118 protein-coding genes, 2 tRNA genes and 1 other RNA gene (2 of these 121 cut by a window edge) are annotated in these 115,343 nt (G+C 32.9%); 66 read left to right on the top strand and 55 right to left on the bottom strand.

Features of this window, described 5'->3' with window-relative positions:
• Positions 1–2,295 carry the 5' portion of a magnesium chelatase subunit H gene (locus tag EV07_RS04215; protein WP_036917594.1) on the bottom strand. The gene continues 1,719 nt to the left of window position 1, outside the view, so the window shows 2,295 of its 4,014 coding nt (coding positions 1–2,295); the start codon lies at positions 2,293–2,295; its stop codon lies off the left edge, out of view.
• A gap of 126 nt (positions 2,296–2,421) precedes the next feature.
• Here EV07_RS04215 and dapB point away from each other — a divergent pair, with 126 nt between their 5' ends.
• From dapB to EV07_RS04255, 8 genes are all read left to right on the top strand, one after another.
• On the top strand, positions 2,422–3,273 hold the full coding sequence (gene dapB / locus EV07_RS04220) for a 4-hydroxy-tetrahydrodipicolinate reductase (protein WP_036917596.1): 852 nt from the start codon (positions 2,422–2,424) through the stop codon (positions 3,271–3,273).
• Between the two features lie 18 nt (positions 3,274–3,291).
• Positions 3,292–3,939, top strand: coding sequence for a hypothetical protein (locus EV07_RS04225; protein WP_036917598.1), 648 nt, complete (start codon positions 3,292–3,294; stop codon positions 3,937–3,939).
• 55 nt (positions 3,940–3,994) lie between these two features.
• Positions 3,995–5,155 (top strand): FAD-dependent monooxygenase, encoded by a 1,161-nt coding sequence (locus EV07_RS04230; protein WP_036917601.1) that lies wholly within the window; start codon positions 3,995–3,997, stop codon positions 5,153–5,155.
• A gap of 27 nt (positions 5,156–5,182) precedes the next feature.
• Positions 5,183–5,401 (top strand): DUF2949 domain-containing protein, encoded by a 219-nt coding sequence (locus EV07_RS04235; RefSeq protein WP_036917604.1) that lies wholly within the window; start codon positions 5,183–5,185, stop codon positions 5,399–5,401.
• A gap of 220 nt (positions 5,402–5,621) precedes the next feature.
• Positions 5,622–6,182 carry a DUF3038 domain-containing protein gene (locus tag EV07_RS04240; protein WP_036917607.1) on the top strand — a complete coding sequence of 187 codons (561 nt, stop codon included), beginning with the start codon at positions 5,622–5,624 and terminating at the stop codon, positions 6,180–6,182.
• 2 nt (positions 6,183–6,184) lie between these two features.
• Positions 6,185–6,793, top strand: a complete 609-nt coding sequence (locus EV07_RS04245; protein ID WP_052043871.1) for a DUF4335 domain-containing protein — start codon at positions 6,185–6,187, stop codon at positions 6,791–6,793.
• Between the two features lie 562 nt (positions 6,794–7,355).
• A complete protein-coding gene (locus EV07_RS10025) occupies positions 7,356–7,760 on the top strand; it encodes a hypothetical protein (protein ID WP_152557539.1) in 405 nt (134 codons plus the stop codon).
• A 66-nt stretch (positions 7,761–7,826) separates the two neighbouring features.
• A complete protein-coding gene (locus EV07_RS04255; RefSeq protein WP_152557540.1) occupies positions 7,827–8,141 on the top strand; it encodes a thioredoxin family protein in 315 nt (104 codons plus the stop codon).
• 5 nt (positions 8,142–8,146) lie between these two features.
• Here the strand turns inward: EV07_RS04255 and EV07_RS09840 are convergent, their stop codons facing one another.
• From EV07_RS09840 to EV07_RS04265, 3 genes are all read right to left on the bottom strand, one after another.
• Complete coding sequence (locus EV07_RS09840; RefSeq protein ID WP_193742708.1) at positions 8,147–8,323, bottom strand: hypothetical protein; 177 nt, start codon at positions 8,321–8,323, stop codon at positions 8,147–8,149.
• A 334-nt stretch (positions 8,324–8,657) separates the two neighbouring features.
• Positions 8,658–9,032, bottom strand: coding sequence for a hypothetical protein (locus EV07_RS09245; protein ID WP_052043872.1), 375 nt, complete (start codon positions 9,030–9,032; stop codon positions 8,658–8,660).
• A 74-nt stretch (positions 9,033–9,106) separates the two neighbouring features.
• Entirely contained in the window at positions 9,107–9,307 is a 201-nt protein-coding gene (locus EV07_RS04265) for a hypothetical protein (RefSeq protein WP_036917611.1), read from the bottom strand.
• A gap of 101 nt (positions 9,308–9,408) precedes the next feature.
• Here EV07_RS04265 and EV07_RS09845 point away from each other — a divergent pair, with 101 nt between their 5' ends.
• Positions 9,409–9,561 carry a hypothetical protein gene (locus tag EV07_RS09845; RefSeq protein ID WP_193742709.1) on the top strand — a complete coding sequence of 51 codons (153 nt, stop codon included), beginning with the start codon at positions 9,409–9,411 and terminating at the stop codon, positions 9,559–9,561.
• A gap of 3 nt (positions 9,562–9,564) precedes the next feature.
• Here EV07_RS09845 and EV07_RS04270 read toward each other — a convergent pair whose 3' ends face one another.
• Positions 9,565–9,948: a hypothetical protein gene (locus EV07_RS04270; protein ID WP_052043873.1), complete on the bottom strand. Its 384-nt coding sequence runs from the start codon at positions 9,946–9,948 to the stop codon at positions 9,565–9,567.
• A gap of 187 nt (positions 9,949–10,135) precedes the next feature.
• Here EV07_RS04270 and EV07_RS04275 point away from each other — a divergent pair, with 187 nt between their 5' ends.
• On the top strand, positions 10,136–10,405 hold the full coding sequence (locus tag EV07_RS04275) for a hypothetical protein (protein ID WP_036917613.1): 270 nt from the start codon (positions 10,136–10,138) through the stop codon (positions 10,403–10,405).
• 17 nt (positions 10,406–10,422) lie between these two features.
• Here the strand turns inward: EV07_RS04275 and EV07_RS04280 are convergent, their stop codons facing one another.
• Both EV07_RS04280 and EV07_RS04285 read right to left on the bottom strand, forming a co-directional pair.
• Positions 10,423–10,644 carry a hypothetical protein gene (locus EV07_RS04280; RefSeq protein ID WP_036917616.1) on the bottom strand — a complete coding sequence of 74 codons (222 nt, stop codon included), beginning with the start codon at positions 10,642–10,644 and terminating at the stop codon, positions 10,423–10,425.
• A 235-nt stretch (positions 10,645–10,879) separates the two neighbouring features.
• Positions 10,880–11,176 carry a DUF2103 domain-containing protein gene (locus EV07_RS04285; RefSeq protein ID WP_342626381.1) on the bottom strand — a complete coding sequence of 99 codons (297 nt, stop codon included), beginning with the start codon at positions 11,174–11,176 and terminating at the stop codon, positions 10,880–10,882.
• An 81-nt stretch (positions 11,177–11,257) separates the two neighbouring features.
• Between EV07_RS04285 and petN the strand changes: the two genes are divergently transcribed.
• Positions 11,258–11,359 carry a cytochrome b6-f complex subunit PetN gene (petN, locus tag EV07_RS09385; RefSeq protein WP_072013319.1) on the top strand — a complete coding sequence of 34 codons (102 nt, stop codon included), beginning with the start codon at positions 11,258–11,260 and terminating at the stop codon, positions 11,357–11,359.
• Positions 11,360–11,509: 150 nt separating this feature from the next.
• Here petN and psb29 read toward each other — a convergent pair whose 3' ends face one another.
• Entirely contained in the window at positions 11,510–12,148 is a 639-nt protein-coding gene (gene psb29 / locus EV07_RS04290; protein ID WP_052043874.1) for a photosystem II biogenesis protein Psp29, read from the bottom strand.
• An 80-nt stretch (positions 12,149–12,228) separates the two neighbouring features.
• Here psb29 and clpP point away from each other — a divergent pair, with 80 nt between their 5' ends.
• Positions 12,229–12,819, top strand: coding sequence for an ATP-dependent Clp endopeptidase proteolytic subunit ClpP (clpP, locus tag EV07_RS04295; protein ID WP_036917618.1), 591 nt, complete (start codon positions 12,229–12,231; stop codon positions 12,817–12,819).
• Between the two features lie 4 nt (positions 12,820–12,823).
• Here clpP and ftsH read toward each other — a convergent pair whose 3' ends face one another.
• The 3 genes from ftsH to pyk all read right to left on the bottom strand — a co-directional run bounded on the left by ftsH (position 12,824) and on the right by pyk (position 17,847).
• Positions 12,824–14,740 carry an ATP-dependent zinc metalloprotease FtsH gene (gene ftsH / locus EV07_RS04300; RefSeq protein ID WP_036917622.1) on the bottom strand — a complete coding sequence of 639 codons (1,917 nt, stop codon included), beginning with the start codon at positions 14,738–14,740 and terminating at the stop codon, positions 12,824–12,826.
• A 105-nt stretch (positions 14,741–14,845) separates the two neighbouring features.
• Positions 14,846–16,075 (bottom strand): ABC transporter permease, encoded by a 1,230-nt coding sequence (locus EV07_RS04305; protein ID WP_036917624.1) that lies wholly within the window; start codon positions 16,073–16,075, stop codon positions 14,846–14,848.
• Between the two features lie 8 nt (positions 16,076–16,083).
• Positions 16,084–17,847, bottom strand: a complete 1,764-nt coding sequence (gene pyk / locus EV07_RS04310) for a pyruvate kinase (protein ID WP_036917625.1) — start codon at positions 17,845–17,847, stop codon at positions 16,084–16,086.
• 78 nt (positions 17,848–17,925) lie between these two features.
• Between pyk and EV07_RS04315 the strand changes: the two genes are divergently transcribed.
• Entirely contained in the window at positions 17,926–18,255 is a 330-nt protein-coding gene (locus EV07_RS04315; RefSeq protein ID WP_036917629.1) for a nucleoside triphosphate pyrophosphohydrolase family protein, read from the top strand.
• Between the two features lie 20 nt (positions 18,256–18,275).
• Here EV07_RS04315 and EV07_RS04320 read toward each other — a convergent pair whose 3' ends face one another.
• The 3 genes from EV07_RS04320 to ilvA all read right to left on the bottom strand — a co-directional run bounded on the left by EV07_RS04320 (position 18,276) and on the right by ilvA (position 20,715).
• Positions 18,276–18,581, bottom strand: a complete 306-nt coding sequence (locus EV07_RS04320; protein ID WP_036917632.1) for a YggT family protein — start codon at positions 18,579–18,581, stop codon at positions 18,276–18,278.
• Positions 18,582–18,601: 20 nt separating this feature from the next.
• Entirely contained in the window at positions 18,602–19,084 is a 483-nt protein-coding gene (gene scpB, locus EV07_RS04325) for an SMC-Scp complex subunit ScpB (RefSeq protein WP_152557541.1), read from the bottom strand.
• Positions 19,085–19,164: 80 nt separating this feature from the next.
• A complete protein-coding gene (gene ilvA / locus EV07_RS04330; protein WP_036917636.1) occupies positions 19,165–20,715 on the bottom strand; it encodes a threonine ammonia-lyase, biosynthetic in 1,551 nt (516 codons plus the stop codon).
• 118 nt (positions 20,716–20,833) lie between these two features.
• Between ilvA and dxs the strand changes: the two genes are divergently transcribed.
• Positions 20,834–22,765, top strand: a complete 1,932-nt coding sequence (gene dxs / locus EV07_RS04335; RefSeq protein ID WP_036917638.1) for a 1-deoxy-D-xylulose-5-phosphate synthase — start codon at positions 20,834–20,836, stop codon at positions 22,763–22,765.
• A 165-nt stretch (positions 22,766–22,930) separates the two neighbouring features.
• Here the strand turns inward: dxs and psaK are convergent, their stop codons facing one another.
• From psaK to EV07_RS04380, 9 genes are all read right to left on the bottom strand, one after another.
• On the bottom strand, positions 22,931–23,191 hold the full coding sequence (gene psaK / locus EV07_RS04340; protein WP_036918249.1) for a photosystem I reaction center subunit PsaK: 261 nt from the start codon (positions 23,189–23,191) through the stop codon (positions 22,931–22,933).
• A 76-nt stretch (positions 23,192–23,267) separates the two neighbouring features.
• On the bottom strand, positions 23,268–23,582 hold the full coding sequence (locus tag EV07_RS04345; protein WP_152557542.1) for a DUF3593 domain-containing protein: 315 nt from the start codon (positions 23,580–23,582) through the stop codon (positions 23,268–23,270).
• A 2-nt stretch (positions 23,583–23,584) separates the two neighbouring features.
• Entirely contained in the window at positions 23,585–23,893 is a 309-nt protein-coding gene (locus tag EV07_RS04350) for a DUF2499 domain-containing protein (RefSeq protein ID WP_036917642.1), read from the bottom strand.
• Between the two features lie 3 nt (positions 23,894–23,896).
• Positions 23,897–24,436, bottom strand: a complete 540-nt coding sequence (locus tag EV07_RS04355; protein WP_241433995.1) for a peroxiredoxin — start codon at positions 24,434–24,436, stop codon at positions 23,897–23,899.
• Positions 24,437–24,488: 52 nt separating this feature from the next.
• Positions 24,489–24,725 carry a 50S ribosomal protein L28 gene (gene rpmB / locus EV07_RS04360; RefSeq protein ID WP_036917648.1) on the bottom strand — a complete coding sequence of 79 codons (237 nt, stop codon included), beginning with the start codon at positions 24,723–24,725 and terminating at the stop codon, positions 24,489–24,491.
• 56 nt (positions 24,726–24,781) lie between these two features.
• A complete protein-coding gene (htpG, locus tag EV07_RS04365) occupies positions 24,782–26,692 on the bottom strand; it encodes a molecular chaperone HtpG (protein ID WP_036917650.1) in 1,911 nt (636 codons plus the stop codon).
• A gap of 80 nt (positions 26,693–26,772) precedes the next feature.
• Positions 26,773–27,000: an indolepyruvate ferredoxin oxidoreductase subunit alpha gene (locus EV07_RS04370; protein ID WP_036918250.1), complete on the bottom strand. Its 228-nt coding sequence runs from the start codon at positions 26,998–27,000 to the stop codon at positions 26,773–26,775.
• A 4-nt stretch (positions 27,001–27,004) separates the two neighbouring features.
• Positions 27,005–28,180 (bottom strand): ATP phosphoribosyltransferase regulatory subunit, encoded by a 1,176-nt coding sequence (locus EV07_RS04375; protein WP_036917652.1) that lies wholly within the window; start codon positions 28,178–28,180, stop codon positions 27,005–27,007.
• 44 nt (positions 28,181–28,224) lie between these two features.
• Positions 28,225–29,088 (bottom strand): inositol monophosphatase family protein, encoded by an 864-nt coding sequence (locus EV07_RS04380; protein ID WP_036917654.1) that lies wholly within the window; start codon positions 29,086–29,088, stop codon positions 28,225–28,227.
• 93 nt (positions 29,089–29,181) lie between these two features.
• Here EV07_RS04380 and EV07_RS04385 point away from each other — a divergent pair.
• A tRNA-Ser gene (locus EV07_RS04385) sits at positions 29,182–29,268 on the top strand.
• A 59-nt stretch (positions 29,269–29,327) separates the two neighbouring features.
• On the opposite strand, the gene pstB is transcribed toward EV07_RS04385, so the two are convergent.
• The 3 genes from pstB to pstC are packed head-to-tail and all read right to left on the bottom strand — an operon-like array spanning position 29,328 to position 32,004.
• The gene (gene pstB / locus EV07_RS04390) at positions 29,328–30,119 is read right to left on the bottom strand and encodes a phosphate ABC transporter ATP-binding protein PstB (RefSeq protein WP_036917656.1); all 792 of its coding nucleotides are present in this window, start codon (positions 30,117–30,119) and stop codon (positions 29,328–29,330) included.
• A gap of 4 nt (positions 30,120–30,123) precedes the next feature.
• Positions 30,124–31,047 carry a phosphate ABC transporter permease PstA gene (gene pstA, locus EV07_RS04395; RefSeq protein WP_052043875.1) on the bottom strand — a complete coding sequence of 308 codons (924 nt, stop codon included), beginning with the start codon at positions 31,045–31,047 and terminating at the stop codon, positions 30,124–30,126.
• Positions 31,048–31,053: 6 nt separating this feature from the next.
• On the bottom strand, positions 31,054–32,004 hold the full coding sequence (pstC, locus tag EV07_RS04400; protein ID WP_036917659.1) for a phosphate ABC transporter permease subunit PstC: 951 nt from the start codon (positions 32,002–32,004) through the stop codon (positions 31,054–31,056).
• A gap of 149 nt (positions 32,005–32,153) precedes the next feature.
• On the opposite strand from pstC, the gene dnaK reads away from it, so the two are divergent.
• The 5 genes from dnaK (at position 32,154) to EV07_RS04425 (ending at position 36,984) form a co-directional block, all read left to right on the top strand.
• Entirely contained in the window at positions 32,154–34,148 is a 1,995-nt protein-coding gene (gene dnaK / locus EV07_RS04405; RefSeq protein ID WP_036917661.1) for a molecular chaperone DnaK, read from the top strand.
• A complete protein-coding gene (locus tag EV07_RS04410; protein WP_036917663.1) occupies positions 34,132–35,070 on the top strand; it encodes a DnaJ domain-containing protein in 939 nt (312 codons plus the stop codon). The genes dnaK and EV07_RS04410 overlap by 17 nt, the downstream gene beginning before the upstream one ends.
• A gap of 38 nt (positions 35,071–35,108) precedes the next feature.
• Complete coding sequence (locus EV07_RS04415) at positions 35,109–35,510, top strand: DUF3110 domain-containing protein (RefSeq protein WP_036917667.1); 402 nt, start codon at positions 35,109–35,111, stop codon at positions 35,508–35,510.
• Between the two features lies 1 nt (position 35,511).
• Positions 35,512–36,462, top strand: coding sequence for an N-acetylmuramic acid 6-phosphate etherase (gene murQ / locus EV07_RS04420; protein ID WP_036917669.1), 951 nt, complete (start codon positions 35,512–35,514; stop codon positions 36,460–36,462).
• A gap of 96 nt (positions 36,463–36,558) precedes the next feature.
• The gene (locus tag EV07_RS04425) at positions 36,559–36,984 is read left to right on the top strand and encodes a peptidylprolyl isomerase (protein ID WP_036918254.1); all 426 of its coding nucleotides are present in this window, start codon (positions 36,559–36,561) and stop codon (positions 36,982–36,984) included.
• A 10-nt stretch (positions 36,985–36,994) separates the two neighbouring features.
• Here EV07_RS04425 and ribBA read toward each other — a convergent pair whose 3' ends face one another.
• The gene (ribBA, locus tag EV07_RS04430) at positions 36,995–38,641 is read right to left on the bottom strand and encodes a bifunctional 3,4-dihydroxy-2-butanone-4-phosphate synthase/GTP cyclohydrolase II (protein WP_036917672.1); all 1,647 of its coding nucleotides are present in this window, start codon (positions 38,639–38,641) and stop codon (positions 36,995–36,997) included.
• Positions 38,642–38,737: 96 nt separating this feature from the next.
• Here ribBA and argC point away from each other — a divergent pair, with 96 nt between their 5' ends.
• Positions 38,738–39,817, top strand: coding sequence for an N-acetyl-gamma-glutamyl-phosphate reductase (gene argC / locus EV07_RS04435; RefSeq protein ID WP_036917674.1), 1,080 nt, complete (start codon positions 38,738–38,740; stop codon positions 39,815–39,817).
• On the opposite strand, the gene purN is transcribed toward argC, so the two are convergent.
• Positions 39,818–40,465 (bottom strand): phosphoribosylglycinamide formyltransferase, encoded by a 648-nt coding sequence (gene purN, locus EV07_RS04440; RefSeq protein WP_036917676.1) that lies wholly within the window; start codon positions 40,463–40,465, stop codon positions 39,818–39,820. It lies immediately after the preceding gene.
• A 183-nt stretch (positions 40,466–40,648) separates the two neighbouring features.
• Here purN and EV07_RS04445 point away from each other — a divergent pair, with 183 nt between their 5' ends.
• Positions 40,649–42,250, top strand: coding sequence for a glucose-6-phosphate isomerase (locus EV07_RS04445; RefSeq protein ID WP_052043876.1), 1,602 nt, complete (start codon positions 40,649–40,651; stop codon positions 42,248–42,250).
• Here EV07_RS04445 and leuS read toward each other — a convergent pair.
• The gene (leuS, locus tag EV07_RS04450; RefSeq protein WP_036917678.1) at positions 42,247–44,829 is read right to left on the bottom strand and encodes a leucine--tRNA ligase; all 2,583 of its coding nucleotides are present in this window, start codon (positions 44,827–44,829) and stop codon (positions 42,247–42,249) included. The two genes, EV07_RS04445 and leuS, sit on opposite strands and share 4 nt — an antisense overlap.
• A 122-nt stretch (positions 44,830–44,951) precedes the next feature.
• Here leuS and dapF point away from each other — a divergent pair, with 122 nt between their 5' ends.
• Genes dapF through EV07_RS04470 form a run of 4 tightly spaced genes read left to right on the top strand, consistent with a single transcriptional unit; the run spans position 44,952 to position 48,943 of the window.
• Positions 44,952–45,809, top strand: a complete 858-nt coding sequence (gene dapF, locus EV07_RS04455) for a diaminopimelate epimerase (protein ID WP_036917680.1) — start codon at positions 44,952–44,954, stop codon at positions 45,807–45,809.
• Between the two features lie 15 nt (positions 45,810–45,824).
• Positions 45,825–47,015, top strand: coding sequence for a cysteine desulfurase family protein (locus tag EV07_RS04460; RefSeq protein WP_036917682.1), 1,191 nt, complete (start codon positions 45,825–45,827; stop codon positions 47,013–47,015).
• Positions 47,016–47,017: 2 nt separating this feature from the next.
• Entirely contained in the window at positions 47,018–47,662 is a 645-nt protein-coding gene (locus tag EV07_RS04465; RefSeq protein ID WP_036917684.1) for a DUF1995 family protein, read from the top strand.
• Between the two features lie 9 nt (positions 47,663–47,671).
• On the top strand, positions 47,672–48,943 hold the full coding sequence (locus EV07_RS04470; protein WP_052043877.1) for a D-alanyl-D-alanine carboxypeptidase: 1,272 nt from the start codon (positions 47,672–47,674) through the stop codon (positions 48,941–48,943).
• Here the strand turns inward: EV07_RS04470 and coaD are convergent.
• The gene (coaD, locus tag EV07_RS04475) at positions 48,938–49,426 is read right to left on the bottom strand and encodes a pantetheine-phosphate adenylyltransferase (RefSeq protein WP_036917686.1); all 489 of its coding nucleotides are present in this window, start codon (positions 49,424–49,426) and stop codon (positions 48,938–48,940) included. The two genes, EV07_RS04470 and coaD, sit on opposite strands and share 6 nt — an antisense overlap.
• Before the next feature lie 66 nt (positions 49,427–49,492).
• Here coaD and EV07_RS04480 point away from each other — a divergent pair, with 66 nt between their 5' ends.
• From EV07_RS04480 to EV07_RS04495, 4 genes are all read left to right on the top strand, one after another.
• Positions 49,493–49,975 (top strand): flavin reductase family protein, encoded by a 483-nt coding sequence (locus EV07_RS04480; protein ID WP_036917690.1) that lies wholly within the window; start codon positions 49,493–49,495, stop codon positions 49,973–49,975.
• 7 nt (positions 49,976–49,982) lie between these two features.
• Entirely contained in the window at positions 49,983–51,905 is a 1,923-nt protein-coding gene (gene uvrC, locus EV07_RS04485; protein WP_036917692.1) for an excinuclease ABC subunit UvrC, read from the top strand.
• Positions 51,906–52,022: 117 nt separating this feature from the next.
• Complete coding sequence (gene hemJ / locus EV07_RS04490) at positions 52,023–52,583, top strand: protoporphyrinogen oxidase HemJ (RefSeq protein ID WP_036917694.1); 561 nt, start codon at positions 52,023–52,025, stop codon at positions 52,581–52,583.
• A 9-nt stretch (positions 52,584–52,592) separates the two neighbouring features.
• A complete protein-coding gene (locus EV07_RS04495) occupies positions 52,593–53,246 on the top strand; it encodes a PHP domain-containing protein (RefSeq protein ID WP_036917696.1) in 654 nt (217 codons plus the stop codon).
• Between the two features lie 14 nt (positions 53,247–53,260).
• Here the strand turns inward: EV07_RS04495 and cobN are convergent, their stop codons facing one another.
• Positions 53,261–57,004, bottom strand: a complete 3,744-nt coding sequence (gene cobN / locus EV07_RS04500; RefSeq protein ID WP_036917698.1) for a cobaltochelatase subunit CobN — start codon at positions 57,002–57,004, stop codon at positions 53,261–53,263.
• Between the two features lie 75 nt (positions 57,005–57,079).
• On the opposite strand from cobN, the gene EV07_RS04505 reads away from it, so the two are divergent.
• Positions 57,080–57,997, top strand: coding sequence for a branched-chain amino acid transaminase (locus EV07_RS04505; RefSeq protein WP_036917700.1), 918 nt, complete (start codon positions 57,080–57,082; stop codon positions 57,995–57,997).
• Positions 57,998–58,031: 34 nt separating this feature from the next.
• Entirely contained in the window at positions 58,032–61,574 is a 3,543-nt protein-coding gene (gene metH, locus EV07_RS04510) for a methionine synthase (RefSeq protein ID WP_036917703.1), read from the top strand.
• 2 nt (positions 61,575–61,576) lie between these two features.
• Here the strand turns inward: metH and EV07_RS04515 are convergent, their stop codons facing one another.
• Complete coding sequence (locus EV07_RS04515; protein ID WP_036917705.1) at positions 61,577–61,813, bottom strand: hypothetical protein; 237 nt, start codon at positions 61,811–61,813, stop codon at positions 61,577–61,579.
• A gap of 531 nt (positions 61,814–62,344) precedes the next feature.
• On the opposite strand from EV07_RS04515, the gene EV07_RS04520 reads away from it, so the two are divergent.
• Positions 62,345–63,187, top strand: a complete 843-nt coding sequence (locus EV07_RS04520) for an ATP adenylyltransferase (protein WP_036917707.1) — start codon at positions 62,345–62,347, stop codon at positions 63,185–63,187.
• 21 nt (positions 63,188–63,208) lie between these two features.
• Here EV07_RS04520 and EV07_RS04525 read toward each other — a convergent pair whose 3' ends face one another.
• Positions 63,209–63,391, bottom strand: a complete 183-nt coding sequence (locus EV07_RS04525; RefSeq protein WP_036917710.1) for a hypothetical protein — start codon at positions 63,389–63,391, stop codon at positions 63,209–63,211.
• 193 nt (positions 63,392–63,584) lie between these two features.
• Between EV07_RS04525 and EV07_RS04530 the strand changes: the two genes are divergently transcribed.
• Both EV07_RS04530 and rlmD read left to right on the top strand, forming a co-directional pair.
• Positions 63,585–64,652, top strand: coding sequence for a J domain-containing protein (locus EV07_RS04530; RefSeq protein ID WP_052043879.1), 1,068 nt, complete (start codon positions 63,585–63,587; stop codon positions 64,650–64,652).
• A gap of 675 nt (positions 64,653–65,327) precedes the next feature.
• Positions 65,328–66,701: a 23S rRNA (uracil(1939)-C(5))-methyltransferase RlmD gene (gene rlmD / locus EV07_RS04535; protein WP_152557544.1), complete on the top strand. Its 1,374-nt coding sequence runs from the start codon at positions 65,328–65,330 to the stop codon at positions 66,699–66,701.
• Here the strand turns inward: rlmD and pheT are convergent.
• A complete protein-coding gene (gene pheT, locus EV07_RS04540; protein WP_036917715.1) occupies positions 66,690–69,185 on the bottom strand; it encodes a phenylalanine--tRNA ligase subunit beta in 2,496 nt (831 codons plus the stop codon). The genes rlmD and pheT overlap by 12 nt on opposite strands.
• A 319-nt stretch (positions 69,186–69,504) precedes the next feature.
• On the opposite strand from pheT, the gene rpsR reads away from it, so the two are divergent.
• From rpsR to lptC, 4 genes are all read left to right on the top strand, one after another.
• The gene (gene rpsR, locus EV07_RS04545) at positions 69,505–69,726 is read left to right on the top strand and encodes a 30S ribosomal protein S18 (RefSeq protein WP_036917719.1); all 222 of its coding nucleotides are present in this window, start codon (positions 69,505–69,507) and stop codon (positions 69,724–69,726) included.
• 63 nt (positions 69,727–69,789) lie between these two features.
• Positions 69,790–71,088: a ribonuclease catalytic domain-containing protein gene (locus tag EV07_RS04550; RefSeq protein ID WP_036917722.1), complete on the top strand. Its 1,299-nt coding sequence runs from the start codon at positions 69,790–69,792 to the stop codon at positions 71,086–71,088.
• A gap of 80 nt (positions 71,089–71,168) precedes the next feature.
• Positions 71,169–72,698: a methionine--tRNA ligase gene (metG, locus tag EV07_RS04555; protein ID WP_036917725.1), complete on the top strand. Its 1,530-nt coding sequence runs from the start codon at positions 71,169–71,171 to the stop codon at positions 72,696–72,698.
• Between the two features lie 9 nt (positions 72,699–72,707).
• Complete coding sequence (gene lptC, locus EV07_RS04560) at positions 72,708–73,355, top strand: LPS export ABC transporter periplasmic protein LptC (protein WP_036917728.1); 648 nt, start codon at positions 72,708–72,710, stop codon at positions 73,353–73,355.
• Here the strand turns inward: lptC and EV07_RS04565 are convergent.
• A complete protein-coding gene (locus EV07_RS04565; protein ID WP_036917731.1) occupies positions 73,352–73,978 on the bottom strand; it encodes a cofactor assembly of complex C subunit B in 627 nt (208 codons plus the stop codon). The genes lptC and EV07_RS04565 overlap by 4 nt on opposite strands.
• Positions 73,979–74,217: 239 nt before the next feature.
• Between EV07_RS04565 and EV07_RS04570 the strand changes: the two genes are divergently transcribed.
• The 5 genes from EV07_RS04570 to EV07_RS04590 all read left to right on the top strand — a co-directional run bounded on the left by EV07_RS04570 (position 74,218) and on the right by EV07_RS04590 (position 76,765).
• The gene (locus EV07_RS04570; protein ID WP_206537150.1) at positions 74,218–74,454 is read left to right on the top strand and encodes a hypothetical protein; all 237 of its coding nucleotides are present in this window, start codon (positions 74,218–74,220) and stop codon (positions 74,452–74,454) included.
• A gap of 33 nt (positions 74,455–74,487) precedes the next feature.
• Positions 74,488–75,033: a bifunctional adenosylcobinamide kinase/adenosylcobinamide-phosphate guanylyltransferase gene (locus EV07_RS04575; protein WP_052043881.1), complete on the top strand. Its 546-nt coding sequence runs from the start codon at positions 74,488–74,490 to the stop codon at positions 75,031–75,033.
• Positions 75,034–75,045: 12 nt separating this feature from the next.
• The gene (locus tag EV07_RS04580; RefSeq protein WP_036917737.1) at positions 75,046–75,513 is read left to right on the top strand and encodes a tRNA (cytidine(34)-2'-O)-methyltransferase; all 468 of its coding nucleotides are present in this window, start codon (positions 75,046–75,048) and stop codon (positions 75,511–75,513) included.
• A gap of 177 nt (positions 75,514–75,690) precedes the next feature.
• A tRNA-Met gene (locus tag EV07_RS04585) sits at positions 75,691–75,764 on the top strand.
• 407 nt (positions 75,765–76,171) lie between these two features.
• Entirely contained in the window at positions 76,172–76,765 is a 594-nt protein-coding gene (locus tag EV07_RS04590) for a peroxiredoxin (protein ID WP_036917739.1), read from the top strand.
• 32 nt (positions 76,766–76,797) lie between these two features.
• Here the strand turns inward: EV07_RS04590 and EV07_RS10030 are convergent, their stop codons facing one another.
• A complete protein-coding gene (locus EV07_RS10030; RefSeq protein WP_152557545.1) occupies positions 76,798–77,154 on the bottom strand; it encodes a hypothetical protein in 357 nt (118 codons plus the stop codon).
• Positions 77,155–77,627: 473 nt separating this feature from the next.
• Positions 77,628–79,400 (bottom strand): ATP-dependent metallopeptidase FtsH/Yme1/Tma family protein, encoded by a 1,773-nt coding sequence (locus tag EV07_RS04600; RefSeq protein WP_036917743.1) that lies wholly within the window; start codon positions 79,398–79,400, stop codon positions 77,628–77,630.
• A gap of 150 nt (positions 79,401–79,550) precedes the next feature.
• Here EV07_RS04600 and rpmF point away from each other — a divergent pair, with 150 nt between their 5' ends.
• A complete protein-coding gene (gene rpmF / locus EV07_RS04605) occupies positions 79,551–79,724 on the top strand; it encodes a 50S ribosomal protein L32 (RefSeq protein ID WP_036917745.1) in 174 nt (57 codons plus the stop codon).
• A 6-nt stretch (positions 79,725–79,730) separates the two neighbouring features.
• Here the strand turns inward: rpmF and EV07_RS10185 are convergent, their stop codons facing one another.
• Together EV07_RS10185 and EV07_RS04615 are read right to left on the bottom strand one after the other, a co-directional pair.
• The gene (locus tag EV07_RS10185) at positions 79,731–80,066 is read right to left on the bottom strand and encodes a DUF565 domain-containing protein (protein ID WP_036917747.1); all 336 of its coding nucleotides are present in this window, start codon (positions 80,064–80,066) and stop codon (positions 79,731–79,733) included.
• Positions 80,063–80,812, bottom strand: coding sequence for an HAD-IA family hydrolase (locus EV07_RS04615; RefSeq protein WP_036917750.1), 750 nt, complete (start codon positions 80,810–80,812; stop codon positions 80,063–80,065). The genes EV07_RS10185 and EV07_RS04615 overlap by 4 nt, the downstream gene beginning before the upstream one ends.
• Before the next feature lie 58 nt (positions 80,813–80,870).
• Between EV07_RS04615 and recJ the strand changes: the two genes are divergently transcribed.
• Entirely contained in the window at positions 80,871–82,763 is a 1,893-nt protein-coding gene (gene recJ / locus EV07_RS04620) for a single-stranded-DNA-specific exonuclease RecJ (protein WP_036917752.1), read from the top strand.
• 49 nt (positions 82,764–82,812) lie between these two features.
• Here the strand turns inward: recJ and psb30 are convergent, their stop codons facing one another.
• Complete coding sequence (gene psb30 / locus EV07_RS10055) at positions 82,813–82,953, bottom strand: photosystem II reaction center protein Ycf12/Psb30 (RefSeq protein ID WP_081939170.1); 141 nt, start codon at positions 82,951–82,953, stop codon at positions 82,813–82,815.
• A 54-nt stretch (positions 82,954–83,007) separates the two neighbouring features.
• On the opposite strand from psb30, the gene EV07_RS04625 reads away from it, so the two are divergent.
• The 8 genes from EV07_RS04625 to acsF all read left to right on the top strand — a co-directional run bounded on the left by EV07_RS04625 (position 83,008) and on the right by acsF (position 89,340).
• Positions 83,008–83,364, top strand: a complete 357-nt coding sequence (locus tag EV07_RS04625; RefSeq protein WP_036917755.1) for a YkgJ family cysteine cluster protein — start codon at positions 83,008–83,010, stop codon at positions 83,362–83,364.
• Positions 83,365–83,369: 5 nt separating this feature from the next.
• On the top strand, positions 83,370–83,723 hold the full coding sequence (locus EV07_RS04630) for a TMEM165/GDT1 family protein (protein ID WP_052043882.1): 354 nt from the start codon (positions 83,370–83,372) through the stop codon (positions 83,721–83,723).
• On the top strand, positions 83,723–84,013 hold the full coding sequence (locus EV07_RS04635; RefSeq protein ID WP_036917758.1) for a TMEM165/GDT1 family protein: 291 nt from the start codon (positions 83,723–83,725) through the stop codon (positions 84,011–84,013). Before EV07_RS04630 ends, EV07_RS04635 begins: the two co-directional genes overlap by 1 nt.
• Before the next feature lie 125 nt (positions 84,014–84,138).
• Positions 84,139–86,445: an RNB domain-containing ribonuclease gene (locus tag EV07_RS04640; protein WP_052051460.1), complete on the top strand. Its 2,307-nt coding sequence runs from the start codon at positions 84,139–84,141 to the stop codon at positions 86,443–86,445.
• A 3-nt stretch (positions 86,446–86,448) separates the two neighbouring features.
• Positions 86,449–87,048: a flavin prenyltransferase UbiX gene (locus tag EV07_RS04645; protein ID WP_036917761.1), complete on the top strand. Its 600-nt coding sequence runs from the start codon at positions 86,449–86,451 to the stop codon at positions 87,046–87,048.
• A gap of 242 nt (positions 87,049–87,290) precedes the next feature.
• Positions 87,291–87,623 carry a hypothetical protein gene (locus tag EV07_RS09625; protein ID WP_152557546.1) on the top strand — a complete coding sequence of 111 codons (333 nt, stop codon included), beginning with the start codon at positions 87,291–87,293 and terminating at the stop codon, positions 87,621–87,623.
• A 98-nt stretch (positions 87,624–87,721) separates the two neighbouring features.
• A complete protein-coding gene (locus EV07_RS04655; RefSeq protein ID WP_036917767.1) occupies positions 87,722–88,144 on the top strand; it encodes a DUF2996 domain-containing protein in 423 nt (140 codons plus the stop codon).
• A 149-nt stretch (positions 88,145–88,293) separates the two neighbouring features.
• Positions 88,294–89,340 (top strand): magnesium-protoporphyrin IX monomethyl ester (oxidative) cyclase, encoded by a 1,047-nt coding sequence (acsF, locus tag EV07_RS04660; protein ID WP_036917770.1) that lies wholly within the window; start codon positions 88,294–88,296, stop codon positions 89,338–89,340.
• Positions 89,341–89,359: 19 nt separating this feature from the next.
• Here the strand turns inward: acsF and EV07_RS04665 are convergent, their stop codons facing one another.
• Together EV07_RS04665 and EV07_RS04670 are read right to left on the bottom strand one after the other, a co-directional pair.
• On the bottom strand, positions 89,360–89,731 hold the full coding sequence (locus EV07_RS04665; RefSeq protein WP_036917772.1) for a 2Fe-2S iron-sulfur cluster-binding protein: 372 nt from the start codon (positions 89,729–89,731) through the stop codon (positions 89,360–89,362).
• Positions 89,732–89,734: 3 nt separating this feature from the next.
• Complete coding sequence (locus EV07_RS04670; RefSeq protein WP_036917775.1) at positions 89,735–90,073, bottom strand: hypothetical protein; 339 nt, start codon at positions 90,071–90,073, stop codon at positions 89,735–89,737.
• A gap of 187 nt (positions 90,074–90,260) precedes the next feature.
• Here EV07_RS04670 and EV07_RS04675 point away from each other — a divergent pair, with 187 nt between their 5' ends.
• The 3 genes from EV07_RS04675 to fmt are packed head-to-tail and all read left to right on the top strand — an operon-like array spanning position 90,261 to position 94,055.
• On the top strand, positions 90,261–91,655 hold the full coding sequence (locus tag EV07_RS04675; RefSeq protein WP_036918266.1) for a TldD/PmbA family protein: 1,395 nt from the start codon (positions 90,261–90,263) through the stop codon (positions 91,653–91,655).
• A 1-nt stretch (position 91,656) separates the two neighbouring features.
• Positions 91,657–93,030, top strand: coding sequence for a TldD/PmbA family protein (locus tag EV07_RS04680; protein ID WP_052043884.1), 1,374 nt, complete (start codon positions 91,657–91,659; stop codon positions 93,028–93,030).
• Positions 93,027–94,055, top strand: coding sequence for a methionyl-tRNA formyltransferase (gene fmt, locus EV07_RS04685; RefSeq protein ID WP_036917777.1), 1,029 nt, complete (start codon positions 93,027–93,029; stop codon positions 94,053–94,055). Before EV07_RS04680 ends, fmt begins: the two co-directional genes overlap by 4 nt.
• Here fmt and EV07_RS04690 read toward each other — a convergent pair.
• Positions 94,048–94,764, bottom strand: a complete 717-nt coding sequence (locus tag EV07_RS04690; RefSeq protein WP_036917779.1) for a TerC family protein — start codon at positions 94,762–94,764, stop codon at positions 94,048–94,050. The genes fmt and EV07_RS04690 overlap by 8 nt on opposite strands.
• 84 nt (positions 94,765–94,848) lie before the next feature.
• Between EV07_RS04690 and EV07_RS04695 the strand changes: the two genes are divergently transcribed.
• Complete coding sequence (locus EV07_RS04695; RefSeq protein WP_036917782.1) at positions 94,849–95,565, top strand: hypothetical protein; 717 nt, start codon at positions 94,849–94,851, stop codon at positions 95,563–95,565.
• A 33-nt stretch (positions 95,566–95,598) separates the two neighbouring features.
• Positions 95,599–99,063, top strand: coding sequence for a transcription-repair coupling factor (gene mfd / locus EV07_RS04700; protein ID WP_036917784.1), 3,465 nt, complete (start codon positions 95,599–95,601; stop codon positions 99,061–99,063).
• Positions 99,064–99,413: 350 nt separating this feature from the next.
• On the opposite strand, the gene EV07_RS04705 is transcribed toward mfd, so the two are convergent.
• Positions 99,414–99,653 carry a hypothetical protein gene (locus EV07_RS04705; RefSeq protein ID WP_036917785.1) on the bottom strand — a complete coding sequence of 80 codons (240 nt, stop codon included), beginning with the start codon at positions 99,651–99,653 and terminating at the stop codon, positions 99,414–99,416.
• A 293-nt stretch (positions 99,654–99,946) separates the two neighbouring features.
• Between EV07_RS04705 and EV07_RS09850 the strand changes: the two genes are divergently transcribed.
• Positions 99,947–100,102: a hypothetical protein gene (locus tag EV07_RS09850; RefSeq protein WP_193742710.1), complete on the top strand. Its 156-nt coding sequence runs from the start codon at positions 99,947–99,949 to the stop codon at positions 100,100–100,102.
• A 592-nt stretch (positions 100,103–100,694) separates the two neighbouring features.
• Positions 100,695–100,922, top strand: a complete 228-nt coding sequence (gene petP, locus EV07_RS04720; RefSeq protein ID WP_036917792.1) for a cytochrome b6-f complex subunit PetP — start codon at positions 100,695–100,697, stop codon at positions 100,920–100,922.
• Between the two features lie 464 nt (positions 100,923–101,386).
• On the opposite strand, the gene EV07_RS09855 is transcribed toward petP, so the two are convergent.
• Together EV07_RS09855 and EV07_RS04730 are read right to left on the bottom strand one after the other, a co-directional pair.
• Positions 101,387–101,524 carry a hypothetical protein gene (locus tag EV07_RS09855; protein WP_193742711.1) on the bottom strand — a complete coding sequence of 46 codons (138 nt, stop codon included), beginning with the start codon at positions 101,522–101,524 and terminating at the stop codon, positions 101,387–101,389.
• Positions 101,525–101,722: 198 nt separating this feature from the next.
• Positions 101,723–102,163: a DoxX family membrane protein gene (locus tag EV07_RS04730; RefSeq protein ID WP_052043885.1), complete on the bottom strand. Its 441-nt coding sequence runs from the start codon at positions 102,161–102,163 to the stop codon at positions 101,723–101,725.
• A gap of 258 nt (positions 102,164–102,421) precedes the next feature.
• On the opposite strand from EV07_RS04730, the gene EV07_RS04735 reads away from it, so the two are divergent.
• Positions 102,422–102,640, top strand: a complete 219-nt coding sequence (locus tag EV07_RS04735; protein ID WP_036917797.1) for a TIGR02450 family Trp-rich protein — start codon at positions 102,422–102,424, stop codon at positions 102,638–102,640.
• Between the two features lie 487 nt (positions 102,641–103,127).
• On the opposite strand, the gene ssrS is transcribed toward EV07_RS04735, so the two are convergent.
• Both ssrS and EV07_RS04740 read right to left on the bottom strand, forming a co-directional pair.
• Positions 103,128–103,306, bottom strand: a non-coding RNA gene (gene ssrS / locus EV07_RS09395) — 6S RNA.
• A gap of 21 nt (positions 103,307–103,327) precedes the next feature.
• Positions 103,328–104,494: a 5-(carboxyamino)imidazole ribonucleotide synthase gene (locus EV07_RS04740; RefSeq protein ID WP_072013321.1), complete on the bottom strand. Its 1,167-nt coding sequence runs from the start codon at positions 104,492–104,494 to the stop codon at positions 103,328–103,330.
• A gap of 80 nt (positions 104,495–104,574) precedes the next feature.
• Here EV07_RS04740 and aroB point away from each other — a divergent pair, with 80 nt between their 5' ends.
• Positions 104,575–105,684, top strand: coding sequence for a 3-dehydroquinate synthase (gene aroB, locus EV07_RS04745; protein WP_036917799.1), 1,110 nt, complete (start codon positions 104,575–104,577; stop codon positions 105,682–105,684).
• Between the two features lie 8 nt (positions 105,685–105,692).
• Here aroB and EV07_RS04750 read toward each other — a convergent pair whose 3' ends face one another.
• Positions 105,693–106,901: a class I SAM-dependent methyltransferase gene (locus EV07_RS04750; protein WP_036917801.1), complete on the bottom strand. Its 1,209-nt coding sequence runs from the start codon at positions 106,899–106,901 to the stop codon at positions 105,693–105,695.
• 31 nt (positions 106,902–106,932) lie between these two features.
• Here EV07_RS04750 and EV07_RS04755 point away from each other — a divergent pair, with 31 nt between their 5' ends.
• The gene (locus EV07_RS04755) at positions 106,933–107,730 is read left to right on the top strand and encodes a TPM domain-containing protein (protein ID WP_036917803.1); all 798 of its coding nucleotides are present in this window, start codon (positions 106,933–106,935) and stop codon (positions 107,728–107,730) included.
• A gap of 34 nt (positions 107,731–107,764) precedes the next feature.
• Here EV07_RS04755 and EV07_RS04760 read toward each other — a convergent pair whose 3' ends face one another.
• On the bottom strand, positions 107,765–108,835 hold the full coding sequence (locus EV07_RS04760) for a hypothetical protein (protein ID WP_036917805.1): 1,071 nt from the start codon (positions 108,833–108,835) through the stop codon (positions 107,765–107,767).
• 11 nt (positions 108,836–108,846) lie between these two features.
• The gene (locus tag EV07_RS04765) at positions 108,847–109,713 is read right to left on the bottom strand and encodes a TIGR04168 family protein (RefSeq protein WP_342626385.1); all 867 of its coding nucleotides are present in this window, start codon (positions 109,711–109,713) and stop codon (positions 108,847–108,849) included.
• A gap of 55 nt (positions 109,714–109,768) precedes the next feature.
• On the opposite strand from EV07_RS04765, the gene nadA reads away from it, so the two are divergent.
• Positions 109,769–110,713 (top strand): quinolinate synthase NadA, encoded by a 945-nt coding sequence (gene nadA, locus EV07_RS04770; RefSeq protein ID WP_193742722.1) that lies wholly within the window; start codon positions 109,769–109,771, stop codon positions 110,711–110,713.
• 33 nt (positions 110,714–110,746) lie between these two features.
• Here the strand turns inward: nadA and EV07_RS04775 are convergent, their stop codons facing one another.
• From EV07_RS04775 to EV07_RS04790, 4 genes are read right to left on the bottom strand one after another with little or no spacing between them, the layout of a single operon-like run.
• Positions 110,747–112,105, bottom strand: a complete 1,359-nt coding sequence (locus EV07_RS04775) for a S41 family peptidase (protein ID WP_052043887.1) — start codon at positions 112,103–112,105, stop codon at positions 110,747–110,749.
• A 31-nt stretch (positions 112,106–112,136) separates the two neighbouring features.
• Positions 112,137–113,366 carry a (E)-4-hydroxy-3-methylbut-2-enyl-diphosphate synthase gene (gene ispG, locus EV07_RS04780; RefSeq protein WP_036917811.1) on the bottom strand — a complete coding sequence of 410 codons (1,230 nt, stop codon included), beginning with the start codon at positions 113,364–113,366 and terminating at the stop codon, positions 112,137–112,139.
• A gap of 43 nt (positions 113,367–113,409) precedes the next feature.
• Positions 113,410–113,982 (bottom strand): uracil-DNA glycosylase, encoded by a 573-nt coding sequence (locus EV07_RS04785; RefSeq protein ID WP_036917813.1) that lies wholly within the window; start codon positions 113,980–113,982, stop codon positions 113,410–113,412.
• 27 nt (positions 113,983–114,009) lie between these two features.
• Complete coding sequence (locus EV07_RS04790) at positions 114,010–114,399, bottom strand: glyoxalase/bleomycin resistance/dioxygenase family protein (protein ID WP_036917814.1); 390 nt, start codon at positions 114,397–114,399, stop codon at positions 114,010–114,012.
• A 95-nt stretch (positions 114,400–114,494) separates the two neighbouring features.
• Here EV07_RS04790 and EV07_RS04795 point away from each other — a divergent pair, with 95 nt between their 5' ends.
• Positions 114,495–115,343, top strand: partial view of a pyridoxal phosphate-dependent aminotransferase gene (locus tag EV07_RS04795; RefSeq protein WP_036917816.1) — the 5' portion only. 333 nt of this gene lie beyond the right edge of the window; 849 of the gene's 1,182 nt are visible here — the first part of the coding sequence; the start codon lies at positions 114,495–114,497; its stop codon lies off the right edge, out of view.

A 115,343-nucleotide genomic window follows, 5' to 3' on the forward strand; every position in this document is an offset into this window, starting at 1 on the left:
AGTATGCAAACCACAAGGAAGTAATCTGCTTTCTATTTCCATAAGCTGTCCATATATTGCTCCAACAATCGAGTCTCGTTTTTCCAAACTTAAGGTTGCTGCATCTTCATCTGGAAGCGTTACATCCTTGTCAAGATTACATTTTTTTGATGTTTCTATAATGGCATTTACTATCTGAATTCCTCTACTATTTTCTCTTAACTGTTGATACGATCCAACTAATTCACTTAATTCTTTTAGACCTTTGTATAAACCTGCGTTTTCTGCTGGCGGAGTTAAATAACTAATTGTTGAAGCATATCCTCGCCTTTTTGCAATTGTTGCTTCTGATGGGTTATTTGCTGCGTAGTAATAGAGATTTGGTAAACCACCAATTAACGAATCTGGATAACAAGTATCACTCATACCCATTTGTTTTCCTGGCATGAATTCTAATGATCCATGTGTACCAAAATGAAGTACTGCATCGGCATCCCAGACCTTTTCTAGATAGGTGTAATAAGCAGCAAAACCATGATGAGGACTTGCACTTTTGGAATAAAGTAATCTCATTGGATCTCCTTCATATCCAAATGTTGGCTGAACTCCTATAAATACATTTCCAAAATGACATCCATATATTAATAAGTTTTGACCATCACTGTTAAGGTTCCCAGGAGGCTTTCCCCAATTTTCTTCTAAACGCGCTGAATAAGGAGTTAATCTCTCGTATTCATTAACACTCATTCTATGAGCAATTGTTAATTCAGGAGAGCCTTCAAGTGCTTCTGGATCGTTAATTAATTTATGCATTAATCCTTTAGCATCTGTTGGTAATCCTTGGATGTCATAACCTTTTGATTTCATTTCTTCGAGAACTCTAAAGATAGACCCAAATACATTTAGATAAGCTGCTGTTCCTACATTTCCTTTGTCTGGAGGAAAACTAAAGACTGTGATTGCTAATTTCTTTTCACTTCTTGGTTTTATTCTTAAGGACGACCATTTAATAGCCCTTTGGGCAATTGCATCAACTCTGTCTTGAAGTGTATGAGCTTTTCCAGTTGCGTCATCTCTACCAGATAAAACAATAGGCTCAATTGCTCCATCAAGTTCAGGAATTGCAATTTGTAGAGCAACTTGAACTGGATGAAGGCCTAGATCGCTTCCTTCCCATTCTTGAGTTGTTTGGAATACTAAAGGCAATGCAACCATATAAGGTCTATTTAATTTCTTCAGGGCTTCAATTGCTTTTGGATGATCTTGTCTGGCAGGGCCGCCGACTAATGCAAAGCCAGTAAGAGATACTACTCCGTCCACCAATGGATTATCTGTTTCTAATTGATCGTAAAAAAACTCTTTAACTGGTTTAGAAAAATCAAGGCCTCCACAAAAAACAGGTATAACTGTTGCGCCTCTGTATTCGAGCTCTTGGATTACGGCCACATAATGTGCATCATCCCCAGTCACTATATGGCTTCTCTGAAGAACTAAGCCTATAACAGGACCTTCCCTTGCTTTTTTACTTAGATCTTTTCTATTTTTGCTCCAATCAAGATAATCATTTAAATCTTCATACATTTTTGAGGCTAAAGGATGCCATATACCTAGATCTGGAAATACTTCTGGTTCCTTAACTTCAATGCCTAAATCAGATTCATTTTCAATATTTGCAAATACATATTTGTCTGCTAATAGTAAGAAGAAATTTTTTAAATTCTCTGGTGTACCTCCTAACCAATATTGAAAGCCGAGTATAAAGTTTCTAGCATCTTGAGCTTTCTCAACAGGTAAATATTTAAGTATGGATGGAAGTGTATTTAATAGCTTTAGCATTGAATCTTGGAAGCCTGCACCACCAGCTTCCTTCCTCTTTTTCATAAAATCACCAATCAGGCTTTTGCTTTGTCCTAATTGGGCCATAGAAAAGGAACCAAGTTTATTAAGCCTCATCACTTCAGGCATTGATGGGAATATCACAGCAGCTTTTAAACTCTCTCTGTGGGGTTCAACTGCTTCAACGACCTTTTGAGCTAGGTCTTCTATAAAAATTAGTGATCCAATAAAGACATCTGCTTCTGCAATATCAGATTTGAAATCTGAAAAATTTGATTCATCTCTTAATTCTTCAATGAGATATCCATTTAGATCTATCCCTACGGATCCTTTTTGTTCATTAAGTGCTTTGGCTGCTTCGGTTAAAGAATTTTGGTATTGAGGTTCTAAAACTAGGTAAACTATTTTCATTATAAATTTATGGTTTTGCCCTTCAACAGGAGAGACTCTGCGATTTGCTGAGCGAACCTGTGTAAACATCTCTCTATTTGCTAGGTATTTTGACCAAGCCTACTTTTATTAGTGTCTTTACTGTGGCTTTTACTTAATTGCTGTTACATCTCACTTTACGAATTCATATCATTAGTTAAATAAACCTTTTCTCCGATGCATTTAGATACCAATCAAAAAACACCAGTTCTTGTTGCTGGAGCTCTAGGTAAAATGGGGTCTGAGGTGATTAAAGCAATTTGCAAATCTAGTGACTGTAAATTAATTGGGGCAATAGATAATAATGAGAATGAACAAGGGAAGGATATTGGTATTGCATTAGGTATAAATGAGTTGGAGATTCCTATAACATCTGATTTAGAAGGTTCATTGTGCTTAGCAAGCCAAACATATAGAGATGCAACTACTGGAAATGGTGCTGTATTAGTTGATTTTACTCATCCAAATGTCGTTTATGATCATGTTAGAGCTGCAATAGCTTATGGAGTAAATCCTGTAATAGGTACCACAGGCCTTACTTCTATCCAAATTAAAGAATTGAGTGATTTTGCAGAAAAGTCATCAATTGGAACTGCAATTATACCTAATTTTTCAGTAGGTATGGTCTTATTACAGCAAGCAGTCGTTGCAGCATCTGGTTTTTATGATCATGTTGAATTAATAGAATCCCATCACAATCAAAAGGCAGATGCACCAAGCGGTACATGTATAAAAACAGCAGAATTAGCAGAAGAACTAAGTAAGACTTTTAATGATTCAAACGTAAAAGAACATGAATCATTAAAAGGCTGTAGAGGTGGTTTAAGTAAAAATGGTATTCGAATCCATTCAATTCGTCTTCCAGGCATAGTTGCTCAACAACAAGTTATATTTGGTTCTTCTGGAGAGACATATACGTTATGCCATAACACCATTGATAGATCAGCCTATATGCCAGGAGTCTTGCTTGTTATTAGTAAAGTTAGAAGATTAGAGTCTCTAGTTTATGGGCTCGAAAAGCTTCTCTGAATTTACCTTGAAAAAAGTATGCTAATCCCATTACGACCAAAAGAGCTAGAAAGGCTTATACCATCTGTTGCTACAAGTACTCAATTTGTATCAGCATTAGGTAATCCTAGAAAGATCTTACAAAGAATAATCATTTCATCTATAGGCGGAGTTATTACTTTATTAATAAGTCAAAGTCAAGTTACTAGTCAGTTCTATTCAATATGGTTGATTTTAGGAGTTATTTTCCTTTTATATATTTTATGGGGCCCTATCTTAGAAGCTAGTAGAAAAAATTCTAAGATTAGAAAATATGCATTTAGTGCTATTTTTGAAGGTAAAGTTAGTTCTATCTATACACAAGAACGAATAGAAAATAGACAAGAACAAGCAAATAGGAAGGGCGAGCTTGAACTAGTCGAAAATAGAAGGACATGGTTAATACTCGAACTAGGTGATAATGATGGATATCTTAGTAAAGTACAATTCCCTTTAGACAACAAGCATCAAACAATTAACGAAGGCGATATGATCAGATGTCTTGTATTTAGCAATAAAAGAGATTTCTCAAATATATCTAATATAACTGATGCTTGGCTACCTAAAAGAGGCCTTTGGGTTGGAGAATATCCATTCTTATTGAGACCAGCTTTTGAAGAGATATGTTATATGAGAATCAGACATTAATTTTTAAATAATCACTTGCTAAGTACAGCTTAATTTTTATTTGCTATTGAACATTATGAATCTTGATCTAAATGCAAAGGTTATAGGAGGGGGAGCTACAGGTGCATTGCTTTCATTAGCACTCTGTAAAGAAAAATTAAACGTAAGTATTTTTGAGAATCAGACATATGAATCTATTATTTCTAGAGACAGAGTTTATGCTATAACTCATTCGTCAAGAAGATTATTTCAAAAACTAAATATCTGGTCAGAAATTAGAGAGTATTTAAACCCATTCAATAGTTTAATAATTGAAGACTCAATTATTAATAAAAAATTTTTACTAGAAACTAAGGACTTATCCATTGATAGTCAAAAATATAATGCTATTGGCTGGACGATAGATCACAAGGAACTCATGAATTTCCTTTTTAACAAGCTTGGTAATTATCCAAATATTAAACTATATTTTGATTGTAAACAATCATTTTCTGATGATAATATCGGATATGACTATTATTTTGCTGCTGATGGACTCTCGTCTTTATATAGAACAAAATGGAATATAAAACGCCATTATTTCAGATATCATCAAGCATGTGTTACCTTTAAAATAATTTTGAGAGGAGATAATCTCAATCAAGCATATGAAATCTTTAAACAAGATGGTCCAATGGCCATACTGCCCGTAAAAGCAGGGCAGTATCAAATAGTTTTGAGTTCATCATTACAAAAATGCGAACAAATAATAAATCTATCAACCTCTAGATTCTTCGATTATATTGCTCCATTATTTCCATCTCATTTGGAAGTAGATCAATTAGTCAATCAGCCTCAATCTTTTCCTTTGTGTTTTTCATTAGCTAGAAACTTACGCAAGGGTAATAAATTCCTACTTGGGGAATCAGCACATTCACTTCACCCTGTTGGTGGACAGGGCCTTAACCTTTCTATTAGAGATATTGATTCTATTATTACCATGATTTATCATGACAATAAAAATAATAGAAAATATCATGTAAAAAAAATTAATCGAGATAATTATTCATGTCGACGCTATATTGATATTATAGTAACATCATTATTGACTGATTCTTTAGTTAGATTCTTTTCAAATAAAAACACTGTCTTAACAATTTTACGCAGATTAGTATTTATTTTTCTTATTAAATTTACTTACCTTCGTAAAATTATACTATCTATTATGACAGATGGAATTTTAGACATTAAACTATAAATCAATTTTGGATATTATTAGATTATAATGATTTATACAAGCTACAAAAGAAATCCTCCTTCAGAGTACTTTTGTAATTACTTAAAAAAGGAATTTTCATTAAACGATAAAGCAATTAATTTATGTATTAAACATAGTCAGTTAGAAAATGCGCCCATATCAATAATTCTATGGAACTTTGGTCTCATTACCCTCAAACAATATCAACTACTTATTGATTGGATTCATCAGAATAAAAAAGATTGATTAATTTTCTTTATAGTTTGCTATGATTATTGAGTATATTATAATTACCAACTTTTATTTTATTGACCATACTAAATTCTAGGCAAATCCTTCATTATCTAACCCTCCTTATTAATGATCTTCCTTTTATCAATGCACATTCATATCTAAGATGAAATAAAATACTTATGCTTATTGATCGATAAGCATAAGTATTCTATTTATGATCTAATATTATTCCATGACTTCACTAATCACACATAATTTCTTGGGATTCCAAACTTCTAAAGTACGTAGAGCCTTAGAAAAGATCGATTTACTCTTCTTGGCTATTGAAGCAATAGATATTAACGCTTCACAATCTTTTGACTTTGCATCAAGAAAGCTTGATCTATTAACTGTCTTTCCTAACTCTATTGAGATCTGGAAATCAAGATGCCACAATCCTATTCGTAGATCAGCTAGAAATTCTTCTATATCAACAGAATCTTTTAATGCCTTATTAGTCCTTCTTTCGTCTATGACGGGTCAACTCTATCCACAGATACGAGTTCTTTTGTCAACAAGAGGATATGACCCAATGAATGATATTAAATTCGAGCAATTTAGAACAAGGTTTTCTGAATTGATTTCTGAAAGGATGAATTTAAGAAGAGGAGCCGTAAGGAAATACCTTAACAAGGCTGAGACTTCAAAAACTTTTCACCGTAAACTATTAATGATCTTAGCTCTTTCCTCTGGTCCAGGTGGATTATATCGCCTTTCCTCTAGTATATTTGATCCTTTGAATGCTATGCTATAACTATGAAAATTAGTAGAAAATTTACAGAAGGAATAGCTAGATTAGATCTTGAAGGTATACCTGACCAATCATTGGGACATGATCAAAATACCATAGGAATTCTTATGAATTGGAGATTAGACTTGATAGGACTATCAGTTTTAGAAGGAAAGATTGAAAATTTGGTTAACCTGATTTATGTAATATCTACTTATTCTAGATATTGTATTTCAGGTATTTATAAGCCTGTAAATGATGAAAGCGGATCTATATCCTTATCCAATGAATCTAATTTTCATAAGCTTAAGCTAATTAGTACGAAAAGCAATATAAAGCCACTAACTTTAGAATTAGATGATGCTGAATTAGCTGACCTAACTAAATGCCTCGACAAGGTAACTAATGATACCAATTTGGCAATTCAATGGAATATTCCAAACTCCAAAAAGCTTTTTCGAAGTCAGTTAATAAGTAATTTATATGATCCTATCAGGATCATATACCCAATTACTGGTCTTGCTATATTCTCTCTCACAGTATTACTTTTTTACAATTATCCTCGATCAATTCAACCAGAGACCACAGTAGGCTCATCAGTTCTACCAAGTAGATCAGAAAATAAAATAGATTAATATCTTGACGGATTACATTTTCAGGTCAGAATTAAAAAAATAATATAAATATATCTTTAATGGTACTGTCAGGTCCTAATAAGAAGAGAAAGCAAGCTAGGAGCTTCATTTTTAGGGGTAAAAACGGAAAAAAGAAAGTCAGGCAAATAATAGAAGCAATTCTAATGTTGGTAATAGGATCAAATTTAATTGTATTTTTAAATACACTTCCGTCTGATTTTATAACAACAAGGCTCTCCAAAGAGATTTGGATTCAACTATATACTGCTTTAAGTAGTATTTTCAATTCTCTATCTAGTATTTGTGTTGCTCTAATCGTAATAACCCTTTTGATCGCTAGTTTACTATTGATCCTAGGCGGAATATTTAGGCTACTTGTTATTTATAGTCGAAGGAAATCAAAGTCTAGTAAAAATAAATCTGATTAATTACTGAAATTATATATTCATAAAAAATAATGATATAATACTTTAATGAAATGTATTTATAGTTTACCTAAAACAAAATATTAATATTAGGTTATTAAACAAAACTCTTTCTCACCTTAATTAAAATCTTTGATATGTCAGAAAAGCGTTTCTCAATATTATTTATTTTATTTAGCCAAATATTAGTCCTTAGATATTTATTAAGCCTATATTTTAATGGCTCACTGTTCTGGATACCTGTAGGCATTTCATTTGTTCTAGTGCTTATGATATTAATTACCGATGACAAATCAATTTATCGCCTTACAAGTAATTTCAGCCTTAATAGGCAAATTCAGATATCAGCGTATTTAGTTCTATGCTTTATATATATATTCGCTTGTTTGGCTGGCTTAATACTCTTAACCAAATTGATACCTATTAATGATTACAGCATTACTTTGGTTCCATTTATAGCATTATATATTTGCGTATTTGGTTCAATTGTTGGTATAACTCATAAGCTATTTTCCGCCATGCGAAACAACGCAAAGTATTAACAAATAATAACTCTGCTTATAATTTTACCTATATTATTATAATAGATAAAATTAATTATTAACTTTATGTTGTCTGTAATTAAGTACAGTTCTGAGGACTGTGGCACTTGCCACCGTATGAGTCATTATGATGCATCAGTAACCATAGAGATGAATCTTGAATTTATTGATGTTCCTATGCAGGATACTAATCAATACAGAAAGTATAGAAGAATACTAATATCTAAATATCCAAACAAAGAAGGAATGGGATGGCCCACATATTTAATTGTTGAGGAACCTTTGGCTGACTTTAAAATAATAGGAGAGATTAAAGGAGGAATGTCAAAAGGTGAATTTAGAGAGAATTTAAATGATATTATTAATACTAGTAATTTATAAGTTAATCATTGTTTAGGATATAGTTTTTCAATATTTTTCTTTTGTTGTTCTTTTTTACTTTTATCAATTAAATAATCTCTTCTTCTCCTTGCTATAAGTCCTGGTAAGTACCATAAGACAGAAAAAAAGACCAACATAAATATTGGATTTTTCCATGTCATAAAAGCTATTTGATCAAGCATTAATTTGTATGAATATATTTATATTATATACCATTTTTTAAGTAAAACCTCGTCAAATGTATATGCTTTATGTTTCTATTAACCAAGTAGATTTAGCCGTAAAATAATCAAAAATGTTAAGCACAAGACTATTGAACCAATTGAAGCCATAGCCAATAAGAGGGATAGATTCATGAATAAATAGCTAATATAATTAATACATAAATGGTGACTTTTTCACTTATTATACCTTGATATTTTTACTTTGTGGATTCATTATATAAATAATAGTACAAATGCTACGCTTTCAACTATAAATTAATCTATTATCATTAGACTCTAGTCTTAATAATATCTATTTGGTTTTAGACTTTACTTTTTTGATTAATGTATAAGTTGTTTTTTTGCCCATCTTGTCTGGAACAGTAATACTACAACCCTTGTCGCGTTTTATATTGCACTTTTTATTAGCTTTAGTAGTCTTCCATGTACATGGAACCTCTGATACTACAGAGGACGTGATTTTCCATCCATTTTCAAGATATGACTCAATACTGTTTTTATTGCAAGCAACTGATATTTCAATCGACTCAGTAATATATACATCTGTAGATTTTGCTTTACCTCCCTTGTGGAGCAAACCTCCACCTTGTTCTATAAGTGAACAGCCACTTAATATAAATATAGAGCCAAGCATTAATAAGCCTGTTGTCTTTCTATAGGTTATCATTCGCATTCTTTAGATTCTCATTTATAATACTCCATACAATAAAAAATATTATACGTATTAGCAAATTAATAAATTTATTTCTTCTTTTTTGATTTGCTCTTCTTTGGATCAATAACGGTCAATAATTCTTCCATTTTAGTCATTAAGTCTTTTATATTATTAGCTTCAGGCAGCTGTAATTCTTCTGTAACAGCAAGATGTATCGTCCTTAGCTCTGCACGCAAGTGTTTTAGATGAGTCTTGACAGCCTCTTTCTTTTCTTTAGCTGTTGCCATTGATTTATAAATATTGCATATAAGTATATAACCTTTTACTATTTAATGGAATTAATCTCTCATAAAGTAAGATTTTATTAATCTTTTATAGATTATATTTCATGAAATTCAAGTTTCTTGACTTAGCTTATAAAAAGGTTTGGGTCCCTTTGTTCGGCAGAGTTCTATTTAAATTGGTTTACTTCATTGAACGTGAGAAGCCTACTCAATTACCTACATACCGTATTGAGGACAAATTTGACGAAGATTCTTAGGGTCTAGTCCAATATAGATATATTCCCCCCATTGCAATAGTTCAAAGCAACAATAAATTTATTTGATTTGGTCAGGTTTATTGTTTTGTCTTTAGTTTTTAAAAGTGAAATAGTGTTACTCACGCATTTATTTGTATTAGCTGAATATTTTATTACTGGGTTGATATAGATAACTGAGCTTACTATTAATAAAGTTAAATAGACTTTGCTTTTATTATTATCATAATAATTTGCTGACTTACTTTTGATTTTCAGGATTTTTCTTAGCAAGTCTTCAGGCAGACCAATTTGTACAAACAGAAGCTCAACCCACCAGGGAAGTTTGCCTTTCCTTTTTGTTAATTCAGGTTTATCACGATTAGCTCTGCCTTCGTCAGATTTTGTCATTTCCTTGATTTTCGTATTAAGTGGCAGATCCTTGCCTATTTTCTTTAATATATCTTAAAACCAATATTTTTATCAGAATTAATCATAAAGTTTATTTTTGCAACAGATTCCTATTACTATCATTCCTTCTTATTCCATTATTTACTTTTTTACTATAATTTAATTTAGGTTTTGCTTAGATTTTCTAATGGCAAAGAGAAGACGTAAATTGTCCAAGGACTTTGAAAAACTTATTTCATCATCAAAAAAAGGAAATGAGCTAATTCTTGCTAAAATACATGATATATATGATGACGATATTCGAGAAGAATATGCTCTAGCATTTGCTCCTGTTAAATTTAAGTTAGACGAAATATCAACTAACTATGATTCATTAGGTATTACTGAGGAATCTGCAAATATGTATGATAATTATACTTCTATGTTGGAGAGTTTTAAGAATGAATATGAAATATAATTAAATTATTATGATTCCTATTTATAGGGTATTACTTTTATTGGTATTGGGCCTTTCCTAATACTGTCTTGCTTGCTTTTACTTGCTTCTTTATTCTCAGTAAACTCTCTAATGCATTTTTGGTAATTTGAGGTTCTTACACAGATACTCTTTATATCTCTTCTTGTTAATGCTGTTGTTGGATATTGATCAATTACTAATAGTGCTATGCAAATTATGATCGATTTAATGATTTTCATTCCCCTTGCATCTATTTACATTGTTAATATTACCTCTGGCATTTATTTGCATAGCTAATATTTCTGTTTGCAAATAAAATGGTTATTCTCTTTTCAGCTTATTAATTTAATATAAAAATGCTATTTAACAGTAATGAGGTAGATGAGGCCATGTCTTCACTTAAAGAGCAATTGCTTGATGACATGACTAAGGCCATTTTAACTCCAAAAGAGGACCTTGCCGATTCTAATGAAGTTAGTTAAGAAGACTTTCTATCTTTTCAGTTAATTCAATCTTTGAGTAATCAGTAAGAATATAGACTTCTTGAGCTGATCTTCCTTTTCTAGCATTAAGTTTATACCCCCCCTTCACTTCCCTAGATATTACTAATTTAAAGCTAACAGACTTACCTTTGACTCTTGTTATAGCACCTGGTGTTATGGTCTTAATATTTTTATCATTGACTATCTTTTTGAGGAGGGATATTAACCCTTCTACGTAGCTGCTATGAGTAAGAACTAACCGTCCCAATCTCATTTTAAAAACTGCCATTACAAAATATACTGATTTCTTTCAGATGTCTAATTTAGATGTTTGAATTTGATGTATAATATAATTATTGCTATATAGAAAATGCTTTTTACTTTTGCTTGGGCCTCACTGGCCGCAATATTTACATTTTCAATAGCTATGGTTGTCTGGGGAAGAAATGGTGATGGATCAATTGATATATAATTTTCAGCGATTTACTTCTAATATTAATAGCTCCTCTTACATTACAATTCTTATCTTATCCTTATTAGTATTTATTACTTTATCAATTGCATATCTAACATTCATTGATTTTAAGGATAAGCGTAGGAATAATATTGGTTAGAATATTCTTTAATTGCCTTCCTTTCTCTTCTTAGCTTCATTGTCTATTATCTTAAATAATTCTATAGCCTCTTTAATCTTTTTGGTATTAGCTTGATATTGAATTAAATCTTTGTTTGCTCTAGACTCAGAAAAGCCTAGCTTGGTCAATGCTTTAGAGCAGTTTTCTCTATCTTTTTCCTTATTCCCTTCTGTTTTATTAGTAAGTTCATATAATCCAATGCTATGTAATCTGGAATAATAATTACCCTTGTATATTAGATCTTTAATATTAATACCTTTTTGTGAGGAAGGTGCTTCTTCATGGTTACTATTAAGCATGTCAATAATAGAGCAATCTTTGTTAATTGTTTCGATTGCAGCAGAGTAATCTTCCATTCTTTGGAAGTCTATATTGCAGGACTTGCATAGGGATATCATTATTTCCTTTAAATGATTAGAAGGTTGGTAGCCTTTTGTGAAGTTTTCAAATGATGACTTTAATCCATAGGAAAAGATGCCATCCTGTACAAATTCTTTTTGATTGCTAACTAAGTTCAATTCAACTAGGTATTCATCTATTACTTTTCTGTATATAGAAGGTATTACATAAGGAAACTCCTTATGGAAGATCTGCTTGCTTTCAGAGATGGTTTTACGTTCACTCAAATCTTTTTTGATTAAATTCTAATAAGACGTTAGCTCTTGCAATATAACCGTTAATATCGTGGAAACCGATCACTTTGATCATGATCCCAATAGTTGTAGAAGAAACTGGTCGTGGAGAAAGAGCCTTTGACATTTACTCGAGACTTTTAAGAGAAAGGATTGTTTTTTTAGGACAACAGGTTACTAATGAGTCTGCTCAGAGAATTGTGGCTCAGCTGCTTTTTCTTGAAGCTGAAGATCCTGATAAGGATATCTTCCTCTATATAAACTCTCCTGGAGGCTCTGTTTATGATGGTTTTGGTATCTTTGACACTATTCAACACATCAAACCAGACGTCCATACAGTTTGTGTTGGTTTAGCTGCAAGTATGGGAGCTTTCCTTTTATGTGCAGGAGCTAAAGGTAAAAGGAGCAGTCTTCAGCACTCAAGAATTATGATTCATCAGCCCTTGGGAGGAGCTAGGGGTCAGGCTACAGATATTCGAATTCAAGCGGATGAAATTCTTTTCTTAAAAGATAAGCTAAACACTGAATTATCTAACCGCACAGGTCAATCTTTGAAAAAGATTGCAGAAGACACAGATAGGGATTTTTATATGTCTCCTTCAGAAGCAATCCAATATGGCCTTATAGATAATGTTTTAAATCAAAAGCCTGTTAGCATCCTGTAAGGATTTAGCTAGTCAATATATTCTCTGTTCGATATTTTTCTGGTACTTCTGTAAATTGTTTAACAACATTAATTAGTTCATCACCATCAATTGTTTCTTTTTCCACTAACAAATCTACTAATTTATCAATTGCTTCTCTATTAGAAGAAACTATTTCAAGGGTTAATTCATAACATTCTTTTACTATTTTTCTAACTTGCTCATCTATTTGTTGTGATATGGAATCTGATATATCTGACCTCGTCATAAGGTCTCTCCCAATAAAGACTTCTTGTGAATCATTTTCAAGAGAAATAGGTCCAAGTCTACTCATTCCAAATCTTGTAACCATTTGGCGTGCCATAGAAGCAACTTGTTGAATGTCACCTCCTGCTCCAGTTGTAACTTCACCTCTACCAAAAACAATATCCTCAGCGGCTCTTCCTCCAAGAGCTCCCATTATTCTTGCTTTTAATTGAGCCCTACTAACAAGAGTTTGGTCTTCATCTGGAGAAAACCAAGTTAGGCCCTTGGCTTGTCCCCTTGGGATAAGAGTAACTTTTTGAACAGGGTCATGATCTTTTAAAAGTGTGCCAACAATTGCATGTCCAATCTCGTGATAGGCAATTAATCTTTTACTTCTTCCATCGGTAAGAGGCTGTCCTTCCATGCCTGCAATGATTCGATCGACAGCATCATCAATTTCTGATATTCCTATCTTTTCCTTTCTTCTTCTGGCAGTAAGAATTGCCGCTTCATTTAAAAGATTTGCTAAATCTGCACCAGTAAAACCAGGCGTGCGTCTAGCAATACTCTCTAACGAAAGGTTTTCATCAATCTTCTTATTCTTTGAATGTACTTTAAGAATAGATAATCTGCCCTTAATATCTGGAGCATCCACTGACACTTGCCTGTCAAATCTGCCAGGTCTTAGTAAGGCTGAATCTAGTACATCAGGCCTATTGGTAGCAGCAATAATTATAATTCCACTATTTCCTTCAAACCCATCCATTTCTGTTAGGAGTTGATTAAGTGTTTGCTCTCTTTCATCATTTCCTCCACCTATTCCTGCTCCTCTTTGTCTACCAACAGCATCAATTTCATCTATGAATATTAAACAAGGACTGTTTTCTTTAGCCCTTTTAAATAAATCTCTAACTCGACTAGCGCCTACACCTACAAACATTTCAACAAATTCAGAACCTGATAAAGAAAAGAAAGGTACACCAGCTTCCCCTGCAATAGCTTTGGCTAATAAGGTTTTGCCAGTTCCAGGAGGGCCCACAAGTAAAACACCTTTAGGGATTTGGGCTCCTACTGATGTAAATCTTTCAGGCTGTTTTAAGAAGGTAACGACCTCTTGTAAGTCTTGTTTTGCTTCTTCCACTCCAGCTACATCGTCAAACATAACGCCAGTCTCAGCTTCCATTGCGAATCTGGCTTTGGTTTTCCCAAATTGCATTGCTTGCCCTGGCCCACCTGGCATGGAATTAGATCTTCTTGCTAGAAATACGAGACCAACTATTAGAAGAATCGGGAAGATTAAGTTACCTAAAAAGCCAATGCTTGCAGGAGTGGTTTTAACAGGATGTATATCAAAACTTATCCCTTCATTTTTTAAACGGTCTATTAGAGCTGGTGTTAGCCCGGGAAGATCAACTCTGATTTTTTGAATTCTGTTGTCTAAATCTGGATCAACAGCTTCTACGATTGCATTCCTTCCTCCATCAAAAATATCAACTGAGGTAACCCTTCCTGAATCAACATAATCAATAAAGCGTCCATAACTCATTCTTGAAACAGCAGTATTTCTCTGCATTGCAGAAGAGTTGCTTTGTTGTATAGAACCATTGCTGCCATTGGATAAAATTTGCCAAGCTATCAGCAGGACAACGATTATGGGGATTATCCACAATGCTATTGATTTAAATCTTTGATTCATGTAACAGTCAAATTTGTCTTATTCTAAGAGAATTAATGCCCTAACTGTTGGAATTTTTCAATAATTTCTGAATGAATTTCATCGATGAAAATTCTATGTCGTAAGTTACAAGCTACGTAAAGCAACAATAGGATCAAGTTTTGCAGCTCTTTTGGCTGGGAGAACTCCAAAGATTAGACCAATTGAACCTGAAAGACTTACGGTAAATAGTATTACTTTTGCTTCAATATTAGCTGGTAAAGATGTTGTTAATGAAATAACATTGACTGAACCTAAGCCTATAAATGTTCCTAATACCCCCCCCAGTATTGCTAATATAAGAGATTCTACAAGAAACTGTAAAAGTATATCCATATCTCTAGCACCAATTGCTTTTCTTAAACCAATTTCTTCTGTTCTTTCACTTACAGAAACAAGCATTATATTCATAATCCCAATACCACCTACCAGCAATGAAATTCCTCCTATAGCCGCCAACATTAATGTTAAGCCTCCTGTTATTGTAGATACTATTGTTAGGGCATCTTTTTGAGACCTTACAGCAAAGTCATCGTCTTTTAATATGCTATGTCTTTGCCTAAGAAGATTACTTATTTGAAATTTTGCTGCATTAATGTCCTTTGAACTTTTAGCCTGAATACTTATAAAGCTTAAACTAATCCCATATGTTGGATCTTTGCCTGTTATCTTGTTGACCATAGTCGTTAAAGGTATATATATATTTTTATCCTGATTGCTCCCAAAGACAGCTCCTTTAGGTTCCATTATTCCTATAACATCAAATGATTGATCCTTAATTCTTATTTTTTGACCTAAGGGACTTTTGGTATTAAATAAATCGTTCTTTAACTCTGAACCTATAATTGCTACATTCCTTACACTGCCTTGGTCTTTTTCTGTTATAAACCTTCCATTTGCAATATCAAAACTTCTTACTTTGAGGAAATCTGATGTGACTCCAAGCACAGTAGAACTAAAACTTTTTGATTGATATTGTACTATTTCACTTGATGATATTTGAGGTGCAACCCTTTTAATAGAAGGTACTTGTTCTTTTATAGCAATAGCATCATTTAGGGTTAAATTTCTTGGAAATGCAACACCTCTTCTTCTTGTATTGTTATTACCTGGAACTACAAATAAAACATTAGCACCAAGGTTGCTTAACTGATTAGAAGCAAGCTTTTGAGCACCTTTACCTACACCTAATAATGTTATCACTGAAGCATTACCTATTACTATTCCTAGCATCGTTAAAGAACTTCTTAGCTTATTAGATTTTAATGTCTTAACAGACATTAAAAATATTTCTTTTAAAGATACTTTCCCGGACATTGATACTTCTAATTTATTGAATTGTTTGGTATGCCTTTATATATTATCCCTTGATCTAGATCCAATGTTATGATTTCGCCGTTATGAAATTTATTGCAAGCATCATTTACGCTACTTATTATTGCTATTGACTTGTCGTTCTCATCAGAAAACTTTATTGATTCTTGACCTTCAAAAATAATACCTGAGATATTTACTTGTGAAGTTGGGTTATATTTAACATCCTTAGAAATTACAAGTATCTCTTGAGATTTGATCTCGGATAAATCCTTAAGTTTTCTTATTAATCTTAATTTGCCACTTACCCTACCTGATCCTGATGAATGACCGTTTGCTACTACATCAGTAACAATTCCAACTTTGATCAAATCTGTTGAGCCACTTATGCCTGTTAATGTTCCAGCGGTTTCTACTACTAAATCGCCAGGATTCAATATGCCTAGCTCTGTTGCTAGCTTCATTGCATTACTAAAAGTTTGAGTTGTACTTTTTTGTATTTCCTCAATTAGTAAAGCCGAGACTCCCCATACTAATTGGAGTCGTCTGGCAACACTAACTTCACTTGTAATCGCAATAATAGGCGTCGCTGGACGAAATTTACTTACATTGTGAGCCGTTGCTCCACTTTTGGTTAGTGGAAGGATTGCTGCAGCATTAAGCTGCCTTGCAATAGTACTTACTGCTGCGCTTATAGCATTTGGGATAGTACTTGGCAGATGACTTTCAAGGGCTCTTTGGGGATAATCTCTCTCGATTCTTCTGGCAATTGTTGCCATTGTTCTGACAGCTTCTATTGGATAATCACCAACAGCCGTTTCATTCGAGAGCATTACTGCATCTGTTCCATCAAGTATTGCATTGGCAACATCACTTACTTCTGCTCTTGTTGGCCTTGGACATGAGGCCATTGAATCAAGCATTTGCGTTGCTGTAATTATTGGTATGCCAAGGCTGTTAGATTTTTTTATTAGTTCCTTTTGCAGAAGAGGCACCTCTTCTGCATCCATCTCTACGCCAAGATCTCCTCTTGCGACCATCACACCATCACAAAGCCTAAGTATTGAATCAATTTGATCAATTGCTTCGAACTTTTCTATTTTTGCTACTACTGGTGTTGTGAATCCATGATTCCTTATTAACTCTTTTATTTCTTGAATGTCAGATGGATTTCTAACAAAGCTTAGAGCAACCCAATCGACGCCATTTGCAAGACCAAATGATAGGTCTACCTTATCTTTTTCTGTTAATGCATTAATAGATAGTTGAACATCAGGAAAATTTACCCCTTTATTGTTCGAGAGAATGCCGCCTACAACAACAGAACATATTAGTGATTTTTCTTCAGAATCAACTTTATCAACGACCATTTCAACTCTTCCATCATCTAGTAGAATCCTTTTTCTCTCTCCCACTTCACTTATAAGATTCTTATAAGTGACAGTTGCTATTTCTTGATTGCAATCGATATCTTCTGAAGTTAATACAAACTTAGCGCCCTTCTTTAAAGTGATTGGCCCTCCTTTAAACCTCCCTAGCCTGATCTTTGGTCCCTGTAAATCTTGCAAGATGCCAATATTGACATTTAAATCATTTGCGACAGATCTTATTGTTCGTATTCGTTGAGCATGCTCTTCATGATCACCATGAGAAAAATTTAATCTAAAGGTTGTAGCTCCTGCTTTAATAAGCTGAGAGATCATTTCTGAACTTTCTGTTGCAGGACCAATAGTGGCAACAATTTTTGTCCTTCTTTTTAAGTCTATTGTTGTCATTAGAATTACCTTCCTCTTTCAGGGAAATGCTTTTTTGGGTTCACTTTGATTACCTCTGAGTCTTTCTTCTTTCTTATCATGGACCTTAATGAGTACCAAGACAAATCCAGGGAAACAGCTCGTTATCCTAATCCTGGAAATAATCCTGTTTATCCAACATTAGGATTGGCAGGAGAGGCTGGCGAAGTGGCAGATAAAGTAAAAAAAGTTTTGAGAGATAAAGACGGAAAATTTGGAATAGAGGAAATAGAAGCAATAAAACTAGAATTAGGAGATGTCCTTTGGTATGTAGCACAGTTGTCAACTGAATTAGGCTTTGATCTTAACAATGTCGCTCAAACCAATCTAACAAAATTAAAAAGCAGGTTAATAAGAGATAAAATTTCAGGTAGTGGTGATATTAGATAAAGACTAATGTTGATATATGATTAACCTATATTACTTATTAAGCTGCTATTTAGAAAAGCAAATCTTAAATTAGTTAAGAGTGATTCAGTAACGTTTAGAACAATAAACGCTAGTATTGGTGATATATCAAGCCCTCCTATTGCTGGTATTATGCCTCTAAATAAATTCAAGTATGGATCTGTAATAGCGCTTATATTGCTTAGTACTGGGTTGCTCCAGTCTAGATTAGGGAACCATGTAAGTAGTACTCTTAAAATTAGAATGTATGAGTATATTAATATGGTTTGACTGAGTACAGCGAAGATATTCGAGATAACAGTTTGCATTTTTAATTTAAAAGCTTATTTTAAGCTGCTTTTTTGTTTTCTGGTACTTTTATATCAGGAATTACTGTAAATGTCTGATGGAACTTTTCAGAAAGGGTTAACCAGAAGGACCTTCCTTCACGTTGTCTTTTTCGTTCTACAAAATTCATAGCAACAAGTTCTTTTATGTGCTCATATGCTCCAGATCCTCTTAGCTCAACAAGGTCAGATTGTAAGATTCTCTTTTTCAGAGCAATTGTTGCAAGGGTTCTAAGGGAAGCGCCTGAAATATCTACTGGAAGAAGATTTTGTACAAGTTCCCCAAGACCTTGTCTTAATTGAAGACCATATTTATTATCCTTTTCCTTTATCTCTAATGCAGTATCTCTTTGAGAGTACTCAGCCATTAGTGCAAACAAAGCCTGTTCGATAGATTCTTTTGGCTCATTTAATATTTCTGAAATCTCTGTAATAGTTAGAGGCTTCCCTTTAAGATAAAGAGTAGCCTCAATTGTTGCAGGCAATGAGATATCTAGTGTTGAGGCAATATCTTTGGTAGAGGCAAGGTTGGTGATAGCTAGCTTAGTAACTCTTGTCCTACAACTTAACCTGAATTTTCAATGTTTGCACCTAGAAAAAGTTTGTAGGCAGGATTTGTCGTTTCTTGCCAGTTTTTGTAACCAATGTCTTTTAGAAACTTCTCCCAATTGTGAAAATCATTTTTCTGAACTAATACACCTACAATTATCCTGCCAATATCAGCACCATGATTCCTATAGTGAAAGATGCTAATACTCCAATTAGGCCTCATAGCTTCAAGGAATCTCATTAAGGCTCCAGGCCGTTCTGGAAATTCAAATCTATAAAGAAGCTCTTTGTAAGAGTTGGTCGAGATATTATTTGTTTCTGGCAGTCTTCCTCCTACCATATATCTTAAATGCATTTTTGAGAATTCATCATCAGTTAAATCTATACATTTAAATCCCGAATTTCTGATTTTATCTATAAATAATAAACGATCATTTTTATTCTCAACCTCAACTCCTATGAAAATATCGGCCGAATCTTTATTAGACATGCGATAACTAAATTCAGTAAGATTTCTATTGCCTATTACCTTGCAAAGAAACTTTAAACTCCCGGCTTTTTCTGGGATTTCTACTGCAATCATCGCTTCTTTTTCTTCTCCAATAACTGATCTTTCTGCAACAAATCTGAGCCTTTCGAAATTCATATTTGCACCACATGTTACGGCGATTAAATTTTCATTATGGATATTATTTTTGCAGATATCTAGCTTTAATCCTGCAATCGCTAATGCTCCAGCAGGTTCAAGAATCGATCTTGTATCTTCATAAAAGTCTTTCATTGCAGCACATATTTCATCTGTCTTAACCGTGATCATTCGGTCGACATATTTACTAGCTAAATCAAAGGTTATTTCTCCAACTTGTTTTACTGCAACACCATCAGCAAAAAGACCTATTTCATTTAGTTGAATTCTTTTCTTGGCTTTTAATGATTGTGTCATTGCACAAGCATCCTCAGGCTCAACACCAATTATTTTGACCTGTGGCCAAAGATTTTTTATATAAGTTGCTATTCCTCCTATTAGACCTCCACCACCTACTGCAATATAAATAGCAAATGGAGGACTCTCTATTTGTCTAACGATCTCAACCCCAATTGTTCCTTGCCCAGCAATTACTTCTGCATCATCAAAAGGATGAATAAATACAAGTTTTTGTTCTTTGCTTAGTCTTATTGCTTCTTGATAGGCCTCATCATATGTATCACCATGAAGGATCACTTCAGCATTAAAGGATCGAACGGAGGCGATTTTTACCGGTGGAGTTGTTATTGGCATCACTATCACAGCTCTGCAATTTAAATAGGATGCACTTAGAGCTACTCCTTGGGCATGATTTCCAGCACTGGATGCAATTACGCCTGTATCACGTTCTTTTTTTGTAAGACGAGACATTCTGTTGTATGCACCTCGTAACTTAAAGGAAAAGACTGGTTGCAAATCTTCTCTCTTAAACCAAATACTGTTTTCAAACCTTTTACTTAGCTTTTTCGCTTTGTCTAGGGGGGTTTCTATGGCTACGTCATAAACGTTAGCTGTAAGGATTTTTTGTAGAATGTCCTCCATAGTTATCGATTCTTGCAGTTTTTGTGACAAAAGTTTTGTAATTCCATTTTCGATTAGGTAATAATTTCTTCGAAATGGAGAGAAACACCGTAGATTGTTATAAATAACTCTTACGGTTATGCGTCTGAGCGAAGTTAGCCATCCTAACCAATTACATGGTTTGACAACAGCTCAACTTGAAGACATTGCTTGCCAAATTAGGGAAAGGCATCTTCAGGTTGTTTCAACAAGTGGTGGACATTTAGGCCCAGGGCTTGGTGTTGTTGAATTAACTCTTGCTCTCTATCAGACATTAGATCTTGATGTCGACAAGGTTTGTTGGGATGTAGGTCATCAGGCATATCCTCATAAATTAATTACAGGACGTTATTCAGATTTTGATTCATTAAGGCAACAAAATGGCGTGGCCGGTTATTTAAAACAGACAGAGAGTTCCTTTGACCATTTTGGAGCAGGGCATGCAAGCACTTCAATTTCAGCAGCTCTTGGAATGGCATTAGCAAGAGATCGACAAGGTAAGGACTTTAAATGTGTTGCAGTTATTGGAGATGGTGCTCTTACTGGAGGAATGGCTTTAGAGGCAATTAATCATGCTGGACATTTGCCCAATACGCCCTTTTTAGTAGTGCTTAATGATAATGACATGTCTATTTCTCCCCCAGTAGGGGCTCTATCTACGCATTTAAATCGTATGAGACATAGTGCTCCTATTCAGTTTATTTCAGATAGCGTTAAAGAAGGAGTACAAAACATCCCATTCTTAGGTAAGGAGATACCCCAAGAGATTAAGTCATTAACTGGAAGTGTAAAAAGGCTTGCTGTACCAAAAGTTGGGGCTGTTTTTGAAGAATTAGGTTTTACCTATATGGGCCCTATTGATGGTCATGATATTTCTCAAATGACCAGAACATTTCAAGCAGCTCATAGAATTGGTGGACCAGTTCTAGTACATGTCGCCACTACTAAAGGGAAAGGCTATCCATATGCAGAAGCAGATCAAGTTGGTTATCACGCACAATCTGCATTTGATTTAACTACAGGTAAATCCATCCCATCGAAGACCCCCAAGCCGCCTAGTTATAGCAAGGTGTTTGGTCAGACATTAGTCAAAATCTGTGAGCAAAACAGTAATGTTATGGGTATCACTGCAGCTATGGCTACAGGCACAGGTTTGGATCTCCTTCAAAAAGCTATACCTGAACAATATGTTGATGTTGGCATTGCTGAGCAGCATGCAGTTACACTTGCGGCAGGTATGGCTTGTGAAGGATTAAAGCCAGTATGTGCTATTTATAGTACTTTTCTACAACGAGCATTCGATCAATTAATCCATGATGTAGGGATACAAAATTTACCTGTGACCTTTGTCCTTGATAGGGCTGGGATAGTAGGGGCTGATGGCCCTACGCATCAAGGTCAATATGACATAAGTTATTTCAGGTCTATACCTAATTTCACCGTTATGGCCCCAAAGGATGAAGCAGAACTGCAGAGAATGCTAGTAACTTGTCTAGACCACGATGGCCCAACTGCTTTACGGATCCCTAGAGGTCCTGGAGAGGGTGTGACTCTTATGGAGGAAGGATGGGATCCTTTGAAAATAGGTAGAGGTGAAATCCTTGAAGAAGGCGATGATTTATTAATACTTGCTTATGGAGCAATGGTTGCTCCTGCAGTCAAAACGTCATTGATTTTAAAAAATGCTGGTGTTTCATCGACTGTTATAAATGCCAGGTTTTTAAGACCTTTAGATCAAGCCTTAATTCACCCATTAGCTAGAAGAATAGGAAAGGTTGTAACAATGGAAGAAGGTACTTTGCTTGGTGGTTTTGGTTCCGCCATTGTTGAATCATTTGCAGACCAAGATTTACATGTATCTACATTGAGGATTGGCATCCCGGATAAGCTTGTTCATCATGCGAGCCCTCAACAAAGTAAGGAAGACTTAGGATTAACTCCAGATCAGATGAGTAAAACTATTAGAAAACGTTTTGGTTGGGATAATTCAGATTCGCTATTTATTAGTAATTCAAGCTCTAAATCAATATAAATAAATCCTATTAATATAACTAATTACTCATAATTAGTTATATTAATAGAAATAGATATCTTAGTATAAGTACTTTATATACTAACTAAATCTACTAAGTTATTTGCTCAATAACTACGGCTAAAATATTTTTTTATTTTATTGAATAATCCTAATACTCTTTGATTAAAGAACACCTCTTGCTGCTAAACCTAAAATTGAACCAATTCCAAGAATGTGACCTAAGCAATTAGCTGCAACAACAGATGCATGACTCATTCCGCCAAAGAATTTAGAGTTGGGTATTTCAAACCCTTCGTTTGGCTTTGCAATGTTAGCTCTAGCTATGGCATAAGCAAGAACATTGCACAAAATCATTACTACAGCACACTTGGGTGACCAATGAAATGTAACTGGAGCAGCAGAAGCCAATAGCGTTGTAATCATTAACACATTAGATGCGACTTTATTATTCTCCTTGATAAAGCACATTTGACCACAATAATTGCTCACCTCGTAAAAGTTATTCACTTGTTTTCTTAAGCAATCCAAGGAAACCGAAAACTACTAAGGCGTCACTAACTGCTAAAAATGCTTCTGCTGACCCATGTAAAGGATCTATATCAGTTAGCTCTAGGCCATATTTCACTTGTGCAAATATTGAAAAAGCTATTGTCACGCCAACAAAAATTAGAGTAAATCTAAATCCCAATAAAGCAATTTTTGGAATAGAGCTAGCTTTTTGGGCCCAATATAGAAAAATCAGGTAAGGGAAGAGCGATATAACAAATAATGGTCCTGGGTCTAGTGTCCCTAGGAGTAAGAAAAAATCCTTCATTGTCATTCTATAGCTTCCCTTTCTATTGAAACGATTTTCCAGGCGGCTATTGCTAAGCAACAATTACCTATAAAAGTAAGAAGAGCTTGTATGTATACCAGTCCATATAAAGTTGTTGAATTATCATATACATGCCATGTTATTGCTGCCATGGCACTTGCCAGATTAGGAAGCATTGCAAAAGCTAACCAAATAAGATTCCTATAAATCTTTTCTCGTGCGGAAATTTGAGCAATTAAAATTATAGCCAATATCCATTCTATAAGAGTAAGGATATGTATAAACCATGTAGGGGTTGAAAGAGAATGCACTGATTAAATTTCTCTTTGCTTTAGTAGTTCATTCAATACTTCTTTTGGATGTTTGCTTGCATTTACATTTTGCCAACTATATTTGATTATTCCATTTGGATCTATTAAAAAAGTATTTCTTTTAGAATAAGAATCTTGCCATGAGGAATATTTCTTACTTACTATGCCATCTGTGTCTGATAGTAGCGTTAGATGAAGATTCTGATCATCACAGAAGCTTATGTGACTTTCCATTGAATTGTTACTGATCCCTACTATCAAGGCATTCTGGTTGTCAAATTTATTACTTAATTCCTCAAATTTTTTGGCTTCTATAGTACAACCTGGAGTTGAATCTTGTGGGTAGAAGTATAATACTATCCATTTGCCTTTAAAATCTGTTAATGACCAATTGAATTTACCCTTATCTATATTATTGTAGCCTTGTAAATTAAAAACTGGTGCTACCTTATTTATATTTAGAATATCTTGGGTAGAAGCCAACATAGCTTGAGGGGTAAGTACTAGTATTATGGCTATTATTGTTACTATAAATCTTTGCAATATATATATCATTCTTAAATAAGCTTTAAATTAATAAATAGATATTTACTAATTATAGCTTATTTAAATCTATTCCTTGCGACTTAGCATAAGAATCTAAGCCTTTCTTTTGGATAGATTTTAAAGTGCGAGTGGATATACGAAGATTTAACCATTTTTTGCCCTCTTCCCACCAGAGGCGTCGTTTCTGAAGATTTGCCTGTTGTAATTTTTTGGTACGTATGTGGGAGTGGCTAACGGCCATGCCATTATTAGCTTTTGTTCCAGATAGTTCGCAGACTCTAGACATTGCTGGGTTTTATAAATCTAAAGTGGATTATCTTAATAATATCAAACTGTGTTTCTCTAAACTATTTTTGAGATTAATTTCCCCATAAGATCAGCACTCCTTTTTTGAAAGCCTGACATCTTGCTTGGATCTAACCCACCTATGCTTAAACAGGCCATCTCATAAAGATGAATCGAGATTTCTTTTATAAGGTTTTGATTTTGAGAGTTTCCATCAGTCCCAATAATGATTGAACTTGCTTTAAGCTTTTCTAAGCCTTTGATCATGGGATGGCATTTGTTAATTAAAAGAACATGACTGTCAGGCAGCCCAGGTAGCTTTTGTTCCATTAGTGCGCCCATATCAGTTATCCGTCTAAGTTGCTCTGGTAAAAGAATCATTGCTGGAACATCACTATTGGTTTTTAATTCTTTAATCTGAACTGTAACTTTTGTATTTTCTAAAGATTTTTCTATCATTTCTTTTAGAGCTTCTGTTTTGTTTTCTCCTTCCAAATTAGTTATCTCAGGATTTTTGTCTTTTTCTTGGTCTTCTATTTCTGAATCAACTCTCTGAAATAACACTTTTTCTTTTTTAGACTCTATCCAGGGTATAAATTGAGAATCTATAACAGTGTCAGCTAATAACACTTCAAAACCTTGCGATTTCCATAAAGCTAGAGGATTGGCTTGTGCTATTTCATCCGTGCAATATAGTATTTTGATGTCTTCAGAATTTTCTTCTTTACTTACTCTTTCTATGTAATCTTTTATAGAAGTATAGTATTTATTATCATTTGATATTATAGAATCATCCTCAGAAAAACTATTTTCTCTAGTTGTTCTGTAGATAATTAAGTCGTCTACTTGCTCGCCAAATTTCTCATCCTCCATCGCTCCAATCTTAATAAATGGTGCAATTGAATCCCATGCATTTGCATAAAATTTTGCTTCATCTTCCTTAAGATTTTTTAGCTTTGAGGCGATTTTCTTTGAAATAAAATTACCTATAGATCTTACTTTCCTGTTTGACTGTAAAGCACTTCTGCTTACGTTTAGAGGTATGTCAGTTGAATCTAATACTCCTCTTAGGGGTAATAGATACCTTGGAACAACTTCTTTAATTGAATCACTAACAAATACTTGATTGCTATACAATTTAATTTCACCAGTTTCCCAATCGGCTCTGCCACTTATTTTTGGAAAATATAATATACCTTGCAGATTATAAGGATAATCTGTATTTAAATGAACCCAAAAAAGAGGGTCACCTTGAAAGGGATATAAATAATTATAGAAATCAATATAATCTTTATCTTCCATTTCATTTGAATTTTTTCGCCATGGGGCAACTCTCTTATTTATAGACTCGCCAGATAGGTATATATCTATAGGCATAAAATCACAGTATTTTCTGACTAAATTTTTTATTCTTTCTGGTTCTATATATTCCATTTCTTCTTCCATTAAATATAAAATTATATCTGTTCCAATATCTTCCCTTTCTGTTTTCTCTAGGCTAAACTTAGGAGAGCCATCACATTTCCACTTTACGGAAGTAGAATCTTTAACTGCCGATTTAGTAATAATCTCAACATTCTCAGCTACCATAAAACTCGAGTAAAAACCTAAACCAAAATGACCTATTATGCCTTCTTCAGATTGTTCGTATTTTTTTAGGAATTCTTCTGCACTTGAAAATGCGACTTGATTAATATACTTCTTGACTTCATCAGAAGTCATACCAATTCCATTATCAGAAAATCTAATAGATTTCTGCTCTTTATCAATAGTTATATCTATTCTTCCTTCATCTGATGACTCACAGTCTCCAGCTAGAGAAGCCATTCTTCTTTTACTTATTGCATCTACTGCATTGCTGATAAGTTCTCTTAGAAATATTTCATGATCTGAATAAACTGCTTTTTTTATAATAGGGAATATATTTTCAGTATGTATCTGAATCTGTCCTTCTTCGATTACTGCCATGGTCTTAAAATTTAGATTGGTATTGCTTATTTCATTTTAATTAGCATATTAAACTTAGCTGGGGTATTCACCGAACAATTTTATTTATACGTTTTTTGCTCGTTAGCTCTTTCTTCAGGTATTACCGCACCTTGTATTGGACAAACTGCTAAGCAAACCCCACAGTCAATGCATTTGGAGAATTCAATAAAATAAAAATTTGTACCTTTTTGATTCTTTCCATCCCTTTGCTTAATGCAATCCACAGGACATGCTTCAACACAAAGTGCTATACCTTCGCATAAATCACTTTTTATAGAATGCGGCATTTGATTATGATATCCATTCAACTCTATCGAAGCTTCTTTTGATCGATATTTCTTTTGCTAATGATTTAGTTTCACATGGATTTAGTTCAACCATGGCAATAACTCCTTTATCATGTAATTGAGATTGAAGTATAAGTGCATCTTGATATAGTTTATTATCATTATATGCTATAAGAACCTTTTCCTGTCTATCTTTTATACTACTTATTTCTTCTTGCATCTCACGAATATTGTCTATTGAGAATGAAAAGCCAGCACCTGTTTCTTCTTTATTAGTTTCACTAAATATGTTTATTAATTCATCATATCTGCCTCCTCTTGCTATAATTTTTGGGCAATAATTATATTTGCAAGTTAGCTCAAAAATTAATCCTGTATATAAATCAAAATGAGATAAATAAGTTGGATCTAGTTGAATTTTAACGCCATGAGTAGAAGCAATTGGTTCTATTATATTAAAAAGACGTTTAAGTTCATTAAATATATTGTTTCGTCCATATATTGATTCTAAACTATCCAAAACATTTTTAGGATTTCCTCGGATTTTAAGTACTTCTTTTAACTTTTGTTTTACATCGCTATCTGTTATATGATTTTCTATATTAATGAGATCAAAATTTGACAAGAAATTTTCAATATTTTTAGTGACTTTACCATTTAAGTCTTTAAGAATTAAATTGAATAATGATTTATGCCCTATTAAAAGTATTGGATTGTCTAAATCTCGTATCTTTAATATGTTTAAAGCCTCTAGAAGCAAATAGAGAAGTTCAACTTCTGCATTAACACCTGATATGCCTATTAGTTCTACTCCACTTTGGAGTTGTTCTTCCACTAAATATTTACCATCACAGTCTTCATTGCTTTTGAAAACTGTACCGGTCGCCCAAAGTCTTAGTGGACGTTGTTTGTTAGCAAGTCTGGTAGTAGCTGCTCTGGCTATAGAGGCTGTCATTTCTGGTCTTAAACCAAGTGGTTCATCTGCAACAATCTTGACAATCTCTTTGTCTGATATGGCCCCTCCAGCAATTAATGTTTCTAATCTTTCTACATTTGGTGGGGACACTTCTTCGTATCCCCATTGTTTGTACAAATGGGATAATTTTGATGTTAATTCTTGATTCCTTTGAACCTGTTTAGGGTTAAGGTCTTTACTCCCAAAGGCAGCTTGTATTGGCATTGCTAATTTGATTATGTAAGTGGTTGATGACTCATGTTTGTTGATTATCCTCCAAAAGACTTTGCCTCCAGAGGTTTAACTTTACTTAGTTCAAATACAAGCTCTTGTTGAATATATGGGTTGCAGGCAAGAATCCTACCTGTTTTCAGATTGAATGTACTATTTTTATAGTCACTAACAATTCCTCCTGCCAGTTCAACAATTGGTACTCCAGCGGCAATGTCCCATGGGGACAAGCCTCGTTCCCAATAGCCATCTAATCTTCCCGCAGCAATAAATGCTAGGTCCAGTGCTGCTGATCCACCTCTTCTAACACCATGGGATTTATTTGTTAACCAACAAAACTCTGCATAGTTATTATCTGGTGTAGTTTTTCTGTCGTAAGCAAAGCCAGTCACTAGTAGAGATTCGTTTAGTGTTTTGACTGATGAAACTGAAAGACTTTCATTATTACAAAAGGAACCAAGTCCTGGGCAAGCCCAGTAAGTCTCATTGAAAAATGGAATTCTAATAGACCCAAGTAAAGGCCTTCCTTTCCATGCTAGTCCTATAGAACATGCAAAGAATGGGTATCCATGTGCATAATTCGTTGTACCGTCTAATGGATCTATGTACCATATATAATCAGTATTAGGACCAGAAATCCCTGATTCTTCCGCAAATATGCCAATTTCAGGTGTTTCACTATTTAGGAATGAAATCACTTCCTTTTCAGCTTCAATATCTGCATTCGTTACTAGATCACCTTGAACACTCTTGCTATTAATCGAATCAATTTTTCGATAATATTTCATTAATATCCCCCCGCCAATTTCACTAGCCTTACGCGATACTAGGGAGAGTCGGTCTAATTCTCTTTTTGTTAAGCAAGAATCACTTGCAACTTGTTCGCAAATACGTTTATTCATTAGGTAATACCTGTTAATTAGTTTGTATTCAAATATTTAATATTATTGATCTCTTAGTTCCTGCTAGATTTATTAAGTTCATAAAGAACATCAGGAGAGGTGGCCGAGCGGTCGAAGGCGCAGCACTGGAAATGCTGTATAGGGGCAACTCTATCGAGGGTTCGAATCCCTCCCTCTCCGTATTAAAACATGAGAATAATCTTGTCATATTTTTCTAATAGATATTATTTAATTGCATATCAACCAAACTTACCTTCGATATAGTCCTTAGTTTCTTTTCGATCTGGATTGTTAAATAATTTTTTAGTGTTACTAAATTCTACTAAGTACCCAGTTTTCCCTCCACTTCCTGACTCTGCATTATAAAAGGCTGTCATGTCACTAACTCTAAGGGCTTGTTGCATATTATGAGTAACTATAATAATGGTAAATGATTTCTTTAATTCATGCATTGTTTCTTCAATTTTTAAAGTCGATATAGGGTCTAGTGCTGAGCATGGTTCATCCATAAGTATTACATCAGGTTCAATTGCTATTGTTCTTGCTATGCATAGTCTTTGTTGCTGTCCTCCTGAGAGACTATACCCACTATCTTTTAATTTATCTTTGCATTCATCCCAAACTGCTGCCTTCTTAAGTGACTTTTCAATCAATTCATCCATATCTCCTTTGTATCCATTGACTCTGGCTCCAAAAGCTATATTTTCATAGATGCTTTTTGGGAAAGGATTTGGCTGTTGAAATACCATGCCTATTCGTCTTCTCACTTCTATTGGATCAATATTAGGGTTGTATAAATCTTGCCCCTCGTACAAAACCCTACCTTTAAGAGAGCAATTCGGTATGAGGTCATTCATTCTATTAAGTGACCTAAGAATGGTTGATTTGCCACAACCAGAAGGGCCTATTAGGGCAGTAACTTTACCAGAAGGTATTTTCAAATATACATTTCTGACAGCAACTTTTTCAGCATAACTAATGCTTACATTTTCAAGCTCAATTTTTGTTTTAGTTTTATTCTCTGATGACATATCTTTACAATTTGTATGTAGTTCTTGATATCATTTTAGCGATTATATTTATAAATAGTATCATTATGAGCAAGACACATGAAGCGGCCCAAGCAAGTTGGTTTTGCGCTGCATAAGGTTCTAAGGCAAAATTATAAATAAGTACTGATAAAGATGAAATCTCAAAGAAAATATCATTAATACTAGATATATGATAATAGGAAAATAATGCTGTAAATATAAGTGGAGCAGTTTCTCCTGATGCTCTTGCTATACTAAGAAGTATTCCTGTTAGAATATTCTTTCTAGCAGCAGGTAATGTTATCTCTAATATAGTAGTTTTTTTCGATGCTCCTATACCTAAAGCACCTCTTCTAAGGTCGTCAGGGACTAATTTTAATCCTTCATCGGTAGTTTTTATAATAATAGGGAGCATAAGTATAGATAAAGCCATAGCACCTGCAAGGGCACTGAATGTACTCCCAAATAATACTTTTGTGACAACAATTATTGCATAAATGAATACACCAGCAATTATTGATGGAACACCTGCTAAAACATTAGTTCCAAATCTAATAAACCTTGAAAATACATTTAAATTGTTAGAGTATTCTGCTAAATAGATACCAGTTCCAACACCAATCGGAATAGAAAATAAACACGCAATTGAAGTAACTATTACTGTGCCAACTATTGCATTGCCTATACCTCCTGCAGAAGAGAAATCACCTCCTGGGGGTTGGGGTTCTAGAAATAGAATATCTAGACTTATTGCTGAGGATCCCTTGACCAGGACATATAATAAAACAAGAACTAATGGGACTAATGATATTAACGTAAAAATAATTGAGCAATATGTAAGAAGCTTGTTAGTAATACTTCTATAACTATATGCTCTGTATCTCAATGATTGTGTTTTAACAAATGTTTTATTGTTAATTTCTTTCATTCTTGATTAATATTTGAGGCTTAATTTTCTAACAAGCCATTGTGCAAAGATATTAATTATTAGAGTCATTAGCATTAAAATAAATGCTGCATACATTAGAGATGAGACTTGGCTGCCATCAGCTTCTCCAAATTGATTAGCTAGCAAGGCTGAAATGGTATATCCAGGAGCAAATATCGACCAACTAAAGTTATTAGAATTTCCTATTATCATTGTCACAGCCATGGTCTCTCCCATTGCTCTTCCCAATGCAAGTAACACTCCACCAGCTATTCCGGATATCGAGGCAGGTAGTATTACATTGAATAATGAACTCCATCTTGATGCACCAATACCATAAGCTGCTTCTCTTAATTTTTTAGGTACTTGTTCTAGGGAATCCCTTGATATAGAAGTAATAATTGGCAGTATCATAACAACAAGAATTATTATTGCAGGTGCTATTGAAGGACCAACTGCTTCTGAACTGAAGAATGGTATCCATCCAAATTGATTGTGTATATAATTAAATACTGGTCGAAGAAAGGGCTCCATAATAAACACAGCCCATAGACCTAATATCACCGAAGGAATTGCTGCTAATAGTTCTATCATTAGTCCAATAACTTCAGAAAATTGCTTTGGTAAAATATTCTCTGTAAGTAGTATTGCTGTTCCTACTCCTAATGGTATTGCAGCTAAGAGAGCAATAATTGAAGTAATCAGAGTACCGTATATAGCTGTAAAAGCTCCATATTTACTATTTACTGGATCCCACTCTGATGTGATAAGAAAGTTAAATCCATATCTGTCTATTGACTCTCTGGATTCAAGATAAACAACAACAAATATTGATATTAGAAGAAGGGCTAATATTATAGCCATAGACAACGAAAAGTTTTTAAAACTTGAGTCTATCCACTTTTCCAAGGAAGAACGGAATCTTAATGAGAATTGTTCTTTTTTCGCTTGGTTCACCAGCTTTTTATATCCACTATAAAATTAAGTCATGCATGCCTCTCTGGTCGAAATGTTTTTAAATGAAATTGCTTTAGGTTTTGCATTACTAAAAAAAGCCTTGGTTGATTAACCCAAGACCGTTAAATTAATTATAGATAAAAGTTTTTATGGGGAGGATTGTTGGCATTGATCTTGGAACTACTAACTCCGTTATCGGAGTTTTAGAAGCTGGGCGACCATTTGTAATTGCCAATGCAGAAGGTTCTCGAACCACACCCTCTGTGATTGGCTATACCAAAGAATCAGAATTAGTAGTAGGCCAACAAGCACGAAGGCAACTTGTTCTTAACCCAAGGAACACTTTTTCAAATCTTAAGAGGTTTATTGGAAGATCATGGGATGAACTTGAAGAGAATACTCTTAATGTTCCCTATACTGTCAGAGCAAATGAGCAAGCATCTGTAAGGGTTGTATGTCCTGTTACAGAAAGGGAATATGCGCCAGAGGAATTAATGGGAAGCATCATAAGAAAATTGATTGATGATGCTGAGAAATATCTTGAGGAAACAATAGATTCTGCTGTAATTACTGTCCCTGCTTATTTTGACGACTCTCAACGGCAAGCAACTAGAGATGCAGCTCTGTTAGCTGGAGTGAAAGTAGAACGTATATTAAATGAACCTACAGCAGCTGCTTTAGCATACGGATTTGACAAAAGCTCTTCTTCTAGGGTTTTGGTGTTTGATCTTGGTGGAGGGACATTTGATATATCCTTGCTTAGGATCTCTAACGGAGTATTCGATGTAAAGGCAACATCAGGTGATACTCAGCTTGGGGGGAACGATTTTGATCAAAAGATAGTTGATTGGTTGGCAGATGATTTTCAAAAACAAAATAATATTGATTTAAGAAGGGATCGACAATCATTACAGCGTCTTTGTGAGGCAGCGGAAAAAGCTAAACAAGAATTATCAGGACTAAATTCCACGCCTATTTCTTTACCATTTATAGCAACAGGTTCTAATGGCCCACTACATATAGAAACCACCTTGGAAAGGACTATATTTGAGAACCTTTGTAGGGATTTAATTGATCGATTGCTAAAACCTGTTCAGATTGCTCTTAATGATTCTGGTTGGACTGCAGAGGATATTAATGATGTTGTTTTGGTTGGTGGTAGCACCAGGATGCCAATGGTTCAGCAGCTTGTTAAAACAATAGTTCCTATTAACCCATCTCAATCTGTTAATCCAGATGAAGTAGTTGCTATAGGTGCAGCCGTTCAAGGTGGAATCCTTACAGGAGAACTTCGTGATCTTTTACTTAATGATGTAACACCATTGTCATTAGGCCTTGAGACGGTAGGAGGTCTTATGAAAGTCTTAATTCCTAGAAATACGCCAATACCAGTAAGGCAATCGGATGTTTTTAGCACTTCGGAATCGAATCAATCCTCTGTTGAAATAAATGTCTGGCAAGGAGAGCGTCAATTAGCTGTAGATAATAAATCTTTGGGTAAATTTCGCTTATCCGGAATTCCACCTGCACCAAGAGGTGTTCCTCAAGTTCAGGTTGCTTTCGATATAGATGCAAATGGATTGCTACAAGTTAGTGCAACCGATAGAACAACAGGAAGAAAACAAACTGTAAGTATTAATGGTGGCTCAAATTTAAATGAAGATGAAGTCAATACCTTAATCCAGGAGGCAAAAGAAAAAGCAGATATTGACCGAAGAAAACGCGCTTCTATTGATCAAAAAAACAATGCTTTAACAATGATTGCTCAAGCTGAGCGAAGATTAAGAGATGCTGCTCTTGAACTAGGTCCTTATGGAGCTGAAAGGCAGCAAAGAGCTGTAGAGATAGCTCTTAGAGATGTTCAAGATTGTCTTGACAATAGTGAATTGGCTGAATTAGATATGGCCACTTCTTCTTTACAAGAAGCTTTGTTTGGGTTGAATCGTCGCATATCATCAGAAAAACGTACTGATAGCAACCCAATTCAGGGGATTAAAAATACATTTGGTTCGCTTAAAGATGAATTATTTTCCGATGATTATTGGGATGATGATCCTTGGGATTATCCACCTAATAATAGACAAAGGAATAATGATTACCCTCGTCGAGACATAGATAATTGGGATAATGACTTCTACAACTAAGCCAGATTATTGGTCGATTTTAGGGCTTAAGCCTGGCAGTGATATTAATGAAATCAAAAGAGCATTTAGGTCAGAAGCAAGGAGATGGCATCCAGATCTAAATATTAATGATTCCAATGCAGAGGAACGTTTTAAATTAGTAAAAGATGCTTATGAAGTTCTTAGTGATCCAGACAAAAGATTACTTTGGGAAAATGAGTACACAATGGATCCCAGTCAGTTATTTTCAACTGGCTTTCCTTCTTATGAGGAATTTATAGATGTTGTTTTAGGTGTACGAATCCAATCGGATGAGATGCTCAACCATCATCAAAATGATGCAATTGATCTTGAAATACCTTTTAAGGAGGAATTTGATGACGATTCATATTTTGAAGATTATGAAAAACCTGCTACTTCTAAACCTCAGCCACCTCCAATAAGACAACTCGAAGATTTAGAAACAGCTATAGAATTAACCCCTGATCAAGCTCTATATGGAACCACTGTTGAAGTCGAGCTATCAACTGGCACGATAGTTGAATTTTCTACGCCACCTTTTGCAGGGGATGGATGGCGACTTCGTTTGCCAGGTGTTGTTTTGGGGGGTAAGGATCACTTTATTCAGATAAGAGTTGAAACTGAGGATGGTTTGCGAATAGATGGACTAAGAGTTATGTATCGACTGGAGTTATTCCCTCAAGATGCCTTGTTTGGTTGTGGTGTAGAAATACCAACGCTTGAAGGCCCTGTTGTTTTACAAGTACCACCAAAGTCATCATCTGGTCGACTCTTAAGATTGAGGAATCGTGGACTTCAATTTGAAGAATTAACGGGAGACCAAATAGTAGAAATTGTTATTGTTTTGCCAGAAGATATCACTGATTCCGAATTAGCGTTATACAAAAGGTTGCAAGAATTATCTCTTGATGAAATTAATTAAGAATGATTTATTATGTATTCATATCTCTCTGATCAAAAATGCTTGTCCATGTTTTACTTTATAACGTAGGTAAAGAACATGAGGGTATTCATTCTATTGATATTAAAGGTAAAACTATAGTTTTAATGTTTGAAGATATAGACGATGCGGAAAGATATCGTGGCCTTTTAGAAGCACAAGATTTTCCAAACCCTTCAATAGAATTAATAGAGCAGAAAGAAATTGATATTTTTTGTGATGATGCGGGTTATGAGTCTCGTCTTATACAGAAAGGGTTTGTACCTATTACTGAAGAAGACAGATTATTTATTTCACCACCTCAGAAAAACTTAGGATTAGAGCCTCCTTCTTCTAATCCAACTCAAACTGATTTATCTCAAAACAACTTAATTCAAGAAGACTTGGATACTATAAAAGAAAATCTCGAGAAATTAATCTGAAATGTCTTTATTTGATCAGTACAGTATCGACAATATAAATAGGGAAAATCTTTTAACTGAAGAAAATAATAAGCGCAGTAAAGATATAGATGTATTAGATACTCATAGCCTGGTAAGTATATTCATAGAAGAGGATAAGAAGCCTCAGCAGGCTGTAAGTAATGCTAAGAATGAAATAGCAAATGCTATTGAAGAAATTTCAAAAAGATTAAAAAATAATGGCAGATTGTTTTATATTGGAGCTGGCACTTCTGGTCGATTGGCAGTACTTGATGCTGCAGAATGCCCCCCAACATTCTGCACTTCACCTGAATTAGTTCAGGCTTTAATTGCAGGTGGACCTTCAGCTTTAATCAAAAGTGCTGAAGGCATTGAAGACAGTATTACAGAATCTATTTTAGATTTAAAAAAAAGGAACTTCTCTTCCAAGGATACTTTAATTGGTATTACTGCAGGAGGTACAACCCCATATGTATTATCTGCATTAAAATATTCCAAAGAAATAAATGCTTTTAATCTTGTAATTACTTGCGTACCAGCAGAACAGGCTGTATTCAATAGTGACATTGTAATTAGGTTGCTAACTGGCCCTGAAATAATCCCTGGCTCCACACGTTTGAAAGCTGCTACAGCAACTAAAATGACCTTAAATATCATTTCCACTGGCATTATGATTAGGTTAGGAAAGATTTTCAAAAATAAAATGGTTGATTTATCAATTACTAATTCGAAATTATTAGATCGATCTATTAGAATTCTAAAAGATTTATTGAATATTGATAGAGCAGAAGCATTCGGCTTGTTGAAATCCTCTAATGGATCAGTTAAAATTTCATGTATCATGAAATTAACAGGCTTAAGTTGTAAAAAAGCAAATTTAATTTTAGATCAGCACCAATCAAATCTACATAGTTGTTTATCAGCTCTTGGTGTAGATATGTCTCAGTTTTAGTTCGTTTGCATTTCGAATTATTCTGACAGTTAAACCTGCTTATTGCTTTATAATGATTATAAATCATTTTCTATTTAATTTACAATGAAAGCCATAATGGATACTGATGTAGGGTCTATTTCTTTAGAATTATTTGAAACACATGCTCCCAGCACAGTTGCAAATTTTGCAAAGCTATCTAAAGAAGGCTTTTATGACGGTCTTTCTTTTCATCGTGTTATACAAGGATTCATGGCACAGGGTGGCTGTCCGAATTCTCGAGAGGGTTCTTCTGGCATGCCTGGAACTGGTGGTCCAGGATATAACATTGATTGTGAAATTAATGAAAAAAAGCATATACCAGGAGCTCTTTCTATGGCTCATGCCGGCAAGAATACTGGTGGAAGCCAATTCTTTATAGTTCACAATTCCCAACCTCATCTTGATGGAGTACACACAGTTTTTGGACAAACTAAAGATATGGATGTTGTACTTAAATTAGAAAACGGATCGCTAATTAAAAAAGTAACTATTATTGATTAGCCATATTTAATTACTTCCATATTAATAAATACGGTAATTTTTTATTATGATTCTTTTTGATTTGGTCGGTTATATTACTTGATAGTAAATTAATATCTAAATAATCAGTTTCTAAATCTTGTGATGGGTGAATCGCTTGCTCTTTGCTACTAGATACAAATAAGCCAATTTTTGTTGTACCTTCCCAATTAACCATAGTTTCAAGAATACTTATTATTTTATCTATTTTGATTTCTTTTTTTATTCGCCATACAAATTGAGGCCTTTCTAATAGGGCTAATAATCTTGATGAATTTTCTGGTAGCAGTTCTAAATTATTTTCAGTTGCTTTTTGTTCAGCTTGAATTCTGAAAATTGAAAGCATCTGAGCAGAGGAGGCACCATCCCAAAAGACCACATAGTATTTACCCTCTTCATTTTTATATTGGTCACCTATTAAATGGCCTAGTTTTTTCTGCTTAATAGCCAAATATTCAGCATTATGGTCACCAGGTGAGATTACTAGTGGCTCTCTACTTTCTACTTTTATCCCATATCCTCCTAATCCCGCAATTTTTCGAGGATTGTTAGTTAATAATCTTAGTCGATGTATTCCTAGATCTGTGAGAATTTGTGCTCCAACACCATAATTTCGTAAATCAGCTGGGAAACCTAATTTTTCATTAGCTTCTACTGTATCTAATCCCCCATCCTGAAGGCTATAAGCTCTTAGTTTATTTATTAGTCCTATTCCTCTACCTTCTTGCCTTAGATAAACTACTATCCCTTCTCCTTCTTCTGAGATTTTTGATAATGCAGCTTCTAATTGAGGACGACAATCACATCTTAATGATCCAAAGGCATCTCCTGTTAAGCATTCTGAGTGCATCCTTACTAGTACAGGCTCTTTTAATTTTCCAATCTTGCCTTTTACTAAAGCCACATGTTCCGTACCATCTAATTCATTGACATAGCCGATAGCTTCAAATTTTCCAAATATGCTGGGCAATCTTGTCGAGGCCTTTCTATATACAAAACGTTCATTTTCTAATCTAAACTTAATTAGATCGGCGATGCTAATAATTTTGAGACCCCAAGTTTTTGCATAGTTTCTTAATTCTGGTAAACGGGCCATTGAACCATCGGCATTTTGAATTTCACAAATAACTCCAGCTGCTGATAAACCCGAGAGTAATGAAAGGTCTACAGCTGCCTCAGTATGACCAGCTCTTTTTAGAACACCCCCTTTATTAGCTCTTAATGGAAAAACATGTCCTGGTCTTCTTAAATGACTTGGTTTTGCTTTTGGGTTTAATGCTACTTGAATCGTTCTAGCTCTATCTTCAGCTGAGATGCCCGTTGAGACACCATATTCAGGGCCTGCATCGATACTTATAGTAAAGGCTGTTTGATTTGAATCTGTATTCCTGTCCACCATTAAAGGAAGATCTAATTGATCTAATTTCTCACCATCCATAGCTAGACATATCAAACCTCTAGCCTCAGTTGCCATGAAGTTTATTTGTTGAGGTGTGGCGAATTGAGCTGCACAAATTAAATCACCCTCGTTTTCTCTGCTTTCGTCATCAACAACTACAACGCATTCACCATTCCTTATAGCAGCTAATGCATCTGCTATTTGATCAAAAGCTATATTTAGTGTGTTCTTAGATTTCAAGTTCTACCTCTTAATTATTTGATGAATAAGGAGTTATTGCTGTACTTGAACTCTGGGATAAGTTCATAATGCTTTTTTAAGCCTATATTATTCTATATGGAACCTATAAATAATAATCCAAAACGTGTTGCGATCATAGGTGCATCTGGTTACGGTGGCCTGCAGGCAATTAGATTACTAAAAGATCACCCTTTTTTTGAAATATCCTTTTTAGGTGGGGATAAAACTGTTAATACAAAATGGAATGACTTATGTCCTTTCCTAAAGCTGCCAAATGATCCAGTTATTCAGTCTGTAAACCCAGATCTAATATCAGAATCAGCTGACTTTGTTTTGTTGAGTCTCCCAAATGGATTCTCTTCTCAGATAACACCAGAATTGATAAATAGAAAAATTAAAGTTGTCGATCTATCTGCTGACTATAGATATAGGTCCTTGGAACAATGGAAAGATGTTTATTCAAAAGAGGCAAGTAATTTTATCAGGTCTGATGAGGAACTTTGTAAAAAGGCTATTTATGGAATACCAGAATGGAATTTTAATGAAATATCTAAATCAGACTTGATTGCTTCACCGGGTTGCTTCCCAACATCCAGTTTATTAGCTTTGTTACCATTTTTAAAGCAAGGACTTATAGATGAAGAAGGAATTATTATCGATTCTAAAACAGGAACTTCGGGAGGTGGGCGGAATCCAAAAGAACATTTATTACTCTCAGAATGTTCTGAATCAATATCCCCTTACGGAGTTATAGGCCATAGGCATACATCAGAAATAGAGCAGGAATTAAGTAGTATTTCATCAACGAATATTCAGTTACAATTTACTCCTCACCTTGTTCCAATGGTAAGAGGTATACTTTCAACAGTTTATGCTCGATTGCGAGATCCTTGCTTAACTGCTAATGATTGTAAGACTGTATTAGAAGCTATATATCGTGATAAATCAACAATAGAAATATTACCTGTAGGAATTTATCCTAGTACTAAATGGGTTAGATTTACAAATAAAGCCTTATTAAGTGTTCAAGTAGATAATCGTAATGGGAGATTAGTCTTAATGAGTGCTATAGATAATTTAATAAAGGGTCAGGCTGGTCAAGCAATTCAATGCCTTAATCTGATGGCAGGAATAAATATTAATGAAGGATTGCCTTTAGATACTTTTTATCCTTAATTATTCAATCTTTCTCCATTTACTTGCTGCTATTGCAATACCTATACTTATGATTTTATGTTCTTGCTCTTGTATCTTAAAATGTAGAGTATCTTCGTCATCTAATTCATTTATTGGTATTGCTGCTTGAACTAATATCTCACCAGAATCAACATCTTTATTTACAATATGTACACTACACCCTGTAATTTTACTAGAACTAGATAATGCTTGATTTACAGCTTTATTTCCCTTGAAACTTGGCAACAAAGAAGGGTGTAAGTTGACAACCTTGCCATTGAACTTATCTATAAGTATTGAAGTGACAATTCTCATCCATCCAACCATTATGACACCTTCAACATTAAATCTTTCTAGTATATTAATAATTGCAAAGTCTAAATCCTCTCTATTGTTATAATCTTTATGATTAAGTATAAAATAAGGAATACAATTATTTTTCGCTTTTTCTATTGAACCACAATTAGGATCATTGACAATTAGGCATTTTATTTCAGCATCTAATTTATCATTATTAATGTCTTTTATTATTGCCTCAAAATTACTTCCTTTTCCTGAAGCTAGAATGGCTAGAGTTAATTTAGGTTTAAACTTTGGCAATGTTGTTAAATTTGGATTTATGATTGCATTGGGATTTGTTCTATTCATAATTTAAAAAATTGTTTGTTGTTTTTATATTCTATTTAGATGTTGGTATTTATTATATATTAGGTTGGTGATTCATGAACATTTAATTGGTTTCGTAGATAAATTATCGATTTTAATTGCATGATGATACATAATAAGAAAAATTTTTGTAGATCGTTGGATCAATAATCTGATCTCCTTGATATGAAATTCCAAGACTTTGACAATGCTAATCCTTTGAGTCAATGGAGCCGTTTTTGTGATCTCCTCTTTTTTGATCAACAGATTGGGATATGGATTGATATAAGCAGGATGAATCTATCATCAAATGAACTTGCAGAAATGGAGGATTCATTCTTAAAAGCCTTTTCTCATATGCGGGAACTTGAGAATGGGGCAATTTCAAACCAAGATGAAAACAGACAGGTTGGTCATTATTGGCTTAGGGACCCTTCTATAGCTCCAAATAATTTAATTGGAGAATCCATCCAAAAGGAAATCAGAGATATTAACGATTTTGGAGAAAAAATTCTTAATGGAGAAATTATCAATGAACATGGTCAGAAATTTACAGATGTTTTTTGGATAGGTATTGGAGGAAGTGGATTAGGCCCTTTATTGATAGTCAATTCCTTGCAAGAAAAAGGAAAAGGTTTAAATTTCACTTTTCTGGATAATGTCGACCCTAATGGTATTTACCAAAAATTAGACTTATTGAAGGATTCTCTTTCTTCTACTTTGTTTGTTGTCGTTAGTAAATCTGGTGGAACCCCTGAGCCTCAGATTGGGATGGATCAAGCAAGAAAATATTTAACGGATAAGGGCTATGAATGGTCAAGTAGGGCTATAGCAATAACTATGAATCAAAGCGCCCTTTACAAAAAAGCAAAAGACGAATCATGGCTTAAAATTTTTGATTTGCCAGATTGGGTTGGTGGAAGGACAAGCATTGCTGGCGCAGTAGGTCTTCTACCTATAGCTTTAATTGGTAACGACATTAATCATTTTCTTAATGGTTGTAGTCATATGGATAAGATTACAAGGAGAGAGAAAATTGTAGATAACCCAGCAGCTTTGTTGGCTTCTGTTTGGTTTTCTTCAGGACAAGGAAAAGGATTAAGGGATATGGTTGTATTGCCTTATCAAGATCGACTAGAGGTGTTTAGTAAGTATCTACAACAATTAGTAATGGAATCATTAGGCAAAGAAATAAATAGAAAAGGTCAAAAGGTAAATCAAGGTTTGGCAGTCTATGGCAACAAGGGCTCTACAGATCAACATGCTTATGTTCAACAATTAAGAGATGGAATTGATAATTTCTTTGTTACCTTTATAGAAATTCTAGAAGATAGTAAAAACGTACCCAAAATTAATAAGAAATCTCCAGGTGATTATCTTTCTGGATTTTTACAAGGGACTCGGTTAGCACTATCTGAGAATAACAGACAAAGCATAACTATCACATTAAATAAGTTTGACTCATATTCGCTTGGAGCACTAATTGCTTTGTTTGAAAGAAGTGTTGGTTTATATGCAGAGCTTATCGATATTAATGCATACCATCAACCTGGAGTTGAGGCTGGAAAGAAAGCAGCTTCTAATATACTTAAACTTCAATCTGATATCGAATTAGTATTATTAGACCAGGAAAGTTATAGTATTGAACAAATTATGAAGAAAATTCCTGACTCTTCTGCAGAGTCTATATTTATAATATTAAGACACTTGGCAGCAAACAATTCTGTATATAAAGTAAACGGAGATTGGTCAGAACCTAGGTCCTTATTAATTAAAAAGCATAACTAGATAACTATATTTATTAATTTACCTTTTACTACTATAATTCTTTTAGGAGTATTATCTTTTATCCATTTCTTACCAACGTCACTTTTGACTGCTTTCTCTTTTAAAATATCATCATCATCATTTGTATTAGCAGAAACAAACCCTCTCACTTTGCCATTTATTTGAATTATAAGGTTATAACTATCTTCAATTAATGCTGATTCATCATGAGTTGGCCATGAGCTTTCATGAATACTTCCTTCGCAATTCAATTTTGCCCATAGCTCTTCGGATAAATGAGGGGCAAATGGTGCTAATAAAATAGATAATGTAGTTAATGATTGGTTAAGTATTAAATGATTTACTTTATCTTTATTTTCGTAGATGGAATTACAAAGAATCATTAACTCTGATATTGCAGTATTGAATTGTGAATTTAAATCTAGATCTATGGTTACTTCCTTAATAGTTTTATTTATAATTTTCCTTAATTTTCTATCGGAATCATTTAGCTTATCTACTTTTAACGATGGATCTATATATTTTAATTTAAAATCAGAAATATCTTCTATCTCTGCAAAGAGCCTCCAAATTCTATTTATAAATCGATATTGTCCTTCTACATCTGATTCATCCCATTCAAGATCTTTTTCTGGTGGAGCCTTGAAAAGAATAAACATTCTCGCTGTATCCGCTCCATATTTATCTATTACATCTGATGGATCTACACCATTGTATTTGGATTTTGACATTTTTTCATATATAACATCTAATTTTTCACCAGTATTTGGATCTGTAGGATTTTTATGATCCTTTACTAGATTAGAAGCTATATATTTTTGAGTAGATGGATTTTTAAATGTAATACCCTGAACCATACCTTGTGTTAAGAGATTCTTAAATGGTTCTTTGATATTAAACCCTTGACTTATTTTTAGTGCTTTTAATATAAATCTTGAATATAATAAATGTAGAATAGCATGCTCAATTCCACCAACATATTGATCAACAGGTAGCCATTTGTCAATTTTCTTTCGATCGAACGGTCTTGAAGTATTTTTAGAATCTACATATCTTAAAAAATACCAAGATGAACACATAAATGTATCCATAGTGTCAGTCTCTAATTTTGCTTGCCCATTACATCTGGGGCAAATGGTTTTCTGATTAGAATTATTATGATTCAACTTAAGAGGTAAATCGTCTTTTGGTAAAGGGACAATACCGCATTTATCACAATGAATTATAGGTATAGGACAACCCCAGTAACGCTGCCGTGAAATCAACCAGTCTCTTAGCTTATAGCTAACTTTTTTATATGCCCATCCTTCATCTATTCCTTGTTGTGTAATTTTTTCTTTCGCTTTTGTTGAGATTAAATTATTAAATGGACCAGAATTTATAAGTATCCCATTACCTGTATATGCTCTGGTTTCATTATCATCTGTTTCTTTCTCACTTTTAACAACATAAGTAATTGGTAGAGAATACTTAGTGGCAAAATCATAATCGCGTTGATCATGACCTGGCACCCCCATTACAGCACCTGTTGCATATGTTTCAAGTACATAGTCTGCAACCCATACTGGAATTAACTCACCATTAATTGGATTAATAGCTTTACATCCTATATCTACTCCCCTTTTATCCTTTCCTGTAGATGTTCGTTCTTGATCACTTAACTTTGATATTATATTTCTAAAGTCATTCAGTTCTGACCTATTTTTTTTGCAAACAATTGAATTAACTAATGGATGTTCTGGAGCAAGTACTAGATAATTTGCTCCATAAATAGTGTCTGGGCGAGTAGTAAATATTTTTACAGTATATTTTTTAGAGTTAGTTAATATTTTAAAGTCTATCTCTGTTCCAGAAGATTTCCCTATCCAATTTTCTTGCATAGCTTTAACATTTTGAGGCCAGCCATTTAGCTTTTGCAGGTCTACTATTAACTCCTCAGCGAAATCTGTAATTTTAAGAAACCATTGTTTTAACTTTCTTTTTTCTACAATTGCTCCAGATCTCCATGATCTACCATTTGAATCAACCTGTTCATTAGCAAGAACAGTTTTGTCTATAGGATCCCAATTTACAGTTGCTGATTTTTGATAAGCGAGGCCATTCTCTAGTAACTGTAAGAATATATATTGTGTCCATTTAAAATAGTCTTCATGGCAAGTTTTTAATTCCCTTTCCCAATCAATTGAAAGTCCCAATCGCTTGAGTTGTTTCTTCATTTGCTCGATATTTTTGTATGTCCATATATCAGCAGGAATTCCTCTGTCTATCGCTGCATTCTCAGCAGGTAAGCCGAATGCATCCCAGCCCATTGGGTGCAAGACAGCTTCTCCTTTCATTCTATGAAGTCTTGCTATTACATCAGTAATTACATAATTTCGGACATGCCCCATATGTAATGTTCCAGATGGATAGGGAAACATTGAGAGTGCGTAAAACTTTTTTTGGTTTGGTTTGGGGTCTTGTGTCTTGTATAGACTTGACTCTTCCCAAACTTTTTGCCAATACTGTTCTGATATGTTTGGCCTATAAGCTTTTGGTGTGCTTTCTATAGATTGATTGTGTGCTGGCTTAGATGTCACTTATTTTTAGTTTGAAGATAATACTGTTATGTTGATAATAATCTTAAAACAAAAACTATACTATTATTATAAGTGTCATACACTATTCTTCTAATAATTCCTAATCTGATTATTTTCTTAATATGAAAATAGTGAATTTTTTCAAATATGAAGGTTTAGGTAATGATTTCATCATAATTGATGCTTTAGAAAATTCAACAAATCTAAAACTATTTTCCAATGATCAGAACTTGGTTAGAAGAATTTGTGATAGACGCTTTGGAATTGGAGCAGATGGATTAATTCTTTTATTGCCACCAGATAGAAACGGTATAGCCAAGATGGAAATATTTAATTCAGATGGATCAATAGCTGAGATGTGTGGGAATGGTATTAGATGTCTAGTTAACTTTATTCATTCACATACAGAAATTAAAATAGAACAGAATATCATTATAGAAACTAGAGCTGGTGACATTATATCTAGCCTTAAAATAGATAATATGGTTTCAGTAAATATGGGGATTCCTTTCTTTGAACCTTCTAGAATACCGACTACAATAAAATCAACCAAAGGTAGTGTACCTCATCAAACAATATCAATAGAAAGCAAAGATATTGATATATATGCAGTTGGAATGGGTAATCCTCATATGGTTATATTTTTTGATACTTTAGATAATTTACCTTTTAAGAGATTAGGTACTTTATTAGAAAATCATCCAAATTTCCCTCAGAAGACTAATGTTCACTTTGCTCAAGTTATTAATCCTACAAAAATTAAAATGAAAACTTGGGAGAGGGGCTGTGGAGCTACCCTGGCATGCGGAACAGGAGCATGTGGAACTCTTGCTGTTTCTTCTAAATTAGGCTTATCAGAATCAAAAGCTGAGTTAATGCTGCCAGGTGGAAGCCTTTTTATTAATTGGCCTGATAGCACTAAATCTATCTATATGACAGGGCCAGCATTACAAGTATATGAAGGCAAAATAACTTTATAAAGGCTATTTTTATTTATGTTTTATTCAGACAATTTAATTTATTTAGATGCCTCTGCAACTACACCACCTCATCCTGATGTAATACAAGAAATTTATAATGTTCAGAAAGAACTTTGGGGTAATCCATCTAGCTTGCATTCTGTTGGTATTAAAGCTTTGGATTTATTAGAGAGGAGTCGTCTTTCAATAGCAAAAAAGTTTAATGTTAAATCTGACCAAGTTATTTTCACCTCAGGAGCAACTGAATCAATTCATTTAGCATTAAAAGGCATTGCACCTAATATTAATCCAGGAAGAATTGTTATAAGTTCTGTTGAGCACCCATCAGTAATAGCAGCAGCAGAATCTCTATCAAAGTATGGATGGATAATTGACTATTGGCCTGTAGATTCCTTTGGGTCAATTGATTTAAGTCTAACTGACAAATTTCTTTCTGCTCCTACTAAGATGATTTCCCTTATATGGGGTCAGAATGAAGTTGGAACATTGATGCCAATACCTTTAATTGCAAAAGAATGCAAAAAACGAAAGATTTATTTTCATACAGATGCAACACAAATTATTTCTCAAGGCACCTTTGATTTTAAGAGTCTTGGTGTAAATTCTTTTTCAGCTTCTGCTCATAAGTTTAGAGGACCTAAAGGTATTGGTTTTCTTATTATAGATAATGAATATTTAGAACAATTAATCCCTATTCAAGGTGGAGGCTTACAGGAAAATGGATATAGATCAGGAACTCCATCAGTAGCATTGGCTCATGGTATGGCAATTGCTTTAGAATTAGTTAACGTTCAATCAACAATTTCCAATAATAAGTTGATATTTAATGATACTAATACAACTCTGCTTACGAAGAAGCTCTATGAAAGTTTATTAAAAATTGAGCACTTAGACTTTATTGGTGACAAATTAAATAGACTTCCTAATCATATTTCATTTATAGTTAAGAGTAAAACAAATCAGCCAATATCAGCTAGAAGACTAGTTAGAGAACTATCAGAAAAAGGTATTTTTGTCAGCTCAGGTAGTGCTTGCTCTTCAAATTCTATCCCTAAGAATAATGTTTTAAAATCTATGGGAATAGATCCAAAATTATATGGATCAAGCATTAGGATCTCACTAGGTAATTGGATAGAAAATCTTGATACAAATTCCTTAAGGCTTACAATTTCATCTACAATCGAGCACATATCTAACCAATCTTAAATATGAGTAAATACAAGGATAATTTGTTATTACCTAGGGATCTTAACCAATGCGAGTCTGCTTTGAGCGAATCAATTAAAGCTTCTATAAGATCTAATAAATATTCTAGGATTTCGGTAAATCTAAGCTTTCAAGGATTACGATTGACACCATTAGTAGTAAGATTATATTATAATTTACTTAAGGAAGACATTAACATCATTTTAGCCTTCTCTGATATAGGAAGTTCTGCATTGGCTAAAAGAGATTATCCGGAATTGATAAATTCTATATTTACATTTAAAGAGTTATTGCTTCCTATCAATACTAATATGACAAATAAAATTATTATAGCAGTATCACCACAACCGTTTGAATATGAGCAATTTGAATCGTTATGTACTGATACTAAGTTGACTATTATAATGCTAAATGGACGCTTGGAGGAGACAGCAATTGGCGTAGGATATGTTGGCCGAGAAAGAAGGATTGGATTTATTAGATCATGGCATATAGCATTTTGGATAGAACCATTTAGACTTGGGGCTATTTACAAACAATATAATAGCGAATGGAATGTCTTTAAATATACTAAACTAGGCTATATCTTTTGTGAATCCTTTTCACAAAAGCCAGATAATGATTTGATTACCAACTGTTTGACTTAACTGAGTAATATGATTATCAAAGGAAAATATAAATTACTTATAAGTGCTATTTTTGCTTTAATTTTCTCAAGCTACTTACTACCTAACCTACGTCCAGCTTTTCATAAACTTAGTACTTCTTATGGTTTTATTAGAAATAGACTTGTAAAAAAAGAATTTAAGATGAATATATGCCTCAATCTAACTAATAAAATTACTAAGATTATTGATTTAAATTACTTAACTACAAGCATTACCATATTAGATCCAGACGACTCTATAATTGTTGATATCAATGGCAATGAATTACGTATACCTGCTTCTAATCAAAAGATTTTTACCACAGCATTCTCATTAGCAAAACTTGGACCAAGGCACTCATTAACTACAACTTTATACAAGAATAGAGATGGGTTTTATGAACTAATAGGAAGTGGAGACCCAGATTTAAACTTAAATGATATAACTACCATCACATCTAAAATTTCTGAAAATCCATTCTTTTCACATACAAGGCCTTATTTGGTTATTTATGAGGAACCAGAAAAATCATGGTGGCCAGAAAGTTGGTCTTTAACAGATAGGCAGGAAGATTATGGAGCTCCTATCTCACGTTTAGCTATATCAAGCAATGCAACTGATTATGCCATAAATGATCCTTTGACAAAATTTGTTAGTTCTACAAATAGTTTACTTGTAGATAACAATATTTTTATTGATATAATTACTAAGGATTATATTAAATTTAATAATAATAATAATAATAATAGAAAAATTCTATACACAAAAAATTCCGCACCACTTTATATGTTGCTAAATTTGGCTAATTCAGAGAGCCATAATTTCACAAGCGAGGTTTTACTTAGGAATACATCTAATTCATGGTATCCTTCAATATCATCCGATAGATTATATAATTGGTTAATTAATATTGGAGTTGATAAAGACCATGTAAATATCTTTGATGGTAGTGGTCTATCTCGTCGAAACAGAGCAACAACTAGATCAATAACTTATGTTCTTTCTTATATGCAGAAACATAAATATAGTAATTACTTTATTTCATCTATGTCTCTACTTGGTTATAGAGGTACCCTTAAGGATTATTATAAAACATCACTTATAAATTCCAAGTTCCTAGGAAAGTCAGGAACTCTAAATGGAGTCAGGTCTTTATCTGGTTACCTTTATACACCTAATGGTATACGAATAGTTAGCATAATTCAGAATGATCAAAATTATAATGAGTCACTTTTTTCTGATATTCTTTCTGAGGTTTATAAGGAGCAAAATTGTTTATAGGCTTTTTTTGTTTTTCACTATATTATATAAATCTTTTGCAATTATTTCTGGAACCATATGATCAACCCTTCCTCCAAATAAGGCTACTTCTTTAACAACAGAGCTACTTAAAAAACTGTGATGTGCTTCAGTAGCAAGAAATATTGTTTCAATTGATCTATCTAAGGATCTATTAGTATGTGATATCTGTAATTCATATTCAAAATCACTCATTGCTCTTAGGCCTCTAAGAATTAAATCAACATTATTTTTTCTAGCACAATCAACAGTTAATCCTTTGTAAGCAATTACTTCTATAGACTTGAGCTCTTTTGTTGCATGTTTAATGTGTTCTATGCGCCTATTAATAGTGAAAGTCGATTGTTTATTAGGATTCTCAAGAACAGCGATAATTACTTTGTCGCAAAGCTGGGATGCTCTATGGACAAGGTCAAGATGTCCAAATGTTAGAGGATCGAAACTACCAGGATAGAGAATTTGCATGAATTAAATCCTATGTTGATCTTATTTTGATTAAGTGATTACATTTAAGAGAGCGAATCATTGTTTATGCCACTCGATTTAGATGCAAAGAAGGTTCTCCTTAGAAAGATACCTCACGGACTCTTCATTTGTACTGTCCGTGAAGGGGACGAAATTAATGGTTTTACAGCTAGCTGGGTAACGCAAGGCTCCTTTACACCGCCTCTTGTCGTAATGGCAGTTCGATCTGAAGGCTCAAGTCATGGAATTATTAAAAGGACAAATAATTTCTGTCTTAATTTCCTTCGATCAGATCAAAAAGACCTTGCAGCTGTGTTTTTTAAACCTCAGCAAGGCTTAGGGGGGCGGTTTGAGTCAACTTCCTATACGTTAGGGGAAGTAGGTCTACCTATACTTACTGATGCTATAGGAGGCGTGGAATGTAAGGTCATAGGTGCTATTGAACATGGTGACCATACAGTTTTTGCAGGAGAAGTAATATCTGCTGTACTGCACAAGGATTCAGACTCTCTAAATTTAGCTTCTACTGGATGGACCTACGGGGGGTGAAAATACTTTGACATCTAAATTAGATAATTTATCACTTATAAATAATCAAGTAAGACTAAAAAGAATATTAGGAAGTATTCCTTCTTTGCCAGGATGCTATTTAATGAAGGATAATAATGACAGGTTTTTATATATTGGAAAGTCTAAGAATTTAAGAGCTAGGGTTAGATCATATTTTAAAGATAATAACTCACTCTCAGCAAGAATTTCTTTAATGGTAAGGCAAGTCTATGACATCGAATTTATAGTTACTGATACAGAGACCGAATCTCTTACTTTAGAATCTAATCTAATTAAGCAGAACCAGCCATATTTCAATATATTGTTAAAGGATGATAAAAAATATCCATACTTATGCATTACTTGGAGCGAATTATATCCTAGGATATTTATCACTAGAAGAAGAAGAAATAGAAATATAAAAGACAAGTATTTTGGACCTTATGTAGATGTTAACAACTTGCGAAATATGTTATATATAGTCAAGAAGATCTTACCAGTAAGACAGAGATTAAGACCTTTATATAAAGATAAAACTTGTCTCAACTATTCTATAGGCATATGCCCTGGAGTCTGTCAGGAATTGATAACTTCCGAGGACTATCGGAAAACAATTAAAAAAGTAGAAATGATTTTTCAAGGTAGAACTAAAGAGCTTAAAGATATACTTTTAGAGAAAATGTATAAACACTCTGAGTTGTTAGAATACGAGAAATCCCTATTTATTAAAAAACAGATAGAAGCTATAAACAAAATAACTGAGTCTCAGAAAATGATTGATCCAGATTCATTAGTTAATAGGGATGTAATAGCACTATATGGCAATGATTCAATTAATTGCATTCAGTTATTTCAAATTAGATCAGGTAAGATTATAGGGAGAATTGCATATACCTTAGATTCTCATAATTATACACCTGATGTTATTATAGAAAATGTAATAATAGAACATTATTCTCAGTTATCTTCAATAGAAGTACCTTCTGAGATTATTATAGAATATCAAGTTAAAGAACCCGAAGTTATAGAACAATGGTTAACTGAAATAAGAAAAAGACAAGTTAAATTATTTTGTCCTATTAGAAGCTCTAAGAAGAAATTAGTTGAATTAGTAAAAAAGAATGCACAGCTTGAGCTAAATAAAATATGCCAAGGCAAAGAGAAAACCATCTCTTCCTTAGAAAATTTGGCAGAATTATTGGATCTTCCTTTCCCTCCTAAAAGGATTGAGGGTTATGATATAAGTCATCTACAAGGAAGTAATGCTGTTGGATCTCAAGTTGTTTTTATAGATGGAATACCAGCTAAACATCATTATAGAAAATATACCATTAAAGATACAGAAATAAAGATAGGTCATAGTGATGACTATAAAGCAATTTATGAAGTAATAACAAGACGTTTTAGAAAATGGTCCTTATACAAATCTCAAGGTATAGATATTAATTTACTTCGAGATAAGAAGTCATCTGTTTTTAATCCCTTGATTGCTCAGGATTTCCCTGATCTTATTATGATAGATGGAGGGAAAGGGCAGCTTAATTCAGCCTTAAAAGCTTTAAGAGAATTACAATTAGATTCTGATATAAACATTTGTTCTTTAGCTAAAAAAAATGAAGAAGTTTTTCTACCAGGTATTAATCATTCTCTAGATTGTGATCAGGAAGATACTGGTTTATACTTGTTGAGAAGGCTAAGAGACGAAGCTCATAGGTTTGCACTGGCTTTTCACAGAAATAAAAGATCTAACGATTTAAAAAGGTCTGATCTAAGTGATATAGAAGGAATTGGTCCGAAAAGAATCAAAACTCTTTTATCTCATTTTAATTCAGTTCAGGCAATACGAATGGCTAGAAAAGAGCAGATAGCATTGGTACCAGGTGTAGGAAAAGAATTGGCATATAATATATGGAGATATTTCAATAAGTAACTAAGTATATTTACAATAATTATTCAAATATATGCACAAAGACCATGTCGTAAATATATAATATACTTATAAAGACAATTCTCTTTGCTTTGCTAAATTAAAGCATATTAATATTATATGAATTTACCACCAGAGGCATATTTATGGTTTAAGTCACTCCACATCATAGGTGTGGTTGTCTGGTTTGCAGGACTCTTTTATCTTGTAAGGCTTTTTATTTATCATGTAGAAACTAATGAATATGATAATAAGATAAAGGATGCCTTTGATAATCAATATTCTTTAATGGAAAGACGGTTGGCAAATATTATTACTACACCAGGTATGGTATTGACAATATCAATGGCGATAGGTTTATTAGTATTACAGCCTTCATTCTTATATGAAAGGTGGTTGCAAATCAAGTTGATATTTGTCTCCTTTTTACTTATTTATCATATTTATTGTTACAGAATTATGAATTCTTTATCTAATAATCAGTGTAAAATGACTGGAAGACAATTAAGAATATTAAATGAATTGCCTACTATATTTTTAGTTATCGTCGTTTTACTTGTAGTCTTTAAAAATAGCTTTCCCACCAATGCTGCAACTTGGTTTGTATTTAGCCTTGTCTTATTTATGGCTGTATCTATACAACTATATGCCAGATACCGTAGATTAAGAAGCCAAGAATAAAACAAATTAATGATAAAAGAAAATATTTTAATTAAAGATGTACTTTCTAAAGTAGATATAGATAGTTGCCCTGAAAAAATAAATCTACATACTCACACTTTATGTAGTGATGGTAGTCTTAACCCAATTGATTTATTAAAACAGGCTAATCAATTAGGCCTAGAACACTTAGCTATTACAGATCACCACACATTACATGCTCACCACATAATAAATACTTGGTTGCACGATGCTCATATCGAATCTATTTCGACAAGACTTTGGACTGGAATAGAGATAAGTGCACTTCTGAATGGATGCCTAGTTCACATAATTGGATTGGATATTGATATTAATTCGAAATTTATTGAACCATATACTAAAGGAGAGGCAGTAACTGGTTCAGATCTTTTAGCCGTTAATGTTATTAAAGCCATCAAAAAATCAAATGGAATAAGCATTTTGGCTCATCCTGCTAGATATAGAAAAGATTATAAATTAATGATAGAGCAAGCTAATCTTTTAAATATAGATGCCATTGAGGTTTGGTATGATTATGATTTTCTACCAATATGGATGCCTTCAGTACATATTTGTAAATTAATCAATAAGATTGTAGACTCCACAAGATTATTAAAGTCTTGTGGAACTGATAGTCATGGCTATTCCTTGTTGGGAAGATAAACTATTTAGTACTCTTATAAATAATTATTTTGTTCAATATCTTTCTCTGATTCTATAATAAGAGACTTTATTTTTTCAATCTCATGCTCCTTTGCAGCCCACATATTTCTGTTATAAGCCTCAAGCAATCTTTCGGACATATCTCTTAGAACCCACGGATTTTCTCTTAGCAAGAAACCAGATGTCGATTTGTCACATAACCAAGTGCTCAACAGAGCTGAATAACACCAATCATCAACTGCTTCTGTGGTTGCATCATATGCAAATAAGTAATCCAGGCTAGCTGACATCTCAAAAGCTCCTTTATATCCATGTTCTTTCATTGCTTCTATCCATTTAGGGTTTAATAACCTACTTCTCATTACCTTGTCTATTTCTCTACTGAGTTTGTGAACTCTAGGCCTGCTAAATCTTGAATTGTCTCCAAAATATATTTTAGGTGCTGATCCTGAAAGTTCTTTGACTGCAGTGGATAGACCACCATGAAATTGATAATAATCATCTGAATCTAGTAAATCATGCTCTCTATTATCCTGACTGTGTAAGACAACCTGTACCGTTTTCAAAATATTCTCTAAGTTAGATCTCTCTTTTGCAGGCTCTTTGCTGTCTTTATAATGCCATTGACTGGCTTCTAAGTAACAATTAGCCAAGTCTTTTTTGTCTTCCCATGTCCCAAGATTTATTAGTTCTTGAAGTCCAGTGCCATAAGATTCAGGAGCTGAACCGAATACTCTGGAAAGAGATTCGCCTTTTTTCTTTAGCGAAGCATAAGGGTTTAATTCATCTTCCTCTTCTAGATTTGCAATAAGAGAGTATGCTTTGTTGACTAATTCGACCAGGTGGGGGAATGCATCTCTAAATAATCCTGATATTCTAAGTGTTACATCTACACGTGGTCTGCAAAGTATATTTGATGGAATAATTTCTAATCCAATTATTTTGTGAGTCGTATAATCCCATAAAGGCTTTACTCCTATTAGAGCTAATAATTGGCAGATATCTTCCCCACCGTTCCTCATGGTAGATGTTGCCCATACAGACAACGCCAAACTTTTAAGATTTGTCCCATTGTCTAATAAATAGAGTTCTAATATTTGTTCTGCACTTCTTCTGCCTAAATCCCATGCTGCTTCTGTTGGCACACACCTTAAATCTATACTATAAAAATTCTTTCCAGTAGGCAATACCTCTATTTTGCCCCGAGTAGGTGAGCCAGATGCACCACTTGATATTCTTCTACCTTTAAATGATTGTAATAATGAATTCGTTTCTCTAGATGACGATTCTACTGTCCTAGGAATAATTATTTTCCTTAATTTATTGATGGTATCATTCTTGTTTGGGATTCTTATAAAGTGTACTAAACTGTCTATTATCTTTATCTCACTTTCTTTATGTAAATAATCCCTTAAATGATAGCTAACTATATATTGAGCTTGATTGTTTAGCCAGCTTATTAGATCACCTTTTATGTTAAATGATATATCTACTAAACCTTTCATTATAGTTATATCATTTAGTGATAGTTCTTCCGATTCTGTATCTGACCATGGGTCAATATCTAAATCAAGATACTTTGCTAGTGATTGCGTCAAACCTTTATTATTTAATGTCGGAACTAGTGCAATAGATAGTATTAGCTCTTCTAGCTTTTCGATTGAAGGCAACTTACCAAAAATATGAAGCCCACATCTTATTTGTGTTTCTTTCAATTCACATAGGTAAGCATCAATTAAATTGTATGAGGAATCAATTTCAGTATTCCTATTCCTAAATTCCTCGTTGGTTATAAAATTAATTAGATTATTCTCAGATATTAATTTGTCTATTTTATTTTTAAGTATTGAAGACCTATGAGAGTCTAAAAGAAGAGATTCATTATATTCATCGAGTAAACTCTCAAGTTGTGATAACTCTTTCGTTAAACCTGCTCTCCCTAATGGTGGTGTTAAATGATCTATTATTACTGCATGAGTCCTTCTCTTTGCCTGAGATCCCTCACCTGGATCATTTACTATAAAAGGGTATAAATATGGCAAAGGTGGAATGATAGTTTGCGGGAAGCAACTATTACTTAAGCCAACACTTTTCCCTGGCAACCATTCTGCTGTACCATGTTTTCCCAGATGCATTATTACATTTGAATTGAATATTTTATGTATCCAAAAATATTGTGCCAGATATCTATGTGTTGGTGGGAGAGTTTGTGAATGTATATCTGATATATTATCTTCTGTATAACCTCTTGATGGTTGTATAAGAATAGCAATATTCCCTAATCTTATACCATGTATAGCAAAACCTTCTTGTTCTATATCATAGGCATCTTTTGGCTTGCCCCAAAATGACTCTACTTTATTCCTAGCCTCTTTATTAATACTATTCCAATAAAAGTTATATTGTTCTAAAGATAAATAATCTAAAGGAGGATTGTTTTTTGTTTCCTCAGAATTGGTCCTACCTTTAAGTATTAACTGCATTATTTCTTTACTGTATACTGGTATTCCAGTTTTACCAATATCATAACCACTATTGCTTAAATCTTTTAATATAGATAAAAGACTTGCTGGTGTATCCAGTCCAACTCCATTTGCTATCCGTCCATCCTTAATTGGATAGTTAGATAATATTATGCTAGCTTTTACATCCTCTGGTTTTAAATTCTGAAGTATTATCCATGATTCAACTAAATTAATAATCCATTTTATATTTGTTTTATCAGATTTAAATTTATATATTGATGTGCTAATGTTTTTGTCACTTTTATAGTGTGATTTAAAAGCAGCTATTTTAGTTGTTATTCTGCCATCCAATTCTGGTAGAACTACTTGTAATGATAAGTCTATTGGGTCAAGTCCTCTTGTGGACTTTGTCCAAGATTCTTTTGACCTGTTTGATAATAATAGCTGAAATACTGGTATTCCTAAAATATCCCATATGAGCCCATCTCCTTTATTTGACTCATTCTTTAATGAAGAAAATGAAGTTGTTGTTAGAATACAACTTATGTTTTCTTTCTCAAATATCTTCTGAACCTTTAGTTGGATTGATTCGGTTTTAAGGCTTGAGACCCATAATGATCTTGGATTTAGCCCTTTTTTCTTTATCTCTTTTAGTATGTCATAAGCAAATTCAATATTTCCCGAATTTAATATTGACGTATAGAATATTACTCCAACTTTATATCCATTACAACTTTCCCAATTCCATTTTAGTGGATCATCTATTTTATTTACATAAATATTATTGATATCTACATTATCTCCATTTAGTAATATCTTTATTGTCTTTAGAAATATACGCATATTATCTATACCACCGATTTTTAATAGTTTCCCGATTTTTGTTGTTAACTCAAAGGAAATATTGCTTATACTATTTAACTCTATTTCTTGCTCAGATGTACCTGATAATATTATCAACTTTCTATTATGAGATTGTGCCCAAGTGGACAGTTGTTGAAAACCATATGACCAGTCAGACCTGCCTCCCAAAAACCTAACAATAATTATTTTTGTTCTTTTTGCTGTATTAGAAAGGTAGTGGTCTATCTGTGCATTATTCCTTAGTAAAGCAATGTTAAGTGCTCTAATCTCACTTGATAATTCATGCTCATTCTCTTTTTCCAGTACATAAGACAATGTAGATATATCTGACTGTGCAGAAGTTAAGAACAGAACAGGAGCTTCTGGCTGCTCAATAAATGCTAAATTTTCATTAGGTTCTTCGCCTGGAAGATTTGCTACTCGATGCATTGACCTATTATCTAACTTGATTTTCTATAAATGTGAGAACAAGTAAGAAAATGTTGATCTATAGCTACATCTCTTATGCATGATTTCCTACCCTATGCTTGGTTTAAAGGAAAATGTGTCCCATTTAAAGACGCAAAATTATCTATAGCCACTCATGCACTTCATTATGGTACTGGTGCCTTTGGAGGTATGAGAGCTGTGCCTGATCCAAACAATGAAAACTCGTTCTTACTATTCAGACTTGATAAACATGCAAAAAGACTAAGTCAGAGCGCTAAATTGCTTTTGACTGATCTAAGCGAAAGTTTTATAAGCGAAAGCCTAATAACATGGATAAAGACCAATAAACCATCTAAACCTATCTACATTAGACCATTCGTATATACCAGTGATCTTGGTATAGCACCCCGTTTGCATAATATTGAGACAGATTTTTTTATATATGGATTAGAATTAGGAGATTATTTATCACCTGAAGGTGTAACTTGTAGGATAAGCAGTTGGAAACGACAGGAGGATGCATCTCTACCCCTTAGAGGCAAAATAAGTGGAGCATACATAACCAGCTCGCTAGCTAAAACCGAAGCGGTTAAATCGGGTTTCGATGAAGCATTATTATTAAATTCACAAGGCAAGGTTAGTGAGGCTAGTGGAATGAACTTGTTTATTGTTAGGGATGGTAATCTTATTACACCCGGGGTTGATCAAGACATTTTAGAAGGAATTACAAGATCAAGTGTTATAGAGATAGCTAGACATTTAAATATAAATTGTATTGAAAGGGCCGTAGATAAAACTGAACTTTTTATTGCAGATGAAGTATTCCTTACTGGAACAGCCGCAAAGATTACACCTATAAAACAGATAGAATCAACAATCTTAAATAACAAAAGGCCTCTAATGAATAAACTTAAGTCGTTTTTATTAGATATTACAGAGAACAAATGTAGTGATTTCAAACATTGGATTACATCTGTTGATCTAAATTCTTAGCTTCATCATTTCGAATAGCATAAACTTTTTATTAATGATTAGCTTTAAGGATTATTTTTATTCTGAACAAAGGCCTATCCTAGTATTTGATGGAGGGATGGGTACAGCTCTTCAAGATTTAAATCTATCTGCTGAAGATTTTGGAGGTGTTAGTATAGAAGGTTGCAATGAGAATCTTGTTAGAACAAAATTCTCTGCTGTTGAATCTGTACATAGAAGCTATTTAGAAGCTGGATGTGATGTTATTGAAACTAATACTTTCGGTGCTACATCAATCGTACTTGGAGAATATAATATTGATGATCTTACATATGAAATTAATATTAGGGCAGCTAATTTAGCGAGGTCTTTAGCTGATGAATATTCTCAGATATCAAAACCTAGATTTGTAGCAGGTTCTATTGGCCCAACAACTAAGTTGCCAACATTAGGACATGTCTCTTTTGATGAATTAACTAATAGTTTTCAATTGCAATCAGAGGCACTGATCGAGGGAAATGTAGACTTAATAGTTATTGAAACATGCCAGGATATATTGCAAGTTAAATCAGCTCTTATAGCAATAAATAGGTCATTTAATAATCTCGGCAAACAGATACCAATTATGGTATCTGTAACTATGGAAACAACAGGTACAATGCTTCTCGGAACAGAAATATCAGCTGTGGTAAATATTTTAGAGCCTTTTCCTATTGATATCTTAGGTATTAATTGTGCAACTGGACCGCAAGAAATGAAGACTCATATAGAATACCTAAGTAGAAACTCTCCATTTGAAATAAGTTGTATTCCTAATGCAGGCTTGCCAGAGAATATTTCTGGTAAAGCACATTATAGATTAACTCCAATAGAATTAAAGATCCAACTCCTTAATTTTGTTAATGATTTCGGTGTGAGAGTTATAGGTGGATGTTGTGGAACAACACCAGCACATATTAAGCAGTTGGTTAATATAACTGAAGAAATTAGAAAATTTACTCCTAATATTTGTCAAAAGAATGCAACTCAATCAGGAATATCTTCTTTATATGAAATGACAAATTATCATCAGGATAATTCTTTTTTAATAGTTGGAGAAAGATTAAATGCTAGTGGTTCGAAAAAAGTCAGGGATTTATTAAATGAAGATAATTGGGATGGATTGATGTCAGTAGCCAAGTCCCAATTAAAAGAACAAGCTCATGTACTTGATGTCAACGTTGACTATGTAGGAAGAGATGGAATAAAAGACATGCAAGAAATAGTTTCAAGATTGGTAACTAGTATTAATCTTCCTTTGATGCTTGACTCTACCGATTATATGAAGATGGAGAGTGGTCTTAAAAAAACCGGAGGAAAATGCATACTTAATTCTACTAATTATGAGGATGGTCAGGAAAGGTTTTTTAAAGTACTTAAATTATGTAAAACATATGGAGCTGCAGTAGTAATTGGTACAATTGATGAGTCAGGTATGGCTAGGGATTCATTAAAAAAGATTCAAATTGTAGAACGCTCTTATTCTGATTGCATTAATTATGGTATTAAAGAGAGTGATATATTTTATGATCCTTTAGTATTACCAATTTCAACAGGATTAGAAGAAGATAGGAAGAATGCAAAGGAAACAATCGCTTCCATAAAACTTATCACGAAGAAATTACCTAATGTACATATTATACTTGGAATCTCAAATATAAGTTTTGGCTTAAACCCATCAGCAAGAATCACATTAAACTCTGTATTTCTTAATGAGTGTATTAAGGCTGGTCTTGATTCTGCAATAATATCTCCCGCTAAGATTCTTCCTTTGCAAAAGATAAAGGAAGAACATCTAAGGATATGTTTAGATCTAATATATGACAATAGAGGATTTAAAAATGATATATGTACATATGATCCATTAACTGAATTAACTAACGTATTTGCTAATATATCTACTAAGAGTCTAAAAGAACGTTCTGAGGAGTTAAGTAAACTTCCTGTTGAAGAACGACTTAAACAGCATATTATAGATGGCGAAAAAGTCAATTTAAAGGAGAATCTAGACTTAGCATTAAAAACATATAAGCCTCTTTTTATCATTAATACTTTTTTATTAGATGGTATGAAAGTTGTTGGCGATTTATTCGGTTCAGGTAAGATGCAATTACCATTTGTATTACAATCAGCCGAAACTATGAAATATGCAGTGTCTATTTTAGAGCCTTATATGGAGACTTCTGATTCAAATAATTCTTCTAAAGGTAAGTTTCTAATTGCAACTGTTAAAGGAGATGTTCATGATATTGGGAAAAATCTTGTAGATATTATTCTTACAAATAATGGCTATGATGTAATTAATCTTGGTATTAAACAAGACATATCAGAAATAATAAAAGCATACAAGGCTCATAATCCAGATTGTATAGCAATGAGTGGTCTTTTAGTAAAGTCAACAGCTTTTATGCTTGAAAATCTAGATTATTTGAATAAAGAAGGAGTAAATATACCAGTTATCCTAGGAGGTGCAGCTTTAACTCCAAAATTTGTAAACCAAGATTGTAATACTACTTATAAAGGTTATGTGATATATGGGAAAGATGCATTTACAGACTTACGTTTCATGGATAAATATATGGAAGCAAAACATAATCATAAATGGGATAATCTAAAAGGATTTTTAGATAGTATTCCAGAAGGTATTAATATGCCAATAAAATCATCTCTTCCCAAGAATATTTCACAATCCAAAAAAAACACATCCAAAATAGAAATAAGCACCATCAGGTCACCTTATGTAAATATAGAAAGTCCATCTGAACCTCCTTTTTATGGTACGAAGGTTGTTGATAGTAATAATATAGATTTTAATAAACTATTCTTTTATTTGGACAAAAGAGCTTTGTTTTCTGGACAGTGGCAATTTAAAAGAACAAAAAATCAGAATCAAGATCAATATAATGAATTTTTACGTAATGATGCATCCAATATATTAGCGAAATGGAAGGATATAGTAATTGCTGAGGAATTAATAAGACCTTCTTTTGTTTACGGATATTTCCCATGTTCGCGTAATGGGAACAAATTAGAAGTGTATGATCCTAGCCTTAAATCTAAAATAGGTGTTTTTGAATTTCCCCGACAAAGAGGCTCCAGTAAATATTGTATATCGGATTACTTTCTAGATGCAGAAAATAATAATCCAATTGACTTTATACCAATGCAAGCTGTTACAATGGGACAAATTGCATCAGATTATTCAAAAGAATTATATGATAAAAATAAATATACAGACTATTTGTACTTTCATGGATTAACTGTGCAGCTAGCAGAAGCATTAGCAGAATATTCACATTCAATAATTAGAATAGAATGTGGATATTCTAGTAAAGAGCCTGATAATATAAATGCAATATTAGCCCAAAAGTATCAAGGTTGTAGATATTCCTTTGGTTATCCAGCATGTCCTAATGTAAGTGATTCAAGTAAGCAGTTAAACTGGCTACATGCCAATCGAATAGGACTTTCTATTGACGAGTCAGATCAACTTGTGCCAGAACAATCTACAACAGCAATAATTGCATTACATTCTCAGGCCAAATATTTTAGTGCTTGATTTCAATTAGAAGTTTTAGATTCCAATTCCATTCTTTCAATTATTTCGTCTTGCAAGAAGTTCATCTCTACTGTGTCACTGAGGTCAAAACCTTCTCCAGCTGCATTTTGAATTAATTCCTGATAATAGGACTCTCCTTCACCATTAGCAAGAAATTCCATTGCAGATTTTTCTCCACTTTCTTGAAACGCTTGGCACAACATTTGAAATGCCGTGTCTTCAGAAAACTCCCAATCCATTTAGGGGATATTACTGATTAATTTTTAAGCCTTCACCCCCCTATTGCGTCAAGTCATTTTACGGATAATTACTTATTAGAAGTCTATTCAAAGAAGTCAAATAGATTTCATTTCTTTGAAATACATTGATAATAGGGGGATATGAGAAGCAATAATAGAAATCTATAATATTTATATGTAACATATTTAATATCAGTTGTCATCATCACCTCCAGTAAAATTGTCAAATATCTACTCTAAGGAGAGCAAATAGTTTACTTTTTACCTTTAATGCTTAAATTGGTAATACAGCTGTTTTGTTGCAATTAGGTTCTAAGATCAAGAATTCTATTGAAATTTTCTATAACTTATGTTTTTCCTTATTTGTTAGAGTATCTAAAAGAAACAAAATTAGAATAAAATATGCCTTTCCCTTAAAATTTAACTGCAAGTATATAGAATTTTAATAATTTATGTGATATTGAGATGTTTTAATTCTATAGTATCAACATACTAATAATAGTAATATAATTATTTGAGCTTTTAATTGTTATGTATTTACGTAAAGAGCTCTATTGGAAAAAGGCCTTATCAGTTTCGCAATTGGCTTTAACTAATTCGCATTTAAGGCCTATTACAACAGATCTTTCATATGTAGATATAGGTAATCAAATAAATTTTGAAGTAAGAAGTATATCAACAACAAATTTTAAGTTTAATAAAGTCTATGGTCCTACAATCAATCCTTTTCTACCGTGGGATAATAATTTAGAAATTGCAAATATAGGTTCAAAACATGTGTTGATTCTGAATAAGTATCCTGTTCAAGTCGGGCATATGCTATTGATTACTAATACATGGAGACCTCAGAATGGATGGTTAGATGAAAGTGATTGGAGAGCTTTTAATCATGTAGATAGAGACACTACGGGCTTATGGTTTTTTAATAGTTGTAGGGAGGCAGGTGCTAGTCAAGGACATAGACATATTCAGTTACTTAGACGTCATAACTCAGATAGGATATGTCCATTACAAGATTGGTATAGTAATTCATCTGGACTAGTACTATCTTCAAGCAAAAAAATTATTAATAATATATGGGTAGAGAACATAAGTGATATTGAAAACAACCCTTCTGAATTATATAAGCGCTATTTATATCTATCTTCTAAGGCATCTCTAGGTTCACCCACGTGTAATTTAAAACCAAATTTTCCTTATAACCTATTAATAAGTTCTAATTGGATTGTTCTTATTAAAAGAAGTAAAGAGTACTCAAGAGGATTTAGTCTGAATGCATTAGCTTTTGCTGGCTATCTATTATCTAAAAATAAATTAGAAGATAATTGGTTACTCCAAAATAGCCCTATTAAGTTATTAGAGGATGTGATTTAATAACTTGAATAAGTATTAATTCTAAGCTAACTCTTGGTCCCTGTTAATTTGTTCTTCTAGTTTAGATATTGATGCATTTATCGCAACAATCCTTCTTTCTAAGGAATCTCTATACATTGATAGCAGTTCTAATTTTCTGTGATAAAAATTCTGCCTTCGCTTTTGAGCAGTACTGTTTGATGAACAGATGTCAGCTATAATCATAATTAAGATTTTCTTTTATTTTATACTTATGCTCAATCTATTGTGGATTTAGTCATGTATTCATAATATTTTCCTTTAAAAGCTAGTTATTATGATTGCATTTAAATATAACTCTTTCAGTATGTAAAGGGAATCTAGTGAAGTAGTTTTAATCAAATTACCGATTTAATCTTATTCAAGCTTGATACAGTCTGTGCCAAATACTACTAATGATGGTTCAAAGCGAATAACTATAGATCTACCTGTTGATTTGATAGATCGTTTTGATGAATTAAAAAAAGAATGGGGTTTAAGAGCAAGGGGACCTGTTCTAGAGAGATTGCTTGAAACTATTTTTAGTGATGACAATACAGATAAGGATCTATACGAAGACCCAACAATCTCTACAGACACTAAGCAATTAGATATAATTGATTCAGTAAACGTGCCTTCAGATAAATATTTAGTTGATAAAGCTATTGTACTTATAAATTCAGACAAGATAGAGAAAATTAATTCTGACTTACCTTCAATTAACGAGAGCAACCAATTTGACTCATTAACTAAAGGAATAGAAAGTAAAACATCTAAGTCTGTAGGAATAGACTTGCCTGGGTTTGTAAGAAATAAGGCAGAGAAACTGAAAAAAAGCCTAGGGAAAGGGCCAAAAGTCGACTTTAATTACGATCCAATTGTTCATAGTGTAGATAAGAAATGTCTTATAGAATGTTTAAAAGAAGCAAGGTCTCATTGGATATCACTATATGGAAATGAGCCTAAAAATGATGTTGTAGAGGCAGCAATGATTTGGTTGGCACGTGACATATGGCCTTACCTTGACGATTCTGATTCACTCCCTTTTACATGGTCAGCAGCGTCTCAGCTTATGCTTAAGCTATGTCACACATGGGATAAGGGTTCACCATCATTTGAAAGAATAATTGTAATCGCAGGCGTTTTAGAAGATCCTTTTGCAACTGATAGTCTTAAAAAGAGAATACCAACTCTTACCAGGAGATTTGTTAATAGTTTTAAAAGAAGAAGAAATGTAACCTCGTTTCAAACTCTTGAATCAACTATGACTATCCATGGTGCACTTCGACTATTGAATTTGCCTATAACTGCAGGAGAATCAGTTTCTTTATCAACAGTAAGAGATGCATATAAGGCTATGGCTATTGCTAACCATCCAGATTCTGGTGGCTCTACAGATAAGATGAGAAAAATAAATGAAGCATATCAATTACTAAAGGATTTATACAAGAAGAAGGAGTCTCAGTAGTCTAGTATTGGATTCAATAATAGTCCCAATATAGGACTATTATGAGATCATTGTCGCATAGAGATAGTTCTAGTTTGTCTAATGCTAGACTCGTGCTAGGTCTATTCTTAAGTCTATTGTGAGATTAATGGTAACAAATAAAATTGCTCTTTAAATATGTAGAGCCAAGGTATTCATAGGTTAAGAATAATTTTAATTGGAAAAGGCTATTAAGTTTAATAATCCTAGAAATACGTACTAGCTATGTCCAAGCAATACTGCCCCTTCGAAAACCATTGCAATTAAAGGGGTTAAGCGCTTGCGTAACTGCTTTAAAGACAGTTACGCAAGATTTCGTTCCAACAAGGCTCCCTTTATCCGTTGTAGTTGCCTCCTTCACATGCTAATTGTGAAAATCTTCTCAGCAAAGCATTAAATTGATTATCATGAATCTCATGTAGGACTCTCATATAGACTCACACTAAGACTTATCTGAGAATAATTGTAACTGCATGATGTGTTCTTTTTAGATTTAATTAGTTGCTCCCTTCGCAAGCTAATCGGGTAAAATCTTTAGGAGACGAATAATGCATCTCTTGTCATGCATCTCACATGGGACTGCTATATAGACTTATTCTAGGACTTAGCTGAGAATCATGGTAACAATCTTTGCCTGTTCTTCTTGAATTTATTTATATGATTAAAACATCGATAGAAAAATCAGATCTTCTAATCGTTAAGTGCGTTGATATTGATCAATCTGGTTATGGTGTTTGTACTTTCAATGCACAGGTTATTATTGTCCCTGGTTTAACTGTTGGAGATGAAGCTTTAGTTAGAAGCGAATATATATTAAGAGGGACATGGTACGGAAGTATAAAATCTATTAGAACATTATCTGCTCACAGAGTAAAACCTGCCTGTTATGTATTTGACCAATGTGGAGGATGCACTCTTCAGCACACACTATATACTCAGCAAAATTTATTAAAACAGAAGATATTGAATGATTCACTTATGAGGATTGCTAACATTAAAGATTTTCCTATTACTTCACACCTGAATCCTACTAATTATTATAACTACAGGAACAAAGCAATTATTCCAACTGAAGTCCAATCAGATGGATCATTTATAATTGGATATTATAAAAGAGGTTCTCATACTATTGTCGATATAAATTCCTGTCCTATATTGACAGATCAGATGAATGAGATTTATAAAATAATACAGAATTCTTTTGCTAATAATAAATTCCTATTTGTTCCCCAAAACAGTCCACTTAGATCTATAACACATATTTATATTAGACATTCTATAAGAACTAACGAGATTTTAATTGCATTTATATCTAAAAGATCTATTTCTTATTACTTATCATCATTTGCCAATTATTTTAAACAACAAGAATATAATATAGTTGGATTTGTTAATAATATACAGCCTCAAGATACAAATACTATATTAGGAACTAGATCCGAGATCATATATGGAAGGAATTATATAAACGAAAGGTTTTGTAACTTGTATTTTAAGATTGGTATAAGGTCTTTTTTTCAAATTAATATAATTGAAGCAGAGAAGGCAGTAAATCTCATTTTAGATCATGTTACCAAGACATATAAGTGTAAACGTATAATAGATGCATATTCTGGGATCGGTACTATATCATTACCATTAGCCAAGACAGGATTAGATATTATAGGAGTTGAAATTAATAGTGAAGCATATAAACTTTCATTAGAGAATATAATTGCCAATTCAATTAAAAATGTAAATTATATTCTTGGTGATGTAAGCAAATCCCTTTCTAATATTTTACAAAGTAGTGATTACTTGATAGTAGATCCACCAAGAAAAGGCCTTGATAAATCTATTATAGATTTAATTCTAAACAAACAACCTCAAAATATAGCCTACTTGAGTTGTAATCCCTCAACTTTAGGTAGAGACCTTTCCTTATTATTAAAAGGAGATTTATACAAAATCAATAATATTTATTCTTTTGACTTCTTTCCTCAAACAATGCATTTAGAAAGTTTGGTTTTTCTTACAATATCATCTTCTTAATTCTACTGACAACTCTTTTTCTAATCTTTTGATTATTTTTTCGTGAATAGGCAGCATTTCCTCTTCTTTTAAAGTTTCTTTGTTCTTTCTATATGTAATTCTAAATGTTTGACTGATTTGATCTTGAGAAAGATTACTACCAGAGTATTTGTCCAGTAATATAACATTTTCGACAATTGGCTTGCCTGTTTTCATTATTAGTTTGATAATCATAGCAGAGTTCACATTTAAATCAGTAATTAGAGCAATATCTCTTTCCATAGCTGGAACTGTTGCATATTTTTTGAATTTAGGTATTAGTTTATTCCTCCTCGTACTTGCATTAAGTATTAATGTCAAATCTAGTTCAAAGAGATATAAAGCTTGCTCACAATCATATTTTGCTGCGATTTTTGGGTGGATTTGGCCAAATCTACCTAGGGTTTTACCTTCTAATATTAGATTAGATGATTTGCCTGGATGAAATAATAAATCAGATTCCAACTGAATGTCTTCAATGTTAATTTTAAGTGATCTAAAGACAGACTCTATAAGCCCTCTTGCTTCGAAATAATCTAAGCTATCTCTTTTAGAGGTTGCTTGCCATTGGCCGATATGTCTATTACCTGTAATTGCACCGCCCAATATACTTTTTTCTTCTATTAATTTGTCGTTGTTAATATATATTTTACCTACTTCAAATAACCAACATCCATTGTTCCCAAAGTCAATATTCCTTTTGCAGATATTAATATGTTCCTCCCATAAGTTATTTCTCATATGACTAGTCTCTGACAGTAATGGGTTGTATATAGGAATTCTGTCCTTATTCACCTTATCTTGGGCGACTAGAGATGAAGTAACAACTTCCTGAAAACCAGCTGAGACAAAGCTCTCCTTAATTTGTCTGTCGATGTTTTGCTCAGCTGATAAGCCTCCTGGCCTTATTGGGTCAGGAAGGTTTGAATCAAATTTGTCATATCCTATAAGGCGGGCTATTTCCTCAATTAAATCTATCTCCCTAAGAAGATCATTAGTTCTATTTGGAGGCACTTTTACATCCCATCCATCTTTATTCATAGTAGTAATGCAGCCTAGTAAAGTAAGGGATTCTTCAATCTCAGTCTCCAATAGCAGCCTTGTTTTAGAAGATATTTCATGTTGATTTACGGACTGATCTTTACTACTATTTGAATTATCTATCTTCACCACACCAAGTATTTTATCTATTCTATCTTTCCTTAATAAGATTGATTTTGACGACTCTTTTAATACTCTATTAATCCATCTACCTTTCACATTACAATCAAACTTATCCTTAAATAATTGAATTGCTCTTGTAGCAGAATCTATTGTCATTTCTGAAGAAACCCCTTTCTCAAATCGGCTACTAGATTCTGTTCTATTGCCAATCTCTCTAGCAGATGTCCTAACCATATTTTGAGGAAAAGAAGCCGCTTCAAGCCATACCCTATTTGTTTTAGAATTTACTGCTGTGTTAGCACCACCTATTACTCCTGCTATAGCTATAGCTATGTCTCCACAAGTAATGACATTTATCTTTTCATTTAACTTGTATTCCTTATCGTCAATTCCAATGAATAATTCATCCTTAATAGCTTTTCTAATCCCAAAATCTGTTTGATTTACTTTTTTATTTAGAAGTTTGTCTAATAGATCAGCATCAAAGGCGTGGAGTGGCTGGCCTTGTTCAACCATTACATAGTTCGTGATATCGACTATTGCATTTATAGACCTTAAACCAATGTTTTTTAGAAGGTTTTGTAATTCCCAGCTAGAAGGAATGTTACCGTCAAGACCTGTTATTTCATGAAGTGAATAAATTAAAGTTTCAGTTTTGATATCTTTAGTTTTTAGATTAGGGCTAAATATTTTATATCCATTATTTTTTTCAATTAAAGGTAATGTCAATTTAGATTTTTTGATAGCTGATACTTCTCTAGCAATTCCAACCATAGACATCCCATCAGGCCTATTTGCAGTAATAGCAAGATCTAAGATTATGTCGTTATACCCAAAAATCTTAATAGGGCTTTCTCCTGGGTTAGGCAGTGTTCTTTTAAGCTCTTCTAATACAGCAATGCCTTCTGAACTTGAACTGATACCAAGTTCTTCATAAGAGCAGATCATCCCTTGGCTAAATTCCCCTCTTATTTCACTTTCCTTAATTTTCAAATCCACGGCCTTTAGATATGCTCCTTCTAGAGCAACTAATACATGCATATCTTTTTCGACATTAGAAGCCCCGCAAACGATTTGCAAATATTTTGTTTTGCCAACGTTAACAGAACAAATATTTAATTTATTTGCATTTGGATGTGGTTTAACCTCTGATATATATCCAATTACAATGTTATTAAAAGCTGATGAAAGGTCAATAAGGTCATCAACCTCAAATCCTGCCATAGAAAGCGATTCACTGATATCATCGATGCCACTAGAGATCTCTACTAATTCTTTTAACCAGGAAAATGAAACCTTCATTTGTTTTTTAACTATTAGCTGATCCTACTTTTTCAGGGGAATGTTTTTTAAAGTTCTCGTGAGCTTGTAGGATAAGCATTCAACTATACGTATTGCTAAAGTAACTCTACGTCCTTATGACAAAAACAAGGACGTCCGGATAAAATTACCCTCGGGTCCGATAATTTCCGGAAAACTCCTTCCAAGCTATTTATCTGTCTTTAATTACACTACCAAAGCTTCTAAATCATGAAGGATACTCGCTTCAGCAATAAACCAACTCCTTTCATGGAGATTCAATAAAAATTATTTTTTTAACCAAGCACCAACTCAAATAACAATGCCAAATTCCTTCTTTAAAAAAAAGCTCTCTCCTATCAAACCTGGCGAACCAATAGATTATAAGGATGTTGAAACCCTCAAAAAATTCATTACAGAGCGAGGGAAAATACTTCCCAGAAGGTTAACTGGCTTGACAGCTCAACAACAAAGAGATCTAACTACAGCTGTAAAGAGAGCTAGGATTATAGCCCTTTTGCCATTTGTAAATCCCGAAGGTTAATATGCATAAGAAAAGGTATATGTAAAATGTAAAAAAGGGTCCATAGATATAAGATTTTAGAAGATGATTACTAAAGATTTAAAAGATCCTTTATATTTATCTTTAATTTCTGATATAAAGAAAAAAAATAGAGATATCATCACATCAAAAAATAGTTTTTTAAATCTAACTAAACTTAAAACCTATTCTATTGATGATAAAAATACAATCGAAATTGATGATGCATTCTCAATTCAAAAAATAGAAAATAAAACATATTTATGGATACATATAGCAAGTCCATCAGTTCTTATACCAATCAATAATGAAATTTCAATAAGAGCATCAAGACTAAGTTCAACAATATATGACCCTGAATCTATTTCTTATATGTTCCCCAAAGAATTAGTTATTGAGTGCTTAAGTCTAAGTAGAAAAAGAGAATGTGTTGCCTTAAGTATGGCCTTAGAAATAAGCGATAATGGCAATATTGTAGGTTATAAAATATTTAATAGTATTGTAAGGCTTACTTATAATTTAACTTATGAGGAGGCTGATGAAATTCTTGATTATCAACCTAAGGAAGAGTCAGATCTTATTGAAATATTTAATATATTAAATATTTATTCAATAATACGTAAATCTAATGGTTCCTTGTCATTGAATGAACCACAGGGTTTTTTCTATGAAGAAAATAATAATTTATACTTTAAAGTCAAGGAATTTTCTCCATCTCGAAAGTTAGTAAGCGAGTCAATGATTTTGTTTGGTTCATTAATAGCTAATTACTGTCGAAATAATTCGATTGATATCCCATATAGAAATCAACAAGCTCCAACAACTAAACTGCCAACCTCTCAAACAATTAATAGTCATAATCACCTACATATCTACAATTACATCGTAAAGTCTAAGTTATCTAAATCAACAATTGACATAAGACCTACTGGACATTTTAGTCTAGGCTTAAAGGAATATACACATGCAACCTCTCCTTTAAGAAGGTATATTGATTATATTACGCATTACCAAGTTATTTCACATATAAATAATGAGCCTCTAATACCGATTAATATTCTTATAGAAAAAATTAGTCAATATAATAAAAGGTCATTAAATAATTCATTAATTTCCAGAAATAATCAAAGGGAAATGATTTTGAGATATTTAGGTAAATATCTAAGTAAAAATAGAGAAGTAATCTTTCTAAGATGGCTTATTAAGAACAAAAATATTGCTCTAATATTTTACAAAGAGCTATATTTAGATATAGTCACCATACTTTATGGTGACATGGAATTTCAATTAGGAGATGAATTTAGTATTAATATTGATTCTATAGACATAGATAAAGATAATATTCATGCTCATTTAATTACCTAAGTACATAGATTTTTACTTTAATACTTGTGTTTAATATAATATATAAGGTATATTAGAGATAATTTCACAAATTATTTAATTTGACTATAACTATTACCACTCCATTATATTATGTTAATGATAAGCCACATCTTGGAAGTACTTATACAACAATTGCAACTGATGTATTAGCTCGCTTCCACAGGCTAACAGGAGAGGAAGTTATATTTATCACTGGAGTGGATGAGCATGGTCAGAAAATTCAACGTACAGCTAAAGAAAATAAGATTAGCCCTATAGATCATTGTAATAAAGTCTCTAAAAAGTATAAAGATTTATGGCGGCTATGGTCAATATCAAATAACCGCTTTGTAAGGACTACATCATTAAAACATATAGATCTGGTATACGAGTTTTTCTGTAGAGTTAAGGCAAATGGAGATATACGCCTTGGGCAACAAGAAGGTTGGTATTGTGTCGGCTGTGAAGAATATAAAGATATAGATTCAAACATAGATAATCCGACATGTCCTATTCATCAAAAAAATCTTGAGTGGAGGGACGAAGAGAATTTATTCTTTTGTCTTTCCAATTATCAGGAGGAAATAGAGGAGATAATTTCCAATCCTACTTTTATTCAGCCTCTATCTAGACAAAATGAGATAAAAAACTTTGTGGCTAAAGGCCTAAAGGATTTTTCAATCTCAAGAAAAAATGTTGATTGGGGAATACCAGTTCCAGGCTATAAAGGTCATACTTTCTATGTATGGTTTGATGCACTTTTAGGATATATTTCAGCACTATTTAATGACGATGAAAACATTGATCTAAATTTAGTGAATAATAAAGGTTGGCCAGCAGATCTTCATTTGATAGGTAAGGATATTCTTAGATTTCATGCAATATACTGGCCAGCAATGCTAATGTCAGCAAAATTGAGTCTTCCTCGAAAAGTCTTTGGCCATGGTTTCTTAACAAGAGAAGGCCAAAAAATGGGTAAATCCCTAGGCAATGTCCTTGATCCAGAAGTATTGCTAAAAGACTATGGAGAGGATGCTATTAGATGGTATTTATTAAGCGACTTTAAATTTGGTCAAGATGGTGATTATCAAGAAAAACGTTTTATAGATTTGGTTAATAATGACCTTGCTAACACAATTGGCAATTTATTAAATAGAACAAGTTCGATGGCCCGTAAATGGTTTGCAGAAGATAGCAACTCATTTACCGTTGAAATTAAACAAAATAAACTAAGAGATTTATCTGAGTTAACAATTAAGGATGTTATCGGTAAATATCATAATCTGTATTTAAAAGAGGCTTGTCAATCGATAATTAATCTCGCTTCAGAAGCAAATTTATATTTAAATGATAATGAACCATGGAAATTAATAAAAGATTCTAAAAACGAACAAATAGTTAGATATCATTTATATAATGTCCTCGAATCCTGTAGGATAGTAGCAATATTATTATTACCCATAGTTCCCAATTTAAGTAGAAAAATGTTATTACAGTTATCTTATCCAGAGCCAAAAAGCAATTGGAATGAAGATCTCATTTGGGGCAAACTAAAATCAATTACTCAACTTCCAGATCCTCAACCAATCATACCCAAAATAGAAAAATAACTAATGTATATGCAAGTTATCCAGAAAAGTAGATTATCAATCTTATTCTTGTTTTTTCTTATATCATCATGCTCTTCCAATAGCAATGTTGTAAAAGAAATATCTGTCAACTCTTTTAAATTTAAAGATATCAAGTTAGAGCAATTAGATAAGAACGGACTAAGACGATTTTTATTTGTAACTAAAAACGCAAGTTTAGATGAATCATCTAAAACTATATATGCGACAAATCCTCTTGTTACCTTCTATCATAACAAGAAACCATCATATACTATTAGGGCAAAGGAGGCATCACTTATCAATAACGGTGAAACAGTTCTATTAGAGAATGACGTCTTAATGAGTAGTCTTAAGAAAAGTAACCTAATACTAAAGACTAATAAAGTACTATGGATAAAAGATAGTTCAACAGCAATTTTAGATGGTTTTGTAGAGTCTACAATAAATGGTTCTAGTTTTGTTTCTGATAGTGCTATTTACAAGCATAAAATTAACACAATAGAGTTCAATGGGGTTAAGAATTATTTTTATAGAGATGCTACATCTAGCTCTATAATATCTGTAGCTGCCGATCAGGCTATATGGTATGGCAACAAAAAAAAGCTAGAATTTAATTCATCTGGTAAGCAAGTAAAGACTAATATAAAATTATATTAGCCATTTATAATAATTGATTCTAATTTTTTAGTCCAGCCCTCTATCCAAATTTCATCTGACTTTGTAAAGCATCTCTCTGACCATCCACCTACAATTATCCATCCATCGGTAGAAATTGGTACTACGATTAGAGATGGCAAGTTTTTGACTATAGATTCAAATTCATCTTTGTCTGGATAATACTTAGTATTTACTAGTGAAATATATTTACCACTTTTAGAAGTTGATATACAGGTTTTACCAGGCTTGAATGAATTAACGCTAGTGGAAAATAAACCTCTTTTTAATACTATTTTATTCTCATAATAAATTATAATATTAGATGATGCTGTTGCTGTAAGTATCATTTTGGATCCCCATGCTAATTCATTCTTTAGAATTTCAGGTAGCTCAGCATTTATATAAAAAGCCTCTGTACCTTCTAAAACTGCTTTTTTAGGCTTGTTTATAGAAACTTGTTTTTGTAAATAACCTACCAATAGAATAGATACTGATGAAAGAGCAGCTATTAATTCTGAACGTTGTATACTAGGGGATAATTCATCAATTGCAATTGCATTTACTAAGCATAAAATTATCATAGTAATTCCTATAGTAAATGTTAATGTTGATGTTGCATTCATATTTAGCTATAAGCAATGTTAATTACCTATCATAAATAAGACATCCCTTGATTTACAACCACTTGATATCTAGCTGAAATTTCAAGGCATGTTCTTCATAAATATAGACAAAATACAGAGATAGTGCCATTATATTAAAAGTATATCTATTTTTAACAGTGATAAGATCAAATCTACTAATTATTCTTTCAACTATATTTCTAATAATATGTGTAGCTTTTGCTACCCCTACATATGCATTGGATAATCAAACAATAAAAATGATTAGTCCCTTAAATCATAATTTGACTTTATTAGCTGATTTAAACTATGAAACAAAGGAAACTACCTCTTTATCAGATCCAATTACAGATCCTAACTTCAATGTTATGCGTAACAATGAACTAGGTAGATCATTAGCAATACCTTTGGTTTTAGGAGTTTTAATTATAGCGATAATTACACCATTAGTGACATGGTGGTATTTTTCACGGTAAAATAGCTTTTTATACTATCAATCAATTAATAATGTGAACATAAATTATACATCTGGATTAGTTATTGTAACTGGTCCTGTAAAGAGTGGAAAAAGTATATGGGCAGAAAAAATTATTGCTCATAATCACGGTAAAGTAACTTATATAGCAACTAGTTCTATATATAATAACGATGAAATATGGAAGAAAAGAATACAGATACATAAGGAAAGACGACCTAAAGAATGGAATCTTGTAGAATCAGCTGATATATTTAAGATTCTTACAACTATCAATCAAGAGTCATCGGTCTTAATTGATTCATTAGGAGGTATAATAACAAAGAGCCTAACATTAAATAATGAAGATTGGCATAATCATCGCAACTTAATTGTTAATGCCATCTCAACTTTTAAGGGACTTATTGTAATTGTATGTGAAGAGGTTGGTTGGGGAGTATCTCCAGCAACTCATAACGGTAATTTATTCAGAGACAGGCTTGGAGATCTAGTAGACAGGTTAGATCAATTTTCATTAGATAGCTGGCTGGTTATTCATGGCAGAGCTATTAATATATATAAAAATAGTATAAGAATTTAATTTATCATTAAAATGAATAACTTTAGAGTTGGCTTATTTGAACCAAGAATACCTCAAAATACAGGAAATATTGGAAGAACTTGTTTAGCATTTAATTTAAAATTAGATCTAATTTATCCATTAGGATTTGATTTAAATGATAAATATTTAAAACGCGCAGGCCTAGATTATTGGCAACATCTTGATGTAACAACACATATTAATTTTCAATCCTATTCTAATTTTATTAAAGGATCTCGAATAATAGGTTTCAGCAAAAAAGGAGGTATAGATTTAAAAGAATTTCATTTTTCTAATAATGACTGTCTTCTATTTGGCCGTGAGGATTTAGGTTTACCTAACAATATTAGAGAGCAATGTGATTCTATTTGTTCTATTAATATGCCAGGCATATCAACTTTATCAAATACTAGTGGTGTTAGAAGTTTAAATCTTTCTGTAGCCTGTGGAATCGCTGTATACAGCGCTTATAATTCATAAAGTAATGCTAATACCATTTATATAATTAGCTATAATGTTCCTTTAAATCATTCATATAAATAAAGTTTTGCTCTTTTTATATTTAAGAATAAACATTATAGACTTTATCATAATAATATAATTTGTTTTTACTTGGATTAATTACCACCCTGCATTACAATGCAAGAGAAACATCCAGTCAGTGTAGCTCAGCTGGTTAGAGCACAGCATTCATAACGCTGAGGTCGAGAGTTCAAGTCTCTCCACTGACATATTTTTGTTTACTCACTATCCTTTGTTGTGAGTACATTGTTTTTCTAGCACCTTTATACAAAACTTAGAAGAACTGTTTTTTACTAATTAACACAAAATATATTCTTATGTTATGTCATAAATTTAATAACTTGCTTTTCAGCCTTTAGCATTATCTTTATCCTGCCTTGGGAGTGGATGCTTAATTAGTTCATTTTTTAGAAGTGAGAGAAGTTTATTATGTGATGTCGAGTTGAATTTCCTAAGTACTGACATGTTCCATTTACTTTGCTTCATTGATTTGGATGAATTAATATGCACTTGATACTTTTGATCTGCATTTGCTTCATTATCATGTTAAATTATTTGAGGTTTGTAAAGCAGATCAAGCCAAACTTTAAAATTATTCCAATTATTTGAATCAATCATGACAGACGGGTGTTTAAGAGTTGGTCAACCAGCACCAAATTTCACTGCTGAAGCAGTAATAGATCAAGAGTTTAAGCAAATCTCTCTTTCTGACTATAGAGGGAAATGGGTAGTCCTTTTCTTTTACCCACTTGACTTTACTTTTGTTTGCCCAACAGAGATAACTGCCTTTAGTGATCAGTTTTCAGATTTTTCTTCCAAAAATACTGAAATTTTAGGTGTATCTGTTGATAGTAAGCATTGTCATCTTGCTTGGATACAAACACCACGAAATAGAGGCGGAATTGGAGATATTACCTATCCACTTGTTTCAGACCTCAAGCGAGAAATAGCCACTTCCTATAACGTCTTAAATGATGATGGAGAAGCCGATAGAGGATTGTTTCTGATTAATCCTGATGGTATTATCATGCATTGCACTATTAATAAAGCACCTGTTGGTAGAAATGTTGATGAAACACTAAGGATTTTACAGGGTTATCAATATGTAGCGTCAAACCCAGACAAGGTATGTCCTGCTAATTGGACGCCTGGTGATAAAACAATGTTAGAGGATCCAAAAGGTAGTAAAGAATATTTTGCAAGTCTTTAAACCATTAACTAAATTGATTGTATTCTTTTCTCTTATTGTACTGTCAGCGCAAGTATAAAAGATAGGAATACAGCCATCTGCTCAATTAGGCTATAAGCATAATCCTTATGTTTATAGCTTAATTTTTTAGACCTAAAATCTGACAATGCTGTGCCTGATGTTACATATCCAAAAATACCACTTAATAGAGTAACTAATAAGAAAATTATAAAAAAGAATATTGGTATAGTAATATCTGAATCGAAGTATTTACTATCATTCACATCTACAATAATGGCATCATTAGCATTTATTTTAGTTATAGAATTGGCTAGATTTATAAAGGCTATACAAGCATTTAAGAGATAGAAATAATACCCAGATTTCTTTATTAATGAAAATATAATCAATGAAAAGAATATAATATTGTAAATATAGCTTTTGACTGTTGGTAAGAAACTATCTAGTAAAATAGTGAATATATTAGGCGATTCTTTGAAGGTAAACGTAATTAATATATTGAATTGAATGTTAATTAAGATATATAGAGCTATAAATAGAATTAATATGATGATTAGGTATGTTTTTCTATTTAGATAATCACTATTTTGGACAATCTTTTTCCTTCGCTGAATTCTATGTAGCCTTTCAAGTGACTTATACCACTTATGACCTAATAAGATTGGTATAGAAGCTATAATATATATAGAAATGTTATAGATATCCTTGTAATTATTACCATTATTCCATAGATGAGATGCTGAAATATTTGTTTGTTGTAAGAGCTTGCCTATAAAAGAAGAAAATATAATAAGTAATATGGTAATTAAATATTTCTTTCTATTATATATTCGATTAGTTATTGGACCTAAAGTATCATGTTTCATTTATATGTACTAGTCATTATGCCATATTGTGAAATTAAATCTTCAAACTCTGATTTAGTTAAAACCTCTTTTTCAATTAGCTGATCTGCTAGCTTATCAATTATATTTAAATATGGTTTTAGTGTTCTCTTTGCTATTGCTAGTGAAGTTATCATGATTTGTTCGACTTGTTTATCTACTTCTTTATTCGTTTTATTCGCATAGATTGATTTAGAACGTAATAAAGCTTTGTCTAAGGTATATTGTGAATTACCTTTGCTAATTACTAAAGGCCCAAGATCTGAAAACCCATATCTAGTTACCATTTTACGTGTAATATCTGTAGCAATTCGATAATTTGATTCTGAAATCTGGGTTATTTCAGAAGAGCCAAATATAAGCTCCTCTGTTGCCCTGCCTGCTAGGCTGACAATTATTTTTTTATTTAAATAATTTCGTGTTTGCAAACCAGTATCATATATTTCATCTGGAATAGTTAATAATGTCTTGCCACCTAAATTATTAGGTATCTTTAATATTGTTATTTTGTCTAAGGTATCACAACCTTTAATTAGATATGTTATTAATGCTCTTCCTATTTCGTTGTATGCTGTGACCCTCTGAAATTTTAGGCTTGTTCTAGAAGGATTCTGTAATCCTAGTTTTATTCTATCTAAGGCTTTATCAAGGTCTTTATTACTTATACACTGCTTATTATCCCTTGCTGCAATTATTGCAGCTTCGTTCAGCAAATTAGATAGTTCAGCTCCTGTAAATCCTGGTGTTTTTATAGCCCATTCTTTAATTGAAAAATCTTTAGATAGTGGTTTTGACCTTGCATGGATGGACAGAATTTGTTCTCTGCCAATTCTGTCTGGTAATAATACATCTATTCTTCTATCAAATCTTCCTGGTCTCATTAAAGCACTATCAAGGCAGTCCGGCCTATTTGTAGCTGCTATAACTATTACACCAGAATTATCGCTATATCCATCCATCTCGGTTAATAGTTGATTTAGTGTTTGTTCTCTCTCATCGTTACCTCCGCCAAAGCCAGAACCTCTTTCTCTTCCGATAGAATCAATCTCATCAATAAAAATGATGCTTGGAGCATTCTGAATAGCCTGACTAAATAAATTCCTTACTCTTGCAGCACCTATACCAACAAATAGTTCTACGAATTGAGATCCTGATGTAGAAACAAAAGGAACTCCTGCTTCTCCTGCTATAGCTTTTGCTAAAAGAGTTTTACCTGTACCTGGCGGTCCTGCTAATAGGAAACCCTTAGGTATTCGTGCTCCCAAATCTGTAAATTTCTCTGGTTGCTTCAGGAATGAAACTATTTCACTTACTTCGGCTATCGCTTCAGGCATTCCTGCTAAGTCTTCAAAACGAGTATCTATTGATGAAGAGTCATTTGTGATTGACTTGCCACTAATAAATGTTAGGCTTTTATTAGCAATTTTTAGTGAGTTTTTAATTAATAGTGAGCAAAATATAACGAAAATTATTCCAAGTGAAAAAGTTGCTGTTAATGATGATACTGACTGCTCATATTTAATATCTTTAACGCTTAAGGGTGTAGATGTAGTCTCAGCTAGTCGTATTATATTTTGATCGTTATTGAAAATAGGTATATTTCTAGAGGTACCATTTATATAATTAACTAAAACTTCTCTTTTCAATGGTATTAAGATCATTGATTCTACATCGCCTGATCTAATATCGTTCAAAAGCTTACTATAGCTTCCACTATCAGAAACTCCATTTGAATTAAAACTGGAAAACACAGTTAGTTAAAAAGAAAAATAATGCTAGGTCTTAACTTTAATTTAAAAGATATATGTCTCTATAGCCATTCTTTATTAGATTTACAAATGATTTAATATTTGACTAAAAGGCTTCTTTGGTCGGATAATTGAAAAAGTTAAATTCTATACATGGCAGTACCAAAGAAAAAGACTTCTAAGGGCAAGCGGAATCAACGTCATGCTATATGGAAAGCTAAGGCTGGCGTTGCAGCTCAAAAAGCACTTTCACTTGGAAAGTCAGTCTTAACAGGTAGAGCACAAGGCTTTGTATACCCTATTGAGGAAGAGGAGGATGAGTCCTAAAGCATCCTAGGAACCAAGCTTAAATGCCTCGAGAACTAGTGAATAGGTTATACCTATCCTAAGATTATCTAAAATAAGTAAGATATATTTACTTTTACTGGCAATAAATATCTTTCTAATTCTTATAAATATCTCTACGGTTAAAAAGAACAATAAGACTACAATTATTCTCTGGTTAAATAGCTTAAGATAATAAGGGCTTAATATGCTTGATAAATAAAATCCAGATAATAATGAGATTAAACCTATGCTTCTAAGCTTCCATGGTCCAAGGAAGGATTGAGAAAGAAAATCAGTTAAATATTTGAGGAAATTATCGTAATTGGTTTTATATGTCTTCATAATTCCTTATGATTAAGCAAGGATAATAGAGAATTGTAATTAACATTTTCTTCTGTTAGTTCTCCAGCAAATACATTAGGAATGTTATCATTATCTCCAAGATGATCTACTACTAATTCTGCATCATAACTATTATTATTATTATGAATATGCCAAGGCGAATATGTTACCACACATTTCAAACCAGCTTCTTTAGCTGATTTCAGACCTATTAATGAGTCTTCTATTGCTATCGAATTGTTTGGAGTAGAATTGCTTTTATTCATTGCTAGCATATAAGATTCTGGATTAGGTTTTGATTTAGATATATCCTCTGAACAAATGTATCCTTCAAAAGTCTTATTGTCAAAGTATTTCTTAATTAAGGCTTCAACTGCATATTTACTTGAAGTTGTTACTATATATTGCTTTGTTCCTTTATCAGCAATCTCTTTAATGAGTCTAATTACTCCGCATCTAATTTGGATATTACCATCAAGTACTAACATCCTATAATAATATTGTTTTCGAGTATGTATATGTTGAATGAGTTTTTCTGAGAGCTTATTACCTTGCTGTTTAGAATAAAAAGCAATTCTATTTTTACCTCCAGAAACTGACAATAATCTTATATAGGATTCTTTACTCCAATTCCAACGCAAGGAATAATCTTTAAATGCTAAATTGAAAGCAACTCTATGGCCACTTAATTCTGTATCGGCTATAGTGCCATCTAGATCCCAAAAAACAGTCTTTAAACTCTTCATTGATTATGCGTAATAAAAATTGAACGAAATTTCATTAATTATCTAAGAGGAACTAAATGTGCAGAAAATCATATGGAATGTACCAACATCAATTAATATATCACCCTTAAATAATATAGCCTTAACAGATAACATCAAGGAAGTTCTATACAGAAGAGGTTTTACATCACCAAATAAACTTAATGAATTCATATCACCTCCTTCACCAGAAAATCCATCTGATCATTTCCCTTTTTTGGATAAAGCAGCATCTCGCGTAGAGGATTCAATACGCCTTAAGCAAGAAGTGGCAATATGTGGCGATTATGATGCTGATGGCATGACAAGCACAGCTTTATTAGTTGATTTATTTAGGAAGCTAGGAGGTAGAGCTGTTCCTTTTATTCCTTCAAGGACAGAAGATGGCTATGGACTTAATAATACAATAATAGATCAGATTCATTCGTATGGTATAAAGCTATTGATTACAGTAGATAATGGAGTTTCTGCGATTAATTCCCTGCAATATGCTAAGCAACTTGGTATTGATGTAATAATTACTGATCATCACAGAATTAATAACAAAATAGATAATATTTATGCTCTTATTCATCCAGAAACAACTCCTATAAACTCACCCTATAAAACTGTTGCTGGAGTAGGGGTAACATATCTACTGGCATTGGAGATTGCAAAGAAGTTTGATAACTTAAGTGCTCTTAATATCTCAAGAGATTTACTATGCATAGGAACTATTGCTGATATGTCTCCACTTACAGGTGTTAATAGGTATTGGTTGAAAAAATGGATTAGTAATCTCCATAATACACAATGTTTAGGTCTGAAAGGTATCATTAAAAAATCTAAATTAGGTAGTAAGCCAATAACAGCTAAAGATATTGGCTTTAAGATTGCTCCTCGTATTAATTCTATAGGAAGAATTGATAACCCCAAATTTATAATTGACCTTTTGTTAGAACAAGACAATACAAATGTTTTACAAAAAGTAGACAAATGTGAGGAAATTAATACTCGCAGAAAGTTAATTACTAGGCAAATTGAAGAGGAGGCTCTTAAGCTTCTTCAGAATAAATCTATAGATGGTAAATCATTTATCTTGCTAGCCCAAAGCCACTGGAATTGTGGAGTTATCGGAATAGTAGCAGCACGAATAATGGAAAGATATTCCTTGCCAACAGCAATATTATCGTGTGATGGAGAAGGTTTATTTAGGGCATCCGTTAGATCTCCTAAAGGTATTAATGTTATAGAAATACTAAATAAATGTTCTGATTTGTTAGAGGTATACGGAGGACATTCTGCTGCAGCTGGTTTTACTGTAAAAGCAAGTAATTTAATGAAGCTAGAAGAAAAGCTACAATCATTGGCTTCAAATCACCTATCTAAAAGTAGTTTATACTCGAGCCTAAGCCCAGAATCCTATTTATCATTTAGTGATATCAATAAAGAACTTATAGAAGACTTAAACATTTTAGAACCCTTTGGAATTGGTAATCCCCAACCATTATTTTGGACTAGACGTTGTAGAGTCATTAAATATAAAATTGGTTATTTTGGACAATTAATATTATTACTTGAACAAAATGGTATCAAAATTGAAGGAACACAATGGTCTCCAAGAAGTAATACTAATACTATCCCAGAATTCATTGATATAGCATTTAATATAGAGCTTCTGGTGACAAATAAAGACACTAAACCTACCATTATTATAGTTGATTATAAAAAATACTCAACTATGTTGAAGTTCAGTATAAATAAAAGAGAGTATAGTTGTGAGATAGATTCTAATCAACTTATTATAATAAAAAATCAAAATAATGATTCAATAAAATGTAATTTATCCTCAAAAGAAGAATATCTCAACTTTAAGCGCAAAAATAATAATTATATAAATAGATTGCTAGAGATATCTACTGCTATTCTAGGAATAAACACAAGAAATTACTAATTTTAGATTCTAAAATAATAATTTTTTAGTAGATATTGCAACTAATTTTTTAAGCGCCTCTTCTATAAAAGACTAGTGCAATAATTGCAGGTCCTGCTAGAGCAACTGCTGCAAGAGGCAATAAGTTTCCCATTGAACTATTGTGAAAGATCTCAATACTATAAAACCATAAGCGATCTAGTAGTATCAAATTTAACTTTTGTAATCTCTACCTTCAAAGGGCCTATCAAGAGTAAATTATGTTATGGCTATAACGAATGAGAAATGGAGTTGTGTCAAGGATTGTGGGGCATGCTGTAAGCTTGACCCAAAGGAAAGGACTGAGGCCCTGTCAGTTCTTTCACCTCATGATAAGGATTTATACCTTTCCTTAGTAGGAAATGATGGTTGGTGTCGTTTTTATAACAAGGCAGAGAGGAACTGCAGTATTTACAAGACACGACCATCATTCTGCAACGTTAACAAAGTTATAAAGATATTTAATGTATCAATAGAAAGCAAAGAATCATTTTTAATCAAATGCTGTAAAGAACAAATCAGATATATTTATGGTGGCCGAAGTAAAGAAATGAAGCGCTTTATAAATAATCTAGTTAATTAGTCCTTATGTCAAATAATTCATCTGATATGGTTACAAAGAAACCTCCTATTAATAATAATGAGAGTTACTTAACAACCTTACTGACTACCTTTGTTGCGGTCTTTTTTGCTGAAATAGGAGACAAGACACAAATAGCAACATTACTTTTATCTGCTGATACTGGGAAACCATTAATTGTTTTTGTCGCTGCTACTTCTGCTCTAATACTCACAAGCTTAATAGGTGTATTAATTGGCAGTTTTATTTCTTCTCGTGTTAACCCAGTTATATTTAAAAGAGTTGCAGGAACATTAATGATAATCATAGGATTACTAATAATTATACATATTTCTACTAATATTGACTTCTTTATTACTTAATGACCTATACAACTACACTATTCATTTCGACCTTTATCACTATATTCATAGCTGAGTTAGGAGACAAAACACAATTAGCGACTATGGCTATTAGTGGCTCAAGTCAGAAGCCTATGGCAGTTTTCATTGGTTCATCAATCGCACTAGTTCTTGCTACTGCTATAGGTGTTTTGTTAGGGGGTACTTTTTCTAGCTTAATTCCTTCTTATATAATTGAATTTATTGCAGCTATAGGATTTCTCATCATCGGTATCAGTCTTTGGATAGCAGCACCAGGTGAAGAGACTTAAAAAGGTTAAATTATAAGTACCTTCATCATAGTAAAATCGAACCTAGTAAATTAGGTAAGAAATAGAATATAATTCCTTTAGGATTTAACCTGAAAAAATCCTAAACAAGTCCTTATTACAACATCATGTTTACGGTAGCCAAAATACTCGAAATGCTACCCAAGGAAGGGACCTTAGAGATCAAAACTCTCGAAAAAATGCTTAGATTGACCAAGAAACTAGAGAAAACTAGACTAGAAATAGCCTTAAAAGCCCTAAATAAACTTGGAATAATTCACCGAAATACCGATGATCTAGTTCAGGCAGGTAATTTAGAAGACACAATTACAGCTACCATTCGCTGTAGCAGCAAAGGATATAGCTTTGCAATGAGAGACGATGGAGAGGAAGATATATATATACGAGAAAAATATCTCAATCAAGCATGGCACGGAGACAAAGTTTTAGTATCTATAAACCGTGAAGGAGTTAAGAGAAGATCTCCTGAAGGATTAGTTATTTGTATCTTAGAACGATCTAAAACAAATTTACTTGGGACACTTACTCAATATAAAGAAACACTTTTAGCTAAACCATTAGACGAAAGAATACTTGCAAAGGTCTTACTTCCACAAACAGACATTAAATATTTTACTGATAAACAATCAAACAGCATAGTAGATATAAAAATAATTAAATATCCTATTGCCCAAAATCAAGCAATGGGTCAAATTTCAAGAAAATTAAGTCTAAATGAAGGGTTATCAGGAGATATAGAAATACTAAAAACAAAGTATAACCTCCTTAATGATACATCTTCGCCAAAAGTAGCGCCTAAAAAAACATTACAAAAACAAAGAATAAACCTTGAAGACCAGAATTCATTATTGCTTAAAAGCTGGAAATTAGATGATAGTCCTATCTTACCTGCTCTTTACTCTGAGCCTTATGATGGAGGCTTTAAGATTTGGTTACATGTTCCTACTATTTCAGAACGGTTATCACTCGGAAGTAAACTAGATGATTGGATAAAGGACAGATCAAATTCAATATGTTTAGCTACAAAATGGAAAAATATTTTAAATAAAGGGCTTATAACTGAATCTGGTTTTAATATTAACGAGAGTAATGACGCCATCACTTTAGAGTTCAATATTTCTAAAACAGGTGAATGTAAATCATGGAAGTTTTATTTAAGTACTATTAAACCAAAAGCATTGGTGACCCAAGAGCATTTGGAAATTATACAAAAAAGGAGTCCTAAATCTAAAACAATTCCATTAAAACTAAAGCCTTTAAAAGAAAATCTAAGTATTATTCATAACTTATTGTATTCAGTTAAATTAATAGATCAACAACTTATTCAACTAGGTGTTATTCATCTAGAACAAGATCAACCCAAAATTGATATACTTGATGATCTTCGATTCCCTATACCTGGTGGAAAATTAAATGGCTGGATTCCTGTCCTAGATCTTACAGATCCTCAGTCCATACTTAATGTCTTTTGTAAATATTCAAATATAATCTTATATGAACATTTAAGTTCATATAAGTTAGACTTTATATGCTTGGCAAAGGCTGAATCCCTACAAATACAGGTTAATGATATAGTTAAATCAGCTCTTGTCCTAGATACAAGCATTAATGTTAATGATGAAGGATATATTAAATTTTCAGACTTGCTGTCTGCTGTTAAAGAATCACCGAACAAAAGAGTAATTGAAAAAATTATCAAGAATAATTTACCTGATTATAAATACTACGAATCTACTAGTCCTGTTCTGATACAAGAAGACTCAAATTCGACTAGATTAGCTGATAATGAAGATTTACCAAGTAATTTAGAGGCACCTTGGTCTAATCCAGGTATTAATTATGCGGATATTGTCAATCAGCATATTCTCATTAAATTATTAGTTGACGGAAAAAGTAAAATCATAAAAAACTCTAAGGGTCTTCCATCACTAGGTGAAAAGCCAATCTCAAAATCACTAGATTGGAATGTATTCTCTCCTTCTGTAAAGTCAAATATCCAGAAAATATGTAGCCAAGCTCTAGTGGGTAATCTTAATTCAAAAATAACTCAGGCTTCCCAATTTAGAGAAGGACTTTTCTCATTATTGCAACTCCGATATATAGAAAAAGATATAGGAAAAGTTGTAGAAGGAATTATTACAGGTGTTCAAAGCTATGGCTTCTTTGTAGAAATTCAACCTGCTCTTGTTGAAGGACTTGTACATGTAAGTACTCTAGATGATGATTGGTATGAATACCGTTCAAGGCAGAATCTGCTTGTAGGTAGAAAATACAAGAAGACATTTCAAATCGGTGATCCCATTAAAGTTAAAATTCAGAAAGTTGACATACTTAGAAATCAAATTGATTTAGATGTTAATGATTTCGACAAAATCGATGATAAAACAATTCAGCAAGAACAAGAGATTGAATAATCCATGACTACAATTATTATTGCTGTTACCGGAGCATCTGCTCAAGTATTAGCAGAACGTGCGATTGATCTTACTCTTCAATCTAATCATACTATTGATCTAATTCTTAGTAGAGGAGCCTATGAAGTATGGAATGCAGAGCATGGAATCAATATACCCATAGACCCTATAAAGCAAGAATTTTTCTGGAGGCAACGCTTAGATAATCATTCCGGCCATCTTTCTTGTCATAAATGGAATGAGAATGCTGCATCAATAGCTAGTGGAAGTTACTTAACTAAAGGTATGATTGTAATTCCTTGCACCATGGGCACTCTTGGAAGAATAGCCTCAGGTTGTTCTACAAACTTAATAGAAAGATGTGCTGATGTTCATCTAAAAGAAGGTCGCAACCTAGTTATATCACCTCGTGAAAGTCCCTTTAATCTTATTCATCTAAGGAATATGACGACATTGTGTGAATCTGGAGCGAAAATAATACCATGCATACCAGCATGGTATGCAAAACCTAAGGATTTAAATGAAATGATAGACTTTATGGTTGTTAGATTATTTGATTCATTCGAAATAGAAATGAAAAAAATTAATCGCTGGAATGGATAAATTATATGAAAAGATTTAATAATTTTATTCTGATTATATTTTTATTACCTCTTATTATCACCTTAATTGTAGCCTCATTTAATCTAAACAAAAAAAGCAAGATTAATTTTCTTATATGGGAAACAGAACCACTTAATTTTGGATTAGTATTAGCCTTAGGATCTATTATAGGAGCATCAGTATCATCTTTAAGTATTATATTACAAAATCAAAATATCTCAACTAAAAGAAGAACTACAAGGATGTCATACAATAATTCAATCTATTCAGATGAATTTAATGATCATAATGAATCACAAAGTTTAGAAGTACAAGAAGAGGAGAATTATACATATATAGAAAGAGATATCAGAGATCCATCCCCTACATTATCTGTTCCTTTTAAAATAATTAAAAATAAATCCAAGCAATATGACGATTATAATCGAGGTTCATATTCACCTAAAGATATACGTAAAAACAATGAATCAATGCAACAACCTGCTCAACAAAGTATAAGTTATGATGATATAGATAATGATTCTGATTCTGATTCTGATTCTGATTGGATGTCCACTAACTATGATCAGTGGTAAGCCTTGTAGAACTCATTAATGAAATCTACCAATTATACTCTAAGCTATAAATAGCAAATATAAATCCCTTGGAAAGCAATCAAGACTCTAATACTAAAATGAATGATAATATTTCTTCTAGCAAGGCTCCAGAAACTACTGCTTTAAAAAAAAAGATACCTAAGCTAGAGGATAAACCTTTTCACGAATTCATAAATTCTCATCTTATCCCGACTATTCAAAAAGAACTGAAGGCACGAGGCTGCCCTATAGATACTCTTATTCTAAAAAAAGATCAACGTCCTGTAGTGGGGGGAGAATGTTGGATTGTTTTTGGACAGTTTCCTAATGGAAGAAGATTTTGGATAACGTTTAACTCAGACAGTATTACTTCACAAAAAAACATATCACTATCAGAAACTTCAGTTTTACCAAGTTCACTTGAATCATTTCTGATAGATGAAAAAAAAATCACCCTCAAATTAATAACCTCGAGGTTTTTGCAGCGTTTGAATGGTCAGAAATGGTTAGGTATCAACTAAGTTCTTTGCATATACATAAAGGATATTTATATTAGTATCGGATTTACTAGGTGACCATTCAAAATATATTATTTCTAATCGCTACATGAAGATTTTGCGAGAATTAGGCTAAATAGTCTTATTATTACCATCAAAATTAGAAGAAGTAAATGACCAGTGCAACTTCAGAGGCTCTTGGAGGATTAGCTAGGAATGAGCTTCCCCCTCATCTAGACGAAAATCTGCTCACTCCAAGATTTTATACAACTGAATTTGAAAAAGCAGCAAAGACAGATCTTGAGATAGCTCGAAAAGACTTTGAAGCTATGTTTAAAGAGATGGAAGCTGACTATAATTTAAAGCACTTTGATAGGAAGGCATCTCTAGAAAGACTTCAAGACTTGTCTCCTGAAGATAAATCCATTTACGAGAGCTATTTGGTTCGCTCTGTAGTATCAGAGTTTTCAGGATTTTTACTTTTCAAAGAAATATCTAATAGATTTAAAAAAGCTGGTCGACCTGAACTTGGACAGTTTTTCACCTTTTTAGCAAGAGATGAAGCACGTCATGCAGGATTCCTTGGCAGAGCTTTAAAAACAGAGGGTATTAATGTTGATCTGCCAAATCTACCTAAAAAAAGAGCTGCTACATTCTTTCCATTGAGTTGGGTTCTTTATTCACTTTATTTATCTGAGAAAATTGGTTATTGGAGGTATATCCTTATCAATAGACACTTAAATGAACATCCAGAAAAGGTATGTGCACCATTATTTGACTTTTTTGAGCCTTGGTGCCAAGACGAAAATCGCCATGGTGATTGTATAAATATGATGATGCGTTGTTGGCCAGGAATGACAAAGGGGTTTAGAGGTAAGATTTTAAGTAGATTTTTCCTATGGACAGTTTTCTTAACTCATACACTCACAGTATGTGAAAGAGGGGATTTCTATAAACTTTTAGGAATAGATCCTATCTTATTTGACGAAGAAGTAATTATTCAGACAAATAACACTTCTAAGAATGCATTCCCTTGGGTTTACAATTTTGATGATGGTAAATTTTTAAAACTGAGAATCGAGATTCTTAACGCATTTAAAACATGGAGAAAAGAAAGTGGCCTTAAAAAGCCTTTAGCACTTGCAAAATTTGTATCCTTAATTTTAAGACAATTTGTATTACCTATGGAAAAAACAAATGCTGTTAGATATGGACATTAATTTTATAAAGTACTTATAATTAAATATCAAAAGGGTTACCAGCTTTATTTTTTACAGATCCTAAATACTTACCAAATTGTAATTCATAAACCTCATCATCATCTTGAGTTTCCATCTCTGATGATGCTATAGCCCTTGCTATGCATAGAAGTCCATAACCCTTTTCTTGCATTTGATGAGAAAGACCAATACCATCTCTTTGATCAATTCTTCCAGACATAATTTTTACAGCACAGCTTGTACAGCAACCATTTCGACAGGAAAAAGGTAGTTTATGGCCATGCTCTTCAAAATATCTAAGAATGTTCTCACCATGAGGCACATTCATTGTTACCTTTCTATTTTCGCCATGAAAGTAAATAGTGATTTTGTGAGTCGCCTTATCAGTCATCAATCAGTGTAAATCTGAGCTGCTTATATCTCTACCCTGAGCAGGTGGTGGTAATGCCATTGCGTCGCTTTTCAACATGTCAATATCTAAGTTCATGATTGAAAGATCTCCTCCAAATCTAAGTTGGAGCCATTCTATTGCTGTTTTTTCTTCTGCAACTACAGCTTCTAGTTCTAGGTTTGACACTTGAAATTGCTTCACTAAAGCTGGGCAAAGATACCAAAAGGCTACATCAGGACCTAACCTGTTACGTCTTTCTGAGATTGTTTCACGTAACTGCCCATTTCCACATAGTTGACCTGTGGGAGCAATTAAAACGTAAAGAGCTTTTTCGCTGGTCATACAACTGCAATTCTACAAACTTCCTTAACTGTAATAGGAGAGTCATATATACAATTAGTTTAAATGAAAGGGTATCTCGACTTTATTAATAATTTGGATTTTTACAGATTAAGATAAAAGTGTCTAAGAGCAGTATTGATCATTGACAATTACAAATCCATCTAAGGACTACCTTGATACTGAATTAATAGACTCTAATTTCAAGAGAAATCTAGAAAATCTACTTAATTATGGAATCTCTGCAGGGGCTGATTTTGTAGAGATTTTTGTTGAAAGCACTGATAGCATTGGCTTACTAGCAGAACAAGATACTGTAACTAGTGTTAATCCCTCATTAGGGAAGGGTGTTGGCATAAGAGCTTTTTTAGGGACTAAGGATGGCTTTGTCTCAACAAATGACCTTTCTGAACAAGGGCTAAGATTTGCCCTTGATCAAGCACTAGGGATGCTTGGATTAGAAAAAATATCGATTATAGATACTACATTCTCTGGCTTGAAAGCTATTAATGACTATGGATTAGAGAAACGTAAAATTATGAATGAATGTCCAAGTCTTAAAGATATATCTGCAAAAATGCTTGAAGCTACATATTTTTTACTAAAGAATGGGAAGCATATAAGTGTTAGGAGAGGTAGTTATTCAAAAACAAAACAGGAAGTTATTGTTGCTGGAAGTGATGGAACTTATGCAAGAGATATACGTTTATATCAATCAATTGGTTTAAATGTATTAGCACTAGATAAAGATTATAGATCAAGTATTGGTAGAAGAATTGGAACTGAAGGCAAACCATCTTCACTATTAGATTGGGATTCAGAACAAGCAGCGAATGAAATAAATGAGAGTGCCGAAAAAATGCTCTATGCGAAATACGTTTCAGCTGGTCAAAAGCCTGTGGTTTTAGCTAATAAATTTGGTGGTGTTATTTTTCATGAGGCATGTGGACATTTACTTGAAACAACTCAAATCGAAAGGGGAACTACGCCATTCGAAAATAAATTAAATCAAAGAATTGCAAATAAAGCTGTTACGGCAGTAGATGAGGGACTTACAGATGGAGCATTTGGTTCAATAGCTATGGATGATGAAGGTATGGAAACACAGAAAACTATACTTATACAGGACGGCGTATTAAAAAGGTTTCTTAGTGATAGAGCTGGCCAAATACGTACAGGACATAACCGTACAGGAAGTGGAAGGAGACAAAGCTATTCATTTGCTGCAGCAAGTCGTATGAGAAATACTTTTATAGACAAAGGTCCATATACCCCTAAACAATTAATTGAAAGCATAGATGATGGTATTTATTGCAAATCAATGGGTGGGGGAAGCGTAGGAGCAACAGGTCAATTCAATTTTTCAGTTGAAGAAGGCTATTTGATAAAGAATGGAAAACTTAGAGATCCTGTAAAAGGTGCAACTTTAATCGGAGAGGCTGTTGACATAATGCCTCGAATATCAATGTGTGCAAATGATCTTGAACTTGCACCAGGTTTTTGTGGATCAGTAAGTGGAAATATCAATGTCACAGTGGGCCAACCACATATAAAAGTTGATTCAATTACAATCGGGGGTCGATAAAATGAGGGAAAAAAACCAATTAATAGACAAAACTGGATTGAGAGATACTCTCTCAAAATTGTCTAAAGAAATTAATATAAGCAAATGGGATCTAGGAGCTTCTATTGGCAAGGATATTTCTGTACAAATTCAAAAGGGGAGCCCGAAGCAGGTCAAAGCCTCTCAAAAGAGTTCAATAACAATTAGGGTTTGGAATTCAAACAATGCAGTTGGTATAACAAGTACAACTGACCTCTCAGAGTTAGGCTTAAAAAAAGCTCTTAATAGTGCTTTATTAGCTAGTAATTATGGCAATATAAGAGAATCTCCAGAGTTCTCTATCACATCTAAGAATAAATTACCAGTACTAGATAGGCCCATTAGACAACAAATAGGAGTGAAAAGGCTCCTGGATAGTTTAATAAGAGCAGAAAATGATCTTTTAAATAAACATAAAGCCATAGAAGGAGTCCCATATAATGGTTTTGGAGAAACTCAATATGAACGGGTATATATTAATAGTGATGGAGCATTACGTCATATGGAAAGTACACAAGCAAGTCTATATTTATATGCTAGAGCACAGGAAGAAGGTAAGAAGCCTAGAAGTTCAGGTTCGATAAGAGTTGATTATGGTGCTACAGATATTGATATAGATAATTGTGTAGAAGAAGCTGCAAATAAGACCTTAGATCATCTTAATTATCATCCAATTAAAACAGGTAAATATCTTATATGCTTTAAACCAGAAGCATTTCTTGATCTTATATCGTCTTTTAGCAATATCTATAATGCAAGATCAATACTTGATGGTCTTAGCCTTTCTAATAAGGATTCATTAGGTGAAAAAATATCTAGTGATATATTATCCCTAAATGATAATGGCTTACATGTTGCAAATTATGGTTCATGTAGTTTTGATGGAGAAGGAACACCTACTCAAGATATATCTATAATAGATTCAGGAATATTAGTTAATTTTATTCATTCGGAGGCAACTGCTAGATTGCTTAATTCATTACCTACAGGACATGCTGGTTTAGGTGCTAAAGTATCAGTATCACCAGATTGGCCTGTAATAAATAAATCAAAAAAATCGATAGCAAAATATCCTCATTTAAATCACAAATTGACAACTAACGAGTTTATTCTTGTAGAGAATCTAAACGCCTTACATGCAGGTATAAAACCAAGTCAAGGTTCATTTTCTCTCCCCTTTGATGGATGGCATGTAAGAAATGGAGAAAAGGTTTCTATAGAGTCAGCTACTATAGCTGGCGATTTTAGAGCCTTATTAAAAAACATAGTTCAAATAGAAGGACAGCAAATAAATACTCATCAGGGAGTTTCACCACATGTATGGATCGAAGAATTAGCCATAACTGGTGATTTATGAATATAGTATTTTGGGGAACACCTCAATTCTCTGTAGGCATTTTAAAAGCATTATTAGATAGTAAACACAATATAATTGCTGTAGTAACTCAACCTGATAAGAAAAGACGCCGAGGTCAGCAACAATGTCCATCACCTATAAAAGAAATAGCCTTACAAAGAAACATACGAATTTTTACACCAATTAAGGTAAAAGATGACTTGGAAATGAAAAAAGAACTCAAATCCTTGAAGGCAGATATTTACATAGTAGTAGCTTTTGGTCAAATTTTACCGTTAGAGATTTTAAGTCTACCAAGGTTAGGCTGCTGGAATATACATACCTCATTATTACCAAAATGGAGAGGAGCGGCACCTATTCAGTGGAGCTTAATAAAAGGAGAAAAAGAAACAGGAGTTGCAATAATGTTAATGGAGGAAGGACTTGACACTGGACCCATATTAATAGAGAAAAAGGTCCCAATAACAAAATTTGATAATGCTCTTTTTTTATCAGATAAGCTTTGCAAAATATCCTCTGAATTAATAATTAAAGCATTAAAGATTATAGTTACTAATCACATAGATAACATAGAAGATATCAATCTAATACAACAAAGTAGTACTGGGAGAGAAATATCTATTGCAAGAAAGATATCAAAAGAAGACTATCTGATAGAGTGGAATAAACCAGCTATCGTTATACATAACAAAATTAGAGGATTATACCCTAATGCCTATAGCTATATAGGGAATAAAAGGGTAAAGATATTATCATCAATTCCTATTAGTTCTGATTCAGCACAATATAAAGATGCAAAGTTGCAAGAATATAAAGATGAAGGCAAGTATATAGATATAAAACCAGGATACGCAGTTGGAATATTAAAGGGTTCAGGAATAATAATCAAGGCATCAGAGGGTTTGCTATTGATAACTGGTATAAAAATTGAGGGTAAAAATGAAGCCAGCGAAAATTCATTAATACAGCAAATAGCATTTAATAGAAAAATTAATACAATAAATTTTTCTAATTATACTAACTAATATCATCAATAGAATTTTTTTGTGAGAAGCCCCAGAAAAATACAATCACTAATAAACAATAGAAACAATATTCAAATGATTTGTAATCATTAAAAACAACTTCAGCTATTAGTTTTATAGCTACTAATGCAACAGCTAGATAACCAGCATTTTCTAGGTTTATAAAAATTTTCAACCATCTAATGAAATAATCGGCTGTAAATCTTAAAGCAACCACACCTATTATGGCTCCAGTTATAACAAGAAGAAGTTGATCACTTATAGCTACTGCTGCGGTTACACTGTCAATGGAAAATGCCAGATCAGTTAATGCTAATAATAAAGTTATACGAAGAAAAGATGTTTTAGAATTATTTAAATCTTGAGTAACATCTGATTGACTATCTGATGTAAAGGTAAACTTATTGAGGACAATAATAAGTAAATAAATGGAAGCTATAATCTGAACAGCTGAATATTTGATAATAAAATTAGCACATAGTATCAATATGATGCGAAATACTAAGGATATTGTTATTCCAATATTTAGTGATCTTCTTTGTAGTTCAATATTATTTAAAGTCTTAGTTAAAGAAGCCAGAGCTACTGCATTATCTGCGGATAAAATTAACTCTAAAAGAATTAATACAGGTAACAATGGCGCCAACTCGCTCCAATGGTCAATCCCATCAAGTATCGGAGAGAAGAAATTAAGCGATGCAGAATCCATTATTAATTAACCAAAACGTGGCAAGCTGAAGTAGGCTTAGTAGAAAGGAAATACATTTTCTAATTTCATAGGCAATTGGTCGAAATGGAATTCAATTCTGAACTCTGCCATGTAGATTCAACCAAAATTATAGTAAAAATCACAATAAGTGAGCAACTCGTAAATCTTGGCAGCGCACTTGGTGAAGGATCTAATGTAATAGAGGCAGAAGACAATGCTATAAAAAGAGTCTTAGAGAGGCTAACTAATATTGAAAACAATAATAATTACCCAAAAAAAACTAACTTCAAGATAAACTCAACGACTAATAGCAATAGTGACACAATTTCAATGAAGTCATCAGAAGTTCAAAGAACAATTTCTGAGAAGACGCCTTTCAATGATAAAAATCACCAAGTACCAACCGACTGGAGTGAAGAGTTGATGCAAATACAGCAGCAAATTGATAGATTATCGTTAAAGAAGCAAGATGAGGATAGACTTATCAAGTTCTATTTAGATTATCCAAGTAAGGACAGGATTAATGATTACGATGATCTATTAATATTAATATACTTATTAAAGATGATATCAACAAGCACACCAACAAATGAAATAACTGAAGTCTTAAATAAAGACAATTTAATAGCACGATCCACCAAACATTTAGCAGAGCTAGAATGGAATACTGATATAGCACGTAATTTCCTATACTCTGAATTTACTGTCAAGAGTCGTTCTGATCTAAATATGAAGAAATTACTAAAGTTTAACTATATACTTTCACTGAAGATACAAGAAAAGACTATAATTAAAGATTAAAATATCTCACACAAATATAAATAAGATTTCAATATGTCTCTTTCATCGTTAGTTAATAAGGTTACTAGTTCTTCTTTAACTGATGAAATCTTTGAAAGAACTTTTAGAAAAGAAAAGCTAATTATCAATTCTACTTCTATACAATCAAAAGCTTTAATAAGCTCTTCCTTAGCTCTAAAGGCTAATAAATCACTAGTTATTATAGTACCAACATTAGAGGAAGCAAATAGATGGTTTTCAATATTAGATATAATGGGTTGGTCAAAATTACATTTATATCCCAATTCAGAAATAACACCATTTGAATCTATCCCTATACCTAGTGAAATAATATGGGGTCAATTAGCAGTGCTTAGCTCATTAATCTTCTCTAAGGATAATGATCTATTAGCACTTATTTGCACAGAAAGGGCTTTACACCCTCACTTGCCAAATCCTGAAATACTTATAGAAAATAGCATATTAATTAAAAAAAGTTCTATAATTGATACAGACAATCTATCTAATAGATTATCTGTCATAGGTTACGAAAGAGTTAACAATACAGATAATGAAGGCCAATGGAGCAGACGAGGAGACATTATAGATATATTTGCAGTAAATACTGAGCTTCCCGTTAGGATAGAGCTATTTGGAGACACAGTAGAAAAAATAAAGGAATTTGATCCTATAACTCAAAGATCATTAGATGAAATTGAAACATTAACTATTACACCAATATCTATTGAGCATTTACATCGTAACAAACTCTCAAATCACAGCTCCAAAAATAATTGTAGTGTTTTAGACTTTTCTTTGTTGGATTATATTAACGAAAATTCTTTCGTTGTTCTAGATCAAAAATTGCAATGTTATTCACACTCAAATGACTGGATAAATCACTTAGATCTAACATATAATGAGTATCTCAAATCTCATAATAACAACCAATCATTCACTCTAGATCACCTTAAAAATAACACTGATGTAAACAAGATATATAAAAAAATTGAAGAATTTTCAAGTATTGAGACATCATCAATTCTTGATAATATCGATACTAATAATACTTTAGATCTACAATCCAAGGTTCTCTCTACTTACCCAAATCAATTTGCTAAAATTGCAGAATTAATAAGCTATTACAAAACTAACAATTATTCAATTTGGATTCTCTCATCTCAGCCATCTAGAGCAGTAGCTTTGTTAGAAGAACATGATTGTATAGTTAAATTTATACCCAATTCCAATGATAATAATAGTATTAAAAGATTACTTGACCAGAAAACACCTATTGCACTGAAAGTAAATTCCAATATTGAGTTAGAAGGAGTCAATTTAGCACTCTGGAAGATACTTATCATAACTGATAAGGAATTCTTTGGTCAACAGCTAATATCTTCTACAGCATTTATCAGGCGACGAAGACGGTCAGTTAGTAATACAGTTAATCCAGTTAAATTGAAGCCCGGAGATTATATAGTTCATAGAAATCATGGAATAGGACAATTTCAAAATATTGAAAAATTTGTAATTAACAATGAAAGTAGGGATTACTTATTAGTGAAATATCTAGACGGAACATTAAGAGTAGCTGCTGATCAGTTAAGTTCTCTTGGAAGATATAGAACAACTAGCTCCAAAAGTCCTAGGTTAAATAAATTAGGAGGCGCTACATGGACAAAAGCAAAGGAAAGAGCTAAAAAAAATATTAATAAAGTTGCTATAGACTTAATTAAATTATATGCAGAACGGTCTAATAGTAAAGGTTTTGCTTATCCTGCAGATGGTCCATGGCAAAAGGAATTAGAAGAAGCATTCCCTTACGACCCAACACCAGATCAACATAAAGCTGTTATAGAAATAAAGGCAGATATGGAAAAATGTGCACCAATGGATAGATTAGTTTGTGGTGATGTCGGTTTTGGTAAAACAGAGGTTGCAATAAGAGCATTGTTTAAAGCTATAACCGCAGGAAAACAAGTTGCAATACTTACACCCACAACTGTTCTTGCACAGCAACACTGGCGAACTCTTACGGATCGATTTGCTGCTTATCCAATCAAAATATCATTACTAAATAGATTTAAATCTGCAAAGGAGAGAAGAGAGATTAAGTCTAATTTAAAGAATGGCAAAATAGATGCAATTGTTGGCACACATTTACTATTATCAAAACAAATTGAATTTAAAGATCTAGGCCTTTTGGTCGTAGACGAAGAGCAACGCTTTGGCGTAACTCAAAAAGAAAAGATTAAACTACTTAAGAAGAATATTGATGTTCTAACACTTACAGCGACGCCAATTCCTAGAACCCTTTATATGAGTTTGTCTGGAGTCAGAGAAATGAGTTTAATAACTACCCCACCACCTCTAAGAAGAGCTATCAAAACACATTTAGTTAACAAAGATGATGAAATAATAAGAAGTGCTATTTCTCAAGAAATCAGCAGAGGAGGACAAGTCTTTTATGTAGTCCCACGAATCAATGGAATCACTCAAGTTGCAGATCTAATAGTAAAGATGATACCAAATATAAAATTACTTATCGCACATGGTCAGATGGACGAAGGTGATTTGGAAAGTGCCATGATTGCATTTAATGCTGGCGATGCTGATCTTATGTTATGTACAACAATTATAGAAAGTGGCTTAGATATACCAAAAGTGAATACTATATTAATAGAAGATGCACATACATTTGGTTTATCTCAGTTATATCAACTTAGAGGAAGAGTTGGCCGAAGTGGAATACAAGCACACGCATGGTTATTTTATCCCAGAGAGAAAGAATTAAGTGACAAAGCTTTCGCTAGATTAAAAGCCATAAAAGACTTTAGTCAACTTGGTAGTGGTTACCAATTAGCAATGAGAGATATGGAGATTAGAGGCGTTGGAAATCTAATTGGATATGAGCAAAGTGGTCAAATGGCCGCTATAGGTTTTGATATGTATATGGAAATTTTACATGAATCTATTGCTGAAATTCAAGGTCAAACAATACCGATTGTAGAAGAAACAAAGGTTGACCTACCCATAACGGCCTTTATACCATCAACATGGATTACAGATAATGAAGACAAGCTAGAAGCTTATAAAAAAGCCTCGGAATGCGAGACAGCAGAAAAACTATTAGACATAATAGCTTCATGGATTGATAAATATGGGACTCTTCCCAAGCCAGTTGAATCTTTAGTCTTAATAATCAGATTAAAGATTCAAACAAAGCAACTTGGCTTTTCTCGAGTTAAATTCAGGAAACCTAATATAATTATGGAAACATTAATGACTCAGTCAACATTTAATTGTCTAAAAAGAGGTTTACATTCTAATCTACAATCTAGATTGATTTTCAACAAAGGGTCATCTTTTTCAGAAGTAACATTTAGAGGATTGGGTCTGTTACCTACGGGGGAATTAATAGAAACCCTAATCAATTGGTTATCACTAATGGCACAACAGATACCATTGCTTGAAAAGGAAACAAATGATTCAATTAAAAACCTAATAATAAAATAAAGCTATCTAATCAAACTTAAAATCCTTGGGTTTTCCACTTTTCCACAGTATGCATATTGGCAATTACTCTGGAGGCGTCATGTGACAATGACATAAGTGGTTAAATTACAGGTGAGATTCTTTAGCTTAACATCTCTTTCATAGCAAGCATTCTCAGAGCTAGCTGAAAAACGCTCCTAAAATATATGTCCATGTATTGGAAATGAGGTGAAACATTTAGCACAATAAATGTCCGGAATTGTGGAAAAACCTCTGATTATTAAATTTAGTTGATCAATTACTAATATAGTGCCTGCGCTAAATATTTAGGTCAGAGCCATCAATAAATCTAGCTGGAATTACGAAAAAGATCATTCCTTAAGAATAAACCCTTTATCTAGTAGTTCCTGGTATAAATATCTTGCTTGAAAAGTAAATACTTGTTCCTCTTTTTCACCTCTTCTGATATGAAAATAATTATTATCTAACTGATTGCGGCTGAAGATAACCTCAATAATACCCTTTTGCATTATCCATTCAGGGTCATTGGTATGTGTTTGATCTGGTCCACCATCCCATGGTGCTACTTCAGCATATTTTACTTTTTTCATGTTTTTACGTTAGCTTGTTTACTTATAATATAGATCATAATAGTTAAATAGCCCACGAGAATCAAAACCTATGCGCTAAGACTGATAGCAGTTGATAAACTATGCCTTTATAAAATCAGACATTCCTTTAATAGATTCATATGAGCTTCTAACTAAGCGGAATGGATGCTATTCTTATTTCATTCCATATTGATAGGTATATCTACCTAAATGAATCATTTTCTATGGATTGCAGCATTTAGCTATTGCATTTAATGAATTAAGTAGCATATTAAAAGAAATTAATTATTTTAATGACCACTCTTGAAAAAATAGAAATAGCTGAAAATAGAATTAAGGAATTGCAATTGCTGATTAATCATTGGAAAATAACCAGCAATTCAGTTGACCAGAACTTAGTATTATACCCTAAGCATAAATCCCATACAACTAATTTGAAAGCTGCATAAGATTTTCCTCAACAATTTATACTCTTATTCAACTAATGAGATTAAATAAATTCACTATACTAATTACTGATATTAATTCATTTTTAGTTAAAAATACCTTATTTCACAACTACCTTTTTAGAATCATAATAATTGCTCTTTTCTTATATATTATGTTACCTATTAGATCTGAATATAAAAGTAAAAATACCTGCATAAATATAGCTTCAAGACAGTTATCAAGAAAGCTCCCAGAATCATATGTAAAAGAAGCTGGAATTGGAAAAAAAGAACTTTCTAAAATGCTAGCCTATCAAATATGTACTCACCGTAATGATAATTAAATATTTGCTTGACTTTCAATAAATGATCAATATGATAATTATATTCTTTTTACAGCATTATGCTATTAAATATACTCCAGAATATCTCTAAGATTTTCAACCCTAGAAAAATTAATACAATATCAGCTAAATCAATTTGCTCACAAGATTTGTTAACTCAACCTAAAGTTCTTTATGCAGATGGTATTGATTATCTTAGTCTTAGAGCAAAAGGTACTTTGCAATTACAAAATAGCTGATTTAGACTCTAATTTATTAGGTATACTCAATTGATCAAGGATACATCAACACTTACAGAAGGACAGGTTCTTAAAGTAGATCTAACCAACTTAAACGATCGCTTGCCTAAAAAACTCATTCATATGCTAAAAAAAGATCCAATAGGTAAGTTAATAGGATATAAGATGGTAGATGGCAATCAATTCGGATTTGTATTAAAGTTAAATATAGGTATTATACAATGGTTCTTCGCAGATGAAATATCAAAAGTTGATTAAAACTACTCAAACATAGTCTATCATCTTACTATACATATCATGCTAGATAATATTCAATTTAAAAAGTATATAGATAATATATTAGTTGTTAATTTATTTCTTATTATCATTGGCTCTATCTTTTTTATATCATCTATAATAATGAATTTAAATGGATATCCTCAGGCATTACGTATATTCCAAAAACTATGGTTTCCAGTTTTTATTCCTTCCCTAAGCATATTCTTTACAAGTATAACAGTCGAATTATTAGTCAAACAAATTAAAGGATTAAAAGATAACTAATGTTAATTCAGTTCTTTAGCAATCACACTTTATTCTTTATACTAGTTTTGACATTATTGACTATTTATTACTCAAGTAAAATAAATAAGTAGCTGAAATCAATATTTCAAACGGGTGTTTACATAATATTATCTATTGTTAATTCGTAGAGAGCGATATCATATAACTTAATTAAATCATTAAGCTGCTTTATCTATAATATATGTTTCTTCCATTAAAGGCTTTAGTGCTTTAATGAGTTCTTCTTCTGAATTAAAGCCTAATGCTTCAACAGTTTGAGTGCCAAGTGAGGCTAGGTCTTGTGTTTTGTCTTCCATTTTTTTAACATAGTAACAAATCTCAGAATATGCTTATTTTATATTGAAATTCTCATAATCTCTGTAGGTATTACATGTGTAGCTTGCTGGTAAGTATTAAGTAGTATAAGTCTATTAAGAGATCTTATGTATATTGACTTGAAATATTACCTGGATGCTAGTCATAAGCTTAATCATTTATAGATATAAAGAAAGATACTAACGGAATAGATTAATAATAGAAAGTTTAGCCAACTGAATAAATTGCTCTACAGATAAAGAGCCAATTGTTTTAGTTTGATTTAATGACATTGATAATGATAAAAGCAGGCCACCTAACAATCCAATACTTATAAAAAATCTTTGTGGTGCAAATGGATATAAGTAAAATGTAAAAATAGATAAGGTCAAATAAACTATAAGGATTAGAGATCCTAATCTCTGCTTTTTGCTTGAAAGGAGTAAAATTGATCCTATTCCTAATGATGCAATGCCTAATGACAACAAGATATGTGCAAAATATGACGGTATGTCCTTTTGGACAATATCATTCAAAAGATACTGATATCGACTAATTTTATTTGGTATTGCTACAACAAAGGTTGTTGATAGAAAAGCTCTTCCAATGAAAGAAAATAACCTTGATGCCCTATCAGTCATCAAAACATTAAATAGGATATATTCTCGATCTTAGCCAATGTTTAGTAATAATCACTGAATATTCACTTTATATATATCTATATATGTATAATCTTGGCCACGGGGAATTCACTACTTTCTAAGTTTATTCAGCAAGATAAAGAATTTAACGATTTAAATTAAACTAATTGTCATTCCACAAACATGGTTTATAATAAGTGAATAAAAAAAATACCCTTGTAGTTTCGGCTACTAGAATCAAACCAAATAATAAAATAAATGAGATGGCCACCAAACAAAGCCTGGACTTCTAGTTCACCAATTAAAGGCTACAGACATTTTGAAGTTACAGAATATGGTGGGAAAGGAGAGGATAGATGGGTCATTCTTGCAGCAATCCTAGATAAAGACATAAGCTTTAAAGTAGAGTGGTCCGAACTTAAAACTTATGCAAAATGGACAGTTGGATGGGTTCAACTCCCACAGGATGAATTATAATATAATTACTTCAAAGATTTCATTTGGAAAATATTAATACTTATATCATACAATTATAATAAAAGAATTTAATCTATATACCTAGCTATATTAGTCAATTATAATTATTCTGATTTAATTAATATTTAGCAATATACATACATCCTTATTAGGAGACTGACAAAGCTTTTTTTTAAGACCTATTATCATATTAATGTCATTAAATCTTGAATATATTCAACATAATAAATATACCCATTATCTTAATTATAATCTTCCTTTATATCATCGCAAGCAAAAAAAAAGACTCTGCGATTAACGCTGAGCCTGGGTGATGGGGAACCCCCTTTCTAGGTCATATTTGATATTAAATCAAGTCCCATGGATGGTGATTACTATAAGCATGAGGACACTATCAGTGGTGCCATGCTCAATATATTGCTCTGGCTCTGGTTTTCATCATCAAATTAATCAAGAAAATAAAAGACGAATGATCTGATATCAATAGTATTGAACCATCTTGCCGTGTGACCTTAGCGTTCGACCTGGATAAGCCAGAAAAGGAGTCAAAGCAAGGTTCCATTTCCAGTTCAAGACTGGTTTACTTCCCCTATACGACAGTCTCCTTAAGTCGAAAAAGAGTCAGATCAGAGCACTAGAAGATCTTCACCAACAAAATAGTTCAATAATATATTTTAAACATAAAAGTTACGTAATTGGCCATATCGTCCGAATCTGATTGTGTATTTCTCCTGCCTCAATTCTTAGTTGATCCTTATTTGTAGCAGTGAGGAGTTTTGTAACATGGCCAAGTTTGCGTCCGGGATGATTTTTAGTTTTGTTATACCAATGAACACTTAAACCAGGGATATCCTTCAATAATGAAAGCCTTTCAGATAATGATCCGTCATCTTCAAATCCCAATAGATTAACCATGATTGCGCCAGGAGATATTAGTTCTGGTTGTGGCATAGAAATTCCAGAAGCGATTGCAATCTGATGTTGAAACTGATTGCTCTTGCATGCCTCAATTGTAAAATGAGCTGAATTATGAGTTCTCGGAGCAATTTCATTAACAAGTAAGCCTTCATCTCCATAGAAAAATTCTATGGCTAATACGCCATAATAATTGAGTTCTCTAACTAGAGATATAGCTATATTCTTCGCAAAAGAACTTACTTGATGGGCTACATTTGCTGGTGCCATAACCCAATCACATATTTGATTACATTGAAATGTTTCTGTCAATGGAAAAATTTTGACATTTCCCTGTAAATCTCTTGAAATTACCAAGGATAATTCCTTTTCATAATTCACCCATTTCTCTAGAAACCAATCATTAGGATGAACTGATTTTAAAAGCTGCTTTAAATCTGATTCGTTCCTTAGGACTCTTGTACCTTTACCGTCATACCCACCAATGGATGACTTTGCCATGAGTGGGAATGGCCAAAGATTATTATCAATTGATACACTGCCTTCATAAGAAGATAACGGTATCCAATCTGGTCCAGGAATATTTAGTCTGTTAAGAAGCTTGCGTTGGGAAAGTTTGTTTACTAGTGGTTTCATTGAGGACAAATTAGGAATAAATTTGACTCCAACATCCTCAAGGGAAGATAAAGTATCGGTATCTATCCATTCATTCTCAAAAGTTACGCATTTTGTTAACTGAGATAGTTTTCTGGTTCCATTAATATCATTAGTATCTGCAAGTATAAATCCATCAGCATTAGCAACTGCGGGATCTTGCTCAGAACCAGTTTGTACAAGCACTTCAACTGACATTCCCCTCGCTGCTATAGCTAGCATTTGTGCAAGCTGGCCTCCTCCAACCACACCAATACAATGATTCAGCTGATCTTCGTTTTTCAATGAAAACTCCTCTTTAATAAGCTTAACTAAAATGTCCCAAGAAAAATTGGGCTAATTACTGTATTTTCACTATTCATATTGTGTCTCAAGACAACAGCCGAATCAAAGTTGATTTAAAAACCAAACCATATGAAGTGGTTATTGGTTCCAATAATTTGAATTCAATTGGAATAGAATTGGAATATATTGGTGTAAAAAAGGGAACAAGGATATTAGTAGTAACAAATTCTGAAATAGCAAAGCCTTATAGCTCCTTATTTATTCAAAGTCTTAAGAGTGCGGGATATTTACCTTATCTTTTTATTGTTGAAGCTGGAGAAGAGCAAAAGAGAATTAGCACTATTGAGCTTATTCATAATGCTGCATACGAAAATCAAATTGAAAGATCATCCTTAATTATTGCTTTAGGAGGTGGGGTCATAGGAGATATGGCTGGTTTTGCAGCTTCTACATGGCTTAGAGGAATATCTTTTATTCAGGTACCTACAACATTACTTGCAATGGTAGATGCATCTATAGGAGGGAAAACAGGAGTAAACCATCCTCAAGGGAAGAATCTAATTGGGGCATTTCATCAGCCAAGTTTAGTCTTAATTGATATAAACACACTTAAAACTCTTCCAGAAAGGGAGTTCCGATCTGGAATGGCCGAAGTTATTAAGTATGGTGTGATAAAAGATAAAGAATTATTTTGCAAATTAGAACAAATAAATAATCTTCAAAGTTTCAACAGAATAAACAATAAAGATTTACATGAAATTATAACTAGTTCAGCTAAAACTAAAGCTAGAATTGTTGAACTAGACGAGAGAGAAAGTGGTATTAGGGCAATTCTTAATTATGGACATACCTTCGGACATGTTGTAGAAACTCTTTGTGGTTATGGTAATTGGCTACATGGAGAAGCAGTCTCTATTGGGATGATTGCTATAGGCCATCTTGCAATACAAAAAAGTTTTTGGGATGCAAAAAGCTTTATCAGACAAAAAGAATTACTATTAAAGGCTGGATTACCAATAAGTTGGCCAACTATAAACCATCAATCAGTACTTCGATCACTAAAAGGAGATAAAAAGGTAAAAGATGGTAATTTAAGGTTCATTCTTCCTAAAACAATTGGAGAGGCTATAATCTCTAGTGAAATTACTACAAAGGATATAGAAGTATTATTAAAAAAACTAGACAATTAATTATTAAATCAAGGGTCAGAAAGAAATCTAAAAGAAAGAAAATCATTACTGTATGATATTTTATTATTCCTTTTTTTAAAACAAAGCCATTTAAAGTCTCCTAAGCAAGTTGGGTCAACTAATCTAAGTAAGCTCTCTCTCTTTGACAAGGCCAAAGGTAATCTGGCCCCATCATATGACTTTAAATTATCAAGCTCATGTGCTAATCCTAAGGCTAATAGAGCTAAGCCTTGACTTCTACAACCAACAAAATCCCAATTATTTTTATTACTAAATAACTTAGTAGTTTCTAAACATATATGGGAAGTAAGATCACATATGCCAGCATTTTGGAGAATATCAGAGGATGCCATTTGATTACTATATGAAACTAAAGTTCCGTTACTTCTAGATGTTTTATAATAACGATTTGCGTCTAAGGCATAATCTATAATCAACAATGGTCCTTCGATTAGAAATTGAGCAACATCATCAAACCATTTAGCAATATAAGTATGCCATTCCGTAGTCCAATTGTCTTCAGCTGTATCTGGAGGAATCTTTATATTACATACATTTCTTGCAATGTCTATGGATTCTTTTATCGCAGATGGCAATGGAAGAGTTGTAAAATCCAAATGATCTTTACCAGCTTTATTTCGTAAAAGAACACCTTGTAAATAAAGTTTCTTTGAAGACCAAACAACTCTATCGACAGGTAGCGCATCTAGAACTTCATTAGCTATTACTATCCCTCTAATTGGGGACATTTTTAATTCCTCAAAAGTAGTCCATCTTATTTTTGGGAAATCTATATCTGACAGTTTCTGTTTTTGTCGGGTGATCATTTCTTCATTAATCTCTACAAGTACAAGTTCAATTTTCGATTCTAAATAAGAATATTTATCCTTAATTACATTAAGTAAGTGAAAGGAAAGATCACCTTCTCCAGGACCAACATCGACTATTGAAATCTTTGGCCCTGTTTTCATTTTAGTTTCTAGTTCCTCTACCCAATCACTTATTTGTTTTACTAAAAGTTCACAGAAATCTTTTCCTAAAGAAGGAGAGGTTACAAAATCACCACTTGGGCCAATTCTTAATCTACCTGTAGCATATGATCCAGAACCTGGGTGATTTAAGGACCAGTTCATAAAATCAGAAAAAGGTACACAACCTCCTGCTTCTTTAATAAGTTGCGCTAGCCAGTTAGGACAATTCACAAAAGAGCGATTCATCAGCGAGAATAGATAGAACTAATAATTTCTAATGGATAGAAACAGACTAATAAGTTCTCTAAAAAATATTCTTGTGATCCTTTTCGTTTCACTATCACTTTGTTCCCCTGTTATTGCATCTGACAATCATGACTTATTGCCAGATCACCAAACTCCTATTATAGACCTAGCAAAATCATTAAGCGAAACTCAACGAAAAGAGCTTGAAGAATCCTTAAATGATTATGAATCAAAAACAGGTTGGAAAATAAAAGTCTTAACTCAATACGAGAGATCCCCAGGACTCGCAATTAAGGATTTCTGGCAACTTGATGAAACAAGTCTTGTTTTAATTGCCGATCCTAGAGGTGGGAATTTATTAAATTTCAACGTTGGTGATGCTTATTTTGCCTTATTACCAAGGCTTTTTTGGGTTGAACTGCAAACGAGATATGGAAATCAATTTTTTGTAAAAGAGAAAGGCGAAGATGGTGCAATTCTTGAATCTATTGAATCTGTAAGGATATGCCTAGACAAAGGTGGTTGCAATGTAGTACCTGGCCTACCAAAAGAACAATGGATTTGGACATTATCAACATCAATATTAGGTGGGATTATTGCAGGAGTATCTGCTGTACCTAGGCAAGAAAATGTTTCTATTGCCTGGAAATGGCTTGTACTGATGTCACCTTTATGGATAATGCTCTTTGGGATATTTGGAATAGCTCCTGTAATTACAAGAACAAGTGAATTACTTCCTTTATTAAGGAATATAGTATCTTTTCTAGCGTGTTCAATAATCGCATTTTTAATAACTCCTAGACGTCCAACCAACCAAGTTAATGAATAATGAATGATTAATAGTCAAAATAAATAATAAATATTCAAATGAAATCTGATATTATTTTAGAAGACTCCAAAGCCCCAGTTGATGATAGTGGCAATGAATTATTTAGAATACTTTCACTATTTAGTTTCCAATTACCACTTAAAAAATCTTGTTTGGATAAAGATGTACAAGAACTTAGTTTCTTAAGTGAATTAACAAGATAATCAGATTCTATAAAGGAGTCTCTGGTTACATAATAAATATTTAATTTGTAATATAAAGCCTCGCAAAATGTACTAAAGCCAGGTTTGCAAATTATAGAAGAACAATATGGCATTATATCAATAGGTCTATAAATAGATGGGATTAGAGATAAATTTTTAATACCATAGTATTCAGTAGATCTAGTTATATTTGCTTCCATAATTAAGAAATGAAATTCGTTCCATGAAGAAAAATGATTGCTTGGCAAAAAGTAACCCATACCTCCAAAATTTATTAAAATAATGGGTTTATTAATATTAAGTAGAAATGTGCGAAAACTTGAGTCTATTTTTCGATTGTTATTGACAATTAAACCAACTTCTTTTTTAGGAATAGGCCAATTCATACCGAAAGAGAATGGGAGGCTTATTAGCAATGATCCAGTTGAATAACAAGATTTATAAAACTCTATGTGCTCTATAAATCTATTATCATATGCTTTATATATATCATCCCATCCAAAGTTACCAATCCATATTAATGGTGCTGATAATATTTCAGCTAACTTTGAGGCTAAGGGTGGTATATCAGCAAGAACTAAGATAGGTAGTGAAAATTTCTCTATCCAATTTTGTTCTTGTATAATAATATTATTATAACTCTTATTTAATTTATCTATCGATATAAGTGTGGCTTCAATATCTACATTAAGTGCGTTAGTCTGAACGGTACCAATATCCCATTGAACTCTACGATGTATAATTGGAATACCTTTAAAGGCAAGATCTAAAAAGCTAATATCTACATTAGAACTAACTACATAAGTCCAATCAGGTCTTAATTTATATAACTCAGAAAATATCGCAGCTTGTCTTGCTGCATGACCATAACCGTGACTTGAAAGACATAAATAAATAAGCATATTAGTAATTTTCAGTTAAGAAGATCTTCTTTATATGCCAAAGAAAAGTCATCACGGTACCAACGATGGGATGCATGCATGAGTTTTCCGTTAAAAAATTCTACCCAGGAGAAATGTGTCAAAAGGGTTCCATTAGAATCTATGCCTTTTCTTGGGACGCATGCTGCATTTAAATATGCAATTCCTCTTGTGCTATCTATATAAAAGGTATCTCTTATCCCACGTCCTCGCCTTAACTCGTGATGCATATGTCCAAATACGACTAAGTCAACACTTCTCTCTTTTTTTATCTTATCGATAGAAAGTTCTAAGTCCTTATCTCCCCAGTCAATGGAAGGTGCTTTCCAATCTCTACCACATAGACTTGAGACCTCAGAGCCTAAACCAGTAGGTCCTGAATGAGCCAAAATTATCAATGGGAGTTTTGATGGTAACTTTCTACTAGCATTAACAATTATATCCACAGATTCTTCTATAGATATATGCCCATAGACAGATTTAACTTGCTCTGAAAGATAATATCCTCCACCAGCACTGCACGGTCTTGCGCCTACAACAGAAATCAGGAGGTTCTCCCAAGAACAATTGCCCCATCCACAATCCTTGTCTCCAAGCAAGTCAAGTTGGCTTTTTAGTTGATGGCCACTAGTATCTATTCCTTTATCATGATTTCCAAGAATTATGCCTGTTGGTATAGAAAGATCATTGATTATCTTTGCTATGCGAATTTGACCATCATCAAGGTCCCCGACAAATAAGATTGCATCTGGATTTAAAGCATGAACCAATTCATTATCAGTATGAGACCATTCCCCGTGAAGGTCACCAGCAATAGCAATTCGAATAATTGTCAGAGTAAATAGTATATAAAGCTCTATACTGCCTCAAATTGCTGAAAAGAAACTGTTAACAGCTCAAAGCAGCCATCAAAAGATTACAAAGCCATCTCTAGACAAAGATGAAATTGTTGCGCAGATAAAAACACTCTGCGAAAAGAAAAACGCCATAATACTAGCCCATTATTATCAAGAAGACCTTATTCAAGACATAGCTCACTTCATAGGAGATTCTTTAGAGCTATCAAGAAAGGCTGCCAAAACAGATGCAGATGTAATTGTTTTTTGCGGTGTTCATTTCATGGCTGAAACAGCAAAAATAATCTGTCCCGATAAAAAAGTGTTAATTCCAGACTTGGATGCAGGTTGTTCACTTGCCAATGAATGTCCAGGAGATGCTTTCAAAGACTTCATTGAGAAACATCCTGATCATTACGTTATTAGTTACATAAATTGTTCGGCAGCTGTAAAAGCTCAAAGTGATCTCATATGTACTAGTAGTAATGCCGTTGATCTTGTGAAAAAGATACCTAGCGATATCCCTATTTTATTTGCACCAGACAAAAATCTTGGTAAGTGGGTTGAGAAACAAAGTGGTAGAAAGATGACATTATGGCCAGGCTCATGCACGGTACATGAAACATTCAGTGAAGAGGAAATCAACAAACTAAAAATACTTTATCCCGAAGCCGAGGTAATTGCTCATCCAGAATGTAATCAAGAGCTTTTAGAATATGCTGATTTCATAGGTTCTACAAGCAAGCTATTAGCATATGTACAAAATAACCATACTAAAACCTATATTGTACTTACAGAGCCAGGAATAATATATCAAATGCAAAAAAGAGAGCCTGCTAAAACTTTTATTGATGTCCCTAATCTTGATGGTTGTAGTTGCAATATTTGTCCCTACATGCGATTAAATACAATAGAAAAAGTACTCAAGTGTTTGAAATCATTAACACCTGAATTAACATTAGATGAAGATATCAGATTAAAAGCATTAGATCCAATCATGAAAATGTTAGAGCTTAGTAAATAGGGTTTAGCAAAATATCTTATTGATTCTATCAAATTAGAAAGATGTGGGAATCTCCAATGCCATAGAATAATTTGCAATCTTAGGAATGAAAGATTTATATTTAGGTTTTTGAGATAACAACTTAGACAATGCTGAGACAGCTACTGAATATTGATTATCTAATGATGTACCTAGTTGATTTGCAGAAATATTGGTCTTATTTCTTTTACTTATTGAAGCTTCAATGTCAGGACTAATACCATTCTTGTGAATATCGATACCTTTAGGAGTCAAATACTTAGCAACTGTAACTGTTAAGCCTGAACCATCAACAAGAGGTCTCACAGATTGAACAAGTCCTTTCCCAAAAGTCTTTTTGCCAACAAGAATACCTCTATTATTATCTTGAATTGCTGCAGACATAATTTCGCTAGCACTTGCAGACGCTTCGTTTACTAATAAAGCTAAAGGCTTAGAAATTAAAGCATTACCTGTAGCACGTCTAACATCTCGAATTCCATCTTTGGTTTTAGTACTGACAATTACGCCCTTATCTAAAAGCTGCCTACTCATATCAATACTAGCTTCTAATAAACCACCCGGGTTACTTCTTAAATCTATAATATAAGCATCAGGATTATTTTGTTTTAGGGAGGATAAAGAATTTCTTAATTCATTGGCGGAATTAGAGCTAAATTGTCTAATTCTTATATATGCGATATTAATACCTGTGTTAGATTTATTGAGTCTACTAGTTACTGATCGAATAGAGATTCGATCTCTTAATAGACTTAATACAAGAATTTTCTTGCCTCTTAATATTCCTATTTTTACAGATGTTCCCTTTTTGCCTCTTATTAACTTAACAACATCCTCTACTCCCATTCCTTTTGTAGAAGTATCATCAATCGATACAATTATGTCATTTGGTTGAATACCGGCTTTAAAAGCCGGTGTACCCTCTATAGGTGCTATTACAATAATATCTTTGGTATTAGAATCGATAGATATTTGTATACCTATTCCAGTAAGTTCGCCAGAAGTATCAATTTGCAATTCTTTAAATTCTTTTGGATCTAAAAAACGTGTGTATGGGTCATCTAAAGTTGATAACATACCTCTGATAGTTTCATAAGCTTGACTTGTATCATGATATTTATTCGCTAGCACCTTACGACGTAATTTAAGCCAATCAGACTTATTATATTTACCTGTGGAATCCATATAATCTCTATATATAACTTGCCATACTTGATCGAGGACTTCTTTGGGGCTATCTTGAATTAATGACGATCTAGAGGAGGGTAAACAATAAGCAGGTAATATTGTAAAAAAAGACAGAGAAATATATATAATTGAAGTATTAAATAGCCTTGTAGGTTTTACTAATCTGTACTTATTAAATAAAGTCATGAGAATATATTAATATAAATAATTAGCTAAATTAGTCATTAGGGTCTATCCATTTACCATCTTGCTTAATTAAATCAACTAAAGCCTTAACTCCTTGATCTTCTGGTACTTTCCTTATCTCTTCTCTTCCTCTATATAAAGCTATAACACCTTTGCCTTTGCCAACATAACCATAATCAGCATCTGCCATTTCACCTGGCCCATTAACTATGCATCCCATTACAGCTATATCTAATCCTGTTAAATGGCTTGTCGCTTCTCGAACTTTAGCAACAACTTCTTCCAGATTGAACAACGTTCTGCCACAACTAGGACAGCTTATATATTCAACCATTGTCTTTCTAAGACCAACTGTTTGTAAAATTGAATATGCAACAGGAATTTCTTTTTCAGGCGCTTCTGTAAGTGAAACCCTTATCGTGTCTCCAATACCCTCTGATAAAAGAGTGCCTATTCCTACTGTACTTTTAATTCGTCCATAATCACCATCTCCCGCTTCAGTTACACCTAAATGAAGCGGATAATTAAAGCCTTCTTTATCCATAGTGTCTGCCATAAGTCTATAGGCTGCCAACATTACTGGAGGTCTAGATGCTTTCATTGAAATAACAATATTGTGAAAATCCAAAGAATCACAGATCCTAATAAACTCCATCGCAGATTCAACCATACCTAATGGTGTATCTCCATATTGGAAAAGCATTCTTTCTGCTAGAGAGCCATGATTCACTCCTATTCTTAATGCCTTATTCTGTATCTTTAATGTATTAACTATAGGTTCAAAATTACGAATGATTTTATTTTTTATATCCTGAATTTCATCATCTGAAAATTCAGTACGAGATGGATCTGGCTTAGAGAATACAAACAAACCAGGATTTATCCTTACTTTATCAACATGCTTTGCTACTTCCAGTGCTATTTTCATTCCGTTATGATGAACATCAGCGACTAAAGGGACAGGAAGATAAGTTTTTTGTAATTTTTCTTTTATCGCTCCAACTGCTTTTGCATGAGAAAGTGAAGGTACTGTTAATCTGACTATTTCACAGCCAACTTCATGTAATCGTCTGATAGCAGAGCTAGAACCCTCAATATCCAAAGTATCTTCATTGATCATCGATTGTACGCATACAGGATGATCACTTCCTATAGAAATACTTCCAACCTGAACTGATCGTGTTTTTCTACGTATGATTTGAGTGCTATAGCGACGTGCAACAAGTTCGTTAGTTTTGTCAGTTAAGGTATCTGTAGTCATAATCAATTCATCTACTAATAGGAATAAAAAAGTGAAGTTTCACTTAGATTGAATTAAATTCTGTAAGCTTTTTATGCACTTCATTTAAATCAATAGAAGTCAAGTTATAGGGCTTACCTTCTAATTTTGAAGGGTTTCGTAAAAGATAAGAAGGGTGAAAAATTGGCATTAATAAAATTCCATTCCAATTGTGCCATGTTCCTCTCGTTTCAGTAATTTTAAGTCTCTCTCCAAGTATTGCATGTAAGGCAGAAGAACCCAGCAAAAGAATTACCAATGGCTTAACAAGCTTTATTTGTTGATAAAGCCATGGAAGATGTAAAGAGATCTCTTTTTTAGTAGGTACCCTGTTATTTGGTGGTCTTGTCTTAATCAAATTAGTAATATAAACGTCCTTACACAGATCAAATCCTGCCTGTGTCAAAAGCAAATCTAACAATTTCCCTGATCTTCCCACAAAAGGAACTGTAAGTTTTTCTTCCATGGCACCAGGTGCTTCGCCTATGAGCATTAATGGTGAGGATTTATCTCCTTTACCAATAACAACTGGGCTTAGGAGATCTGAAATGCCACATGATTGACATATTGGATTGCCCAACGAATCATTAATAGTCATTTTTTACTCTATTAGTTTTCTAAGCAGCTATTTAGAAAAAGGGACAAAAATCAAGAATTTATTATCTTCTATATCAGAAAACCATGCTTCTGCTCCAAAGGATTCAAGTTTTGGTTCACCTAGTAAGATTCCTCCCAATTCTTTAATTTTTGGAATTATATTTTCAAGTACACCAAGTGGATCCTGCGATGGTTTCTTTTGAAAGCAGATACTAATTGATGGAGGGTCCGACTTCGAAAGATACGAATTCTCAGATGGTTTGAAGAAAGTCATCCTCATAGAAATCTCAAGGGGTATCAAAAAATCTTCTGAGCTATATCCATTAAGAACTGGATGACCTATTAATAGAGAGTAGAATTTTGCTAATTTCTCTGGATTGGGTGAAGAGAATAAAAAACTGGTTTGATTAAAATCCACAACTTTAATTTATATAATTTATATAGGTTATTAAAAACACTCACAAAGTAGGTTGAGATGGTGAACGATGGATCAAAAGAAAACATTAAAAAATCATGAACACTAATAATTCAATCTCAAAAAGAGCTATTGGCTTAAAACCATCACTAACTCTAGAGATAAGCGCCTTAGCTCAAAAACTAAAGTTAGAGGGAAGAGATATATGTAGCTTGAGTGCAGGGGAACCAGATTTTGATACGCCAAATTTTATTATCGAAGCATGCAAAAAAGCACTAGATGAAGGAATAACAAGATATGGGCCAGCAGCTGGAGACCTGGAACTAAGAAAGGCATTGGCTAAAAAGCTTACAGAATCATATGAATTTAATATTGGTAGTGAAAATTTACTCATAACAAATGGGGGCAAGCAAGCGATATTTAATGTCCTTCAAATCATTCTTGACGAAGGGGATGAAGTTTTAATTCCATCACCCTTTTGGCTTAGTTACCCCGAAATAACAAGATTTGCAGGAGGAATTCCTATATCAATAAAAACTTCTCCAGAAGAAGGATTCAAATTACATATCAATAATGTGGAAGAAAAGATTACAAGCAAGACAAAAGTCCTAATTCTGAATTCACCCTGTAATCCAACTGGGAGGGTTATGAAATTAGATGAATTACAAGATATTGCAAACCTACTAAGAAAATATCCCAATATTTTTGTTATCAGTGATGAAATCTATGAGTACTTAATTGCAGAAGACCAAATTCACATACATTTATCTAGAATAGCCCCAGATTTAAAAGAAAGAATTTTTACAGTCAATGGTTTTGCAAAAGCCTGGGCAATGACAGGATGGAGAGTTGGATATTTACAAGGTAATAGCCAAATAATTAATAAGGCAATTGCTTTACAAAGCCAAAGTACTAGTAACGTATGTAGCTTTGCTCAAAAAGGTGCG

This window comes from Prochlorococcus sp. MIT 0603 (genome assembly GCF_000760215.1).
Classification (GTDB): Bacteria; Cyanobacteriota; Cyanobacteriia; order PCC-6307; family Cyanobiaceae; genus Prochlorococcus_E.

Coding starts and splice junctions, on each gene's coding strand:
- EV07_RS04230 (WP_036917601.1), top strand. CDS start 3,995: ATGAATCTTGATCTAAATGCAAAGGTTATAGGAGGGGGAGCTACAGGT.
- EV07_RS04690 (WP_036917779.1), bottom strand. CDS start 94,764: ATGGATTCTGCATCGCTTAATTTCTTCTCTCCGATACTTGATGGGATT.
- EV07_RS04645 (WP_036917761.1), top strand. CDS start 86,449: ATGACTACAATTATTATTGCTGTTACCGGAGCATCTGCTCAAGTATTA.
- EV07_RS04375 (WP_036917652.1), bottom strand. CDS start 28,180: ATGCCAATACAAGCTGCCTTTGGGAGTAAAGACCTTAACCCTAAACAG.
- EV07_RS04665 (WP_036917772.1), bottom strand. CDS start 89,731: ATGACTGATAAGGCGACTCACAAAATCACTATTTACTTTCATGGCGAA.
- EV07_RS04465 (WP_036917684.1), top strand. CDS start 47,018: ATGAGTAAATACAAGGATAATTTGTTATTACCTAGGGATCTTAACCAA.
- fmt (WP_036917777.1), top strand. CDS start 93,027: ATGAATATAGTATTTTGGGGAACACCTCAATTCTCTGTAGGCATTTTA.
- EV07_RS04285 (WP_342626381.1), bottom strand. CDS start 11,176: ATGGCAGTTTTTAAAATGAGATTGGGACGGTTAGTTCTTACTCATAGC.
- pheT (WP_036917715.1), bottom strand. CDS start 69,185: ATGAAGGTTTCATTTTCCTGGTTAAAAGAATTAGTAGAGATCTCTAGT.
- pstA (WP_052043875.1), bottom strand. CDS start 31,047: ATGAAAGAAATTAACAATAAAACATTTGTTAAAACACAATCATTGAGA.
- lptC (WP_036917728.1), top strand. CDS start 72,708: ATGCAAGTTATCCAGAAAAGTAGATTATCAATCTTATTCTTGTTTTTT.
- EV07_RS04445 (WP_052043876.1), top strand. CDS start 40,649: ATGAAATTCCAAGACTTTGACAATGCTAATCCTTTGAGTCAATGGAGC.
- EV07_RS04625 (WP_036917755.1), top strand. CDS start 83,008: ATGGCTATAACGAATGAGAAATGGAGTTGTGTCAAGGATTGTGGGGCA.
- EV07_RS04635 (WP_036917758.1), top strand. CDS start 83,723: ATGACCTATACAACTACACTATTCATTTCGACCTTTATCACTATATTC.
- EV07_RS04515 (WP_036917705.1), bottom strand. CDS start 61,813: ATGGATTGGGAGTTTTCTGAAGACACGGCATTTCAAATGTTGTGCCAA.
- EV07_RS04245 (WP_052043871.1), top strand. CDS start 6,185: ATGAAAATTAGTAGAAAATTTACAGAAGGAATAGCTAGATTAGATCTT.
- hemJ (WP_036917694.1), top strand. CDS start 52,023: ATGAATTTACCACCAGAGGCATATTTATGGTTTAAGTCACTCCACATC.
- EV07_RS04370 (WP_036918250.1), bottom strand. CDS start 27,000: ATGCCGCATTCTATAAAAAGTGATTTATGCGAAGGTATAGCACTTTGT.
- dxs (WP_036917638.1), top strand. CDS start 20,834: ATGCGTCTGAGCGAAGTTAGCCATCCTAACCAATTACATGGTTTGACA.
- petN (WP_072013319.1), top strand. CDS start 11,258: ATGCTTTTTACTTTTGCTTGGGCCTCACTGGCCGCAATATTTACATTT.
- EV07_RS04580 (WP_036917737.1), top strand. CDS start 75,046: ATGAATAACTTTAGAGTTGGCTTATTTGAACCAAGAATACCTCAAAAT.
- EV07_RS09850 (WP_193742710.1), top strand. CDS start 99,947: ATGACCACTCTTGAAAAAATAGAAATAGCTGAAAATAGAATTAAGGAA.
- htpG (WP_036917650.1), bottom strand. CDS start 26,692: ATGGCAGTAATCGAAGAAGGACAGATTCAGATACATACTGAAAATATA.
- EV07_RS04410 (WP_036917663.1), top strand. CDS start 34,132: ATGACTTCTACAACTAAGCCAGATTATTGGTCGATTTTAGGGCTTAAG.
- EV07_RS04315 (WP_036917629.1), top strand. CDS start 17,926: ATGGACCTTAATGAGTACCAAGACAAATCCAGGGAAACAGCTCGTTAT.
- ispG (WP_036917811.1), bottom strand. CDS start 113,366: ATGACTACAGATACCTTAACTGACAAAACTAACGAACTTGTTGCACGT.
- EV07_RS04750 (WP_036917801.1), bottom strand. CDS start 106,901: ATGAATCGCTCTTTTGTGAATTGTCCTAACTGGCTAGCGCAACTTATT.
- EV07_RS04275 (WP_036917613.1), top strand. CDS start 10,136: ATGGCAAAGAGAAGACGTAAATTGTCCAAGGACTTTGAAAAACTTATT.
- metH (WP_036917703.1), top strand. CDS start 58,032: ATGATTAGCTTTAAGGATTATTTTTATTCTGAACAAAGGCCTATCCTA.
- rpsR (WP_036917719.1), top strand. CDS start 69,505: ATGCCAAATTCCTTCTTTAAAAAAAAGCTCTCTCCTATCAAACCTGGC.
- EV07_RS04640 (WP_052051460.1), top strand. CDS start 84,139: ATGTTTACGGTAGCCAAAATACTCGAAATGCTACCCAAGGAAGGGACC.
- EV07_RS04785 (WP_036917813.1), bottom strand. CDS start 113,982: ATGACTATTAATGATTCGTTGGGCAATCCAATATGTCAATCATGTGGC.
- rpmB (WP_036917648.1), bottom strand. CDS start 24,725: ATGTCTAGAGTCTGCGAACTATCTGGAACAAAAGCTAATAATGGCATG.
- EV07_RS04760 (WP_036917805.1), bottom strand. CDS start 108,835: ATGCTTATTTATTTATGTCTTTCAAGTCACGGTTATGGTCATGCAGCA.
- EV07_RS04630 (WP_052043882.1), top strand. CDS start 83,370: ATGTCAAATAATTCATCTGATATGGTTACAAAGAAACCTCCTATTAAT.
- rlmD (WP_152557544.1), top strand. CDS start 65,328: ATGATTAAAACATCGATAGAAAAATCAGATCTTCTAATCGTTAAGTGC.
- EV07_RS04240 (WP_036917607.1), top strand. CDS start 5,622: ATGACTTCACTAATCACACATAATTTCTTGGGATTCCAAACTTCTAAA.
- EV07_RS04270 (WP_052043873.1), bottom strand. CDS start 9,948: ATGACAAAATCTGACGAAGGCAGAGCTAATCGTGATAAACCTGAATTA.
- EV07_RS04670 (WP_036917775.1), bottom strand. CDS start 90,073: ATGACCAGCGAAAAAGCTCTTTACGTTTTAATTGCTCCCACAGGTCAA.
- EV07_RS09840 (WP_193742708.1), bottom strand. CDS start 8,323: ATGCTTGATCAAATAGCTTTTATGACATGGAAAAATCCAATATTTATG.
- EV07_RS04730 (WP_052043885.1), bottom strand. CDS start 102,163: ATGACTGATAGGGCATCAAGGTTATTTTCTTTCATTGGAAGAGCTTTT.
- purN (WP_036917676.1), bottom strand. CDS start 40,465: ATGAATAGAACAAATCCCAATGCAATCATAAATCCAAATTTAACAACA.
- EV07_RS04565 (WP_036917731.1), bottom strand. CDS start 73,978: ATGAATGCAACATCAACATTAACATTTACTATAGGAATTACTATGATA.
- EV07_RS10025 (WP_152557539.1), top strand. CDS start 7,356: ATGTCAGAAAAGCGTTTCTCAATATTATTTATTTTATTTAGCCAAATA.
- EV07_RS04495 (WP_036917696.1), top strand. CDS start 52,593: ATGATAAAAGAAAATATTTTAATTAAAGATGTACTTTCTAAAGTAGAT.
- ftsH (WP_036917622.1), bottom strand. CDS start 14,740: ATGAATCAAAGATTTAAATCAATAGCATTGTGGATAATCCCCATAATC.
- EV07_RS09845 (WP_193742709.1), top strand. CDS start 9,409: ATGAAATTCAAGTTTCTTGACTTAGCTTATAAAAAGGTTTGGGTCCCT.
- acsF (WP_036917770.1), top strand. CDS start 88,294: ATGACCAGTGCAACTTCAGAGGCTCTTGGAGGATTAGCTAGGAATGAG.
- EV07_RS04265 (WP_036917611.1), bottom strand. CDS start 9,307: ATGGCAACAGCTAAAGAAAAGAAAGAGGCTGTCAAGACTCATCTAAAA.
- EV07_RS04550 (WP_036917722.1), top strand. CDS start 69,790: ATGATTACTAAAGATTTAAAAGATCCTTTATATTTATCTTTAATTTCT.
- EV07_RS04255 (WP_152557540.1), top strand. CDS start 7,827: ATGTTGTCTGTAATTAAGTACAGTTCTGAGGACTGTGGCACTTGCCAC.
- pstB (WP_036917656.1), bottom strand. CDS start 30,119: ATGTCATCAGAGAATAAAACTAAAACAAAAATTGAGCTTGAAAATGTA.
- argC (WP_036917674.1), top strand. CDS start 38,738: ATGGAACCTATAAATAATAATCCAAAACGTGTTGCGATCATAGGTGCA.
- EV07_RS04470 (WP_052043877.1), top strand. CDS start 47,672: ATGATTATCAAAGGAAAATATAAATTACTTATAAGTGCTATTTTTGCT.
- EV07_RS04480 (WP_036917690.1), top strand. CDS start 49,493: ATGCCACTCGATTTAGATGCAAAGAAGGTTCTCCTTAGAAAGATACCT.
- EV07_RS04345 (WP_152557542.1), bottom strand. CDS start 23,582: ATGAAGGATTTTTTCTTACTCCTAGGGACACTAGACCCAGGACCATTA.
- dapF (WP_036917680.1), top strand. CDS start 44,952: ATGAAAATAGTGAATTTTTTCAAATATGAAGGTTTAGGTAATGATTTC.
- ilvA (WP_036917636.1), bottom strand. CDS start 20,715: ATGGAGGACATTCTACAAAAAATCCTTACAGCTAACGTTTATGACGTA.
- EV07_RS04705 (WP_036917785.1), bottom strand. CDS start 99,653: ATGAAAAAAGTAAAATATGCTGAAGTAGCACCATGGGATGGTGGACCA.
- psaK (WP_036918249.1), bottom strand. CDS start 23,191: ATGATTACAACGCTATTGGCTTCTGCTGCTCCAGTTACATTTCATTGG.
- EV07_RS04280 (WP_036917616.1), bottom strand. CDS start 10,644: ATGAAAATCATTAAATCGATCATAATTTGCATAGCACTATTAGTAATT.
- EV07_RS04590 (WP_036917739.1), top strand. CDS start 76,172: ATGACAGACGGGTGTTTAAGAGTTGGTCAACCAGCACCAAATTTCACT.
- cobN (WP_036917698.1), bottom strand. CDS start 57,004: ATGCATCGAGTAGCAAATCTTCCAGGCGAAGAACCTAATGAAAATTTA.
- EV07_RS04380 (WP_036917654.1), bottom strand. CDS start 29,088: ATGAATAAACGTATTTGCGAACAAGTTGCAAGTGATTCTTGCTTAACA.
- EV07_RS04460 (WP_036917682.1), top strand. CDS start 45,825: ATGTTTTATTCAGACAATTTAATTTATTTAGATGCCTCTGCAACTACA.
- EV07_RS04695 (WP_036917782.1), top strand. CDS start 94,849: ATGGAATTCAATTCTGAACTCTGCCATGTAGATTCAACCAAAATTATA.
- EV07_RS04320 (WP_036917632.1), bottom strand. CDS start 18,581: ATGCAAACTGTTATCTCGAATATCTTCGCTGTACTCAGTCAAACCATA.
- EV07_RS04520 (WP_036917707.1), top strand. CDS start 62,345: ATGTATTTACGTAAAGAGCTCTATTGGAAAAAGGCCTTATCAGTTTCG.
- EV07_RS09245 (WP_052043872.1), bottom strand. CDS start 9,032: ATGATAACCTATAGAAAGACAACAGGCTTATTAATGCTTGGCTCTATA.
- EV07_RS04755 (WP_036917803.1), top strand. CDS start 106,933: ATGGATAGAAACAGACTAATAAGTTCTCTAAAAAATATTCTTGTGATC.
- EV07_RS09625 (WP_152557546.1), top strand. CDS start 87,291: ATGTCATACAATAATTCAATCTATTCAGATGAATTTAATGATCATAAT.
- EV07_RS04305 (WP_036917624.1), bottom strand. CDS start 16,075: ATGTCCGGGAAAGTATCTTTAAAAGAAATATTTTTAATGTCTGTTAAG.
- EV07_RS10185 (WP_036917747.1), bottom strand. CDS start 80,066: ATGAAGACATATAAAACCAATTACGATAATTTCCTCAAATATTTAACT.
- EV07_RS04680 (WP_052043884.1), top strand. CDS start 91,657: ATGAGGGAAAAAAACCAATTAATAGACAAAACTGGATTGAGAGATACT.
- EV07_RS09855 (WP_193742711.1), bottom strand. CDS start 101,524: ATGGAAGACAAAACACAAGACCTAGCCTCACTTGGCACTCAAACTGTT.
- EV07_RS04775 (WP_052043887.1), bottom strand. CDS start 112,105: ATGACTTTATTTAATAAGTACAGATTAGTAAAACCTACAAGGCTATTT.
- mfd (WP_036917784.1), top strand. CDS start 95,599: ATGTCTCTTTCATCGTTAGTTAATAAGGTTACTAGTTCTTCTTTAACT.
- coaD (WP_036917686.1), bottom strand. CDS start 49,426: ATGCAAATTCTCTATCCTGGTAGTTTCGATCCTCTAACATTTGGACAT.
- dapB (WP_036917596.1), top strand. CDS start 2,422: ATGCATTTAGATACCAATCAAAAAACACCAGTTCTTGTTGCTGGAGCT.
- EV07_RS04525 (WP_036917710.1), bottom strand. CDS start 63,391: ATGATTATAGCTGACATCTGTTCATCAAACAGTACTGCTCAAAAGCGA.
- rpmF (WP_036917745.1), top strand. CDS start 79,551: ATGGCAGTACCAAAGAAAAAGACTTCTAAGGGCAAGCGGAATCAACGT.
- dnaK (WP_036917661.1), top strand. CDS start 32,154: ATGGGGAGGATTGTTGGCATTGATCTTGGAACTACTAACTCCGTTATC.
- EV07_RS04425 (WP_036918254.1), top strand. CDS start 36,559: ATGGATACTGATGTAGGGTCTATTTCTTTAGAATTATTTGAAACACAT.
- murQ (WP_036917669.1), top strand. CDS start 35,512: ATGTCTTTATTTGATCAGTACAGTATCGACAATATAAATAGGGAAAAT.
- EV07_RS04655 (WP_036917767.1), top strand. CDS start 87,722: ATGAATGATAATATTTCTTCTAGCAAGGCTCCAGAAACTACTGCTTTA.
- EV07_RS04415 (WP_036917667.1), top strand. CDS start 35,109: ATGCTTGTCCATGTTTTACTTTATAACGTAGGTAAAGAACATGAGGGT.
- EV07_RS04505 (WP_036917700.1), top strand. CDS start 57,080: ATGCATGATTTCCTACCCTATGCTTGGTTTAAAGGAAAATGTGTCCCA.
- EV07_RS04615 (WP_036917750.1), bottom strand. CDS start 80,812: ATGAAGAGTTTAAAGACTGTTTTTTGGGATCTAGATGGCACTATAGCC.
- pyk (WP_036917625.1), bottom strand. CDS start 17,847: ATGACAACAATAGACTTAAAAAGAAGGACAAAAATTGTTGCCACTATT.
- EV07_RS04225 (WP_036917598.1), top strand. CDS start 3,292: ATGCTAATCCCATTACGACCAAAAGAGCTAGAAAGGCTTATACCATCT.
- EV07_RS04235 (WP_036917604.1), top strand. CDS start 5,183: ATGATTTATACAAGCTACAAAAGAAATCCTCCTTCAGAGTACTTTTGT.
- clpP (WP_036917618.1), top strand. CDS start 12,229: ATGATCCCAATAGTTGTAGAAGAAACTGGTCGTGGAGAAAGAGCCTTT.
- EV07_RS04735 (WP_036917797.1), top strand. CDS start 102,422: ATGAGATGGCCACCAAACAAAGCCTGGACTTCTAGTTCACCAATTAAA.